At 30.9% G+C, this 81,964-nt stretch carries 66 protein-coding genes (1 of these 66 running past the window's edge); 49 read left to right on the top strand and 17 right to left on the bottom strand.

Annotated elements, in window-relative coordinates; all coding sequences use genetic code 11:
• Positions 1-450: 450 nt before the first annotated feature.
• From EGM88_RS13160 to EGM88_RS13125, 8 genes are all read left to right on the top strand, one after another.
• On the top strand, positions 451-711 hold the full coding sequence (locus tag EGM88_RS13160; protein WP_203229468.1) for a hypothetical protein: 261 nt from the start codon (positions 451-453) through the stop codon (positions 709-711).
• Between the two features lie 185 nt (positions 712-896).
• The gene (locus tag EGM88_RS13155) at positions 897-1,427 is read left to right on the top strand and encodes a dihydrofolate reductase family protein (RefSeq protein WP_123898892.1); all 531 of its coding nucleotides are present in this window, start codon (positions 897-899) and stop codon (positions 1,425-1,427) included.
• A gap of 862 nt (positions 1,428-2,289) precedes the next feature.
• Complete coding sequence (locus EGM88_RS13150) at positions 2,290-2,853, top strand: Crp/Fnr family transcriptional regulator (protein ID WP_123898891.1); 564 nt, start codon at positions 2,290-2,292, stop codon at positions 2,851-2,853.
• Positions 2,854-2,950: 97 nt separating this feature from the next.
• Positions 2,951-3,739, top strand: coding sequence for a type 1 glutamine amidotransferase domain-containing protein (locus tag EGM88_RS13145; RefSeq protein ID WP_123898890.1), 789 nt, complete (start codon positions 2,951-2,953; stop codon positions 3,737-3,739).
• A gap of 8 nt (positions 3,740-3,747) precedes the next feature.
• Positions 3,748-4,140, top strand: coding sequence for an ACT domain-containing protein (locus tag EGM88_RS13140; protein ID WP_123898889.1), 393 nt, complete (start codon positions 3,748-3,750; stop codon positions 4,138-4,140).
• 95 nt (positions 4,141-4,235) lie between these two features.
• Entirely contained in the window at positions 4,236-4,562 is a 327-nt protein-coding gene (locus tag EGM88_RS13135) for a DMT family transporter (protein WP_123898888.1), read from the top strand.
• Positions 4,563-4,868: 306 nt separating this feature from the next.
• The gene (locus EGM88_RS13130) at positions 4,869-5,606 is read left to right on the top strand and encodes a sulfite exporter TauE/SafE family protein (protein ID WP_123898887.1); all 738 of its coding nucleotides are present in this window, start codon (positions 4,869-4,871) and stop codon (positions 5,604-5,606) included.
• A 281-nt stretch (positions 5,607-5,887) separates the two neighbouring features.
• Complete coding sequence (locus tag EGM88_RS13125; RefSeq protein ID WP_238988446.1) at positions 5,888-8,104, top strand: S9 family peptidase; 2,217 nt, start codon at positions 5,888-5,890, stop codon at positions 8,102-8,104.
• A gap of 89 nt (positions 8,105-8,193) precedes the next feature.
• Here EGM88_RS13125 and EGM88_RS13120 read toward each other — a convergent pair whose 3' ends face one another.
• Complete coding sequence (locus EGM88_RS13120) at positions 8,194-8,754, bottom strand: Mur ligase domain-containing protein (protein WP_123898886.1); 561 nt, start codon at positions 8,752-8,754, stop codon at positions 8,194-8,196.
• Between the two features lie 168 nt (positions 8,755-8,922).
• Between EGM88_RS13120 and EGM88_RS13115 the strand changes: the two genes are divergently transcribed.
• The 5 genes from EGM88_RS13115 (at position 8,923) to EGM88_RS13095 (ending at position 18,301) form a co-directional block, all read left to right on the top strand.
• Entirely contained in the window at positions 8,923-15,369 is a 6,447-nt protein-coding gene (locus EGM88_RS13115; RefSeq protein ID WP_123898885.1) for an alpha-2-macroglobulin family protein, read from the top strand.
• A 62-nt stretch (positions 15,370-15,431) separates the two neighbouring features.
• Positions 15,432-16,370: an endonuclease/exonuclease/phosphatase family protein gene (locus tag EGM88_RS13110; protein ID WP_123898884.1), complete on the top strand. Its 939-nt coding sequence runs from the start codon at positions 15,432-15,434 to the stop codon at positions 16,368-16,370.
• 181 nt (positions 16,371-16,551) lie between these two features.
• Entirely contained in the window at positions 16,552-17,325 is a 774-nt protein-coding gene (locus EGM88_RS13105; RefSeq protein WP_123898883.1) for an HNH endonuclease, read from the top strand.
• A gap of 56 nt (positions 17,326-17,381) precedes the next feature.
• Positions 17,382-17,573, top strand: a complete 192-nt coding sequence (locus tag EGM88_RS13100) for a cold-shock protein (protein ID WP_123898882.1) — start codon at positions 17,382-17,384, stop codon at positions 17,571-17,573.
• A 200-nt stretch (positions 17,574-17,773) separates the two neighbouring features.
• Positions 17,774-18,301, top strand: coding sequence for a hypothetical protein (locus EGM88_RS13095; protein WP_123898881.1), 528 nt, complete (start codon positions 17,774-17,776; stop codon positions 18,299-18,301).
• A gap of 11 nt (positions 18,302-18,312) precedes the next feature.
• Here EGM88_RS13095 and EGM88_RS13090 read toward each other — a convergent pair whose 3' ends face one another.
• Positions 18,313-19,035 carry an ion transporter gene (locus EGM88_RS13090; protein WP_123898880.1) on the bottom strand — a complete coding sequence of 241 codons (723 nt, stop codon included), beginning with the start codon at positions 19,033-19,035 and terminating at the stop codon, positions 18,313-18,315.
• Positions 19,035-23,354 (bottom strand): DNA polymerase III subunit alpha, encoded by a 4,320-nt coding sequence (gene dnaE, locus EGM88_RS13085; protein ID WP_123898879.1) that lies wholly within the window; start codon positions 23,352-23,354, stop codon positions 19,035-19,037. The genes EGM88_RS13090 and dnaE overlap by 1 nt, the downstream gene beginning before the upstream one ends.
• Positions 23,355-23,570: 216 nt before the next feature.
• On the opposite strand from dnaE, the gene EGM88_RS13080 reads away from it, so the two are divergent.
• The gene (locus EGM88_RS13080) at positions 23,571-26,348 is read left to right on the top strand and encodes a VPS10 domain-containing protein (protein ID WP_123898878.1); all 2,778 of its coding nucleotides are present in this window, start codon (positions 23,571-23,573) and stop codon (positions 26,346-26,348) included.
• A 28-nt stretch (positions 26,349-26,376) separates the two neighbouring features.
• Here the strand turns inward: EGM88_RS13080 and kdsB are convergent, their stop codons facing one another.
• Positions 26,377-27,189 (bottom strand): 3-deoxy-manno-octulosonate cytidylyltransferase, encoded by an 813-nt coding sequence (kdsB, locus tag EGM88_RS13075; RefSeq protein WP_238988445.1) that lies wholly within the window; start codon positions 27,187-27,189, stop codon positions 26,377-26,379.
• A gap of 130 nt (positions 27,190-27,319) precedes the next feature.
• Here kdsB and EGM88_RS13070 point away from each other — a divergent pair, with 130 nt between their 5' ends.
• From EGM88_RS13070 to EGM88_RS13060, 3 genes are all read left to right on the top strand, one after another.
• Entirely contained in the window at positions 27,320-27,889 is a 570-nt protein-coding gene (locus tag EGM88_RS13070; protein ID WP_123898877.1) for a 30S ribosomal protein S16, read from the top strand.
• 160 nt (positions 27,890-28,049) lie between these two features.
• Positions 28,050-28,580, top strand: a complete 531-nt coding sequence (gene rimM / locus EGM88_RS13065) for a ribosome maturation factor RimM (RefSeq protein ID WP_123898876.1) — start codon at positions 28,050-28,052, stop codon at positions 28,578-28,580.
• Positions 28,573-29,286 (top strand): tRNA1(Val) (adenine(37)-N6)-methyltransferase, encoded by a 714-nt coding sequence (locus tag EGM88_RS13060; RefSeq protein ID WP_123898875.1) that lies wholly within the window; start codon positions 28,573-28,575, stop codon positions 29,284-29,286. Before rimM ends, EGM88_RS13060 begins: the two co-directional genes overlap by 8 nt.
• A 4-nt stretch (positions 29,287-29,290) precedes the next feature.
• On the opposite strand, the gene EGM88_RS13055 is transcribed toward EGM88_RS13060, so the two are convergent.
• The gene (locus EGM88_RS13055) at positions 29,291-30,661 is read right to left on the bottom strand and encodes a saccharopine dehydrogenase family protein (protein WP_123898874.1); all 1,371 of its coding nucleotides are present in this window, start codon (positions 30,659-30,661) and stop codon (positions 29,291-29,293) included.
• Between the two features lie 57 nt (positions 30,662-30,718).
• Positions 30,719-30,916: a DUF2007 domain-containing protein gene (locus tag EGM88_RS13050; protein ID WP_262696375.1), complete on the bottom strand. Its 198-nt coding sequence runs from the start codon at positions 30,914-30,916 to the stop codon at positions 30,719-30,721.
• A 96-nt stretch (positions 30,917-31,012) separates the two neighbouring features.
• Here EGM88_RS13050 and EGM88_RS13045 point away from each other — a divergent pair, with 96 nt between their 5' ends.
• Entirely contained in the window at positions 31,013-31,396 is a 384-nt protein-coding gene (locus EGM88_RS13045; RefSeq protein WP_123898872.1) for a DUF423 domain-containing protein, read from the top strand.
• 88 nt (positions 31,397-31,484) lie between these two features.
• On the opposite strand, the gene EGM88_RS13040 is transcribed toward EGM88_RS13045, so the two are convergent.
• From EGM88_RS13040 to gdhA (EGM88_RS13020), 5 genes are all read right to left on the bottom strand, one after another.
• Positions 31,485-31,898, bottom strand: a complete 414-nt coding sequence (locus EGM88_RS13040; protein ID WP_123898871.1) for a DUF6146 family protein — start codon at positions 31,896-31,898, stop codon at positions 31,485-31,487.
• Positions 31,899-31,955: 57 nt separating this feature from the next.
• A complete protein-coding gene (gene dinB / locus EGM88_RS13035; protein ID WP_123898870.1) occupies positions 31,956-33,047 on the bottom strand; it encodes a DNA polymerase IV in 1,092 nt (363 codons plus the stop codon).
• A 122-nt stretch (positions 33,048-33,169) separates the two neighbouring features.
• Positions 33,170-34,507 (bottom strand): NADP-specific glutamate dehydrogenase, encoded by a 1,338-nt coding sequence (gene gdhA / locus EGM88_RS13030; RefSeq protein ID WP_123898869.1) that lies wholly within the window; start codon positions 34,505-34,507, stop codon positions 33,170-33,172.
• Between the two features lie 198 nt (positions 34,508-34,705).
• Positions 34,706-37,738 (bottom strand): PEP/pyruvate-binding domain-containing protein, encoded by a 3,033-nt coding sequence (locus EGM88_RS13025; RefSeq protein ID WP_123898868.1) that lies wholly within the window; start codon positions 37,736-37,738, stop codon positions 34,706-34,708.
• A 185-nt stretch (positions 37,739-37,923) separates the two neighbouring features.
• Entirely contained in the window at positions 37,924-39,267 is a 1,344-nt protein-coding gene (gene gdhA / locus EGM88_RS13020; protein WP_123898867.1) for an NADP-specific glutamate dehydrogenase, read from the bottom strand.
• A 185-nt stretch (positions 39,268-39,452) separates the two neighbouring features.
• On the opposite strand from gdhA (EGM88_RS13020), the gene pheS reads away from it, so the two are divergent.
• From pheS to EGM88_RS12905, 22 genes are all read left to right on the top strand, one after another.
• The gene (gene pheS, locus EGM88_RS13015) at positions 39,453-40,484 is read left to right on the top strand and encodes a phenylalanine--tRNA ligase subunit alpha (protein WP_123898866.1); all 1,032 of its coding nucleotides are present in this window, start codon (positions 39,453-39,455) and stop codon (positions 40,482-40,484) included.
• Between the two features lie 8 nt (positions 40,485-40,492).
• A complete protein-coding gene (locus tag EGM88_RS13010; protein ID WP_394336879.1) occupies positions 40,493-40,930 on the top strand; it encodes a retropepsin-like aspartic protease in 438 nt (145 codons plus the stop codon).
• A 50-nt stretch (positions 40,931-40,980) separates the two neighbouring features.
• The gene (locus EGM88_RS13005) at positions 40,981-42,150 is read left to right on the top strand and encodes an AIR synthase related protein (RefSeq protein WP_123898864.1); all 1,170 of its coding nucleotides are present in this window, start codon (positions 40,981-40,983) and stop codon (positions 42,148-42,150) included.
• Positions 42,151-42,164: 14 nt separating this feature from the next.
• On the top strand, positions 42,165-45,512 hold the full coding sequence (locus tag EGM88_RS13000; RefSeq protein ID WP_123898863.1) for a ThuA domain-containing protein: 3,348 nt from the start codon (positions 42,165-42,167) through the stop codon (positions 45,510-45,512).
• 65 nt (positions 45,513-45,577) lie between these two features.
• The gene (locus tag EGM88_RS12995; RefSeq protein WP_123898862.1) at positions 45,578-47,056 is read left to right on the top strand and encodes a DUF5687 family protein; all 1,479 of its coding nucleotides are present in this window, start codon (positions 45,578-45,580) and stop codon (positions 47,054-47,056) included.
• A gap of 66 nt (positions 47,057-47,122) precedes the next feature.
• Entirely contained in the window at positions 47,123-47,818 is a 696-nt protein-coding gene (locus tag EGM88_RS12990) for an ABC transporter ATP-binding protein (RefSeq protein ID WP_123898861.1), read from the top strand.
• 248 nt (positions 47,819-48,066) lie between these two features.
• Complete coding sequence (locus EGM88_RS12985) at positions 48,067-48,399, top strand: PadR family transcriptional regulator (RefSeq protein ID WP_123898860.1); 333 nt, start codon at positions 48,067-48,069, stop codon at positions 48,397-48,399.
• Position 48,400: 1 nt separating this feature from the next.
• The gene (locus tag EGM88_RS12980) at positions 48,401-49,096 is read left to right on the top strand and encodes a hypothetical protein (protein ID WP_123898859.1); all 696 of its coding nucleotides are present in this window, start codon (positions 48,401-48,403) and stop codon (positions 49,094-49,096) included.
• Positions 49,093-49,788, top strand: a complete 696-nt coding sequence (locus EGM88_RS12975; RefSeq protein WP_123898858.1) for a hypothetical protein — start codon at positions 49,093-49,095, stop codon at positions 49,786-49,788. The genes EGM88_RS12980 and EGM88_RS12975 overlap by 4 nt, the downstream gene beginning before the upstream one ends.
• Positions 49,789-49,870: 82 nt before the next feature.
• Entirely contained in the window at positions 49,871-52,105 is a 2,235-nt protein-coding gene (porW, locus tag EGM88_RS12970) for a type IX secretion system periplasmic lipoprotein PorW/SprE (protein ID WP_449374877.1), read from the top strand.
• A gap of 93 nt (positions 52,106-52,198) precedes the next feature.
• Positions 52,199-52,606, top strand: coding sequence for a bactofilin family protein (locus EGM88_RS12965; protein WP_123898856.1), 408 nt, complete (start codon positions 52,199-52,201; stop codon positions 52,604-52,606).
• Positions 52,566-52,805: an AtpZ/AtpI family protein gene (locus tag EGM88_RS12960; protein ID WP_123898855.1), complete on the top strand. Its 240-nt coding sequence runs from the start codon at positions 52,566-52,568 to the stop codon at positions 52,803-52,805. The genes EGM88_RS12965 and EGM88_RS12960 overlap by 41 nt, the downstream gene beginning before the upstream one ends.
• Before the next feature lie 1,173 nt (positions 52,806-53,978).
• A complete protein-coding gene (gene atpB / locus EGM88_RS12950) occupies positions 53,979-55,058 on the top strand; it encodes a F0F1 ATP synthase subunit A (protein WP_123898853.1) in 1,080 nt (359 codons plus the stop codon).
• A 20-nt stretch (positions 55,059-55,078) separates the two neighbouring features.
• Positions 55,079-55,285 (top strand): ATP synthase F0 subunit C, encoded by a 207-nt coding sequence (gene atpE, locus EGM88_RS12945; protein ID WP_123898852.1) that lies wholly within the window; start codon positions 55,079-55,081, stop codon positions 55,283-55,285.
• Positions 55,286-55,434: 149 nt separating this feature from the next.
• Positions 55,435-55,929, top strand: coding sequence for a F0F1 ATP synthase subunit B (locus EGM88_RS12940; RefSeq protein ID WP_123898851.1), 495 nt, complete (start codon positions 55,435-55,437; stop codon positions 55,927-55,929).
• Positions 55,930-55,931: 2 nt separating this feature from the next.
• Positions 55,932-56,486: an ATP synthase F1 subunit delta gene (atpH, locus tag EGM88_RS12935; protein WP_123898850.1), complete on the top strand. Its 555-nt coding sequence runs from the start codon at positions 55,932-55,934 to the stop codon at positions 56,484-56,486.
• A 100-nt stretch (positions 56,487-56,586) separates the two neighbouring features.
• The gene (gene atpA / locus EGM88_RS12930; protein ID WP_123898849.1) at positions 56,587-58,161 is read left to right on the top strand and encodes a F0F1 ATP synthase subunit alpha; all 1,575 of its coding nucleotides are present in this window, start codon (positions 56,587-56,589) and stop codon (positions 58,159-58,161) included.
• A gap of 67 nt (positions 58,162-58,228) precedes the next feature.
• Positions 58,229-59,089 (top strand): ATP synthase F1 subunit gamma, encoded by an 861-nt coding sequence (gene atpG / locus EGM88_RS12925; protein WP_123898848.1) that lies wholly within the window; start codon positions 58,229-58,231, stop codon positions 59,087-59,089.
• A gap of 90 nt (positions 59,090-59,179) precedes the next feature.
• Complete coding sequence (locus tag EGM88_RS12920) at positions 59,180-60,124, top strand: 2-hydroxyacid dehydrogenase (RefSeq protein WP_123898847.1); 945 nt, start codon at positions 59,180-59,182, stop codon at positions 60,122-60,124.
• 24 nt (positions 60,125-60,148) lie between these two features.
• Positions 60,149-60,604 (top strand): DUF1801 domain-containing protein, encoded by a 456-nt coding sequence (locus EGM88_RS12915; protein ID WP_123898846.1) that lies wholly within the window; start codon positions 60,149-60,151, stop codon positions 60,602-60,604.
• Between the two features lie 4 nt (positions 60,605-60,608).
• Positions 60,609-60,995 (top strand): VOC family protein, encoded by a 387-nt coding sequence (locus EGM88_RS12910; protein ID WP_123898845.1) that lies wholly within the window; start codon positions 60,609-60,611, stop codon positions 60,993-60,995.
• A 26-nt stretch (positions 60,996-61,021) separates the two neighbouring features.
• The gene (locus tag EGM88_RS12905) at positions 61,022-61,786 is read left to right on the top strand and encodes a sulfite exporter TauE/SafE family protein (RefSeq protein WP_123898844.1); all 765 of its coding nucleotides are present in this window, start codon (positions 61,022-61,024) and stop codon (positions 61,784-61,786) included.
• 6 nt (positions 61,787-61,792) lie between these two features.
• Here EGM88_RS12905 and EGM88_RS12900 read toward each other — a convergent pair whose 3' ends face one another.
• The 6 genes from EGM88_RS12900 to EGM88_RS12875 all read right to left on the bottom strand — a co-directional run bounded on the left by EGM88_RS12900 (position 61,793) and on the right by EGM88_RS12875 (position 68,562).
• The gene (locus EGM88_RS12900; protein ID WP_123898843.1) at positions 61,793-62,482 is read right to left on the bottom strand and encodes a zinc-dependent peptidase; all 690 of its coding nucleotides are present in this window, start codon (positions 62,480-62,482) and stop codon (positions 61,793-61,795) included.
• Positions 62,483-62,692: 210 nt separating this feature from the next.
• A complete protein-coding gene (locus EGM88_RS12895; RefSeq protein ID WP_123898842.1) occupies positions 62,693-63,109 on the bottom strand; it encodes a CBS domain-containing protein in 417 nt (138 codons plus the stop codon).
• A 258-nt stretch (positions 63,110-63,367) separates the two neighbouring features.
• The gene (gene xylE, locus EGM88_RS12890) at positions 63,368-64,789 is read right to left on the bottom strand and encodes a D-xylose transporter XylE (protein ID WP_123898841.1); all 1,422 of its coding nucleotides are present in this window, start codon (positions 64,787-64,789) and stop codon (positions 63,368-63,370) included.
• 10 nt (positions 64,790-64,799) lie between these two features.
• Positions 64,800-66,116 (bottom strand): xylose isomerase, encoded by a 1,317-nt coding sequence (gene xylA, locus EGM88_RS12885; RefSeq protein WP_123898840.1) that lies wholly within the window; start codon positions 66,114-66,116, stop codon positions 64,800-64,802.
• Between the two features lie 114 nt (positions 66,117-66,230).
• Positions 66,231-67,712, bottom strand: coding sequence for a xylulokinase (locus tag EGM88_RS12880; RefSeq protein ID WP_123898839.1), 1,482 nt, complete (start codon positions 67,710-67,712; stop codon positions 66,231-66,233).
• Between the two features lie 136 nt (positions 67,713-67,848).
• Entirely contained in the window at positions 67,849-68,562 is a 714-nt protein-coding gene (locus EGM88_RS12875; RefSeq protein WP_123898838.1) for a ribonuclease activity regulator RraA, read from the bottom strand.
• 94 nt (positions 68,563-68,656) lie between these two features.
• Between EGM88_RS12875 and EGM88_RS12870 the strand changes: the two genes are divergently transcribed.
• From EGM88_RS12870 to EGM88_RS12830, 9 genes are all read left to right on the top strand, one after another.
• Complete coding sequence (locus tag EGM88_RS12870) at positions 68,657-69,604, top strand: sugar phosphate isomerase/epimerase family protein (protein WP_123898837.1); 948 nt, start codon at positions 68,657-68,659, stop codon at positions 69,602-69,604.
• Between the two features lie 93 nt (positions 69,605-69,697).
• Entirely contained in the window at positions 69,698-71,992 is a 2,295-nt protein-coding gene (locus tag EGM88_RS12865; RefSeq protein ID WP_317126546.1) for a chondroitinase-B domain-containing protein, read from the top strand.
• 109 nt (positions 71,993-72,101) lie between these two features.
• Positions 72,102-74,387, top strand: a complete 2,286-nt coding sequence (locus tag EGM88_RS12860; protein WP_123898835.1) for an alginate lyase family protein — start codon at positions 72,102-72,104, stop codon at positions 74,385-74,387.
• A 22-nt stretch (positions 74,388-74,409) separates the two neighbouring features.
• The gene (locus EGM88_RS12855) at positions 74,410-74,784 is read left to right on the top strand and encodes a cupin domain-containing protein (protein WP_123898834.1); all 375 of its coding nucleotides are present in this window, start codon (positions 74,410-74,412) and stop codon (positions 74,782-74,784) included.
• A 497-nt stretch (positions 74,785-75,281) separates the two neighbouring features.
• The gene (locus tag EGM88_RS12850; RefSeq protein WP_123898833.1) at positions 75,282-78,395 is read left to right on the top strand and encodes a SusC/RagA family TonB-linked outer membrane protein; all 3,114 of its coding nucleotides are present in this window, start codon (positions 75,282-75,284) and stop codon (positions 78,393-78,395) included.
• 31 nt (positions 78,396-78,426) lie between these two features.
• Positions 78,427-79,893, top strand: a complete 1,467-nt coding sequence (locus EGM88_RS12845; protein WP_123898832.1) for a RagB/SusD family nutrient uptake outer membrane protein — start codon at positions 78,427-78,429, stop codon at positions 79,891-79,893.
• A 22-nt stretch (positions 79,894-79,915) separates the two neighbouring features.
• Positions 79,916-80,869, top strand: coding sequence for a PKD domain-containing protein (locus EGM88_RS12840; RefSeq protein ID WP_123898831.1), 954 nt, complete (start codon positions 79,916-79,918; stop codon positions 80,867-80,869).
• A gap of 8 nt (positions 80,870-80,877) precedes the next feature.
• Entirely contained in the window at positions 80,878-81,795 is a 918-nt protein-coding gene (locus EGM88_RS12835) for a polysaccharide lyase family 7 protein (protein WP_123898830.1), read from the top strand.
• A 6-nt stretch (positions 81,796-81,801) separates the two neighbouring features.
• Positions 81,802-81,964, top strand: partial view of a polysaccharide lyase family 7 protein gene (locus EGM88_RS12830; RefSeq protein ID WP_123898829.1) — the 5' portion only. 725 nt of this gene lie beyond the right edge of the window; 163 of the gene's 888 nt are visible here — the first part of the coding sequence; the start codon lies at positions 81,802-81,804; its stop codon lies beyond the right edge, outside the window.

Raw genomic sequence — 81,964 nt, 5'->3', positions numbered from 1 at the left:
GTTAGGAGTTATTAATACGGATGTTCGTAAAATCCAATGATTATGGAGAGAAATAAGAAGTAAAATAACCGAGACATTGTATTAGATAAAGGGTATTACTTTCACTCTAATCGACTTAATAATTAAGTTGAGATGGGTGATACTTTACGTTTTTTAGTTTACCATAATGAGCGACATCTTATACAAGCAAAACGAATTGATGTAAAATCCAAAATCAACAAAACTTGAATCACATAAAACGTAACCCCATGACATCAAAAAAATATTTATTGCTATCCGTCATTTTTATCGGCTTTTATTTCATTGTCGAATTCACCGAAATTTATGGCAACAGTACTTGGTTTAAAGCTTTCTTATTGATAGTAGGAGTAGCCTTTTTACTAAATGGTCTTTCTCTCAAACGAAAAGAAAAAAAATGAAATTTAATTTAAAACATAAAATCATATTAAAATGACTAAAAACGAATACAAGTTAGTTCAATTCTTAAAAATGTTAGAAAGCAGAACTTCTTCAGATGAACTCGAAAACTTTTACCATCCAGATACTGAACAAATTGAATTTCCAAATGCTTTAACGAAACAATGCACAACTCGAAATTTGCAAGAATTAAAAGAGGCTTCGAAGAAAGGTTCTAAAGTATTAACTAAGGAAGAATATGAGATAAAAAATCTTATTTCAACGGCAGATACTGTAATTTTAGAATGTGTTTAGAGAGGCACACTTGCTATATCAATTGGTAACATTGAAGTAGGTGGACAGATGAAAGCCTATTTTGCTCAAATATTTGAGTTTAAAGACGGTAAAATATTCCGACAAAGAAACTACGATTGTTTTAAACCATTTTCATAAAAAACAACAGCACAATTTTGACAAGCTATTAATTAAAAAGGCACAAGATGAAACAAATAATTTATTACGTAGCAAGTTCCTTAGACGGATATATTGCTGGAGAAAATGACGATATCAGTCAGTTTATTTTACAAGGAGAAGGAGTTGAAAAGTATAAATCCGATTTAAGAAATTTCAAAACGGTGATTATGGGGCGTAAAACCTATGAGTTTGGATTTCAATACGGACTTGAGCCAGGAAAACCTGCTTACCCCAATATGGAGCATTACATTTTTTCGAATTCGCTAAAAATTGATAATTTATCAAAATCTGTAAATATCGAAAAGATAAGTATAGATAAAGTGAAAGAGATTAAACAAAATGCTGAGACGGATATTTATTTATGTGGTGGAGGTCAATTTGCTGGCTGGTTATTGGAAAACAATATGATTGATCAATTAAAATTAAAACTAAATCCTGTTATTCTCGGTAGCGGAACAAAGTTGTTCGGTTCTTCTACAACAAAAGCTAAATGGGAGGTAAAAGAAATTGAGTCTTTTTCTGACGGAATGCAAATTTTAACATATTACAGCCAATAAAATGATTAAATTCATTCTGAAAAAATAAAATACCAATCCTAATAACCATAATTACTACAAAACAAAACGTATGCTAACAAAGAACTGAACGTGATTTTTAGTAGAAAAGAGAAAGGATTATCAATGTTGTCGAAGTCTATAGCTTCACCGTGTATAGTAACCTTAATTCTCTCTTTTGTTCTTTCTGATTATAACTCTAAAAGTAGAGATTGTAAACTTAAGTCGTATAAAAATAATTGTTAGTACAAGCCTACTTACAAATGTCCTCGCGGACTTTCTATTTGGTTTTTATTTGTTAAATTTAGTGCTTAAACACACCACTAATCTTATACAAACCATTGTAGCCAATTTGAACATAGTACAATTATTAATGATTTAAAATAATTAAAACTTTAACAAACTTACTTTTACCACCAACAGATAGCTTGTATAAGTTCATAGCAATATCAGGACTATTGCTTTTTTTAGTTCTGGATACCTAAATTATTCGTTTTCGGAAAATTTATTTTCTAAAATTACGTAGAATCTCAATTGGACAGCATAAAAGTTGAACTTCACCAAAAACGTATTCGACAATATATGAAAGAGTTAAAACTAAAAAGAAAACATGCCGAAAAAAAATAAAAACTGTGGGTAACACCGTATCCTATGAAAAACACTAATCACTAACTTTAAAGCTACTATTTTAATTTTAAATTACACATTTTTAGATTTCTATATATAGTGTTCGTTGTTTAACAACGGCAAACTATAACAGTTACCTAAATTTAAAAAACAAAATAGAATCAAATTCAATAACAAACACTACTTTTAAGGTAAACTTACAACACTGAATAGCAAAAAATTGATTCTTAAAAACTATATGGACATAAACCAAATTATTGACACTATTTATCCGTTAACAACTGCATCAAAAAACTTAATAAAGAAATCTATTACCGAATGTAATTTTCCTAAAGGTCACATTTTATTTAAAGCAAATAAAATTGAAACAAGTATTTACTTTATTAAAAAAGGAATAGCAAGAGCATACGCTTATTCAGATGACAATCAAATTACTTTTTGGTTTGGTAAAGAAGGAGACCCTATTGTTTCAATGCAAAGTTATGTAAATAATCAAAAAGGTTACGAAGATGTAGAATTATTAGAAGATTGTGAGCTCTATGAACTAAAGACAGAAAGACTTCAAAAACTCTTTTTAGAAGACATCCATATTGCAAATTGGGGACGAAAATTTGTAGAATTAGAGCTTATTAAATCAGAAGAACGTCTTATTTCTTTACAATTTAATACCGCAACAGAAAGATATTTAGCACTTCTTAAAAAATACCCTAGTATAATACAACGCGTACAATTAGCTCATATAGCTTCTTATTTGGGCATTACCCAAGTTAGCTTAAGCAGAATTAGAGCAAACATAAAATAATTTTCTTTTTTATCATTTGTTAAATAGTTTTTCCTAAATGTTTAAGAATTTTGTTTTCTCATTTTAATCCATAAAATAATTTAAAGTATAGTTAAATATGTCAAATACAATAAAAATTAAAACAGTTATTTCTCTTTTTATATTTACAACACTTCTTATAAGTTGTAATGGTAAAACCAACACTACAAAAGCAGAAACTAAAGAAAATAAAAAGATATTATTTGTAGTAACTAGCCATAGTAAAAAAGGGAATACTGGAGAAAAAACTGGATATTACCTCGGAGAAGTTTCTCACCCTTGGAATGTACTGCACTCTGCTGGATATGAAATAGATTTTGTTAGTCCTAAAGGAGGAAAAGCACCTGTAGATGCATTTGATATGAACGATTCTATCAATAAGAAATTTTGGGATAATGATATTTACCGCAACAGAATTAAAAACACAAAAAAACCAAGTGAAGTAAATCCAGATGATTATGTTGCCATTCATTATGCTGGCGGACATGGTGCTATGTGGGATTTTGCTGACAATACAGAAATTGCAGAAATTGCTAAACAGATTTATGAAAATAATGGAGTTGTAAGTGCTGTATGCCATGGCCCTGCTGGACTTGTAAATATAAAATTGAGTAACGGAGTATATCTTGTAGATGGTAAAAAAGTAAATGCATTTACAAATGAAGAAGAACATAAAGTAAAGCTAGAAAATATAGTTCCGTTTTTGCTAGAAGATAAATTAAAAGAGCGTGGTGCTATTTTTGAAAAATCCGCTCCTTTTAATAAACATGTAGTTATTGATCAGAGATTAGTAACTGGTCAAAACCCACAATCTGCTGAAAGTGTTGGAAAAGCAACCTTAAGGGAATTACAAAGATTAACCAAATAATTAAATAAATGAGTGGAGAAAAAAATTTAAATACCCTTTTAAAGTCAATGAAGCCCAAACACAATTTAGGCGAATTTGTATTTTGTAAAACAGAAAATTTGGAACAATTCAATTTGAGCCAAGTTATTATGACTTTTAAAGAAGATGAAGGTACTACCATTATCCTTAAAAAGGAAATTGCAGACCAACTCCATTTAGACTATTCTTTTGTGGCGTCTTGGATTACACTTACAGTTCATTCTTCATTAGAAGCCGTTGGTTTAACAGCCGCATTTTCAAATGCATTAGCTAAAAACGGTATTAGCTGTAATGTTGTTGCAGCTTACCATCACAATCATATTTTTGTAGCTAAAAAAGATACCAAAACAGCAATGAAAATTTTGAATGAATTTTCGAAATAAACAATTTATTACTAAAAATAGTATCTACAAAAAATCATAGCCCACAGCAACACCTTGAAATTAAAAATTACTAAACAACATAAAAATTAATTACAATGAATTGGGTACTATTAATAATTGCCGGACTTTTTGAAGTTGCCTTTGCTGCTAGCCTTGGAAAAGCTAAAGCAGCAACAGGAATTGAATCAATTTATTGGTATATAAGCTTCCTAATCTGCTTAGGAATAAGTATGCTTCTTCTTATAAAAGTAACACAACAACTACCTATTGGCACCGCATATGTAGTTTGGACAGGTATAGGAGCCGTAGGAACAGTTCTAGTAGGAATTCTCGTTTTTAAAGAACCCGCAACATTTTGGCGACTATTTTTTATTACAACATTAATTGCCTCAGTTATTGGATTAAAAGTGGTTTCTCAATAAACAAAACCATTTAAACAGTTGAAATAGCAACCTCAACTACTAATACTTGTGCACATACCTCAAAAAAAATATTGGATAAATTGTCAGTTATTTAATTGTACTTATTACTTTGATAAAGATGTATTCTGACATACAATTACCCATCAAAATTTAATGAATAATTTTCTTGATAGTCTTTTTTGCCATACATATACATAATTAAACTTACCTTTAGATTTCAAAACACCCACTATAATTAGTAAATTGTAAGCTGTACCTCTATTTCAGAACAAGAACCGAAAAAAAATTTTAATAAGAGGAATCAACATGAAAGATGTTAATATAATTTTTATCATCCTAGCACTAATTGCTGAAATAATTGGAACTATTGGCGGCTTTGGCTCTTCCGTTTTTTTCGTACCATTAGGTAACTTTTTTTTTGATTTTCAATCAGTTTTAGGTCTTACCGCACTCTTTCATCTATCAAGTAATCTGAGTAAAATATTTTTATTTAAAAAAGGGCTGGATAAAAGGTTATTGTTAACTATAGGCATACCATCAGTGATTTTTGTTATTATTGGAGGATTTCTTTCAAAAATTTTTAACGGTCTTTTTTTAGAAACATTTTTAGGTATATTTTTAGTGGGACTTAGCTTATTATTTCTAATAAAAAAGAAACTCTCTATACCTCCAAACAATAAAAATGCAATTATTGGAGGTTCTTTTTCTGGGCTCTCTGCAGGACTATTAGGTACAGGAGGTGCTATTAGAGGTTTGACAATGGCTTCTTTTAATTTAGAAAAAAGTGTATTTATAGCAACTTCTGCATTTATAGATTTTATGATTGACTTTTCAAGAACTTTTGTATACTATAACAATGGATATATTCACAACCACGACCTTAAATATGTACCTTATTTATTTGTAATTGGTATCTTAGGGTCATTTATTGGAAAAAAAATACTAGCTTATATTCCCCAAACCAAATTCCGAAGATTATCATTACTACTCATACTCATTATCGGAATAATTACTATGGCTAAACTGATAGTTAAATACCTATAAATTATTAAGTATACAGATAACAAAAGAATTGAGAAAAACAAATAATTTTCTTACTTCTATAATAAAAATGATACTCATCTATATCAACTTAACTCATCTATTTTCTCTGTTTTTATTGTAAATAACCATATTTGAGTCCAAAATACCTAAAATAACTTTACTAATGTCTATTCCAAAAGTTTCTGTATATTTATTCGTGTAAAATGATTTATTATACTAAACTTAGTAGTGTAAACACAATAGTGACGGAAATTTCTTAAAAAATATAAATCAGCATAACAATGAAAAAATTAAAACAGTTTATATTCAAAAGTACAAATACACTTAAAATTTATATGCTTATCTGTTTTTTTACTTTTTACTTTTATGGAGAAGCACAAGTAAACTGGACTAACGATGGAGATTCTTATTATAAACTGGAACAAAACGAATTACGTACCTATACGCTTCCCAACCACGAAGCTAAAGTTGTAATTACAAAAGAGCAACTAACACCTAAAGGACAAACTGAACCTTTAAAAATTGCCCATTTTTCATTTTCCACTGATCAACAAAAAGTACTGTTATTTACCAATACTAAAAGAGTATGGAGACTCAATACTAAAGGAGATTATTGGGTTTTTAACTTTAAAACAAATACTCTAAAACAAATAGGTAAATCTTTACCTCCATCTTCTTTAATGTTTGCTAAATTTTCGCCTGATGGAAACAAGATTGCATATGTTTCTGAAAATAATATATATAGCGAAGATTATGAAACTGGAACCATTTTACCTTTAACTAAAAATGGCACAGTCTCATTAATTAATGGAACTTTTGATTGGGCATATGAAGAAGAATTTTCTTGTAGAGATGGTTTTCGTTGGAGTCCTGATAGCCAGTCAATAGCTTATTGGCAAATAGATGCTGGTGCTATAAAAAAGTTTTATATGATTAATAATACTGATGCTATTTACTCTCAACTAATCCCTTTAGAGTATCCTAAAGTTGGTGAAACACCTTCTTCTTGTAGAGTTGGAGTGGTAAATTTAGCAGATGCCAAAACAACTTGGATGGATATCCCTGGCAATCCATCTCAAAACTATTTGGTAAGAATGGAATATATCCCAAATACAAACAAGTTATTAATTCAACAGTTAAACAGAAAACAAAATAACAGTAAGCTATATACAGTAGATGCAAAAAAAGGGACTTCAAAATTAATTTATGAAGAGTCTGATGAAGCTTGGGTAGATTTATTTCAATTAGGAAACACCCGTAAAATTGATTATACAAATAATTTTACTTTTTTAAATAATAACAAAAGTATTCTTTGGGCTTCAGAAAAAGATGGTTGGCGTCATTTATATCAAATTTCTTTACAAGGAAAACCTGAAATTTTAATTACCAATGGCAACTATGATGTTATTGATTTAAAACACATTGACACAAAAAAAGGCTATGTGTATTATTTAGCATCACCAAATAATGCCACTCAAAAATATTTATACAAAACAAAATTAAATGGTAAAGGAAAACTTCAATTAGTAAGTCCTAAAAGTTTAATAGGAACCCATGATTACTCTTTTTCTCCAAATGGCAAATATGCAGAACACACCTTTACAAATCATTATACACCTCGCTCAAAAGAGTTTATTCTCGTTAAAAATCATCAGGCATTAACAGAAGAAGAAAGCATTATTAAAAACTTAAAAAAAATAGAAAAAAAACCTATTACCGAGTTTTTTACCATTACTACAGCTGATAATGTAACCATGGATGGATGGATAGTAAAACCGACCAATTTTGACCCAACAAAAAAATATCCTATCGTTTTTTATGTCTATTCAGAACCAGCTAATACAACGGTAAAAGACGTTTATGGTATTGGCAGAAATAGACATTATAAAGGGAATATGGCTGAAGATGGATATATTTATGTTTCTATTGACAATAGAGGTACTCCGGCCCCAAAGGGTAGAGCATGGAGAAAGTCTATTTATAGAAAAATTGGAGTAATTAACATTCATGATCAAGCTATGGCCGCCAAAGAAATCTTAAAATGGGATTTTGTAGATTCAGAACGCGTAGCTGTTTGGGGGCATAGCGGTGGTGGGTCTGCTACCTTAAACTTGTTATTTCGCTATCCTGAAATTTACAAAACAGGAATTTCACTTGCTGCAGTTGCAAACCAGTTAACTTATGATAATATTTATCAAGAACGTTATATGGGCTTACCTCAAGAAAATAAAGAAGATTTTATAGTAGGTTCTCCAGTAACTTATGCCAAAAATTTAGAAGGAAATTTATTATACATCCATGGTACTGGAGATGATAATGTGCATTATCAAAATGCAGAATTACTAATAAATGAATTGATAAAACACAATAAACAGTTCCAATTTATGCCGTATCCAAACAGGTCGCATGGCATTAGAGAAGGTGAAGGCACATCCAAACATTTGTCTAACTTATATACAAATTTCTTAAAACAACACTGCCCTTCTGGCGGAAGGTAATATGTACAAAATAAACACTTACTCTTGGGGGTTATTTAGAGTTGGTATGGCTATAAAAATATTTACAGCTATTAAACTAGTTAACAAGCTTAGGCTTCAAATGTTCCTATCGCTTCATAAAAAGCATCTTCATCAATCCCTAAATGTTGGCACAACCATTTAATACCAAAAAGATTTTCCAAGTCAATTTTTTCTGAAATTTGGATTGGTAATTTGCCTTCGTTGGTTTCTAAAAAATGTAGCTCATTTTCTATTGTATAATTTGGTGCAGCGTATGAATATTTTTTAATAGTGTGAGTATTCGCTTCTACGATTAACTTTAAACTGGCAACATCTTGATTATAAACTAGCATACCACCATCTGTAATTGAATCTATAAAAGTAGTGGTATTTAATTCTGGATTTACATCAACTATTAATGCAATATTTGCTTTGAAGTCATTAGCGTTCTTAGTTGCTTCAATAAGAACAAACTCATTATCTTCAGTACTAATGCTCTTTCCATTTGGTAACACATAATCCACATCCTTATCATGATATTCTAAAACATGACGTAACATTGCCATAATATTATTTTCAATTGTTGGCACCACAATAACTACTCGTGTTTTATCTAAAGATTGTTGGTATAATTGTTGTATTGAAATCATTAAGCAAAAATAACTAAATTCAAAATTTTAGGCATCAAATAATAACGGCTAAATTCTTTTCATGATGTAAAATTGTGTTTGCCAACAAAATACATTGTTTTACTAAATATAAATTGTAATTTTAAGTTATACTATTTTTACCTAGCGAACTCAATTAAATTGAAAACTATGCAAAACTCAATAACAATAGTTGCAATAATTCTTCTATTTTCAACAACATTAAAAGCACAATCTACAGATAACTATTCTAAGGAATGGTATAAAGTAGAGTCTTTTGAATTAGAAAATTTACCTAAATCAGCTTTAAAAGAAGTAAAAAAAATATATACCAAAGCTAAAAAAGACAACAACGACGCTCAACTGATAAAGTCTTTATTATACATTTCAAAGTTTACCTTAACCCTAGAAGAAGATGCTCAATTAAACACCATTTTAAACCTAAAAAAAGAAGCAAAAAATAGCAAATTCCCAACAAAAAATATTTTAGAAAGTATAATAGCAGATATTTATTGGCAATATTTTCAGCGAAATAGATGGAAAATTTACAACCGCACCAATACGGCTGAAAAAATTGACTCTATAGATTTTAGAACATGGGATTTGCAAACCATTTTTGAAGAAACTCATTCTCATTTTCAAAAATCATTAACCAACTCAATTGGATTACAAAAAACTGACTTGTCTGAGTATAATACCCTATTACACCTTCAAAAAGATTCAAAAAAATACAGACCTACATTATATGATTTTTTAGCCCATAGAGCTATTGATTTTTATAAAACTGATGAGGGTAATTTAAATAGACCTTCTTATAAATTTGAAATTGACAATCCTGATTTATTAGCTCCAAATAAAACATTTGTAAAAAATCAAATGTACGCTAAAGATAGTTTATCACAGCAATTACATGCATTACGATTGTACAAAAACCTGACCTTATCACACTTAAAAGATAAAGATCCTACGGCCATAGTAGATTTAACTTTAGAACGTATAGAATTTGTAAAATCTAATGCCGTATTTAATAATGTTGATAGTATTTATTTAGAAACCTTAAAATCATTAAAAGAACAATTTAACACCCATGAAGTTGTTACAGAAATTGATTATAAAATTGCGTTATTATACAATACACAAGCAAATCTATTTGATCCTAAAAAAAATGATAATCACCGATGGAAACGTAAAACAGCTTTAGAAATTTGTAGAACTGCTATTGCTAAATTTCCTAAATCGAAAGGTGCTCAAAAGTGTAAAAGTTTAGAAAGCGACATTTTATATCAGTCGTTAGAAATTACTTCAGAACAATTTATTCCTATTCAAACTCCTTCACGCTTACTGGTAAGCTATAAAAATACGGAACAACTATATTTTACTGCTTTTAAAATCTCTACAAAGCAAAAACAAAGACTTAATGATACTTATCAAGAGTCTGAAAAAATTGAAATGATTAAGAAATTAAAAACGGTAAAAACTTGGAACACATCTTTAAAAAACGAAAATGATTACCAACAACATACCACAGAAGTTCTTCTTCCAGAATTAGAACAGGGTAATTATATTATTTTTGCATCTACAAACAAGGAAATTTCAACAGAAAACACCTATGGATTTACCTTTATACAGGTGTCTAATATTGCTTTAATAGAAAATACACTTGAAGGTAAAAACAGTTATCAAGTGGTGGATAGAAATTCAGGAAAGCCTTTACAAAATGCTCGTGTCCATATTAAAAATTACAACACAGGCAGGTATAACAAACCTATAAATAAAACTCTAATAAGCGATAAAAACGGACAAGTACATTTTAAAATTGATACTTATATAAGGAATGTAGTAGTAACAATACGCACTAAAAATGACGAAGCTGTTTTTGGAGACTATTATCTTTATGAAAACCGTAAACAAACTGTAAACGAAATAAAAAATTCACGCATCTTTCTATTTACAGATAGAAGCATTTATAGACCAGGACAAACAGTTTATTTTAAAGGAATTGCAGTTACTTCTGAGAAAAATAAATCACTTGCAGTTGAAAATAAACAAATTGAAATAAGACTAAATGATGTTAATTATCAAGAAGTAAAAGCCTTAAATTTAAAAACAAATGAATTTGGATCCTTTAGTGGCGAATTTGTATTGCCATCTACAGGATTAACAGGAAACTTTAACATACATGCTTCTTCAAATTTTCATTTTGGAAATGCACTCAATGGAAGCACTTATTTTTCTGTTGAAGAATACAAACGTCCAAAATTTGAAACAGAATTTAAACCTATTACAGAGACCTTTAGAGTAAATGACAGCATCACTGTAAATGGTTTTGCAACCGCTTTTTCTGGCAGTACTATTACCGATGCAAAAGTATCATATCGCGTGGTTAGAACAGCCCAGTTTCCTCGATGGTACTGGTGGTATTATGGCGATAATTCTAACTCTGAATCTTTAGAAATTGCACATGGTAAAACCGTAACTGATGCTTCTGGAAACTTTAAAATTAAATTTAAAGCCATTCCTGATGCTTCTTTAAAAAAAGATGCACAACCAACATTTACCTATCAGGTATTTGCTGATGTTACAGATATAAATGGAGAAACTAGAAGTACATCAACTAATGTTAATGTGGGATATCATGCCTTAACTATTGATATTTCTATTAATGATAAATTAGATAAACTTAAAAAAGACCATAAAATTACCTTGACTACAAACAACCTCAACGGCGAGTTTGTACCTGCTAAAGGCTCAGTGAAAATTTTTAAACTAAAAAACCCAGAAAAACCATTACGAACAAGACCTTGGGAATACCCTGATTATCAAACTTTTTCTAAGGAAGAATTTAAAGAATTATTTCCTCATGAAGCTTATCAAAATGAAAGCGATCCTAACACTTGGGATAAAGGTAAACTTGTATTTGAATCGGAATTTAATACAGAAAAGTCAAAAGAAATTGCCTTAAAAAATATAAGTAAATGGCAATCTGGAAACTATGTTATAATAGTAGAGACAAAAGATAAATTTGGCCAACCCGTAAAAGATGAACATCGTTTTGAAGCTTTTAGCGATAATGACAAAACGGTAGCTGACAATAATTTATTTTTTATTAAAACAAATAAAAACAGCTATAAACCCAATGAATTTGTTAAATTAAAAGTAGGTTCTGCTTCTGAAAATTTATACGTTACAATTACAGTACTAAAAAAATATCGTGTAACCGAAACTAGAGTAGTACACTTGTCTAATGATATTAAAACTATAAATATTCCTGTAAATTCAGAAGACGAAGGTGGATTTTCTGTCCATTATCAATTGGTAAATTATAATTCATTTAATAAAGGTAGTATAAACATAAATGTACCTTATCCTCCACATAATTTAACTATTGAAACAACTACTTTTAGAGACAAGTTACAACCTGGACAAAACGAAACCTGGAGTTTTAAAATAAAGGGCACGCATAAAGATAAAGTTGCGGCAGAACTATTAGCTTCTATGTACGATGCTTCTTTAGACCAGTTTAAATCACACAACTGGTATTTTAACCCTATTTATCAACCGTCTTATTATAGTTATGATCGTAGTACGGCAAACCATAGTTTTGGAAATACAACCTTTACTATACATTATAAAGCCCAACAATATTATGGATTTTCATACCAAAATTACGACCAATTAAATTGGTTTGGATTTAGCTTAACAAATAGTTGGTTTAATAATAGTTATTTAAGCTCAATTAGATACAAACATGCTCCAGATAGCGTAACCTCATCTACAGATACCAATAAAGAAGGAGGTTATATCTATGGAAATGTCTCTGATGAGTCTGGTCCATTACCAGGAGTAAATGTTGTTATTAAAGGAACTTCTAGTGGCGTTCAAACAGATTTTGATGGAAACTTTAGAATAAAAGCTACAAAGGGTGACGTATTGGTGTTTTCATTTGTGGGGATGAATACCGCTGAAATAACTATAAAATCAGATAATGTTTATAATATTCGATTAAGAGCTGATGAACAATCATTGGATGAAGTGGTTGTTACAGGTTATGGTAGTAGAATAAAAAATAAAAAACTAAATAACCAACTAAGTGGAAATATTGCCGGAGTTCAAAAGATGGAAGTTACAGAGGATGAAATGGTAGTGGAAGAAACGGTATTGGAAGATAGCTCAGCACCTCTTGTAACAAGTACATATGAAGAAAAAAATACAGACGCACAGTCTTCTTTAAAAGGTATTGTGGCTCGTAAAAATTTGCAAGAGACTGCTTTCTTTTACCCACATTTAAAAACAGATAAAGAGGGTAATGTAAGTTTTAATTTTACTATTCCAGAGAGCCTAACACGATGGAATTTGAATCTTTTGGCTCATACAAAAGACATGGCAACGGCACAAATGCAACTGTCTACAGTTACTCAAAAAGAGCTGATGGTAATGCCAAATCCACCACGTTTTTTGCGTGAAGGGGATGCCATTGTTTTTGCTTCAAAAATTTCTAATTTAACTGAAAACAAATTAGATGGTATCAGTGAATTACAATTGTTTGACGCTTTAACAGACAAACCTATTGATGACAAATTAGGCAATTCAGACAATAGAAAATATTTTACAGTTGATGCTAAAGGAAATACCAATGTAAGTTGGACTTTAACAATTCCGTTTGACGTACAAGCTGTAAAGTATAGAATTATTGCAAAAGCAGGTGACTTTACAGATGGTGAAGAAAATGTATTGCCTGTATTATCAAACCGAATGTTGGTTACTGAAAGTTTACCAATGTGGTTACGTTCAAATGAAACCAAAACATTTACCTTAGATAAGTTGAAAAATAATACTTCAACAAGCTTAAAACATCATAAGCTAACGTTAGAAATAACATCAAATCCGGCGTGGTATGCGGTTCAAGCTATGCCTTATCTGATGGAATATCCTTATGAATGCTCAGAACAAACTTTCTCTAGATATTATTCAAATGCATTAGCCAGCCATATTGTAAATTCAAATCCTAGAATTCAAGAAGTTTTTAACCAATGGAAAAATAGTGATGCTTTATTAAGTAACTTAGAGAAAAACCAAGAATTAAAATCTTTAATTATTGAAGAAACACCTTGGTTGCGAGATGCTCAATCAGAAACAGAGCAGAAAAAACGAATTGCCTTATTGTTCGATTTAAATAAAATGAAAAACGAATTGGATACTGCCTTACGTAAATTAGAGCAAACTCAAATGAATAATGGCGGATTTCCTTGGTTTAAAGGATCTAGATATCCTAATCGTTACATCACACAGTATATAGCTTCAGGTTTTGGACATTTAAACAAATTGGGAGTTACCCATTCTGGGGCTGAAAGAATGATTAAAAAAGCGGTTCAATTTTTAGATGATGAAATATTAACGGATTATAACGAGTTAAAAAAAACAGCAAATAGAATTCGTAAAGAAGCTAAAACAAAAGCTGAAGGCATCCGCTTAGAAAAAGAATTTTGGGAGAACAATCACACGCATCATTTTCAAATTCAGTATTTATATATGCGTAGTTTTTATAAAGACATTACGCTTCGTAACAATGTTAAAACAGCAGTAGATTATTTTACAAATCAAGCCTATGAGTTTTGGCAAAATAATAACCTATATACAAAAGGAATGATTTCTTTAATTGCAAAAAGAAATAACGAACCAAAAGTTGCTGAGAAAATAATTGCTTCATTAAAAGAAAACTCAATTTCAAGTGAAGAATTAGGTATGTATTGGAAAGATAATACAGCTAGCTGGTTTTGGTATCAAGCACCAATTGAAACGCAAGCCTTATTAATTGAAGCCTTTTCTGAAGTAGAAGGCGATCTAAAAACTATTGATAATCTTAAAGTTTGGTTGCTAAAAAATAAACAAACCAACCGTTGGAAAACAACAAAAGCAACTACAGAAGCTATTTATGCTTTACTTTTACAAGGCACAGATTGGTTAGAAGTAACAGAATTTGTCGAGGTTACCATTGGAGATCAAAAAGTTGATCCATTACAACTGGAAGACACCAAAGTGGAAGCTGGAACAGGCTATTTTAAAACTTCATGGAACGGTAACGAAGTAAAAGAAAATATGGCAACCGTTACATTAAGCAAAAAAACTGAAGGCATAGCTTGGGGTGCGTTGTACTGGCAATATTTTGAAGATTTAGATAAAATAACCTCAGCAAAAACACCCCTACAACTTTCAAAAAAATTATTCTTAAAAAAGAATACAGACAAAGGCGAGGAACTTAATGAAATTACTGAAACTACCCATTTAAAATTAGGAGATTTAGTTCGTGTTCGTATAGAACTTAAAGTAGATAGACCTATGGAATTTGTGCACATGAAAGACATGCGTGCCGCAGGTTTTGAACCTATAAATGTATTGTCACAATACAAATGGCAAGACAATTTGGGCTATTATGAAAGTACAAAAGATGCGGCTACCAATTTCTTTTTTGATTATTTACCTAAAGGCGTTTATGTTTTTGAATACGACTTACGCGTAAATAATAAAGGTGATTTTTCTAATGGAATAACCACCATTCAGAGCATGTATGCCCCTGAGTTTAGCAGTCATAGTGAAGGCGTGAGAATTAAAGTTCAGTAAGTACTACAACTTTATATAAAGGTCATGAACAACAACATTTCCTTTTAATTTTAAAAATGTAAATGAAAAAAATAATTAAACTTGTACTAAATCTAAGTATAGTAACTGCCATTTTGGTTTCAATACTACCAAGTGTTTTTCCAAATAGTTGGTTTATTGATATTATGTCCAATTTTAAGCTACAAATAGGAATTTTTCTAATCGTAGTTCTTCTACTTAACCTATTTACCAATAAAAGTAAGACGATTTCTTTGTTAGCGGTAATTCTGGCAATTTGGAACTTGTCTTTTATCTACAAACTTTATTTTCCTAATAAACTTGCTGAGATACAAAAACATCGAGGTACAACAATTGCAAGTATCAATTTACTCTCAAGCAACAACGAAGCTGATAAAGTAATAGATTTTATCAAATCTAAAAATCCTGACATACTTGTCTTATTGGAATACAATTCAAAGTGGGAAGCATTATTAAGTGCTATTACAAATGAATATGAATATAGAAAAACTATTGTTCGAAATGATAATTTCGGAATTGGATATTTTAGTAAAATACCATCAGAAACATCTGTTGTAAACTTTGATATTTCTAAAGTACCTTCAATAAAAGCAAGTCTAAAAATTGATAAAAAACCTATAGATATCATTGCAACACATCCTTTTCCACCAATGGGAAAAGAAAGATTTGAAATTCGTAATTCTCATTTTAAAAACCTTGCCAAACAAAGAGAAACCTTTTCTGAGCATTTAATTGTCATAGGCGATTTAAACACTTCTTCGTATTCAAAACACTTTAAAAATTTATTAGTAGAAACCAACTTAAGAGACTCTCGTAATGGTTTAGGAATATTACCCACTTGGCCATCAACATTTGGGTTGTTATATACAACCATAGATCATATTTTAGTGAGTAAAGCTATTGATATTATTCATCGAGGTACAGGCCCCAATATCGGTTCAGATCATTTACCTATCTTTATGGAGTTTAGAATTCTAGATTAAAAAAAATAACCATACTTTAACTGTTAATTATTAAATTATCGAAAAAAACGAAAAGGCTATTCTTTTTTTAACTACACTGTTTTTTTTTTGTAAATTACATTAGCCAAACAGAATTAATTGAGTTAAATAATCTTAAGTTATTTATCTAAAAAAGATTTAAATAGTGAAAATTTATTAAACAATGACTCTTAAAAAATGTATATGGTGTTTAAAAAGTTATCCAGAAATCACTTTTAATAAAAGGGCACATACAATACCAAAATCATTAGGAGGACAAAATTATAATAAAAATGTTTGTGACAACTGCAATGAATACTTTGGAAACAGAAACTCACATAATGGTAAATATTCTATAGAAGAAGCTTTAAAGGAAACTTTTATCATTACAAGGAAAAGACTATTAAGCTCTAAACAAGTAATAAAAAGAAAAGTTGGTAGGTTCAAATCTAAATTTTTCGAGGTAAAAGTTAAAAATGGAAAATATAGTTTAACGATTAAATCTTCCTTTCGTTTTGAAAAGGGTTTTCAAAACGAATTGGCTAGAGCGTTTAAACGAGGCTTATATAAGGTCTATTTAGAGGAATTAAATCGTCAAAAAGGCATGGGCCAAGAAGAGAAATATAATATTATTAGAGATTTCGCCCGATATGATATTGGTGATTTACCTGTATTTTATTTCGATAGAAAAATCGGTGCTTTTATAATGTTCGATAGAGAATCCGAAACTCCATTTTTATTTTTTGATAGAATGAAGTATTTAATAAAAAGTGAAAAGTTTGATGAAATTGAATTCTTAGGTCACGTTTTTGGCTTTCCTGTTACTCAATTTAATCAAAAGGACCTAGAAATTTATTTTAAAGAAACCAAAAAGCTAAAAACTGAATTTTTTAGAGGTTTTGTTAAAATAGAAAAACTAACAGATATTGATTTAACTTTGAGTTTAATGAATGATTGATTTCTTGGCATCATAATTGCCATCTACTCAATAATTAATAATAAATTATAATAATTATGAGTAAAGGAACAGTAAAATTCTTCAATGATGCCAAAGGTTTTGGTTTTATAACTGAAGAAGGTTCAAACACCGAACATTTTGTTCACATTTCTGGATTGGTAGATGAAATTCGCGAAGGCGATAAAGTAGAATTTGAGTTAACAGAAGGAAGAAAAGGTTTAAACGCAGTAAATGTAAAAGTTATATAACGTATATATATTTCGAGTTAAAATTTTAGTAAAAGTCTATCAATTGATAGACTTTTTTTATTACTCAAATATTATAACCAACTACAATACAAATATTTAAAAACCACAATTCAAACTTTAACATTCAAACAGACAGTTAAAAAATACTACTTCCTAAATCATATCGTTTACTAACTAAGAAACAAATTAAGTGGAAAAATATGTTTGATGAAAACGACGATGATTACAAGTCACCTGAAGAAATAGCACAAATGCCCATCTATAAAAAAGCATGGGAAATTATGTTATTAGGAAGAAAAATTGGAAGTCTAGTTTCAAAAGATGATTTTGAAACTTCTGATGAAGCTGAAGGTGAAATGCTTGAAAATTACGCCAATTATATTATAGAAAACGCATTGATAATTCCTGCAAAAATTGCTGGTGCAGAAGGAGCTGATCTTTATGATATACGAATGGAAAATGCGGCAATAATTAGAAAATCTGCACGTGAAATTCTTACAAGCTGCTCTGGAATGTTACTTTGTGGTTATCAAAATGATGATTACATACAGCTACTACGAAATGAAATTGAGGAGTTTAGAGTAATTTTTGCCGAATGGGTAAAAACATTTGATCAAGAAAATTACATGATTGACCGCTGGGGATTATTCAATCCTCCAGGTGTAAATTATGATGATTATGACCCTGATGAGGACATGCCATTTGATCCAGACGATTTTTTTGAATAAATAATCTAAGTTTATTTTATATCCTCGTCATCTTTTTTTTCTGCTGATTGTGTTAATGCTGAAGATATAATACCTGTGGGTATAGCAACAATTCCTAACCCTATCATTAAAATAATAAAAGTAAATACTCTACCTCCAACAGTTATTGGGTAAACATCTCCATACCCCACTGTTGTTAAGGTAATAATTGCCCACCAAAGACTATCAAAAATAGAGGCAAAAGCTTCTGGCTGTGCTGCATGTTCAAAATAATAAATACCTACAGCTGCTAAATAGATTAAGATTAAAGTAATAAACAAAAAAAGTAAAATCTGTTCTTTAGCATACACTATTGCCCTACTAAATTGCAAAATGGCTCTATTGTATCTAATAACCTTAAAAATACTAAATAATCGTAAAAATCGAAGAGCTCGTAAAGCTCTTAAATCAATTCCTGTAGTTAGGTAAAATGGTAGTATAGCCAACAAATCTATAATACCAAAAAAACTAGTTATAAACTTTAGCTTATTTTTAGCTACGTAAATTCTTAGTAAATACTCTACACTAAAAATTACTACACAAATAACTTCTATAGTATGTAATAGATTTTTTGTCTGTGGTTTTAAATCGGGTTCGGTTTCAAATGAAAACGAAATTATAGCTATAATAATTAAAACTTGAATAGATATGGCAAAAACCTTACCATATTTAGAAGCTGGGTTATTGACTAGGTTATCTAAAAATGTTTTACTCATCAATTCAATTTATATCGTAAATTTCTTACATCTAACTCTTTCAATAATTCTGGCGATATTTTTACTTTAGAAGATCTACTAGGCATTTGTAATTTCAATTTTTCTTCTCTGTCATAAACTAAAAAATTTAAAGCATTTGTACCTTTATGGTCTTCAATAAGTTCAGCTAAAGAATTAATTTTGTCATCATTAAGTTCTAAAATATCCAACTGCAACGTTAACTTTTTAGCGAGAGTTTCTAGAACATCTTGTAACATTTGAATATTATTAAATTGCATTCTAACATCACCTTCTCTCCAACCTCTACGCACAGATATTTTAATATGTAAAAACGAATTAGGAATTAAAAAATGTTTATACTTTAAATATTCCTCACCAAACATTCTAAATTCATGAGCATCTGTATAATCTTCAAGTGTAAATGATGCCCAACCTTTACCGTTTTTAGAAATTCTATGTTGCACATCAGTAACAATACCTGCTATGGTTAAATCTTTGTCTAAAATCTGTTTCACATCACCAAAAACACTGATCGGAGCATTGCAAAAATATTTCATTTCTGTTTTAAAATCATCTAGTGGATGACCAGAAATATAAATACCAATTACTTCTTTTTCTTTTGCTAACTTTTCCATAATTCCCCAAGGTTCACAATCAGGAATTGTTGGTTCATCAAACTGAATTTCAGAAGTTTCTCCAAACATAGAAATTTGAGCTGAATTTTTATTTTCTTGATATTTATTTCCAAATCTTATAGCTCTTTCAATAAAAGTTTGTCCTCGTTCATCAAGCTCGAAATATTGGGCTCTGTGTGTATTGGTAAACGAATCAAAAGCTCCTGCTAAGGCTAAACTATCAAAAGCTTTTTTATTAGTTGAACGCAAATCAACACGTTTAGCTACATCAAAAATAGAAGTAAACGGACCATTTTTTTTACGTTCAGAAATGATAGCCTCTACAGCACCTGCTCCAACTCCTTTTACAGCTCCCATTCCAAAACGGATTGCTCCTTCGCTATTCACCGCAAATTTATAAAAAGACTCATTAATATCAGGACTTAACACTTCAATTCCAGCTCGTTTACATTCATCCATAAAGAAAGAAACTTGCTTGATATCATTCATGTTATTTGATAAAACCGCGGCCATATATTCTGCAGGGTAATGGGCCTTTAAATATGCAGTTTGATAGGCAATATAGGCATAACATGTAGAGTGAGATTTATTAAATGCGTATGCTGCAAATGCCTCCCAATCTTTCCAAATTTTTTCTAAAGCCTCTTTCGGATGTCCATTTTTATGACCACCTTCAATAAATTTTGGTTTTAATTTTTCTAGCAGAGCAAAAATCTTTTTTCCCATTGCTTTACGCAATCCATCTGCTTCACCTTTTGTAAACCCAGCTAATTTTTGAGACAACAACATTACTTGCTCTTGATAAACAGTTACCCCATAAGTTTCTTTAAGGTATTCTTCCATTTCTGGAAGGTCATACTCAATGGCCTCAACACCATGTTTTCGGTTTATAAATAATGGGATATACTCCATAGGGCCTGGACGATATAACGCATTCATCGCAATTAAATCAGCAAACTCCGTTGGTTTTAAATGCTTCATGTGTTTTTGCATCCCTGGCGACTCATATTGAAAAACACCTACAGTTTCTCCACGCTGAAACAATTCATAGGTTTTTTCATCATCTAAAGGAAACTCTTCGGGATTTAAATCTATCCCATGTATGGCTTTTATAATTTTTACAGCATCCTTAATTAAGGTTAACGTTTTTAACCCTAAAAAATCCATTTTTAAAAGTCCAGCATCTTCAACAACACTATTATCAAACTGAGTAACATAAAGTTCAGAATCTTTGGCTGTAGCTACGGGAATTAGATTTGTAATATCTTCTGGCGTAATAATAACACCACAAGCGTGTGTGCCCGTGTTGCGTACTGAACCTTCTAACGCCAATGCTTGATTAATCGTTTGTGCCTCTATACCTTCACCTGCAGCCAAACTTCGTAATTCATTTACACGAACAATTTCATCACTGCGTAATGCTTTTATTTTTGAAATACTTTTAGGATCTTCTCCAAAAATGGTAGCCAATTTCGTGTTCGGAATTAATTTAGCAATTCTATCTGCATCTGGTAATGGCAAATCTAATACTCTGGCGGTATCTCTTATTGAAGATTTTGCAGCCATGGTTCCATAAGTAATAATTTGTGCTACCTGATTGGATCCATATTTATTTATTACATAATCAATTACGCGTTGCCTACCTTCATCATCAAAATCAATATCAATATCAGGCATAGAAACACGATCTGGATTTAAAAAACGCTCAAAAAGTAAGTCGTACTTAATAGGGTCAATATTAGTAATTCTTAAACAGTAAGCTACTGCAGAACCTGCTGCAGAACCTCGACCAGGACCAACAGAAACACCCATTTCTCTTGCCTTATGGATAAAATCCCATACAATTAAGAAATACCCTGGATATCCAGTTTTTTGGATTACCTCTAACTCAAAATTAAGACGCTCTTCTGTTTCTTTATTAAGTTCTCCATATCTTTGTTTTGCTCCTTCAAACGTTAAGTGTCTCAAATATGCATTTTCACCACGAACACCTCCGTCTTCTGCATCTTTTGGATCAATAAATTCTTCTGGAATATCAAATTTAGGAAGTAAAACATCACGCTGTAAAGAATATACTTCAATTTTATCGACAATTTCTTGAATATTAGCAATAGCTTCAGGTACATGTTGAAACAATTGTTTCATTTCATCTTGACTCTTAAAATAGTATTCTTCATTAGGTAATCCATAACGAAAGCCTCTTCCCCTACCCTTTGGTGTTGCAATTTTTTCACCATCTTTTACACAAAGTAAAATATCATGTGAATCCGCATCAGATTTATCAATATAATATGTGTTATTGGCTGCAACTAATTTTACATTATGTTTTTTGGAAAGTTCTATCAACACACTATTTACGTGTTGTTCATTTTCTTGTTTATGATTGTTTAATTCAATATAAAAATCATCTCCAAAAGTATCTTTCCACCAAACCAAAGCCTCTTCCGCTTGGTTTTCGCCTACATTTAGAATTTTAGAGGCAATTTCACCATAAATATTTCCACTTAGAGCAATAACATCTTCTTTGTATTTTTCAATAACAGATTTATCAATTCTTGGAACGTAATAAAACCCATCAACATAGGCTATAGAGGCCATTTTAGCCAAGTTATGATATCCATTTTTATTCTTGGCCAATAACACCATTTGATACCCATTATCTTTTACAGATTTATTTTTATGGTCTTCGCACACAAAAAACTCACACCCAACAATTGGTTTTATTTGATGTTCGTTATTTTTATTACTATTTAAAGCTTCTTTAACAAAATAAAATGCCCCCATCATATTTCCTGTATCCGTTAAGGCAACAGCAGGCATCTTATATTTAACAGCGGTTGCAACCAGCTTTTGAATGCTAGAAGTTGATTGTAAAATGGAAAATTGGGAATGATTATGTAAATGTGAAAATGAAAATTCATTTAAATTGAAATCAGAATTCTCATTTAAATTATCTACGTTTCCTGCAGCTTTTTCTCTCTTTCTTTTAAGTTTTTTACTTTCTTCTTTAAGATTGGTATGTTTTAATCCAATTAATTGAATTTCTTGAGGATTTTCTTGTGAAAACATTTCAAAATACTCCTCATCAACATCCAATTCCTCTTTAGTAAAAACGCGTTTTCTAATCAGTTCAAAAAAGCATCTTGCCGTAGCTTCAACATCTGCTGTAGCATTATGAGCTTCTGCAAATGGCTTATTAAACAAATGCTCATGCAACTCGGTTAACGTTGGCAATTTAAACTTCCCTCCTCTACCACCAGGAATTTGACATAATGTTGCGGTAGCTTCAGTACAAGTATCTAAAAGCGGTAAATCATTTAGTTTAGTAGCAATACCTTGTCGGTAAAATTCACTACCCATAATATTGAGGTCAAATCCAACATTTTGCCCAACCACATAAGAAGTTTTTGAAAGTGCTTCATTAAACAAGTTTAACACTGTATTTAATTCTTCACCTTCTTCTTCCGCCAATTCTGTTGAAATTCCATGAATTTGCTCTGCGTCATAAGGAATATTAAAGCCTTCCGGCTTAATTAAAAACTCTTGATTTTCAATTAATTTACCATACTTATCATGTAATTGCCATGCTATTTGAACACACCGTGGCCAATTATCAGTATCACTAATTGGGGCATTCCATTTTTTTGGTAAACCAGTGGTTTCTGTGTCAAATATTAAATACATAAATTGATGTGGTATTTTTGTGAAATAAGAGATTTTAAAAATAAGATTTTGGATGGAATCTTGAGAAGTTTTTTTGGGGTTTTTATTAACATCATCAATAATATAAAAAGTAAAGTCTATAATTTTTATTTAACTGATTTTAAAACTAAAATAAAACTTCATTCCACTAATTATCTTTACATTTGAAAATCAACAACAGAACCCACCACAATCATTATGAAAAAAATAGCACTTTTTTATTCCTTTTTACTCTTATCTACCATTATTTTCGCTCAATCAATTGTCAAAAATGTACCATTTACTAACATTGGCCCTTCTGTAATGAGTGGTCGCGTGGTAGATTTGGATATAAATCCTAATCAACCTACTGAATTTTATGTAGCCTATGCTTCTGGAGGATTGTGGTACACAAATAATAATGGAACGTCATTTAGTCCAGTAACCGAAAATGCACCAACTCAAAATATGGGAGATATTGCTGTTGATTGGAAATCAGGTACCATTTATATTGGAACTGGAGAAAGTAACTCTTCCCGTTCGTCCTATGCTGGAATTGGAATTTTAAAAAGTACTGACAATGGTAAAACTTGGATAAATGTTGGTTTACCAGATTCACATCATATAGGTCGAATTATAATTAATAAAAATAACCCTGACGACGTGGTTGTTGGTGCTATTGGACACTTATATTCTTCAAACAAAGAACGTGGTATATTTAAAACTACAAATGGAGGTAAATCTTGGAAAAATGTATTATTTATTGATGAAAACACTGGGGTAATTGATATTTCAGTATCACCGACAAACTCAAACATAATGTATGCGGCTTCTTGGGAACGCACTAGAAAGGCATGGAACTTTGATGGTAATGGACAAAATTCTGCTATTTACAAAAGTACCGATGGCGGTTCTACTTGGACAAAAATAACCAACCCTAAAAGTGGGTTTCCTTCAGATAAAGGTGTTGGCCGTATTGGTTTAGCGACATTTAACGATAATATTGTTTACGCGTTGTTAGACAATCAAAATAGAAGACCAGCACAGAAAAAAGATAAAAAAAATGGTTTGAAAAAGGAAGATTTTAAAACTATGAGTTCTTCTGACTTTTTAAATATTGACTCAAAAAAACTAGATGCGTATTTAAAGGAAAATCGTTTTGATAAAAAATATACAGCAAAAAGTATAAAAGAAAAAGTAAAAAAAGGAATTACTAAACCCGTGGATATTGCTACATATTTAGAAGATACCAATGCCATATTATTTGACACTCCTGTAATTGGAGCCGAAGTTTACAAATCTACTGACGGTGGCAAAAGTTGGTCAAAAACACATAAAGGCTTTATAGATGGGCTTTATAGCTCATATGGTTATTACTTTGGAATTATTGCTGTAAACACTAAAAATGAAAATAAAATTTATATAGGAGGTGTTCCTTTACTAAAATCAGATGATGGTGGCAAAACCTTCGAGCCAATTGATAAAGAAAATGTACATGCAGATCATCAAGCTCTATGGGTAAACCCAAATGCCAGCGGTCATGTTATTGACGGAAATGATGGTGGAGTCAATATCACCTATGACGATGGTAAAAATTGGACAAAGAATAATTCACCCGCAGTTGGCCAGTTCTATTATATAAATGTAGATAATAAAAAACCTTACAATGTTTACGGAGGTTTACAAGATAATGGTGTATGGTATGGGCCAAGTAATTATAAGAAATCTAAAAGTTGGGAAAGTAGCGGACAATATCCCTACAAAAGAATTGGTGGTGGAGACGGCATGCAAGTTCAGATAGACAGTCGCAATAATAATATTGTGTATTCTGGTTCTCAGTTTGGTTATTACACCCGTCATAACCTAGAAACTGGTGAGCGTTTTAGTTTTAAACCGAAGCATGAATTGGGAGATTCACCGTATCGTTATAATTGGCAGACGCCTATTTTACTTTCTGATCATAATCAAGATATTTTATACATGGCTGCTAACAAATTATTAAGATCTATGGATAAAGGTGAAAGTTTTGAGGTGATTTCTGGCGATTTAACTACAGGTGGTAAAAAAGGAAATGTACCTTACGGTACAATAGCTACAATTTCTGAAAGCCCTTTTCAATTTGGTATGATATATACAGGTTCTGATGATGGATTAATTCACTTAACCACAGATGGAGGCAACTCTTGGAAAAAAATTTCAAATGATTTACCTCAAGGATTATGGGTATCAAGAATAATCGCTTCTCAACATAAAAAAAATAGAGTTTATGCCACATTAAACGGTTATAGAAGTGATAATTTTAAACCTTATGCTTACATCAGTGAAGATATGGGAAACACTTGGAAATCTATTGCAAACGACCTCCCTAATTACCCTATTAACGTAATTAAAGAAGACCCAACTGATGAAAACATATTATATTTAGGTACAGACAACGAAGTATATGTATCTTTTGATAAAGGACAACATTGGCAAGTATTTTCAAATGGAATTCCGAAAGTAGCCGTACATGATATAGTAATACAAGCAAGAGAGAAAGATTTAATTATTGGAACCCACGGACGTTCACTTTACAAAGCAAACATTACCAGCTTGCAACAATACAACAACGTAAAAAACAAAACTATTGCTATTTTTAAATTACCCGAAACAAGATTCTCTTCAAGTTGGGGAAGCTCTTGGAGTCAATTTTCAAAACCTTTTTTACCAAAAATAAAGGTCTCATACTTTACTTCAAATACCGGTAGTGTTAAATTAGAAATATTGGCTGATGAAAAAAATGTGTTGTATAGTAAATCCTTAAAAGCTGATAAAGGCTATAACTACTTAGATTACGATTTATCTGTTACTGAGAAAAGCTTAAAAATTTATTTTGATAAAAAGAAGATTGCAATAAAAAAAGCCGATAACGGCAAATATTATTTACCAAAAGGTGAATATATATTGAAGCTTACCATCGGAAAAGAAAGTTCAACTGAAAATTTAGTAATTAAGTGAGATAAAAAAATAAGTACTAATAAAATTTTTACTTTATCATTTGTCTTACTTTTTTTAAATCCTCTAGCGTATCCACAGCAATAGTTTCAAACTCCGTTTTGGCTACTTTTATTTTATTGCCATTTTCTAGCCATCGATTTTGTTCTAATGACTCGGCAATTTCTAAAGAGGTTTGAGATAAATTAGCAAATTCATTTAAAGCTTTAGGCGTAAAACCATACATACCAACATGTTTATAAAAAGTATGTTGCTTTTGCCAATTGTCTTTATTAGCATCACGCACATATGGTATTACAGAACGACTAAAATACAAGGCATTATTATTTTTATCCATCACTACAAAAACACCTCCATTAAATAAATTTTCAGAAGATTTTACTGGAATAACCAAAGTTGCCATTTCGGTAGTATCCTCTTCAAAACAAGAAATAAGTTGTCTAATCTGTTCTGGTTCCAGTAATGGTTCATCTCCCTGAATATTAATAACAACATCAAAATCAATATCAAATTTTGACTTAAATATTTTATAAGCTTCTAAGCATCTATTTGTTCCTGTATTATGTTTATCGGATGTCATTACTACATTACCACCAAAGCTTTTAACTACTCTTTCTATCCGTTCATCATCGGTAGCAACAAGTACATTGGTCATTACTTTTTTTACTTGTTCGTAAACATGTTGTATCATAGGTTTGCCACAAATATCTAGTAAAGGTTTACCTTCTAATCGTGTAGAACCATATCTGGCGGGAATTATTCCTAAAATATTCATAGTTTCTAATTTATACAAATATAATAGTTTCAATGAGAGCTGATGTTTGTAACCCTTCAGTTTTTTCATTTTTATGAAATAAAAAATTACCATCAACTATACTGTATAATAAAAAAACATAGTATATTTGCACCCCACTTCGAGAAAGTGAATAATATATTAATAATCAAGGTCGTGTACCTTAAACAATTAACAAAAAATGCCAGTAAAAATTAGATTACAAAGACACGGTAAAAAAGGCAAACCATTTTATTGGGTAGTTGCTGCAGATTCACGTGCAAAAAGAGACGGTAAGTTACTAGAAAAATTAGGAACTTATAACCCAAACACTAACCCTGCAACAATTGACTTAAATGTTGATAGTGCTGTAAAATGGTTACAAAATGGAGCTCAACCAACAAACACAGCTCGAGCTATTTTATCATACAAAGGTGCTTTATTAAAAAATCATTTAGCTGTTGGTGTTAGAAAAGGTGCTTTAACAGAAGAACAAGCTGAAGAAAAATTCAACGCTTGGTTAGAAGAAAAAGCTCAACGAATTAATGCTAAAATTGAAGACTTAAACAAAGCTAGTAGTGATGCTAAAGCAAAAGCTCTAGAAGCAGAAAAAGAAGCTAACAAAGCTAGAATTGCTAAAAACACTCCTGCTCCAGAGGCTACTGAAGAAACTGAAGCTGCTGCAGAAGCAGTTGCAGATGAAGCTCCTCAAACTATTGATGAAGCTGCTGCTGAAGCGAAAGCTCCTGCTGCAAAGAAAGAAGAAGAATAAATTTATTTATATATCTTATCTTTAAAGCCTGACAAATTTTGTCGGGCTTTTTAATTTTTAAATAAGATTAATAATTTTAGCCTCAAAACACTTTGAGTAAAAGCTAATCATACAACATTAAGGTCTTGCCTGACTTTGCTAGACTTGAAAAAAGTTAATTATGCAAAAAAAAGATTGTTTCTACTTAGGAAAAGTAGTTAGAAAACACAGTTTTAGAGGAGAAGTTGTTATTAAATTAGATACAGATGAGCCTGATTTGTATCAAGATATGGACGCCGTATTCATAGAAGCTGGAAACAATTTTATTCCTTTTTTTATTGAAAAAAGCCTATTACAAAAAGGCAATCAGCTACGAGTAAAATTTGAAGGTTTTAATACCGAAGAAGATGCTGATTCTATTTTAAAATGTGATGTATATTTACCACTTACTTTGTTGCCAAAATTAACAGGTAATAAATTTTATTACCACGAAGTAATTGGTTTTACTATTGAAGACACTAATTATGGAAATGTTGGTTCTTTAACAGCTGTTAATGATCAAACAGCTCAGCCTCTTTTTATCATTGAAAATGGCGATAAGGAAATTCTTATACCTATGATTGATGATTTTATAAAAAAAGTGGACCGAACAAACAAAAAGATTATTGTTGAAACACCCGAGGGATTGATTGATATGTATTTAGATGAGTAACCCTTTCAAATTTAAACAGTTTACAATACTTCAAGATCAATGTGCCATGAAAATTGGAACTGACGGCGTATTACTTGGTGCTTGGACTTCTCTAAAAAACAACCCATATTCTATATTGGATATTGGTACAGGTACAGGTGTTATTGCTTTACAATTAGCTCAACGTAGTGATGCTGAAATTATTGATGCATTAGAAATAGACAGCAATGCTTTTGAACAAGCCGTAACTAATTTTGAAAATTCTCCTTGGGGAGATCGTTTGTATTGTTATCATGCTTCACTAAATGAATTTACTGAAGAAATTGATGATAAATACGATTTAATAGTTTCTAATCCCCCTTTTTACAAAGACCATTACCAGAGTAATAACAACACTAGAAATATAGCTCGTTTTACAGAATTTTTATCTTTTGAAACATTATTAAAATCTGTTTCCGACCTACTTAGTAATAACGGAATTTTTACAGTAATAATTCCTTTTAAGGAAGAAGAAGAATTTATTTTATTAGCAAAAAAACACGGACTTATAGCTTCTAAAACTTGTCATGTAAAAGGAACTCCAACTGCTCCAATTAAAAGAAGCTTAATAGAATTTTCATTTATAGAAAAAACCAGAACTATTGAAAATTTAACAATAGAAACAAAACGTCATCACTATACAGCTGAATACATAAGTTTAGTAAAAGATTTTTATTTAAAAATGTAATTTATTATCCTACAACAAATTCTGGGTTATAGCCTAAATATTGCTTTTTTTGCTCTTCAAATACAATTCCGTGCAACTCCAACTCTTTTAGAATAGGTTCATAAACTTCTCTATTTATTGGAAGTTGAACTCCTGGTGTTTTAATTTTATTATTTAGAATTAATAATGTTGCAATAGCTACAGGCAAACCAACTGTTTTAGCCATAGCTGTATATGTTTGATCTTCTCCTATAACAGTCATACTGGATTCTATTTGCAGTTTTTCACCCTGATGCTCATAGCCAAATTTATGGTGCATTACAATCATATCTTTATCATCTTTTTTCAAAGACCAACTGTCCATTAAAATTTTTTGCAACACCTGAGCAGGTGTAGCATTTTTAATTCCAACTTTTTTTGTGGCACTAAAAATATCAAGTTCCACCAATTTTTCCCAAATAACATCATCTTGATCTATTTTTAGATAAGATCGTAATTTCAATTCAACAGAATCATTGGGATTATATGCTAAAAATGAATTGGTAAAATCACGATAAGTCATATTTTCCGATCCTTCCAAGGTATAACTATCATCTGTCATTCCTAGTTGCACAAATATGTTCCACGCTCTAGAAAAACCAACACGTCTTATGGTACCTCTATACATTGTTAATATATTCTCTAGCCCATACGTTTTTATATATTTTAAAGAATCTCTATTAGCATATGCTTCAAATTTACCTGAATTAGGCAAATTTAATATTTCAGTACGTCTAAATAGTTTATGATATGGAATGTATTTATATGTTCCTTCTTGTATAAATTTAGCAGCTCCACCTTGCCCAGCCAACACTACATTTCTCGGATTCCAAGTAAATTTATAATTCCATAAATTAGTATCACTTTCTGGGGCCACCAGACCTCCAGTAAACGATTCAAACAATAACATTTTAGCGTTATTATCTCTAATTCTATCTATTACCTTCATTGCACTCATATGATCTATCCCAGGATCTAAACCAACCTCATTCATAAAAATGAGACCTTCTTTTTTTACCTCAGCATCTAAGGCTTTCATCTCATCAGAAATATACGATGCCGTAACCATATTTTTCTTAAAAGTAACACAGTCTTTAGCAACTTCTACATGAAATCTAGCTGGCAACATAGAGACTACAATATCTGCTTTTTTAATAGCTGAAACTCGTGCATCTTCATCAAAAATATCTAAAACTAATGTAGTAGCATTATTATGACCTTTAATTATAGACTCAGCTAAATCAACAGAAATATCAGCAATTGTAATCTCTAAATTTTCTTCTTCAGATTTATCTAACAAGTATTTTATAAGTGATGCTGATGAACGACCAGCACCGATAATTAAGATTTTACGCATAAATTATTATTTGTAATACGAAAATATAAAATTTAATAGGTTTACCTAAAGATATCATCAAGTTTTATGTAAACTTAAAATAGAGAGTGCTTTATCAAAAGCATCTGCAACAACCATAAGCATATAATCTTCAATAAAAACAGCTCCTACAGTATAAACCAAATTTTCATCTACCATATAACTATTTATACCCTCACTTTCCAATTTCACTTTCGCAATTTGAACCTCATGCATATACGGTGAACGAAATACTATTTTTTTAACTTATACTTTTCAATCGAATTGTTTATTTTTTTAAATGTAAAGTCTTCTAAATATATATTATTTTTGTTGTTCTTTAAGACCTTTTTTATGAAAATCAACTTATCTATAACGGCAATTTTAGGTATGCTAGCCATTATTTTAGGAGCATTTGGGGCACACGCCCTTAAAGAAAAATTAGGAGCAGATGCTTTAGTTAGTTTTGAAACGGGTGTCCGTTATCAAATGTATCATGTTTTGGTATTGCTTTTTGTAAATACGTATTCTGGTTTTTCTAATAAATCAAAAAACTTAATTAGCGGATTATTTTTTACCGGAATTTTATTCTTTTCGGGCTCAATTTATGCCATAACTGCTGGTGGTGTAGATCCGAAATTAATATGGTTTATTACACCACTAGGAGGACTATTATTTATTATAGGATGGTTGGTAATGTTCTTAAGTTTTATAAAAAAACAGCATTCTGAAAAATAAATACTTCTTTGTGAAACCAATTATACTTACCCTAAGGAATTAAAACGATTACTTACAAAAAGTTAGTTTTATAAATAATGCTACATGTTTACTCTACCCGAAATGAACTTAAACGCATTTTGTATTTTCGTTGTGCAAACTGAAAATACTGGTACAATTTATAATTAACTTCCATACCGTAATCAATATGTGGTTGGTAATCAATTTCATTTTCATAAATGTTAGAATTGTATTGCATTGGATTTCTAGCTCTATAATTCCATTCTCTTACATAAACTTCATTTTTAGTTTCTAATGTGCTCTGAGAATAATAATTTTGTGGCTTTGCCGTAGCTAAATAGCTTGTAAAACCAGGGTCTAAAATTATAATTTCATATTCTAAACTATCATTTGCAATTCGCACAGGTGCTTCCTTTTCTTCAGTAGTTGTCATTGTTTGTTGTGAACTACACCCCACTATTAAATAACTTACAATTCCTAAAACATAAATTATATTTTTCATTTTCGTTCAATTTTAAGACCACCATTAAAATACAAAAAATATTCCATTTTTTTCAATTTAAAATTCTAGTTTTAACTGAACCTCAAAAGGCTCTTCCTTTTCTAAAATAGTTGTATTTAAATTAGACAATGAGATACCTAATAACCGAACAGATTCATGTAATTTTTCTTGATAAAGTAACGCTTTTGCATTTTTTAATAAAGCATCTTTATCATTTATAAAATGGGCTTGAGTTTTACTACGAGTTTGCACTGAAAAATCACTGTATTTTATTTTTAAAGTAATGGTTTTCCCAGAAATATTTGATTTTTGAAGTCTTTTTTCCAATTCTGTAGCTATTTGCTCTAATTTTTCAAGCATATAAATCTCAGAAGTTAAGTTTGTATTAAATGTATGTTCAGCAGCTACTGATTTAGGTATTCGATGTGGTTTTACTTCACTATTATGAATACCTCTAACTATCTGATAATAATGTTTTCCTGACTTTTTAAAATTTTCTGTTAGAAATTCTAATGATTTTTCTTTTAAATCTTTACCCGTAAAAATTCCTAAATTGTACATTTTTGCAGAAGCAACTTTACCAATTCCATAGAATTTTTTAATATCCAACTTTTCTAAAAACGCTAACACTTCTTCAGGTGGTACCGTTTTTTGCCCATTAGGTTTATTAACGTCTGAAGCTATTTTAGCTACAAATTTATTAATTGATATACCCGCAGAAGCGTTCAACCCAACCTCTTCAAATATTTGTTGCCTAATTTTCTGAGCTAAAATAGTTGCTGAAGGAAAGTTTTTTTTATTCTTGGTTACATCTAAATATGCTTCATCTAAAGACAAGGGCTCTACCAAATCTGTATACTGATAAAAGATATTTCTAATTTTTAGCGAAATTTCTTTGTATCGTGCAAAACGAGGCTTAACAAAAGTCAACTGCGGACAATTTTTTCGAGCCAATACGCCACTCATTGCGGAACGCACTCCGAATTTCCGAGCTTCATAACTAGCTGCTGCAACCACACCTCTTTCTCCTCCTCCACCTACAGCCAGTGGAATTCCTCTCAACTCTGGATTATCCATTTGCTCAACTGAAGCATAAAATGCATCCATATCAACATGGATTATTTTGCGGTATGGAGGCTCTAGAATCATATTCAAAAATAACAAAAAACAACATCTCATTGCTTTAAAAAAGGGCAATAAAAAAACTCGCCAAAGGGCGAGTTTTAAAATATTCTATTGAAAATTTCTTTCAAATAGATTGAAAATATAGCTTATACCACTCCCAAATCCATCATCGCATCAGCAACCTTAATAAAACCAGCAATATTTGCTCCTTTTACGTAATTTACATATCCATCAGGTTCTGTTCCATATTTTAAACAAGCCTTATGAATTGAATGCATTATTTGATGTAGTTTATCATCCACTTCTTCTACAGTCCAATTTAATTTCATTGCGTTTTGAGACATCTCTAGCCCTGAAACAGCAACACCACCAGCATTTACAGCTTTTCCTGGAGCATAAAGTACTTTATTTTGATGAAAAACATCAATAGCGTCAGGCGTACACCCCATATTTGACACTTCAGCCACATATTTTACTCCATTTGCAACTATTTTTTGAGCATCTTCTTGATTTAATTCATTTTGTGTTGCACAAGGCATTGCAATATCACATTTTACTCCCCAAGGTTTTTCTCCTGGAAAAAATTTAGCTTCAGGAAATTCTTGAACATACGGAGATACAATATCATTATTAGAAGCTCTTAACTCTAATAGGTATGAAATTTTTTCTTGATTTAATCCTTCTTCATCATACACATAACCATCAGGTCCAGAAATAGTAACAACTTTCCCCCCTAATTCAGTAACTTTTAAAGCTACACCCCAAGTAACATTTCCAAAACCTGAAAGGGCAACATTTTTACCTTTAAAACTATCATTTTTGGTTCCTAATATTTCATTAGTAAAATAGGTAGCTCCAAAACCAGTGGCTTCTGGTCTGATTAGGCTTCCTCCCCAATTTAGCCCCTTTCCAGTAAACACACCTGTATGTTCTTGTTGTAATTTTTTATACATTCCATACATATATCCAATTTCTCGCCCTCCGGTACCTATATCTCCGGCAGGCACGTCGGTATTAGGACCAACTACTCTCCATAATTCTAACATAAAGGCCTGGCAAAAACGCATAATTTCAGCATCAGATTTCCCTTTAGGATTAAAATCAGAACCTCCTTTTGCACCGCCCATAGGTAAGGTAGTTAATGCATTTTTAAAAATTTGCTCAAAACCTAAAAACTTAAGGATACTTAAATTTACACTTGGGTGCAATCGAATTCCTCCTTTATAAGGCCCAATAGCATTGTTAAATTGAACTCTATACCCTAAATTAACTTGGACATCTCCATTATCGTCTACCCAAGAAATTCTGAACGTAAAAACACGGTCAGGTTCTACTAGGCGTTCAATAATTTTAGCTGCTCCATATTGTGGATTTTCATTATAAATAGTCTGGATAGACTCTAACACTTCCCTAACCGCCTGCAAATACTCTTGCTCTCCTGGATGTTTGGTTTCTAGATTGTTTAATATTGCTTTTACATTCATAAGTATAAATTTATAAAGATATATAATCGGGTTCTCGATGCATTATGCTGAAAACGCAAAGTATAAATATATATTTTGTTTTATTACGAAAACCTACTACAAAAATAATATTATTAAATTATTTTATTGATAAAATTTAGCTAATTATTTTTTCATATTACCAATTTACACCAAAATAAAATACAAAAATTAACAATATCACATAAAACCCTCTGGAGGCAACTCATCCAATTCACTTTCCTTTAAGCCTTGTCCATTTTCAATTTTATAGCCCTCTTTAAAAATTGCTGCTTTATTATTTTTTCCTTCTATGATAACACTTAATGGAGATTGAAATTGAATATGTCTAAGAAATTCATCTTCATAAAGGGCTTCTTGTTTATTCAAATAAGTAACATCAAAAAAACCTTCATTTAAAAATGGATTTATGGTTAAATATCCAACATTAAATGAAGTTAAATTCTGAAAAAAATGTGTGCCCTGACTAGGATCAATCCTAAAATCATTTAGTCCAGCTTCTACTATAACTTTTGCTGCAGAAATTTGAGGCCAAATTACGGGAATACCTAACCATGGGTCACTACTACCCCAACGTCCTGGACCTACTAAAATATATTTTTTTTTATTTTCTATAAATTTCTTATTCATTTGCTCAACAGCTAATGAAATTTGTCTTGTATTGGCAGGATTAAATGTTTCTGGCTTCACATAAACAAAGTCGTAAATATCTTCATATTTTCCATTACCTAAAGCAGCTTCTGAATAAATAATAGTATCTGCCACATCGAAATTTTCTGGTAACTTACTTAACGTTTTACTACTTTCAACAATAGGTCTAATTTGTAAAAAACTAAAATGTTTTGGTTTTCCTTCAGGCACATCTAACTTAACAGCAAACTCTATCTCTATAGGACTTCTCATTTCGCGTTGACCAACACGCAGCAATTCTTGTAATATTTCTGGCAATGGAAAAGTTCCATATTTTAAAATATTATCAAAAGTTATTACACGCAATCCATCATGCATAACACCTGGTCGTATTATATTATTTTGCAAATCGTAAGTAGAAGCCACAAATTTTAACGAACCATGTTTTTCAGCTTGCCTGATTGTAATTTTCTTTTTATTTATAGATTCACTAGTAGAAGCCATATAGCTATCTGGATTCATATCTAGTCCATAAAAATAATGTTGTGTATCTCGTTGTGTAGACCCTGGAGTTGAGAGTTGAATTATTTTCTTCGGATGATAAGGAGAAAATCGCAATGTTTTACCTCCTCCAACAATAATTTCTCCCAGCCCCATAGCAATACTTGCAATTCCTTCATTAGGTTTTTCATTGCCAATTGGATAAAAATTAATGGATCTTGCAACACCTGAAATATTCGGATAAAAAACATCTCCGTATTGTTTTCCTGTAATTTCTTGTAAAATAACAGCCATCCTATTTTCTTCTAGCGTATGTGATGTTGCTTTTAAATATGCTTTACTATTCTTAAAAAAAGCAGAGGCTATTACTGATTTTACAGCATTTGAAACCATTTCAAGCATCCTTTTTGATTTTGTCTTAGGAAGCATATAGGTTGCAAAAACCCCCGCAAAAGGTTGGTAATGCGAATCTTCCAAAACACTAGACGACCGAACAGCAATAGGATGTTTGGTTACTTTTAAAAATGCTTTTATATCCTCCTTAACCCAATTTGGTAATGGTTTTGATATAAACACTTTTAAAATTTCATCGTCATCATCACAATCTGCCACAAATCTGAAAAGTTTATGCTCTTCCATAAACTCATCAAAAACTTCTGTACTTAAAACTACAGTTCTTGGTATTGAAATAATAACATCATCATACTTTTTAAATAAACGGTTACGTTTTAAAAAAGAATCTATAAAAGCCAATCCTCGACCTTTTCCGCCTAATGCTCCATCTCCAATTCTGGCAAACCCTAAATATTTATCATACTTGTCTTTATTAAATTTTGATATAACTCCTCTAGCTCTATAAATTCGATACACTTTTATCGCCTCTATTAAAAAATTTCGAATCTCTTCTGCATCTTGAAAATCGTCATATTCAACATTATGAAATAAATTTGCTAGTGGAAAAAGAGCTCTAGAGCGTAACCATTTTGAATATTCACTTCTAATTGCATGATAAGTTATGGCTTCTTTAGTAACTATGGTTAGAGCCTTTTGAAATCCATTTAAATCTTTAACAGTAGCCAATACTTTATGCTGTTTAGGATCCCAAAACTCAAAATCTCCAAAAGAAAAGTATTTTGTTATGTAATTTTTTATTTCTAATTCTATGGTTTCTGAATGTTTCCATAAAAATTTACCCTTTAGTTCTAAAGCCTTAGCTTCGTTATTCTTATCGGAAGATTGTATTAAAAAAGGAAAATACCTTACTAAATTTCTAACGTGTTTTAAAAGTTCAAATCCTGCTTCAGGATTACGTTTTTTATCTTTATAATAGTTAACATCTGAAATAACACCCAGTAAATTTTCTTGGTATTTTTCAAATAACGCCAATCCTTCTTCATAATTAGTAGCCAATAAAATTTTTGGTCGCCCACGCATTAAATTCATAGCCCTATGTTCATTTAAGCCTTCTGACATAAATGACCTTGTTTGCTTAAGAATAATCTTATACATTACTGGCAAATACCTAGAATAAAAGCGAAGAGAATCTTCTACCAACAAAATTGCTTTTACACCTATTTCGTTAATATCTTTATCGGCATTCATCTTATCTTCAGCCAGTTTAATAATGGCTAAAAAAATATCTACATTTCCATTCCAATGAAAGACATAATCTATAATCCCGGCATTCTCATTTAAAATTTTCTTTCTTAATTCTGAAGAATAATGACTTAATGCGGCAATAGGCACATTAGGAAATGACTTTTTTAATTGTAACGACGTTTCGAAAGCCTTATAACTACCAATATCTAACCAAGTAATTACAAGGTCTATCTTGTCAGAACTTAACGTTTTTAATGCTTTTTTAGTAGAATTAGCATGTAAAAAAGTAGGCGGAAACCTTAAATTTAAAGCTGTATATTCATTAAAAATACGCTCATCAATTCTTCCATCTTCCTCCAACATATAATAATCGTAATTAGAGCATACAATCAATACTTTATTAATCCGATTTTGCATTAATTGCTCAAATCGAAAATCTTCAAATACATAATTTTTTAAGTTTGGGAGGGTCTTTTTTGACATCTATTTATGTGTTTAACACAAAGATAGGGAATTATACATTTAAAGATAAAACCAGCAATAGCTTTCGCTTTAAAAGACATAGCGTTTCAGGTTTAAAAAATATTAAACCTCGAGACCACTAATAATTTAGTTAAAAAATTGATTTTCTTTATCTGTTCAGTCCAATATCTTAGTAATATTTCTATTTAAACCACACCTTGCTCTAACATAGCGTCAGCAACTTTAACAAACCCAGCAATATTTGCTCCTTTAACATAATCGATATAACCATCTTTTTCCATGCCGTATTTGATACATGATTTATGAATATCATCAACGATTACTTTTAATTTGGCATCTACTTTTTCTCGTGTCCAGTTGTAACGCAACGCATTTTGTGACATTTCTAACCCAGAAGCTGCAACACCTCCAGCATTAGAAGCTTTACCAACACCGTATAATATTTTTGCTTTTTGAAACACTTCAATTGCTTCTGGTGTACTAGGCATATTAGCTCCTTCACTTACACAAATACATCCATTTTTCACCAAGTTTTTGGCATCTGTTTCGTCTAATTCATTTTGTGTAGCACAAGGCAAAGCAATATCTGCCTTTACATTCCACGGACGCATCCCTTCAAAATATTTAGCTTTTGGATATTCTTTTACATATTCTTTTATACGCCCACGTTTTACGTTTTTTAACTCCATAATAAATGCTAACTTTTCGGCATCTACACCATCTTCATCAAGTATAAAACCTGAAGAATCTGACATTGCAATAACTTTACCTCCAAGTTGTGTCGCTTTTTCACAAGCATATTGAGCAACATTACCTGAACCAGAAACTAAAACGGTTTTGCCTTCAAAACTATCATCTCGTGTTTTTAACATATTTAGAGCAAAATAAACATTTCCATATCCTGTAGCTTCAGGTCTAATTAGCGATCCTCCATAAGACATTCCTTTACCTGTCAACACACTGGTAAATTCATTTCTTAATTTTTTATACATTCCATACATATACCCAATTTCTCTACTTCCTACACCAATATCACCAGCAGGTATGTCTGTATTTTCACCTAAATGACGAAATAATTCACTCATAAAAGCATGACAAAATTTCATTATTTCTGTATCTGATTTTCCTTTAGGATCAAAATTAGCACCTCCTTTACCACCTCCCATAGGCAATGTAGTTAAAGAGTTTTTAAAGACTTGTTCAAAACCTAAAAACTTAAGAATACTTAAATTAACACTAGGATGAAATCGAAGTCCTCCTTTATATGGACCAATAGCAGAGTTCATTTCTACCCTAAAGCCTCTATTTACATGTATTTTTCCTTTATCATCTATCCATGGCACCCTAAATACAACCGTTCGCTCTGGCTCTACCATTCGCTCTAACAACATTTTACCTTGATATTTTGGATTTTCTTCTATAAAAGGAATGATAACTTCTGCTACTTCTCTTACGGCTTGTAAAAACTCAGGTTCATTAGGGTTGCGAGCTTCAACATATTCCATGAAAGCCGCTATTTTAGATTTCATCATCTGCTTGTTTAAATTTTGAGGTTATTAATAAAAAATCTAAGCAAAAATAATCAATTTGTAGAAGGTTTTTAGTCTGAAAATGAATGAAAAATTACAAATTAGATAATTTCATCACATAAATATAAAAGTATTCGCCACTATTGACTAAAAATAGTAAATTTGCAGTCCAAGTTAAACAATCCATGTTAGATAAAGTAAAAGAACTGATTAACGAAGTAAAGGCTTTTAATAAAACTTCCAAAGAAGAAATTGAAGCATTTAGAATTAAGTATTTAGGAAGCAAAGGGCTTTTAAAAGGCTTATTTGCTGAATTTAAAAACATAGATCCAAAACTAAAAAAAGAATTTGGTCAAGCCTTAAATACCTTAAAAATATCGGCTGAAGAAAAAGTTAAAACGCTAACTGCATCATTAGAAAACTCTGATGAACAAAAATCCATTTATGGCGATTTAACTAGACCATCCGAACCTATTGAATTGGGGGCAAGACATCCAATTTCTATTGTAAAAAATCAAATTGTTGATGTTTTTTCTCGTATTGGATTTACCATTTCTGAAGGTCCAGAAATTGAGGATGATTGGCATAACTTTACCGCATTAAATTTACCTGAATATCATCCTGCAAGAGATATGCAAGACACTTTTTTTGTTGAAAAACATAAAAATGTAGAAAAAGATTTATTACTAAGAACACATACTTCTTCAGTACAGATACGGTTTATGGAAAATAATAAACCTCCAATTAGAACTATTTCTCCTGGACGTGTTTTTAGAAATGAAGACATCTCAGCTCGTTCTCATTGTATTTTTCACCAAGTAGAAGGTTTATACATTGACACTGATGTTTCTTTTGCTGACTTAAAACAAACCTTAATCTATTTTACAAAAGAGATGTTTGGAAAATCTAAAATTAGGTTAAGACCTTCTTATTTTCCGTTTACAGAACCTAGTGCCGAAGTTGATATATATTGGGGTTTAAAAACAGAAACCGATTATAAAATTACAAAAGGTACTGGCTGGTTAGAGATTATGGGATGTGGTATGGTTGACCCAAATGTTTTACGTAACACAAAAATTGATCCTGAAAAATATAGTGGATTTGCATTCGGTATGGGAATAGAGCGTATTGCAATGTTATTGTATCAAATTCCAGATATTAGAATGTTGTTCGAAAATGATATTCGATTTTTAGAACAATTTAAATCTGTTATTTAAACATGAGCATGAGCTTAAAAGATTTTTTAATTAATAAAAATTATATTAGTGTTAAATTAAAAAAAATTGCCACTAATCATTTTGAAATAAAAGCTAAAATAAATGGTAAAAAAGGACGATTTATTTTAGATACTGGAGCTTCAAACTCATGTGTTGGTTTTGATGAAATTGAAAAATTTAAATTAAAAACGGAAGTATCAGAACATAAAGCAGCCGGTGCAGGTCCGGAAGAAATTGACACTCAAATTTCTAAAAAAAATAACATTAAAATAGGCGACTTTAAAATTAAAAAAGTCCCTTTAGTGCTCATTGATTTATCACACATCAATAATGCCCTAACAAAACAAGATGCCAAACCCGTAAATGGAATAATTGGTGCTGATGTTTTAGATGAAGGTAATGCAATTATAGATTATAAAAAGAGAAAATTATATCTCTGTAAATAGTAACTTAACCTATCTATATTACAGGTTAAAACGAATACATAACCAATAACATGACTAAAGATCAACGATATAACCTTAGAGGAGTTTCAGCATCAAAAGAAGATGTGCACAAAGCCATTAGCAATATTGACAAAGGTCTTTTCCCTAAAGCTTTTTGTAAAATTGTGCCTGATTATTTAACTAATGATGATGATTATTGCTTAATTATGCATGCCGATGGTGCAGGAACAAAATCGTCTTTGGCCTATATGTATTGGAAAGAAACTGGCGATATTTCAGTTTGGAAAGGTATTGCCCAAGATGCTCTAATAATGAATATTGACGATTTATTATGTGTAGGAGCAACTGACAATATCATGCTATCTTCAACCATTGGACGAAATAAAAATTTAATTCCTGGCGAAGTTATTTCTGCCATTATCAATGGTTCTGAAGAACTTATTACTGATTTAGGCAAACATGGTGTTACAATAAAATCAACAGGTGGAGAAACAGCAGATGTTGGCGATTTGGTGAGAACAATTATTGTAGATTCAACAGTTACTGCCAGAATGAAACGTAGTGATGTCATTGACAATGCTAATATAAAAGCAGGTGATGTTATTGTTGGATTGTCTTCTTTTGGACAAGCCACTTACGAATCTGAATATAATGGTGGCATGGGAAGTAACGGCCTCACTTCTGCCCGCCACGATGTATTTAGTAAATATTTAGCCCAAAAATATCCTGAAAGTTACGACCACGCTGTACCTGAAGATTTAGTATATTCTGGAAATGTAAAACTTACAGATACTGTAGAAAATTCTCCTATAAATGCGGGTAAATTGGTACTTTCACCTACCAGAACCTACGCTCCGATTATTAAAGAGATTTTAAAAAATTATCGTTCTCAAATACATGGAATGGTACATTGTAGTGGTGGAGCTCAAACAAAAATTCTACATTTTATAGATAATTTACACATAATTAAAGATAATTTATTTGATGTCCCTCCTCTTTTTCAACTAATTCAAAAACAATCAAATACAGACTGGAAAGAAATGTATCAAGTATTTAATTGTGGACATAGAATGGAATTATATGTACCTGAAGAAATTGCAGCAGACCTTATAAAAATTTCAAGATCCTATAGTGTTGATGCTCAAATTATTGGAAAAGTTGAATCCTCTTTAACTAAAAAACTAACTATTAAAAGTGAATTTGGTACATTTGTGTATTAACCATCAATCCACAAATGAAATCAACCCTAAAACTAATAGCCATTATTACTTTAATTTTGGCTTTTTCGTGTACCCCAAAATCTAAAGACAAAAAAGTTCTTGTATTTACTAAAACAGCTGGTTTTAAACACGGCTCAATCCCTTCTGGTATAAAAGCCATTATTAAAATAGGAGCTGAACATGGCTTTTTAGTAGACACTACTGATAATTCCAATTGGTTTACCGAAGAAAAACTAAAAAACTATTCTGCAGTAATTTTTTTAAATACTACGGGAGACGTATTAAATCAAAGTCAGCAATCTAATTTCGAAAGATACATTCAAGCTGGAGGAGGATTTGTAGGCATTCATGCCGCTTCCGACACGGAATACGACTGGCCGTGGTATGGAAATTTAGTAGGTGCCTATTTTGTAAATCACCCAAAAATTCAAGAAGCTACCTTAAACGTAACAGACATTACTCATATTTCTACTCAACACTTAAAAAGTACTTGGGTAAAAACTGACGAATGGTACAACTTTAAGGATATTAATCCGAATATTAATGTACTACTTAAAATAGACGAAAACTCATACTCAGGAGGTACTAATGCTAACAATCATCCTATGAGCTGGTACCATAATTATGATGGCGGTAGAGCTTTCTATACTGGAATAGGACACACCAATGAAACTTATCAAGATTCTCTATTTCTTTCTCATTTATCAGGAGGTATACAGTATGCTATTGGAGACAATATATTAGATTACGGAAAGGCAACTACTGAAAAAATACCTAATGAAAATAGATTTGTAAAAACGGTATTAGATTTTAATTTAGACGAACCTATGGAATTGGATGAAGTTCCTGGAAAAGGCATCCTATTTATTGAACGTAGAGGAAACATAAAATTTTTCGATTTTAAAGAGAATAAAACTAAAGAAATTGCCAAAATAGACGTCTTTTATGGTAACGAAGATGGTTTGTTAGGGTTAGCCGTTGACCCAAACTTCGAACAAAATAATTGGATATATTTATTCTACTCAAAACCAGGTGACGAACCCTTACAGCATGTATCTCGTTTTGATTTAGTAAATAATGAATTACACCTAAACTCAGAAAAAATATTACTAGAAATTCCTGTTATAAGAGAATGTTGCCATAGTGGTGGAGTATTAGAATTTGGACCAGACGGAAACTTATTTATTGGTATTGGAGACAATACCAACCCATTTGAATCTAATGGCTATGCTCCTATTGACGAACGTGAAGGTAGAGCTCTTTGGGATGCACAAAAATCAGCTGCTAACTCCAATGACTTACGTGGAAAAATTCTAAGAATTAAACCTGAACCTGACGGCACATATTCAATACCAGAAGGCAATTTATTTTCTAAAGGCACTCCTAAAACTCGTCCTGAAATTTATATTATGGGCAACAGAAATCCTTTTCGTTTGTCTATTGATAGTAAAACGGGATTTCTATATTGGGGTGATGTTGGACCTGATGCTGGAAAAGACAATCCCAATCGTGGTCCAAAAGGAATGGGTGAATTTGACCAAGCTAGAGAAGCTGGTTTTTATGGTTGGCCTTACACAAGAGGAAACAACCAAGCATATAACGATTTTGACTTTGCAACAAATACGTCGGGTCCTAAATTTGACCCAAACGATATTATAAATAATTCTCCACACAACACAGGCATCCAAAAACTGCCTCCAATAAAAGAATCTCAAATTTGGTATTCTTATGATGCTTCTGAAGAATTTCCTTGGCTAGGAATTGGTGGTGTAAACCCTATGTCTGGCCCAGTTTTTCATAAAGATGATTTTCCTAATGCGAAATCAACTTTTCCTGAATATTTTGAAAATAAATTATTTGTATATGAATGGATGCGTGATTGGATTTATATAGTTACACTAGATGATGAGTACAATTACGTTAAAGCAGATGCCTTTATGCCCAGTACTGAATTTTCTCATCCTATGGATATGATTTTTGGTTCAGATGGAAATTTGTACACCTTAGAGTACGGCCAAGCTTGGAACAAAAGAAATATGGACGCTCGTTTAAGTAGAATTGAATATATTGAAGGAAACAGAAAACCTATTGCAACTATAGAGAATGACCATACCATTGGCGGAGAACCTCTAACTGTTAAATTTAGAGGTGATAAATCAGAAGATTATGATAATGACGAACTAACTTATGAGTGGTCTTATAACAACAAAGTACAATCTACTGAAAAAAATCCAACGTTTACATTTGACAAAATTGGAACTTACAATGTAGAGCTTAAAGTAACAGACCAATTCGGCGAAAGCTCTACCGCTATAAGCAAAATATTAGTAGGAAATGATATTCCTGAAATAGAGATTACCACAAACAACTCCAACCCTTATTACTGGAAAGGAAGATCTGTAAATTATAGCATTTCAGTAACCGATAAACAAGATGGCAGCACACTAAACAATACTATAGACCACAAAAATGTTAAAGTGTCATTAAACTACATTCCACAAGGTAAAGATATAGTTAAAGCCACTATAGGGCATCAACAGATAATAGATCCTGAAGGTAAAACTATCATTGAAAATGGAGACTGTAAAGCTTGTCATGCTATTGATACAAAAGTGAATGGTCCTAGTTATAAAGAAATTGCGAATAAATATAGCAAAAAAGATATAGGATATTTAATAGATAAAATTTTAAATGGAGGATCTGGTGTTTGGGGAGAAACAATGATGGTGGCTCACCCAACATTAAGCACTAGTGATGCGAATAAAATTGTTGATTATATTTTATCTCTAAAACTAGAAAGTAATACAACTAAATTATTACCATTAGATGGAACTTTAACTTTTAATGAGCATAATAATAAAGATAAAAACGGAGTCTATATTTTAACAGTTACTTATAAAGACAAAGGAAAAAAAGGGTTAGAAAATGCAGAACTTATTGCTAGAAAACAACTCGTTTTTAAATCACCCTATATTGAAACACAAAAAGCCAATGAGAAAAGCGAAGGACTAAACAATTGGAAAGCAAAAGACAGTCAAGTTTTAGGAGGTATTAAAGACAATACTTTTCTTAAATTTAATAAAATAGACTTTAATGGATTAAAAAGCATTGATTTTTCAGCCTATTTTGCTCAAAACTACAATTACAACGGTACTATTGAACTTAGAATAGGTTCAAAAACAGGTAAATTAATTGGAAAAACCAATTTAAATTATTTCAATAAAAAAGACAGTAAAATAAAAAACTACAACATAAAAATAGTTCCAACAAATGAAGTTGCAGACCTATTTTTAGTATTTAAAAATAAAACTAACAAAAAGCAATATATTTGTAATGCTCATGCTTTACAACTAAATTATTAACCTTTAAACAATTATTTTTGTAACAAAACTTTCGTTAAAACAACTAACATTTCTAAACCATCAACATGATATTAAGATTTTTTAACTTGCAGTGGAAACAATTTTTCCGGTCTTCATACTGGCAAAAAAACGTAGTTATAAATATCTTAATGGTATTTTTTGCCATATATTTTATGTTAATTTTTTTAGGATTAGGTTTTGGGCTATATCCTTTATTAAAAGAACAATTTCCCAATCAAGACCCATTACTTATTGTAAATAACTATCTTTTTTACTGGCTATTGGGCGATTTATTAATGCGTTTTTTCTTTCAGAAATTACCTGTAATGAATATAAAGCCATTACTCACCTTACCTATAAAAAGAAACAGTATTTTACATTATATATTAGGGAGATCTGCTTTATCTTTTTTTAACTTTTTACCGTTATTTACAATCATACCTTTTGGTATAATTTTACTTTTAAATGGCTATATGACATCTGTAGTATTTACTTGGATGTTTCTAATAGTTATCCTTACATTAATTACCAACTTTTTAAATTTTATTATAGAAAGTAAATCTGCCGAAACGGAATTGTCTTTTTTACCCATTTTAGCTTTTTCAGGAATCTTATTTGGACTCAACTATTTTAATATTATTTCATTTACAGATATTATAGGCAATACCATAAATGCCATTACAACAGATTCAATATTTTTAATTATTCCTATTGCCATTTTAATTACTCTCTATTATGCAAATTATTATATCTTAAAACAGAAATTATACATAGACCAATCACTTAAAGCCAAAACAGAAATTGCCACAACAACAGATATGGCTTGGACACGAAGATTTGGCTCAGTTGCACCCTTTTTACAACTCGATTTAAAATTACTTTGGCGTAATAAAAGACCGCGTTCTTCAGTATTTATTGTAGCTATTGGTTTGTTTTATGGACTGTTTTTTTATCCGAATCCTACTTATCAAAATATGGTAGCATTTTATGTGTTTGTAGGAATTTTTGTAACAGGTATTTTTATGATCAATTTTGGCCAATTTATTCCAGCTTGGGATAGTGGCTACTATAAATTATTAATGAGCCAAAACATTAAATATAAAGAATACCTCAGTTCAAAACATAAATTGATGATGATGAGTGCCATTTTAATGTTTATTTTAAGTATTCCCTATGTCTATTTTGGCTGGAAGGTATTAGTAGTGCATTTTGCTGCTATGATTTATAATATTGGTGTAAACTCTCATGTACTTTTATATGGAGGGTCTTTTAACCGTAAAAAAATTGACTTAAATCAACGGGCAGCCTTTAACTATCAAGGAACTGGGGCCGTACAATGGATAATTGGTTTTCCTCTTCTAATAATCCCAATGGTTTTGTTTTACATTCCCTATAAGTTTATCAATTTTGAAGCAGGACTTGCAACCTTAATAATTTTAGGAATCATTGGTATTGTTTTTCATCAAAAAATAATGATAGCCATTACTAAAAAATATATAGATAGCAAGTATAAAATGATTGAAGCTTTTAATCAAGATAATTAAAACCTATTTATTATTTATTAGTAGAAATACCAAACCTAAATATTTAAGTCTATAAAATTTAAAAAGATGATAAAAGCAACAAATATTTCTAAAAAATACGGACAAACAACTGTATTACAATTAGAAAACTTAGAAATTCCAAAAGGTCAATCTTTTGGATTGGTAGGAAATAACGGAGCTGGAAAAACTACTTTTTTTAATTTGCTGTTAGACTTGATACAACCAACAACAGGATCAATTACCAATAATAAAATTCAAGTCGATAAAAGTGAGGACTGGAAACCTTTTACCGCTGCATTTATTGATGAAAGTTTTTTAATTGGCTACTTAACCCCTGAAGAATATTTCTATTTTATTGGTGAGTTACGCGGCATGAACAAAGCTGATGTAGATACTTTTTTAGAACCTTTTGAAGAATTATTTAATGGTGAAATTATAGGCAAACGCAAATATTTACGCGATTTATCTAAAGGGAATCAGAAAAAAGCTGGTATTGTAGCTGCATTAATTGGAAACCCAGAAGTTATCATTTTAGATGAACCTTTTGCTAATTTAGACCCAACGACACAAATTCGCCTTAAAAAATTGCTTAAATCATTAACAGAAGAAAACAAAGCTACAATTTTAATTTCTAGTCATGACCTTGGCCATGTAACCGAAGTCTGTGAACGTATTGTAGTGTTGGAAAAAGGAGAACTGATTAAAGATATTGAAACTTCAGAAGCCACATTAAAAGAATTAGAAGGACATTTTTCACTATAAAATCCTATCCCCAGCCCTTTCAGAAAGAAAAGAGGGTTTCTTTGTTATTTAATTTATTTCATTAGAATGGATTGTCCCCTTTGAGGATTATCGAAATGAAAATGTATTTTCATTGAAGATACCGAGCGTAGCTCAATAGGGGTGTTCATACTGATAACTAAAAAATCACCATTAATAACTCATTATTTCAAAGAGAAATTTTTATACATAATTTTCTTATGTATAAGTAAATTATGTATATTTGTTTTATGGGAAATCAAAAATTATACAAAGGTACTTTACAAACCATCATACTTCAATTACTAGAAAAGCAAGATAAAATGTATGGTTATGAAATTACCCAAAAGGTAAAAGAACTCACTAAAGGGGAATTAAAAATCACCGAAGGTGCCCTCTACCCTACATTACACAAACTAGAAGCGGAAGGCTTATTAGATGTTGAAATTGTAAACATTGGCAACCGAATGCGTAAATACTACAAACTTACAGAGCAAGGCACCAAAGAAACGGTTAACCGTATGGCAGAACTGGAGACTTTCCTCAAAACAATGCAAACGATTATTAACCCGAAATTGGCTTAATATGCAACTAACAAAACAACACATACAATCTCTCTACGATTTCGTTGAACAACACAAAGTCGAATACTACGATTTACAAACAGAACTGGTAGACCATCTTGCAAACGACATTGAACAAATTTGGAAAAAGGAACCTAACCTCACTTTTGAGCAAGCTAGATATAAAGCTACCATAAAATTTGGACTCAAAGGATTTTCAAAATTTGTAAGTCAACGCGAAAAAACTATGAAAAAGGAAAATTGGAAAAGGTTTAGACACCATTTTGTAGCGTTTTTTTCATTCCCAAAAATAATGATAACATTATTTTTTACAGCAATTATTTATTTAGGTTTTGACATGGTTGCTGACAAGTATTCTTTTCTAGTGTATAGCATAACTGTCATTTACTCAATAGCCTTTATTTATGCATTGTATTTAACAATAAAACTTAAAGTACGTAAAAGAAAAACAGGAAAACGATGGTTGTTTGAAGACATTGTAATCAAGTCTAACTCTGTATTACTTTTTACAGTATTAGTACAACCCTATCCATTTTATAACTATTTACTCAGAAATATCACCATAAATTGGTCCATAACAATTCAGTTATTATCGACTTTCGGAATAGTACTAATTTCTTTGCTATTTTATATAACACTTTGGGTTATTCCGCCAAAATTTGAGGCAACAATCAAAAAACATGATATTGCTCAATGAAAATAACTAAAACACATATCGACCAACTCTACACATTTACAGAAAAACATTATGTAGAATGGTACGACCTGCAAACCGAATTGGTAGATCATCTCGCCAATGATATTGAACAAATATGGAGCGAAAATCCAAAATTATCTTTTGAAGACGCAAGAGACAACTCTTTTAAAAAATTTGGAATAATAGGCTTTTCTAGTGTGGTTGAAAAACGTCAAAAAGCACTTAACAAAAAATATTGGTTGTTAATATTAAAAGAATTTAAGTTATTTTTTAGTCTCCCTAAAATACTCTTAACAGCTTTTTTAATAGTTTCTTACTTCTCTATTCTTAATTTTTTAGAAAATAAAAACATATTGATTAGTGCTTCTTTAACAGTATTAGTTTTAATTCAATTTTTATTTATCTATAAAACATTTAAAAAGATTAGAAAAAAACAAAAGGCTACAAATAAAAAATGGTTGTCTGAAAATATTATGGCTACATTTGGGGGTTTGGGCTTCTTTGTTACGATTCCTTTTCAGATTTATCAAACCATTAGCTATTCACTTCCAAATAATTATTGGTTACTTTGGACCCTCTCAATTTTTGTAATCAGCTATTCAATTGTACTGTATATTGCCATCAAAATTATTCCAAACAAAATGACAGAATACATGGTTAAAAACTATCCAGAATATCAACCAATTCTATAATTTCTAGTATATTTGAACTTTTCTAATATAGTACACAATAATTCATTTATTTTTTAGTTACACTACTAGACAAATTCGAATTTTGATTAAAAAGTTTTTCCTCTGGCTTTTCTTAAGTGCGTTTTTTGTATTATTTTTTAGTTGCTCTACTAAAAAAAATACAATAATAAGTAGAAATATGCACGCACTCGCTACCAAGTATAATGTGCTATACAATGGTCAGGTTGCTTTTGACCAAGCTAAACTTCAATTAGACGATAATTATAAAGATAATTTCTGGGAACTTTTACCTATTGAACCACTAAAAATTGAGGAAGACGATAAACAAATTTTATTAAACCCTTCCGCTCCTCCTTCCGAAAAAAATGATGAGGGCACTAGTACAGCTACAGGTTTTGATCGTGCTGAAGAAAAAGCTGTAAAAGCCATTCAAAAACACGGTATGGATATCAACGGAAAAGAACGCAACCGTCAAATTGATGATGCTTACTTACTGCTAGGAAAGTCTAGATATTATTCTCAACGTTTTGTTCCTGCTCTTGAAGCCTTTAATTTTATACTAGGAAACTACACCGAACATGAATTAAGAGACGAAACCCGTGTTTGGCAAGCAAAAACTTTAGTTCGCTTACAAAACGAAGAACTTGCTATTGAAACGTTACAATATTTATTAAAAAACTTAAACTTACCTTTAGAACTTGTTGAAGATGGGCATACAGCTATGGCAATGGCGTATAAAGCTCTTGACAGCTCTCAATTAGTATTAAAACATTTAGACAGTGCTGTACTCTTTTCAATTGACCCTAAACAAAAAGCTAGAAACCTATTTATTTTAGGACAACTTTATAGAAATGAGCAAAAAATTGATTCTTCAAATTTATATTTCGAAAGACTAATAAATTTTAAAAAAGCACCTTTACGATATAAAATTCATGCCCAAATAGATAGAGCTAAAAATTATACTAAAAAAGATTCTACACCATTACTATTAGCTCGGTTAAAAAAAACAATTAAAGACAGAGACAATAGACCCTTTTTAGATGAATTATATTATCATAAAGGACGTATAGAATACCTGAATGATAGTGTAAAAATTGCTTTAAATGATTTTGAAAAATCTTTAAGAGTACAAAATGCTAAGGAATATCAAAAAGAATTAACTTATGAAGCCATAGGTAACATTTATTTTGATAAAGCTAAATTTGAATTGGCTGGAGCTTATTACGACAGTATTATAGCGATTACAAAAAATAAAAACGAAAAACGAATTAGACGCCTTGTCAGAAAACGTGAAAGTTTAGATGAAGTTATTGCTTATGAACATATAGCAAATACCAATGATAGTATTTTAAAAATTGCATCATTATCAAAAACAGAACAAGAAGCTTATTTCCAACAACATATAGATAGTCTCAAAAAAATTGATGAGTTAGCAAAAATTAGACTAGAAAATTCTTTAACAAATACTACCGGGTTTGGAAACTTATCTGATGACACTTCAAAAAGCAGTTCAAAAGGTGGTAAATTTTACTTTTACAATAATAATGTAGCTGGATTTGGACAACAAGAATTTAAAAGAACTTGGGGCAATAGAGCTTTAGAAGACAACTGGCGTATTTCTGCAAAAAAATCAACTATTAGAGAAAACAAACAAACGGATATTGCTATTGCGGAAGATAATTTTGATACAACAAAAAAATATGATTTAGATTACTATATAAGTAGAATTCCCACTAAAAAAAGTGAACTAGATAGTATTAATACTGTTCGTAATGATGCTTATTATAAATTAGGTGTCCTTTATAAGGATCAATTCAAAGAGTACCCTTTGGCTGCTGAACGCTTAGAAAAATTATTAACTTATAACCCTGCAGAAAAATTAATTCTTCCCATAAATTATCATTTATATAAAATTTATGCTAATTTTGATGAGGAGAAAAGCAATAAATATAAAAATATTGTCGTTACTAATTATCCGAACTCTAGGTATACTAGTATTATTCTAAACCCAGATAAAGTAGCAGCTTCAAAGGATGCAAATTCACCAGAAGCTATTTATAATGATGTGTATTGTGATTATGATTTTCAACATTACACAAGAGCGTATCAAAAAACTGAAAAGGCTATAGAGCAGTTTAAAGACGAACCTATTGTTCCTAAATTTGAGTTATTAAAAGCTCATATTTTAATGAAAACAAAAGGTACAGAAGCCTTTAAAGAAGCCTTAAGTTTTGTTGCTCTAAGTTATCCAAATACTGAAGAAGGAAAACGTGCTGTAGAAATTTTAGAAAATTTTGATAACGACTCAGTAAATTAAAAAAGTATAAGCTAATAATAAGAAAAGAAAAATTTATTGCTCCCCTACAAGTAATAAACTATTAAACAAAGTATTAACTTAAAAAGATTAATTATGTTTTCTGAAAAAAAAACAAACCCAGGACAAGTATTAGAAAGAAATATTATTGGAAAAAACTCTTCTTTTGTAGGTGATATAAAATCAGAAGGTGATTTTAGAATAGATGGTAAAGTAGAAGGTAATATTAAAACTTCTGGTAGGGTTGTAATTGGCAAAGAAGGTATGGTTGACGGTACTATTGACTGTAGTAATGCTGATATTGAAGGTAAATTTTCTGGAAACTTAAATGTTGACGAATTACTATCATTAAAGTCAACAGCTACTATCAATGGAGAGGTTGTTTTAGGCAAATTATCAGTTGAACCTGGTGCTAATTTTAATGCTTCATGTAATATGAAAGGAAATATTAAAGCACTCAAAAATGAGCAACAACAAAATAGAAAAGCAGAGAAAACAGCTTAATTCTTATGCTCGATATTCAGGTATAGCCATACAAATGATGGCTATTATCGGAATTGGCACTTTTGCAGGTGTAAAATTAGACGAACTTTATCCGAACAATTACAATATCTATACAATTGTATTATCTTTGGCGTTTGTTTTAATTTCAATTTATATTGTAATTAAACGAATACTATCAGCCTCTAAAGATGACAATTAAATGAATACAATTTTTAAGAAAAGACAAAGCTCTTTTTTAATTACACTAGTATCTTTTGCATTAATACTTTTTGCAATTCATAGTTACATAGCACATTACTTTGTTAATGTTACCTTTTTCTTTCCAATTTGGCAAATTTATGCATTCCATTGTTTTGTAACATTTATAGTATATTCAATTATAAACTACAAGCACTCTCAAGGCAAATCAGAGATTTTTAATATTTTTTTGGTGAGTACATTATTAAAAATGATTATTGCATTATTATTTTTATTACCACTACTACTTTCAGATATTGAAAACAAAAAACCAGATGTGTTCAACTTTTTTATCCCTTATTTTTGTTTTTTAGCTTTTGAAGTCTATTGTATTACAAGTTTATTGAAAGAAAAATAATTGTATTATTTTTTTATTAAAAAAGTAAGGATTTTCTTTTCTCAAAGTAGTATTAATTTGATATAATCTTTCTTCTAAATTTCTTGTTCTAAATTGTTGTAATAATATAAAATCAAGAAAGTCTTAAACCTGTTAATTATTGAAGATTACAAACTAATTATAAATAATTACAAATTAATCTTAGAGAATGCCAATATCGATTTTAAATTGATATAGCTACTAATTGTGATGATGCATTTCATAAAATTAACACTACATGTAATAAAAAAATTGAAATTATTTTCTTAGAGCTTCACTCTCCAACCTCTAAAGACGATCAAATTTTATTTAGATTAGGATTTAGGTATAAAAATTAGACCTGTTACTTCTCCATCCCAAAGAATTATAAACATTACCTTAAATAACAACTACCACACCTATATCATTCTTAAAATTATAAAACCTATGGCTTTGATTCTAAAAAGCGAAGCCATCCTATTGAGATTATAGCAGAAATAAAAAAATTTATCATAAAGTTGTTAGATGAGTTAAAAGAAAATATTTCGGTATCCTTTTACATGCTTAAAAAAAACCACTGACAAATTTTATGTATTAGAATATGAAGAAATTACTTCAAAGAACAACCATAAAAACTTATAAAAAACCCCAAATTTTGATAACGAATTTCACCAAGAGATTAATGTGCAAATAAATCATTAAAATAATATTTGTCATTTAATTAAATGTCCTTACATTTGCACCGAATTTGAAGAGACACCTTTTTTAATTTAATACGTAATGCAAATCAACACTTTAAGAATATTTTTATTAGCTTTATTATGTTCTGTTTCTTTTGATGCATTCGCTTCGAATGAAGAGGATAGCAGCGGCGAAAAATTCGACCCTAAGGCAATGATTATGCATCACGTAAAAGATGCTCATGGTTTTCATCTTTGGGATTGGAACGGACATCCTGTTTCAATATCTCTTCCAATTATTTTATGGACCGATAATGGATTAACAACCTTTATGTCTTCAGAATTTCATCACGATTTCGAAGGCAAGCATATTGTAGAAAAAGACGGTCAAAAATTTGTCAATTACCACGAGAAAATATACCAATTAAAAGAAGGAGAAACAACTATTGCCTTTGATGAAGAACATCATCCAATAAACGCCACTCAACCTTTGAATTTCTCTATTACCAAAAACGTTTTTATGATGTGGGTGTCTGTTGTGGTATTGTTACTTATTTTTGTAAGTACCTCAAGACGCTATAAAAAATCAGAAAACTATGTACCTAAAGGAATTGCAAAATTCACTGAACCTCTAATTGTTTTTGTTAGAGACGAAATTGCAAAACCCATGATAGGAGAAAAAAAATATAAAAGATTTATGCCGTTTTTATTAACTGTATTTTTCTTTATTTGGATTAATAATATATTTGGATTAATCCCAATTATAAATGGAGCAAATGTTAGTGGAAATATCGCATTCACTTTAACCTTAGCTGTATTTACATTTTTAATTACCTTATTTAGTGGTAATAAAAATTATTGGAAACATATTTTTTGGATGCCAGGAGTAGCTGTGCCAATGAAAATATTTTTAATGCCAATTGAAATTGTAGGTATGTTTGTAAAACCAATCTCTTTAATGATTCGTTTGTTTGCAAACATTACAGCAGGACACATTATTATATTATCATTAATGTCCTTAATATTTATTTTTGAATCTATTGCTGTAGCACCAGTTTCAGTAGGATTCTCTTTATTTATATCAATAATAGAAATTGTAGTAACTGCAATTCAAGCATATATATTTACTGTGTTGTCTGCCTTATATTTTGGAATGGCAACCGAAGAAGATCATCATTAATTAATTTAAATTTTATAACTATGACAATTACAGGAATCGCGGCATTAGGAGCTGGAATGGCAGTAATCGGAGCTGGAATAGGAATTGGACGTATTGGAGAGTCAGCAATGGATGCTATGGCTCGTCAACCAGAAATCCAAGGAAAAATTCAAACTTCGGCACTTATTTTAGCAGCCTTCGTTGAAGCCGTAGCACTATTTGGTGTTGTTGCTTCATTGATCGTTTAATTATGATTTAGAAATACAGGAGTAACGGTTGGTTACTTCTGTATTTTTTATAATAATTTAATACCAAGCCTTAAAGCAGAAAAAAAGGTAGTTGTAATTTTAAATTAAGGTAATAATAATTTTTACCCAATAACAAAAAAATATAAGAAATGGATTTAATTACACCAGGATTAGGACTGGTCTTTTGGACCGTAATTACATTTTTGTTTTTACTTTTTATTTTAACAAAATTTGCATGGAAACCTATTTTAGGTGCCGTTAACGAAAGAGAAGACTCTATTAAAAATGCACTTTTGGAAGCTGATAAAGCCCGCCAAGAAATGGAAGATTTAAAATCTGACAATCAAAAGATTTTAAAAGAAGCTCGTGCAGAAAGAGATGCCATGCTAAAAGAAGCTCACGATATTAAAGAAAAAATAATATCTGAAGCTAAAGAACAAGCCAAAGAACAAGCAAATAAATTGGTAGAACAAGCTAAAGCTACTATTGAAAACGAAAAATTAAATGCAATTACCGATTTAAAAAATCAAGTAGCAGCATTATCTATTGATATCGCTGAAAAAGTAGTTAAAGAACAACTTTCTAATAGAGAAAAACAAGACAAATTAGTAGAAAGTATGTTAAATGAAGTAAATTTAAATTAATAATGAAACACTCTAGAGCTGCCCTAAGATATGCCAAAGCAGTTTTAAGTCTATCTTTAGATTTAAACACTGCCGATAAGGTAAATGAGGACATGAAGTCCATCTCTACTACCATTGCTGGAAGTAAAGAGTTGGAAATAATGTTGAGTAGCCCAGTGATAAAAACAAAAGTTAAAAAATCTGCTTTATTAGCCGTATTTAAAAATTTAAATAACACTACAATAGGTCTAATAGATCAATTGATAGAAAATAAAAGATTACCACTTTTAGCTAATATTGCTAAACAATATGGCATTATATACAACTATCATATAGGTACGCAAGTAGCTAAGGTTACAACTGCTATACCATTAACAGAAGCTTTAGAAAAAAAGGTACTGGCTAAAGTTAAGGAAATGATAGGTAAAACAGTAGATTTAGAAAAAATTGTGGACCCATCAATTATTGGCGGATTTATTTTACGTGTTGGTGACAAACAATTTGACGCTAGTATTTCTGGAAAAATAAAAAATTTACGTAGAGAATTTGAAGCGAATCATTACGTAAAGAAAATTTAATATACTCTCTAACTTTATTGAAGAGTATACTATAAAAAGAGGATAAAGTAATTAACAAATGCTGAAATGAATTCAGCATAATTAATTAAAAATTAATTAAATGGCAACAATTAATCCCGCTGAAGTATCAGCAATTTTAAAACAACAATTATCAGGTTTTGATGGTAAAGCTACCTTAGACGAAGTCGGAACTGTATTACAAATAGGTGATGGTATTGCACGTGTTTATGGCTTAGCCAACGTACAATACGGTGAATTAGTAGAATTTGAAGGCGGATTGGAAGGTATGGTACTTAACCTTGAAGAAGATAATGTTGGTGTTGTTTTATTAGGTGACTCAACCAAGATTAAAGAAGGTGCTACAGTTAAACGTACTGAAAGAATTTCTTCTCTAAGAGTTGGTGAAGGTATAGTAGGTAGAGTTGTTAATACTTTAGGCGAGCCTATTGATGGTAAAGGTCCTATTACTGGAAAAACTTATGAAATGCCTTTAGAGCGTAAAGCTCCAGGTGTAATTTATCGTGAGCCTGTTACCGAACCGTTGCAAACAGGTATAAAAGCTATTGATGCTATGATTCCTGTTGGTAGAGGACAACGTGAACTTATTATTGGTGACCGTCAAACAGGTAAATCAACTGTTGCTATAGATACTATTCTAAATCAAAAAGAATTTTATGATGCGGGTAACCCTGTTTACTGTATCTATGTTGCCATAGGCCAAAAAGGTTCTAATGTAGCTGCTATTGCTAATATGTTAGAAGAGCGTGGTGCATTAGCCTATACTACTATTGTAGCTGCAAATGCTTCTGATCCTGCTCCAATGCAGGTTTATGCTCCAATGGCTGGTGCAGCAATTGGAGAATATTTTAGAGATACTGGTCGCCCTGCATTAATTGTCTATGATGATTTATCGAAACAAGCTGTTGCCTACCGTGAGATTTCTTTATTATTAAGAAGACCTCCAGGACGTGAAGCTTACCCTGGTGACGTATTTTATCTACACTCAAGATTATTAGAACGCTCTGCTAAGATTATTAGTGATGATACTATTGCTAAACAAATGAATGACGTTCCTGAATCTATAAAAGATTTAGTAAAAGGTGGAGGTTCATTAACAGCATTACCTATTATTGAAACACAAGCAGGTGACGTATCAGCATATATTCCAACAAATGTAATTTCTATTACAGACGGACAAATATTCTTAGAATCTGATTTGTTTAACTCTGGTGTTAGACCAGCAATTAACGTAGGTATATCTGTATCTCGTGTAGGTGGAAATGCACAAATTAAATCAATGAAAAAAGTAGCTGGTACCTTAAAATTAGATCAAGCTCAATATCGTGAATTAGAAGCTTTTGCCAAATTTGGTTCAGATTTAGATGCTGCTACAATGAATGTAATTGAAAAAGGTAAACGTAATGTTGAAATTTTAAAACAAGCTCAAAATGACCCGTTTACTGTTGAAGATCAAATTGCAATCATTTATGCTGGATCAAAAAATTTACTAAAAAATGTTCCAGTAGAAAAAGTAAAAGAGTTTGAAAAAGAATTTCTATCCTTTCTAAACACTAAACATAGAGATACTCTTGATACTTTAAAATCAGGAAAATTAACTGATGAAGCTATTGCTGTAATTGAAAATGTAGCTAAAGAATTATCTGAGAAATATTAGTAACTAGACTTGGGTATTTAGATACGAGGTTTAAATTTTAGATCTAAATATTTTATATTAGAGAAAAATGGCAAATTTAAAAGAAATACGAAACAGAATTACATCTATTGGTTCAACCATGCAGATTACTAGTGCTATGAAAATGGTATCTGCTGCAAAGTTGAAAAAAGCTCAAGATGCAATTACTGCGATGCGTCCATATTCTAATAAATTAACAGAATTACTTCAAAGTCTAAGTGCTACATTAGAAGGTGATGTAAATAGTGTTTATGCTGAAAAAAGAGAAGTTAACAACGTTCTTTTAGTAGTTATTACTTCTAACAGAGGCCTTTGTGGTGCTTTTAATTCATCTGTAATAAAAAAGGCTCTTGATATTATAAACATTTCTTACTCCGATAAAAACGTAGACATTGTAACAATTGGCAAAAAAGCCAATGACGCATTTTCAAAAAAACACAACGTTATTGCCAACGACAGTGATTTATTTGATGATTTAACTTTTGAAAATACTGCAAAAATTGCAGAGTTTTTAATGAAGAAATATGCTGATAGTTCTTATGATAGAATTGAATTGGTATATAATAGATTTAAAAATGCAGCGACTCAAATTGAGACTAACGAGCAATTTTTACCAATTGTGGCTGAAACTAATGAAGAAAATTCGAATTTAGATTACATTTTTGAACCTTCAAAGTTAGAAATTGTAGAGGGTTTAATTCCCAAATCGTTAAAAATGCAATTGTATAAAGCAGTTAGAGATTCTTTTGCTTCTGAACATGGTGCTCGTATGACCGCAATGCACAAAGCAACTGATAATGCTACAGAACTACGTGATGAGTTATTATTAACCTACAATAAAGCTCGTCAAGCAGCTATTACTAACGAAATTTTAGAAATTGTAGGTGGTGCCGAAGCTCTTAACAATTAAGAATAAATTGCTACAACCAAAGCAATCTAATAAATAACCTATACAAACACCCATAGATTTAATATCTTTGGGTGTTTTTTATTGATATATATGGCACAAAAAATATTATTTCTAGATAGCAACCATCCTCTTCTAAAAAAAGGATTAGAAAACTTAGGATTTATTTGCGATGAAGATTTTACCTCGTCAAAAGAAAAAATTGAACAGATACTAAATGATTACCAAGGTTTAGTAATAAGAAGTAGATTTACAATAGACAAAAATTTTATAGACAGCTCAAAAAATCTAAAGTTTATAGCACGAGTTGGTGCTGGTTTAGAAAATATTGACACCGCTTATGCCACCTTAAAAAATATAAAACTAATTGCTGCACCTGAAGGAAATAGAAATGCAGTTGGTGAGCATGCTTTAGGTATGCTACTTTCTCTTTTTAACAATCTAAATATAGCAGATAAACAAGTAAGAAAAGGTCAATGGCTTCGAGAAGAAAATCGTGGACTAGAACTTGACGGAAAAACTGTTGGAATTATTGGATATGGAAATATGGGAAAATCTTTTGCAAAAAAACTACAAGGTTTTGATGTTGAAATACTTTGTTATGATATAAAACCTAATGTTGGTGATAAAAACTGCAAACAAGTACCTTTAACAGAACTTCAGACCAAAGCTGATATTGTTAGTTTACATACTCCACAAACACCATTCACCTTAAACATGATAAACACAAATTTTATTAATGCCTTTCAAAAACCCTTTTGGTTTATTAATACAGCTCGTGGAAAAAGTGTTGTTACTAATGATTTGGTAAATGCATTAAAATCTGGAAAAGTGTTAGGTGCAGGTTTAGATGTATTGGAATATGAAAAATCTTCTTTTGAAAACTTATTTACAGCGAAAAACATCCCTGATGCCTTTAACTATTTAATAAATGCCAATAACGTAATACTATCACCCCATGTAGCTGGTTGGACCGTAGAAAGTCATCAAAAACTGGCACAAACTATTGTTGATAAGGTTAAGGAATTTTTTTCTTAACTTGTTGAAAAATTAAACGTTTATATGCAATATAACACCACTTCTGTTGATGAATATATAAATCAGCTCCCTGAAGATCGAAAAGAAGCTATTAAAACACTGCGTAACGTTTTAATAAATAATTTACCCCATGGGTTTGAAGAAGGTATAAGTTATGGGATGATAGGTTATTTTGTTCCTTTATCTAAATATCCAAAAGGCTATCATTGCAATCCAAAACTACCACTACCCTTTTTAAATTTAGCATCCCAAAAAAATTCTATCAATTTATATCATAGTGGCATTTATGCAAAAAAAGAATTAGCAGATTGGTTTATTAAGGAATATCCTAAGCATTGTAACCGAAAATTAGATATTGGAAAAAGTTGTATTCGCTTTAAAAATATAGATGCCATACCTTTTAAATTAATTGGAGAACTAGCAAAAAAAATAACAGTAAATCAGTGGATTGATATCTATGAAAATAATTTAAGAAAATAATCTTATGAAAAAAAGAGTCAAAGGAATTGGTGGTATATTTTTTAAAAGTCAAGATCCGAACGCTACAAAAAATTGGTACAAAAAACATTTAGGTTTTAATACAGATGATTATGGCTGTACTTTTTGGTGGAAAGATGAAGCAGGTAATAAATGCTCAACACAATGGAGCCCTTTTAAAAAAGACACAACATATTTTGAACCTTCGCAAAACAATTTTATGCTTAATTATAGAGTAGAAAATTTAGTTGAACTCTTAGATGAATTAAAAAATGAAGGGGTCACTGTAATTGATAAAATAGAAGAATATGACTATGGAAAATTTGGTTGGATTCTAGATTTAGATGGAAACAAAATAGAACTTTGGGAGCCCAATGATTCAGCATTTTTATAAACTAATTTAATCAATTAAGCATAAAAGTGATTTTTATTGAAGTTTTAAATGCTTTCAATTTATCTAATCTACAATGGGTTTCTATATTTATAGCAATACTGTTATTAGGACTTTCAAAATCTGGAATAAAAGGCATTGGTATTCTTAATGTTGTAATATTAGCATTTGTTTTTGGAGAAAAATCGTCAACAGGAGTGCTACTCCCTATGTTAATTATTGCCGATATTTTTGCTGTAATTTATTACCATAGGCATGTACAATGGAAATATATATTAAAATTAATACCTTGGATGGTGGTAGGTGTTTTAATAGGTGTTTGGGTAGGAAATGATATTTCTGAAGTGCTTTTTAAACGACTGATGGCTCTAATTATTATTACATCAGTATTAATTTTATTATATACCGAAAAAAGAAAATTAAGCAAAATTCCAACCCATAAGGCGTTTTCTAGCTCTGCAGGATTTTTAGCAGGATTTGCAACGATGATTGGCAACTTAGCAGGTCCAATTTCAAATATTTATTTCTTAGCGATTAAATTACCTAAAAATGAATTTATAGGAACCGCTGCTTGGTTGTTTTTTATCATTAATATATTTAAACTCCCTTTTCATATTTTTATATGGAAAACAATAACAAAAGAAACCTTATTACTTAACTCTATACTTATACCAGGTATAATTGTCGGCTTCTTTATAGGAGTACTTATTGTTAAAAAAATATCTAACCTAAATTATAGAAAATTTATTTTAATAGTAACTTCTATTGGAGCTTTAATAATGCTGTTTAGATAAATAACATTAAGCTGAAGGCTTAGACATCATTTTTAAAGTGTCTAAATTCATCATTCTTTTTACCATTTTGTAAACTTCTGGTAATTTTTGATTAAACTCATGTGGAGTTTCAAAAAAGTGCTCAACTACAACAGATAAAAATTCAAATTGATTGCTAAAACCATACTCTCTTAAATAGCCTGATTCAACAATTTTTCGTTGTAATTTCTTATCTTTCAATCGCTCTAAAAGAGCTGAAAAATGATCTAAAAACACAACTGAAGTAAAGCTTTTTTCTTTTAAAAAGCTAAAGTGCAATGCATGCGTTAACTCATGCAACCCTAAATTTAAATTATTATCTTCAATTTCTATACCATTCATAAAATCATCCCAAGAAAAAACAATAGTTCCTAATCTCGGGTTGGTTTCTCCTTGATGACGTTTATTAGTTACTTTAGAACGGTAATTTTTAGGGTAAATAACAATATTTTCAAACTGAGAAAATAAATATCTTCTCATTCCAAAAGTTAACATTACAGCAGTAGATGCAATTAATAGTTCCATTTTTTTGGTAACTACTACTCCATCTCTACCTATAAAATTATGGGAATCTATAAACCTTAAAACTCTATGTTCAAAGTAACGCTTATCAATAATGGACAAATTATTATAAAAACTGAAATTTTCAGCAATAATCGCCCTTTGTGCTCCATACATGAATTTAGGGAACAACACGAAACGGGTCAAATTAGTTGACCCAAATACAAGGCTTACAAGTTCTATCAAAATAGTTGTTTTTAAATAGCAATTTATTTTTAAGTGACCACGTAAAGATAGGTCATTTTTTTAAATATTTCTTTCTTTTTCTATGCTATAATACAACTATTTTTTTCAAAAACAGCATTATGAACGTATTATATATAGTTTTTAGCATATTTCAATTAAATATTTTAGCAAATCGGTTGTAGTTACAATTCCCACTAAACTCTCACCATTTACTACCGGAAGAGCATGAAACTCATGCTTTGTTAGTATTAAAGCTACATCTTTAATTGTGGTTTCTGATGATACTTTTATAGGGTTATTAGCCATTATTTGGCCTACTGAAAGCATACTGTATAAAGAATCATCAACAAACTGATTGTCATCATAGGCATCAGCAAAACTAATTCTAGATAAATCAGTCAAACTTAATATACCTACAATTTTATCATTTTCTACAACTGGAACATGTCTTATTTTATACTTTCTAAACAACTTTTCAGCTGTAGGTAATTTTGCATCTTTTTTAATTGATATAACATTTTTAGTCATTATTTTAGAAACTGGCTCCTTGCTTTTCATGATATTACTCTTTAAAATTATGTTAGCTAAATTTCTAAAAAAAAGAACTAACTTAATATGATAAATATCAGTTCTGTATCAAATTTAACGGTTCAACGAGTAGTTTTATAGGTTATATTACATATTCAAACCTTCTAGTTATAATATTCATAAATAAACCTCTATATTCAAAAAATATAGAGGTTTATTTATGAATTGAGAAACAATACGTTGTCAATACGAATAAAAAAGTATTACTTCTATTGTATTAATTTAATATTAGTTCTTTTTCTTCCAAAGAACTTCCATCTCTTCAAGCGTTTTACCTTTAGTTTCTGGTACAAATTTCCATACTAAAAACATAGCTAAAAGTCCCATAAATCCGTATACCCAATAAGAAAATCCATGATTAAAGTTTTCTAATAAATAACTGTTTTTATCCATCATTGGAAAAGTCCATGAAACCAGATAATTAGAAATCCATTGGGCTGCTACGGCTACAGCCATAGCTTTACCTCTAATTTTGTTAGGAAAAATCTCAGAAAGCAAAACCCAAACAACGGGTCCCCAACTCATTGCAAAACTTGCAACATACACCAACATACATACTAAAGCAAAAAGGCCAACAGACTCACTAAAAAATGCAGTACCTAGAGCAAACATAGACATTGACATCCCTAAAGCACCAATAATCATCAATGGTTTTCTACCAAATTTATCAACGGTCATAATTGCCAGTACTGTAAATAATAAATTTACAGCCCCAACAATAATTGTTTGTAACAATGCAGCATCAGTACCTGACCCCATTGATTTAAATATTTCTGGAGCATAATATAAGACAACATTAATACCCACAAATTGTTGAAATATAGATAGTAAAACACCGATTACAATAATGCCAACTCCAAAAGAAAATAATTTTCCTGAATGACTTACAATTGTACTTTTTATACTAACTAATATTTTTTCAGCTTCTTCTATTCCATTAACTTTAGTTAATACTTCTAATGCCTTTTTATCGTTATTTCTTAATACCAATGACCTTGGAGTATCTGGAACAAAAAATAGCATTAATAGAAATAAGCTAGCGGGAATTGTTTCTGAAGCAAACATCCAACGCCATCCAATTGTATTCAACCAACTTTCATCACCTTGTTTTGCAATATAATAGTTCACAAAATATACCACCAACATACCAAAAATAATGGCAAATTGATTCATAGACACCAACTTTCCTCTACTCTTAGCTGGAGCTATTTCAGCAATGTAAAGTGGAGATAACATAGAAGCTAATCCTACACCAATACCTCCAAGAATTCTATATATCACAAAAATGTAGATAAAAGTGTGATCTCCTTCACCAATAGGTTTTATAAACATTTCAGGCATAGAAGAGCCAAGAGCCGATAGTAAAAACAACACCGCAGCCAAGATTAACCCTTTTTTACGGCCAAAATTTTTACTGACAACACCTCCAATAAGACCTCCAATAATACAACCAATTAAAGCACTTGAAACTACCATTCCCAATCGAGAATTAGTAGCTGCCTCTCCCAATCCAAAAGGTTTTACAAAAAAACTATCTAATGAACTTACAGTACCTGAAATTACAGCAGTGTCATAACCAAACAGTAACCCACCTAAGGTGGCTACCAATGTTAATTTAATTAAATAGCCTGTGTTTGAGTATTTTTGCATGGTCAGGCGATCAAATATATTGATTGATTATATTTTCAAACAATTCTTGTTTACCACTTTTTAATGGTAATTCTCCATTTTCTTGAGCTATTTCATACAAATCTTGTAAGTTTAATTTACCCAATTCAAAGTCTTTTCCTTTACCAGAATCAAAAGAACTATATCTTTCTTTTCTTAATTTTTGATATGGCGAAGAACTGATAATCTTATCTGCTATTAATAATGCTCTAGCAAAAGTGTCTGCACCACCAATATGAGCATAAAAAATATCTTCTAAATCGGTAGAATTTCTTCTTATTTTAGCATCAAAATTAATTCCACCTCCTTGTAAACCACCAGCTTTTAAGAAAACAAGCATAGCTTCAGTAGTTTCTTGAATATTGTTTGGGAATTGGTCTGTGTCCCATCCATTTTGATAATCACCTCTATTAGCATCTAAACTACCTAACATTCCTGCTTTAGCAGCAACTTCAATTTCATGTTGAAAAGTATGTTGAGCCAATGTAGCATGATTAACCTCAATATTTATTTTAAAATCTTTATCTAATCCATATTCTCTTAAAAAACCAATAGCAGTAGCTGTATCAAAATCATATTGATGTTTCATAGGTTCCATAGGTTTTGGCTCAATAAAAAAGTTTCCTTTAAAACCTTGAGCTCTAGCATAATCTCTTGCCATAGCTAAAAACTGCCCCATATGATCAAGTTCACGTCCCATATCTGTATTTAATAGAGACATATATCCTTCTCTACCTCCCCAAAAAACATAATTTTCACCACCTAATTTAATAGTAGCATCTAAAGCCAATTTTATTTGCCCTCCGGCTCTTGCTACAACATTAAACTCAGGATTGGTTGCTGCACCATTCATATATCTAGGATTTGAAAAACAATTAGCAGTACCCCAAAGTAGTTTAATACCTGTTTCTTTTTGTTTATTTTTAATATAATCAGTTATTTCATTCAAACGACTTTCTGATTCTGCAAATGTTGATGCTTCTTGAACCAAATCATAGTCATGGAAACAGAAATAGTCAAATCCTATTTTTGAAATAAATTCAAAAGCTGCATCTGCTTTATCTTTTGCTGCTTGAATTGGGTCTGAAGATTTATCCCATTCAAAGTTCTGAGTACCAGGGCCAAATGGATCGCCTCCCTGACCACAAAATGAATGCCAGTAAGCTATTGCAAATTTAAAATGCTCTCGCATGGTTTTACCTGCTACCACTTGTTCAGGGTTGTAATATTTAAAAGCTAACGGGTTGTCCGACTCTTTTCCTTCAAACTTTATTTTTCCAATGCCTTTGTAGTACTCTTTTGTTGCCATTTTTAAATTTATTTAATAATATGTTATCATAATCTCATATAATAGATGAGATACTTGAATAAACATGAATTGTTAATTTCTAATTTGTATATTATTTTCTATCTACCTTTTTAATTACTGTTGTAACTTATTTTTAAGTTCTTTAGTCCAACAATTATATGCCTTTAAATAAGGCTTTTTATTATTTGATGGAACAATTGTTTTTATATAATCGTTATCCATAATCATTTTACCATGTTTTGCAAACCCTTCATTGCTTATTCCGGCAGCTCTTGCAGCACCTATAGCTCCTGTAGTATTATAAATTTCAATCTCTTGTCCGATTAATGTTGCTACAGTAGTTGCAAAAATTTCTGAGCGAAATAAATTATCATTACCTGTTCTAATTACTTTAGGCTTGATACCATCAGAAATTAAAATTTCCATACCATAAACAAACGAAAAAGCAATCCCCTCTAATGCTGCTCTACACAAATGCCCTTTATGATGATTATTTAAATTAATATTGAATAGACTTGTACCTAAATCGATATTGTTTAACATTCTTTCGGCTCCATTTCCAAAAGGTAATATGCAAACGCCTTCAGATCCTACCGGAATTTCTGATGCTAAATTATTCATCTGCTCATACGAACTCACATCTAAATTATTAAGCAACCATCTGTATTGAATTCCAGCACCATTAATATTCAATAATTTACCAATTCTTGGCTCTAATTTTGTATAATTAACATGAGCAAAATTATTAACTCTAGTACTTTCTTTTCCTGATAAATTATCTGTAACAGCATAAAAAACGCCCGAAGTACCACCTGTAGCTGCAACTTCTCCGGGATTAAACACATTTAGAGTTAATGCATTATTTGGCTGGTCTCCTGCTCTATACATAATTGGAGTACCTTCTGCTAATCCACTTTGAGAAGCCCCGTTTTTATCGACAACAGATTGCAAACCAAAGGTGTCTACAATAGCAGGAATTTTATTTTTATCTATCTTATAATAATCCAACAAAAACTCAGCTATGGTATCATTCTTAAAATCCCAAAAGATACCTTCTGACAAACCAGAAATAGTCGTATTAATTTTATTTGAAAACTTATAGGCTATATAATCTCCTGGGAGCATAAATTTATACGTTTTAGCATAAAGCTCAGGCTCATTATCTTTTACCCATTTAAGTTTTGATGCAGTAAAATTAGCAGGGGAATTTAGCACATGAGATATGCATTTTTCTTCTCCAATAGTTTGAAAGGCTTCATTTCCTATTTCAACAGCTCTACTATCGCACCAAATAATTGCATCTCTTAAAGGTTGTCCATTATTATCAACAACCACAAGACCATGCATTTGATAAGAAATACCTATTCCTTTAATTTCTGTTTTTGAAATAGCATACTTCTTCTTTAATTTTAAAATTGCGTTACAAATATGTTGCCACCAATCATCAGGGTTTTGCTCTGCCCATCCATTTTTTACAGACAACATACCCATTTCTTTTTCTGGTTCATGAACAACTCCTATACTTTTTCCGGTAATAATATCAACCAACGCGGCTTTTATGGAAGAACTTCCAATATCGAGTCCTAAATAATACAAATTTTTGGGTTTTTATGATTAAAAATGATATATCAAAATTAACAAAAAAAAGTAAGTATTTACTTAAATTTAGGCAGAACTATTAGAAATTTTATAAGAAAAATAAATGACAATTTAAAATCCAAAAAGTAATTAATTATTTTTTCTTTTTCCAGTTTTCAAATGCCGCTAAAGTTTCTTGACTTGTTGGCGGATACAATCCTATAATAGCACTACCTTCATTCACTTTTTCTAACACAAAATCCTCAAAAATGGTCATTCTAGCACATTCTTCAGCAACTTCATCAACAATTTCTGAAGGTATTACCATAACTCCATCATCATCTCCAACAAGAACATCTCCTGGAAATATAGCTACATCACCACATGCTATAGGTATATTAATATCTATTGCTTGATGCAACGTTAGATTGGTAGGTGCAGAAGCTTGCTGATGATAAGAAGGAATACTTAATGCTGCAATTTCAGCTGAATCTCTAAATCCGCCATCAGTTACAACACCTGCAACTCCTCGTTTCATTAATCGAGTTACTAATATAGAACCAGCTGAAGCCGCTCTAGCATTCTTTCTACTATCCATAACCAAAACAGCTCCCACAGGACAAGTCTCAACAGCTACACGTTGCGGATGCTCTTTATCAGTAAAAACACTAATTGGGTTCAAATCTTCCCTTGCAGGAATATACCTAAGCGTAAATGCTTCTCCAACCATGGTTGGTTTTCCTGTTTTTAAAGGTTTAACATTTTGAATAAATTGATTTTTTAACCCTCTTTTAAAAAGGCAAGTTGCAATAGTTGCAGTACTTACTTTTACTAATTTCTTTCTTGTTTCAACTGTTAATTTGCTCATATTATTTTATTTTTTTGTTAAAAACATGGTCGATTCAACAAATATACATATATTTGGTAAACCAATTTGGTTAACCAGTTGTATTTGCTAATTTATGAAAAGTTTATCAAGAAGAAGTTTTATTGAAAAAACGGGCCAACTAGCCTGCCTACTTCCATTGATAAGCTTTACACCCCCCTTCTGGTCTGCACCCAAATCAGACAATCTCGCTGTTAACATTTTTTCTAAACATTTACAATTTTTAAATTATAAAGATGCTGGCGAAATAGCAGCAGAAATAGGTTTTTCAGGTATAGACTTAACCGTAAGACGTAATGGCCATGTATTGCCAGAATTGGTCAAAACAGATTTACCCAAAGCCGTAAAAGAAATTAAAGAAGCTGGATCTACTTGCAATCTTATCACAACTAGCATTGAAAGCGTAACCAACCCTTTAGATATTGACATTCTAAAAACAGCTGCCAATGTTGGAATAAAATATTACCGGACCAATTGGTATAAATATCCTAAAAACAAAACGATGCAACAGGCTTTAAAACAATATCAGTCCGAAATAAAAAAATTGGGTATATTAAATAAACAATTAGGCTTGATAGGTAGTTATCAAAACCATGCAGGCACCGATATAGGTTCTTCTTTTTGGGAAATAAAAGAATTGTTAACAACTGTTGATTCTAATTATTTTGGCACCCAATACGACATTAGACACGCAATGGTTGAAGGAGGCTTTTCATGGCAAAATGGATTAAAACTTCTATACCCTCATTTAAAAACAATAGTATTAAAAGATTTTAAATGGGCAAGAGTTAATGGTAAATGGCAAATAATTAATACACCTATTGGTAAAGGCATGGTAGATTTTAATAGTTATTTTAAACTTTTAAAAACGTATCAATTACAACCACCTGTTTCATTACATTTAGAATATGATTTAGGAGGAGCCCAAAGTGGTAAATCAAAAATATCAATAGATAAAAAATTGGTCTTTGAAGCCATGAAAAAAGATTTATCTGCAGTGCAAAAACTATGGCGAAAAGCCTAACTAATATATCAAACTTTAACAAAGAACTAACTTATGCATACCATCATTAATTTTTTAAATCAGAAACGTACAATAAGAAAAAGTTTAATTTTTTTGAGTATTATTTTTGTAAGTTTTGGCTGTAAAAAAGAAAACAATAGTAAAACTGAAGTATTTGTTACTAATGAAAGTGAATTAAATGAAGCTATTTCAAAAGCCGAAGCAGGAAACACAATTATAATGGCAAATGGAGTATGGAAAGATATACAAATTAAATTTATAGGAGAAGGCACAGAAAAAGCTCCAATCACTTTAAAAGCACAAACTCCAGGAAGCGTATTTATAGAAGGGGTTTCTAATTTAGAAATGGCAGGAAATTACCTTGTTGTAAATGGTTTATTTTTTAGAAATGGATACACCCCTACTAACGATGTTATTTCTTTTAGGGTAAGTGAGAAAAAAGTAGCTAATCATTCTAGAGTTACAAACTGTGTTATTGTAGATTACAATCAACTTCAGCGTGATAAAGACGATCATTGGGTTCAACTTTATGGAAAACACAATCAGTTCGACCATTGTTATCTTGCTGGAAAAACCAACGGAGGTCCAACATTAAGAGTAGATATTAGAGGAAATCAAAGTATTAGAAATTATCATCAAATAGTAAATAACCATTTTGGTCCAAGACCTAGAAAAGGAGGAGCAAGAGGTGAAACCATTCAATTAGGTGGTAGCTTTTCATCGATGTCTCCAGGAAACACAATAATAGCAAACAACTTGTTTGAGGAATGTAATGGAGAAGTTGAAATTATATCTAGCAAAACTAATTTTAACGAGATTAGAAATAATGTCTTCTATAAAAGCGAAGGGTCTGTAGTAACACGTCATGGTAATTATGCTATTATTGATGGTAATTATTTTATTGGCGACGGTGTAAATAAAAACTATGGAGGTATTAGACTTGTAAACACAGGACATTGGATTACAAACAATTACTTTTATAATATTATTGGTGAGAACTTTAGAAGTGCCTTAGCGGTTATGAATGGCATTCCGAAATCTCCATTAAACAGATATAATCAAGTTACCGATGTGGTAGTTGCTTATAATACCTATATCGATTGTAAATCGCCTTGGCAATTTGGAGTTGGTACCAACATCTCACAAGCCGATGTATTACCTAAATCCGAAATACGCTCAGCTAGAGCTCTTAGAACTGAAGTAGTAAATAATATAATTTACAATAAAGTAGGTGATAAAAATGTAATTATTGAACATGACAAAGCAGACGGTGTAACTTTTAAAAGCAACATTATTAATAATCAAAGTGTAAATTTTTATGACACCTTAAAAATCAAAGCTGCTGATTTTACACTAACTAAAGTTAGTGAGAACATTTATTTACCAACATTAACAAACGAATATGAAATATATAAAGGTTTTGGATTTGAGACAATTACTAAAGACCTTTTTGGAAACTCAAGAGAAACTAAAAATTCAATTGGAGCAACCGTTCAAGGTGAATATATAGATCCTGAAATTTTAGATAAAACTAAATACGGAGCCGATTGGTATTCTAATGAAATAGAACCTACTAGTCCAAACATTGTAGTGGCTACCAATACAGAAGATGATTTAGAAACAAAAATTTCAACTTCTAAATCTGGAGATATTATCTCTTTAAGCCCAGGTAAATATTACATCTCGTCACCTTTAGTAATTGATAAAACTATTACTATTCAATCTAAAGAAAATGAAAAAGCTGAAATTATATATACAGGAACAAAAAACACTCCTTTGTTTGAATTAAACCCTTATGGAATATTAACACTTAAAAACATTTCACTTACTGGTAATGGCGAACAAATTGTTTTTTCTAACCTTAAAGAAAACATGTCAAATCACTACGGACTAACGGTTCAAGAATGTGACATTAACAATTTTAATTATGTACTAAAAGCATATAAACAAACATTTGCTCAAGAAATCACTTTTAAAAATAGCACTATTTCTAATTGTGAAAACGGAATAGAATTATCAGAAGAGACTAATGACAAAGGAGATTATAATGTAGAGTTTTTAACTATTGATGGTTGTACTTTTACCAACATAAACCAAAACATAATAGACTATTACAGAGGTGGTTATGACGAATCAACCATTGGAGGGAATTTACTAATTACGAATAGTACTTTTAAAAACTGTGGTAGTAAAGAACAGAACAAAATTTTATTAAACCATAGAGGTATTGTAAATGTAGCTATTCATAATAATTCATTTGTAGATAATAAAGTAAAGTTAGTAGCTCTATTGTGGGGTGCAAAAAATAATGTAGCATCTGACAATACCATTCGTAATTCTGGCATCATTAAAACTGAAGAAAACTTAAAACAAAAATTAATGTATTAAAAATTAGAATATCATTATTTTAAAACTCAAAACAAAATTACATCATCTAACACTCTGTTTTTCTATCGACTACAGCCACTTTTTAGAGATGTTTTTATAAAAACTAACTATGAAATTAAATAATAAAATCCAATTTATCCGAATTATTCCCATACTTCTACTAATATTAATAGTTAGCTGTAAAAAAGAAATGCCAGCTCAAAACAAAGTCAATACTGAGGTTTCTAAGAGCAGCGATCATCCAAAGCTTATATTAACAAAAGCTGGAGTAAATCTTATAAAAAAAGAATTAGGAAACATACCAATATTTGACAACTCTCTAAAAGAAATTCAAGCTGAAGTTGATACTGAAATTGAATTAGGAATAGAAACTCCTATACCTAAAGATTTTTCTGGAGGATATACACATGCTAGACATAAACGCAACTTTTTAATTATGCAAAAAGCAGGAGTCTTATATCAGATTTTAGATGATGAAAAATACGCAAAGTACGTAAAAGACATGCTTATGCAATATGAAGCTATGTATAAAACATTACCTGTACATCCACAGACACGCTCTTATGCAAGAGGCAAGCTTTTTTGGCAATGTTTAAATGATTCTAATTGGTTAGTTTATGTGAGCCAAGCATATGACTGTATTTATAATTATTTATCTAAAGAAGAACGAGAAAAATTAGAAACAAATCTTTTTAGACCATTTGCTGACTTTATTTCTATTGAAAACCCTCAATTTTATAACCGTGTTCACAATCATAGTACTTGGGGAAATGCAGCCGTTGGGATGATTGGTTTGGTTATGGGAGACGAAGAATTAGTGAAGCGTGCTCTTTATGGTATTGAAAACGATGGTTTAGAAGCTGGAGCTAAAGATAATGATGGTGGATTCATAAAAAACAAAGATGGAAAAGCTGGTTTTTTAGCGAATATAGAAGAACCTTTTTCTCCAGATGGATATTACACAGAAGGACCTTATTACCAACGCTACGCTATGTACCCATTTTTAATATTCGCACAAGGACTTCATAATGTAAAACCTGATTTAAAAATTTTTGAGTTTAAAGACAGTGTTCTGTTAAAAGCTGTTGATGCTTTAATTAATCTCTCAGATGCTGATGGTGAATTTTTCCCTTTAAATGATGGACAAAAAGGAATGTCATATTATACAAGTTCTCTGGTTTCTTCAGTTGATATTGCTTATCATTTTGGTGGAAATAATCCCGAATTATTAAGTATAGCAGAAAAGCAAAATAAAGTTACGTTAGACGACGCAGGACTTTCTGTTGCATTGGGAATAAAAAATAAAAAAACAAAACCATTTACAAAAAAGTCAATCGAATTAAGAGACGGACCAAAAGGCAATCAAGGTGCCGTAGGTATTCTTAGAAGTGGAGCTTTAGAATTGGTATACAAATATCCAGGTCATGGATTAAGTCATGGACATTTTGACAAGTTGTCTTTTTCACTTTATGAAAATGGCGAAGAAGTAATTCAAGATTATGGCTTAGTACGTTTTGTTAATATTGAACAAAAAGGCGGAGGTAACTATTTAAAAGAAAATAAAACATGGGCAAAACAAACCATAGCTCATAATACCTTAGTTCAAAATGAAAAATCTCATTTTCAAGGAAAGTATGAAATAGGTTCAAAACATCATTCAGAAAAATATGTATTTCATGTAGAAAACGAAAACATTCAAATAGCAAGTGCAAAAGAAAAAAATGCATATCCTGGAACAATCATGCACAGAACTATGGTCATTATTAAAGATAATGAATTTACCAACTCTCTTGTGCTAGATATAATGAGAGTTGTATCCGACAATAAAAATCAATACGATTTGCCTTTTTATTATTTAGGTCAATTAATACAAACTAATTTCAACTATAAAACTCTTAATTTCTTAACTCAATTAGGCAATTCGGACGGGTATCAACATTTGTATCTGGAAGGTTCTGGAGATGCAACTGGTGAAAACATAAAACTAAACTGGTTGCATAATAATAAGTTTTATACACTTACCTCTATTACTTCAAACAAAGACGAATTATTATTGGCTAGAATTGGAGCAACCGATCCTGAATTTAACTTAAGAAGAGAGCCTACATTCATAATCAGAAAGAAAAACACACAAAATGCACTTTTTGTATCAACTATAGAATCTCATGGTACATATAGTCCTGTTTCTGAATTTGCTGTAAACGCATACAGTAATATTAAAAATTTAGAAGTCACATTTAACAATTCAGAATACACTGCAATTCGTATTGAATATATCAATGGAAAAATAGCTCTTTTTATATTAGCTAATAACAACGCTTCAAAAGAAGCTGAACATACATTAAAAATAAACGAAAAGAACTACACTTGGAAGGGTTCTTATTATTACAAATAAATTAATCATAAAAAATAAAGAAATGAAACGATTTAGTGAAAAGTACATCATTACAAAAGAAATGGAATGGGAAGAATTAGGAGGAGGAGTATCTAGAAAATTCTTAGGTTACGACAACCAAATCATGATGGTAAAAGTGAAATTTGACAAAGGTGCATTAGGTTCACCACACCAACATTTTCACACTCAAGCCACCTATTGTGTTTCTGGAAAATTTGAATTTGAAATTGACGGCGAAAAGAAAATTATAGAAGCCGGAGATGGCGTATATATTGAACCTAATTTAATGCATAGTGCCATTTGTTTAGAAGAAGGAATACTAATTGACACATTTAGCCCTGTAAGAGAAGATTTCTTAAGTGGTAATGAGGTATCTTACTTTGGAGATCAATCATAAAAAATTTCATCAACCACAGTAAAAAATTAAAAACAGTTTTAATTAATTGAGAAGATTTTTACTCTTTTCAATAGACAATATGCACTAAAACTGAAAGTTTAATTGAACTTTTTATCCTATTAAGAGAGGATTTTACAGAGCTAAAACACTAAAAATTAAAATTATTTTGTAATCACAAATATTTAATGTATTTTTGGTATACCAATTTGGTTAACCAATCTGGTATACCAAATTTTTATTAATATTAACAATTAAATATAACCATAACAAAGAATAACAAACTCTTAAAGAAGCTTCTGACTAAAATAAAACTCAGTGCTTATCATATTTGAATCAAAATTTAACTAATAAAGTGACAACTCAAACTAATACATACAAATTATTTAGTCCATTTGAATCTATTATAGAGACGTCATTTTATAAATTCAATGAGTATATAAACTCATATCAGAATAACAAGAACTAATCAAATAATTACGAACATAATATGAATCAATATGAAATTAAAAACTAAACTAGCTCTATTTATAGCTTTAGTTGCAAATATCACCTTATTTGCACAAGAAAGTTATACATTAACAGGTACAGTTACAGCTCAGAATGACAACACTCCTATTCCAGGTGCAACTGTATTAATTGTTGGTGCCAATAAAGGAACAACAACAGATTTTGACGGTCTTTATTCTATTGAAGTTAAAAGTGGTGACATATTACAATTTTCATTTATAGGATATGTAACTCAGGTATTTACCATTACAGATCAAAAAAACATAAATGTATCTTTAGTTGAAGACAACAACCAATTAGAAGAAGTTGTTGTAATAGGATACGGAACGCAAAAGAAAAGTCATGTAACAGGGTCAATATCTAAAGTAGTTAATGAAGATTTAGACCAAATTGCTACCTCAAGAGTAGACGATGCATTGGTGGGGCAAGTTTCTGGGGTAAACATTCAAGCTACTGATGGTGAAGCAGGTGCTGCTCCAACCATAACCATTAGAGGTGTTGGTTCTATGGCTGGTGATTCTACACCTTTAATTGTTGTGGATGGTGTAATTGTAGATGCAAGTTTTTTGGGCTCACTAAATATGAACAACGTTGAGTCTTTTGAAATTTTAAAAGATGCAGCGTCTTCATCCATATATGGTTCTAAAGGTTCAAACGGTATTATAATGATTACTATGAAATCTGGTATTTCTGGTAAAACAAGAATTAATTATAGCACGTTTACTGGTATAAAAACTCCTAGAAAAAGTGACGCCTACGGTTTTACAACTGCTGAATGGGCAGAACAACAAATGGCAGAAAACGGAGTACTATCTCCATACACCCAAGCTCAATTACAGATTGGTACTGATAGATCTTGGCAAGATGTCTTCTTTGAACAAGGGGTTATTGTAAGTCATTCCTTATCACTTCGAGGTGGTAATGACAACACAAAATATACTGTTAGTTTAAACTATTCAAATGATGAAGGTGTAATGTTAGTTGATAACTATAAAAAATATGGTGCCCGTTTAAAACTAGACAGTAAAATAAATGACAAATTTAGCATCGGTGGTAGTTTTAGTCCTTCTTTTACTGACCGAAGAAGATTTTCTGAAAACATTCATAACGTAGCTAGACATCAACCTTGGTTACCAATTTATCATACCGAAGAGTCACTCAAATATGTAGATCCTAATGGTGCCTATGCAGATATACAAGTAGGTGACTACGCTAGACAAGATCATTTCACCATTTTTGATATGGATGGAGATGGTGAAATTGATGACATCCTTAATAACATAGGTAATAGTAACAATGCCAATCCATACGCTAGAATTGTTGAGCGAAATAGATCTGATGAAAAATTTCAATTATACGGTAGTTTCTATGGTAAATATGACATTACTGATCATCTTTCTTTTAAAACCACATTAGCAGGTTCTTACAACGACACTAAAAGAATAGATTATATGGGAACTCAAGCTAGAGAAAGTATTACCGATGCTTATATGCAAGAAATTTCTCAAAAAGAAAATTATATAATTTTTGATAATTTTTTCAATTATGACAATTCTTTTGGCAAACACGATGTAAGCCTTACTGTAGGTGCCTCTGTTGAAAGTAGAAATTATTTCTTTTCAGGATTTAAAGGTACTGGATATACTAATGATGTAGTACAACAAATTACAAATGCAACAGCCATTTCAGAATTTGATGGTTTTGAATGGGAAAAACGAGGAATCTCTTACGTATCAAGGGTTACTTATGCTTATGACAATAAATATTTAGCTTCATTAAGTATGAGACGTGATGGAAGTTCTATTTTTGGTTCTGAATATAAATATGGTAATTTTCCCGCGGCTTCGATTGGTTGGAATATATCAAGTGAAAACTTTTTACGCGAAAGCAACTTTATAAACATCCTTAAACTAAGAGCTAGTTATGGGGTAACCGGGAATGACCGTTTAAATACTGGATCTACAGACCCCGATGCACAAGGTAGTTCTGCTGTACTAAGCACAGGGAACATTCTTGTAGATTATTATCCTCATTTAGCCTTATTGGGTGCAGCTAATTCTAGCTATGTGGTTGATGGTAGTGTGCAAGCTGGATTTTCTCCTTTAAACATTGCCAATCCTGATTTAAAATGGGAACGCTTAATAGAAATTAATCCTGGTATTGATTTCGGTATCCTAAATAATAGAATATCAGGTTCATTAGATTGGTACAGAAGAACCAGCGACCAATTATTACTTAACAATCCTATTTCGGTAACTACTGGTTTTTCTGGTGCTTTAGTAAACTTGGGAGAAGTAAAAAATGAAGGTTGGGAGCTAGAATTAAGAACTAAAAATATAGCTTCTGAAAAATTTAATTGGAACTCAACACTTATAGCTACAACAAATAAAAACACTTTAGTTGATTTTGCTGACTCTGATGGTCAAATTACAAGTTTAGACCCAAGTAGACCTGCAGAATGGATTAACTTAGAAGGCGAACCAATATCATTATATTATGGGTATGTAGTAGATAAAGAACTTGATTTTGAAGATAGAGACAGACCTTACAGACACGTTGGTGCTCAAGCTGGATTAGTATATGTAAAAGACTTAAATGGTGATGGTGTACTAGATGACGAAGATAAAACTGTTTTAGGAAATCCTTACCCTGAGTTAATTTGGAGTTTCACTAATGAATTTAACATTGGTAATTTCGATTTCTCTTTTATGTTTCAAGGATCTCATGGTGCAGAGGTACGAAATATTGCCGATCATTATTTATTTAGCCATAACAATAACAGAACTATACTTGACTCCGCAACTAACACAGAGTTTTTGGTAGATAAATATTTTACCAACAGCATGATACAAGACGCATCATATATTGCATTAAGAAATGTAAATGTAGGGTATAACTTACCAAGTGATGCTGCTGAAAAATTAGGTATTTCAGGATTAAGAATTTATGCTACAGGTCAGAATTTAATTTATAAAACTGCTGACAATTACACAGGATGGAATCCTGAAGCATTAGACAAAACAAGTCCAACACAATATGGATATCAAAGAGGTGGATCACCAATATACAGTACTATCTCTCTAGGTTTAAATTTAGATTTTTAATCATTTTTTTAACGATTTAACAAATAATATTATGAAATATTTACAACATATAGCTCTAATTTTAGTCATAACTACAATCGTTTCGTGTAGTGACTATTTAGAACCTGTACCAAGCTCTTCTATTACAACCGATAATTATTATTCATCGGCTGAAGAATTAGAAACAGGCTTAATTGGTGCATACGCCGCAGTTCAAGGTATTAATAGTAGTAGTAAAGATGATAATCATGGTGTACAGTGGGAATTTTATGTAACCGAAATGCGAAGCGATAATACCAGTACAAAAACACCCGACTCAGAAGATGCTTCTGATGCCGGTCAATTAGAAAGTTTTGATGTACTTCCTACAAACAATTTTGTTCTAAATTATTATACTAGTTTTTTTCAAGCTATTTATAGAGCAAATGTTATCTTAGAAAATTTAGATGTTGTAGAAAACAGTGCAAGAGCAAAAACTATTGAAGCTGAAGCTAAATTTTTAAGAGCCTATGCTTATTTTAACTTAGTTAGGCTATTTGGAGATTTACCATTAATAGATCGTGTTATTACTCCTGCTGAAACTGAAATACAATATACAAGAGTCAGTACTAATCAAATTTACGAACTAATTATTAGCGATTTAGAAACCGCAGTTTCTGGCTTGGATAATTCTTACAAAACAAGAGCATCAAAACCTGCTGCTCAAGCCTTATTAGCTAAGGTTTATTTAACGTTAGAAACTCCTGATTATACCAAAGCACAAGTGTTATGCGAAGAAATTATTAATAGTAATGATTTTGCATTACAAAATGATTTTCACGATGTATTTTATTCAGAATTAAATTCGGAAATTATTTTTGCTATAGGGTATAACAGTAGTGTACAAGACAACAGTCAAATATTCTCCGCAGAATGGATGAATGCCGTTGGTCATACCAGTGGAGTAAATTATGCTACTACAGATGTTGTTGCTGCAATTGACACCTACGGAGGTAATAGAATAGAAGATTCTTACAGAGAAGATCCTCTTACCCTTTTTGGAGGAACTGTTAGATATCAAGTTGCAAAATATTTTCCAGATGGGGAAACTGGAGGAAGTGATGGACAAACATTTACAGGCTTACCTCAATTAGCAGGTAATGACTGGATTGTACTACGCTATGCTGATGTATTGTTAATGCATGCCGAAGCCATTTTAGCTGGTTCTTCTGAAACCACAAATGGCAATGCTATTGACTCATATATGGAGGTTCGTATTAGAGCAGGTTATGACCCTATAAATGATCGCCCTACTAAGCTTACTAAAGAAGCTCTTTTAGTAGAAAGACGTGTTGAATTTGCTTTTGAAAATCATAGATTATTTGATTTGATTCGTTTTGGAGAGGCTCAAGCTGTTCTTTCAGAATTTGCAACTGCAAATGGATTCAACTACACTTCCACAGATCTATTACTGCCCATTCCTCAAAATGAAATAAATTTAAGTAATGGTGTAATGTATCAAAACCCAGGCTATAATTAAGATAAATTAAAACATGAAAGTCATGAAAAAAATTAATCATTTAATAAAATTTGTATCAAAATTATGTTTGAGTACTTTGGTTCTTATTACATTTCTTTTGACTACATCTTGTGATCCTACAATTGACGCTTTGTCGTATGATTTAGCTGAAGCTAATTCAAAACCAGATTTAAAACCACCTGTAGCTAGTTTTAAAGCTACAGAAACATCAGATTTTTTAACCTATGATTTTTCCAACACCTCATCTAGTGCAACAGACTATCTTTGGGATTTTGGAGATGGCAATACCTCTACAGACGTTGATGGAGCCAATACCTACCCTGATGAAGGCACTTACACTGTTACCTTAACAGCCACAGATAAACTAGGAAAATCAGACACCTTCTCAATGGATATTGAAGTTGTTGAGCCTGAAGAACCTCTTGCAATTGTTCCAGAAATATTAAATGGAGATTTTAGTGAAGGAACAAGCAACTGGAAACCATCAAAATTTTCAGATGACACTAAAGGAAATACAAAAGCTTTTAATGCCAGTTCAGATGGCGATCCAAATAATTATGATGGAACACCTTCTGGAGCAAGTAAAACACCTGGTGCCAAATGGACGGGCGGTACCTCTGCGGGGCCTTCTTTAAGTGGCAATACTAGGTATGCTTACCAAGCAATTACAGTTTCTCCAAATACAAATTATATTTTAGAATATAGTTATGCTATTAAAACAGACAAAGACGATATTGAAGGTGGTGATCGAGTTGTTGTTGAAATTTTAGATGGTTGGTTTGAAGATGGAGCCGATGCCCTTAACAGTACTCCTCTAGTTCAACTCGTTGGTGACGAAGCTAATGGAAAAGGAAATTTTAAAGTTGTAAAACAAGTATTTACTTCAAATGCAACTGGTGAAATTGCAATTTGGATTTATGCCATCACAAATGATGAGCTTTATGTAGATAATGTTAAAGTATATCCTGCTGGATAATTTTTAGAATGAAATATATTCAAAAAAACATATTAACTACTATTTTATTAATAGCATTTTTATTTGTAAACGCTGCTTGTCAAGCACAAAAAAGCAGCGTTTCAAATAAAAATATCAACATTGAAACCAAAAAGAAAAAGAAAAAAAGGAAAATAAAATTACCCAATATTGACTTAAGCCATTGGAAAGTAACTATTCCAGAAGGAGAAGGAAAAGGGAAAACAATTAATGTAGAACCGCCAGAAATTTTGAATTATGCTAATAATAACATACTAAAACCTTACATGTATAATGACTCTTTGAGTGGAGCTTTAGTTTTTTACGCATATCCGAGTAGTTCTACAACAGCAAACACCAAATATTCAAGATCAGAATTGAGAGAACAAATGGTTCCTGGTAATGATCACGTAAATTGGACTTTTGCACAAGGGGGGATAATGAAGGGAAAATTAGCTATGGGAGAGGTTACTAAAGATAAAGACGGAAAATATCACAAAGTTATAATTATGCAAATTCATGGTCGTTTAACCGATCAGCAACGCGATTTAATTGGACAAAAGGATAACAACGCCCCCCCTATTCTTAAAATCTATTGGCAAAATGGTAAAATAAGGGTTAAAACAAAAGTGTTAAAAAACTTAGCTTCAACTTATGAGGAAATGCTTCATGAAGACGCATGGGGCGATGATGATGGATACACTTTTGAAGATGAAGTAGGCTTTGGCAAATTTACATTAGAAATAAAAGTTTCGGATGGAAAAATGGTGGTTATATTAAATAAAACAAACTATAAAGTATATGAGAATATTCACATGAAAAAATGGGGTGTTTTTGAAAATTATTTTAAAGCTGGAAATTATTTTCAAAGTAGAGATGAAGGTTCCTATGCAAAGGTGAAGTTTTACGAATTAAGTATAGAGCATTAAAATAGAATGTTGAAAATCAAATGTAAATATAGAAAACTAGTATTGTTTTTGTTGTTCATTGGCATATGCTCTGTTCTCAATTTATCTTGTAACAGTGATACTAACGAAGATTCAGAAAAAGATGTTAGGACAGATTATCTGCTCCCAAACATAGACCTTAGTCATTGGA

The organism is Aureibaculum marinum (assembly GCF_003813905.1).
Taxonomy (GTDB): Bacteria; Bacteroidota; Bacteroidia; order Flavobacteriales; family Flavobacteriaceae; genus Aureibaculum; species Aureibaculum marinum.
This window is presented reverse-complemented; position numbering and strand designations above follow the sequence as displayed.

Bases quoted from the DNA above. Each gene is read 5' to 3' on its own strand.
- EGM88_RS13160 (WP_203229468.1), top strand. From the start codon at position 451: ATGACTAAAAACGAATACAAGTTAGTTCAATTCTTAAAAATGTTAGAA.
- EGM88_RS13155 (WP_123898892.1), top strand. From the start codon at position 897: ATGAAACAAATAATTTATTACGTAGCAAGTTCCTTAGACGGATATATT.
- EGM88_RS13150 (WP_123898891.1), top strand. From the start codon at position 2,290: ATGGACATAAACCAAATTATTGACACTATTTATCCGTTAACAACTGCA.
- EGM88_RS13145 (WP_123898890.1), top strand. From the start codon at position 2,951: ATGTCAAATACAATAAAAATTAAAACAGTTATTTCTCTTTTTATATTT.
- EGM88_RS13140 (WP_123898889.1), top strand. From the start codon at position 3,748: ATGAGTGGAGAAAAAAATTTAAATACCCTTTTAAAGTCAATGAAGCCC.
- EGM88_RS13135 (WP_123898888.1), top strand. From the start codon at position 4,236: ATGAATTGGGTACTATTAATAATTGCCGGACTTTTTGAAGTTGCCTTT.
- EGM88_RS13130 (WP_123898887.1), top strand. From the start codon at position 4,869: ATGAAAGATGTTAATATAATTTTTATCATCCTAGCACTAATTGCTGAA.
- EGM88_RS13125 (WP_238988446.1), top strand. From the start codon at position 5,888: ATGAAAAAATTAAAACAGTTTATATTCAAAAGTACAAATACACTTAAA.
- EGM88_RS13120 (WP_123898886.1), bottom strand. From the start codon at position 8,754: ATGATTTCAATACAACAATTATACCAACAATCTTTAGATAAAACACGA.
- EGM88_RS13115 (WP_123898885.1), top strand. From the start codon at position 8,923: ATGCAAAACTCAATAACAATAGTTGCAATAATTCTTCTATTTTCAACA.
- EGM88_RS13110 (WP_123898884.1), top strand. From the start codon at position 15,432: ATGAAAAAAATAATTAAACTTGTACTAAATCTAAGTATAGTAACTGCC.
- EGM88_RS13105 (WP_123898883.1), top strand. From the start codon at position 16,552: ATGACTCTTAAAAAATGTATATGGTGTTTAAAAAGTTATCCAGAAATC.
- EGM88_RS13100 (WP_123898882.1), top strand. From the start codon at position 17,382: ATGAGTAAAGGAACAGTAAAATTCTTCAATGATGCCAAAGGTTTTGGT.
- EGM88_RS13095 (WP_123898881.1), top strand. From the start codon at position 17,774: ATGTTTGATGAAAACGACGATGATTACAAGTCACCTGAAGAAATAGCA.
- EGM88_RS13090 (WP_123898880.1), bottom strand. From the start codon at position 19,035: ATGAGTAAAACATTTTTAGATAACCTAGTCAATAACCCAGCTTCTAAA.
- dnaE (WP_123898879.1), bottom strand. From the start codon at position 23,354: ATGTATTTAATATTTGACACAGAAACCACTGGTTTACCAAAAAAATGG.
- EGM88_RS13080 (WP_123898878.1), top strand. From the start codon at position 23,571: ATGAAAAAAATAGCACTTTTTTATTCCTTTTTACTCTTATCTACCATT.
- kdsB (WP_238988445.1), bottom strand. From the start codon at position 27,189: ATGAAAAAACTGAAGGGTTACAAACATCAGCTCTCATTGAAACTATTA.
- EGM88_RS13070 (WP_123898877.1), top strand. From the start codon at position 27,320: ATGCCAGTAAAAATTAGATTACAAAGACACGGTAAAAAAGGCAAACCA.
- rimM (WP_123898876.1), top strand. From the start codon at position 28,050: ATGCAAAAAAAAGATTGTTTCTACTTAGGAAAAGTAGTTAGAAAACAC.
- EGM88_RS13060 (WP_123898875.1), top strand. From the start codon at position 28,573: ATGAGTAACCCTTTCAAATTTAAACAGTTTACAATACTTCAAGATCAA.
- EGM88_RS13055 (WP_123898874.1), bottom strand. From the start codon at position 30,661: ATGCGTAAAATCTTAATTATCGGTGCTGGTCGTTCATCAGCATCACTT.
- EGM88_RS13045 (WP_123898872.1), top strand. From the start codon at position 31,013: ATGAAAATCAACTTATCTATAACGGCAATTTTAGGTATGCTAGCCATT.
- EGM88_RS13040 (WP_123898871.1), bottom strand. From the start codon at position 31,898: ATGAAAAATATAATTTATGTTTTAGGAATTGTAAGTTATTTAATAGTG.
- dinB (WP_123898870.1), bottom strand. From the start codon at position 33,047: ATGATTCTAGAGCCTCCATACCGCAAAATAATCCATGTTGATATGGAT.
- gdhA (WP_123898869.1), bottom strand. From the start codon at position 34,507: ATGAATGTAAAAGCAATATTAAACAATCTAGAAACCAAACATCCAGGA.
- EGM88_RS13025 (WP_123898868.1), bottom strand. From the start codon at position 37,738: ATGTCAAAAAAGACCCTCCCAAACTTAAAAAATTATGTATTTGAAGAT.
- gdhA (WP_123898867.1), bottom strand. From the start codon at position 39,267: ATGAAATCTAAAATAGCGGCTTTCATGGAATATGTTGAAGCTCGCAAC.
- pheS (WP_123898866.1), top strand. From the start codon at position 39,453: ATGTTAGATAAAGTAAAAGAACTGATTAACGAAGTAAAGGCTTTTAAT.
- EGM88_RS13010 (WP_394336879.1), top strand. From the start codon at position 40,493: ATGAGCTTAAAAGATTTTTTAATTAATAAAAATTATATTAGTGTTAAA.
- EGM88_RS13005 (WP_123898864.1), top strand. From the start codon at position 40,981: ATGACTAAAGATCAACGATATAACCTTAGAGGAGTTTCAGCATCAAAA.
- EGM88_RS13000 (WP_123898863.1), top strand. From the start codon at position 42,165: ATGAAATCAACCCTAAAACTAATAGCCATTATTACTTTAATTTTGGCT.
- EGM88_RS12995 (WP_123898862.1), top strand. From the start codon at position 45,578: ATGATATTAAGATTTTTTAACTTGCAGTGGAAACAATTTTTCCGGTCT.
- EGM88_RS12990 (WP_123898861.1), top strand. From the start codon at position 47,123: ATGATAAAAGCAACAAATATTTCTAAAAAATACGGACAAACAACTGTA.
- EGM88_RS12985 (WP_123898860.1), top strand. From the start codon at position 48,067: ATGGGAAATCAAAAATTATACAAAGGTACTTTACAAACCATCATACTT.
- EGM88_RS12980 (WP_123898859.1), top strand. From the start codon at position 48,401: ATGCAACTAACAAAACAACACATACAATCTCTCTACGATTTCGTTGAA.
- EGM88_RS12975 (WP_123898858.1), top strand. From the start codon at position 49,093: ATGAAAATAACTAAAACACATATCGACCAACTCTACACATTTACAGAA.
- EGM88_RS12965 (WP_123898856.1), top strand. From the start codon at position 52,199: ATGTTTTCTGAAAAAAAAACAAACCCAGGACAAGTATTAGAAAGAAAT.
- EGM88_RS12960 (WP_123898855.1), top strand. From the start codon at position 52,566: ATGAGCAACAACAAAATAGAAAAGCAGAGAAAACAGCTTAATTCTTAT.
- atpB (WP_123898853.1), top strand. From the start codon at position 53,979: ATGCAAATCAACACTTTAAGAATATTTTTATTAGCTTTATTATGTTCT.
- atpE (WP_123898852.1), top strand. From the start codon at position 55,079: ATGACAATTACAGGAATCGCGGCATTAGGAGCTGGAATGGCAGTAATC.
- EGM88_RS12940 (WP_123898851.1), top strand. From the start codon at position 55,435: ATGGATTTAATTACACCAGGATTAGGACTGGTCTTTTGGACCGTAATT.
- atpH (WP_123898850.1), top strand. From the start codon at position 55,932: ATGAAACACTCTAGAGCTGCCCTAAGATATGCCAAAGCAGTTTTAAGT.
- atpA (WP_123898849.1), top strand. From the start codon at position 56,587: ATGGCAACAATTAATCCCGCTGAAGTATCAGCAATTTTAAAACAACAA.
- atpG (WP_123898848.1), top strand. From the start codon at position 58,229: ATGGCAAATTTAAAAGAAATACGAAACAGAATTACATCTATTGGTTCA.
- EGM88_RS12920 (WP_123898847.1), top strand. From the start codon at position 59,180: ATGGCACAAAAAATATTATTTCTAGATAGCAACCATCCTCTTCTAAAA.
- EGM88_RS12915 (WP_123898846.1), top strand. From the start codon at position 60,149: ATGCAATATAACACCACTTCTGTTGATGAATATATAAATCAGCTCCCT.
- EGM88_RS12910 (WP_123898845.1), top strand. From the start codon at position 60,609: ATGAAAAAAAGAGTCAAAGGAATTGGTGGTATATTTTTTAAAAGTCAA.
- EGM88_RS12900 (WP_123898843.1), bottom strand. From the start codon at position 62,482: ATGTATGGAGCACAAAGGGCGATTATTGCTGAAAATTTCAGTTTTTAT.
- EGM88_RS12895 (WP_123898842.1), bottom strand. From the start codon at position 63,109: ATGAAAAGCAAGGAGCCAGTTTCTAAAATAATGACTAAAAATGTTATA.
- xylE (WP_123898841.1), bottom strand. From the start codon at position 64,789: ATGCAAAAATACTCAAACACAGGCTATTTAATTAAATTAACATTGGTA.
- xylA (WP_123898840.1), bottom strand. From the start codon at position 66,116: ATGGCAACAAAAGAGTACTACAAAGGCATTGGAAAAATAAAGTTTGAA.
- EGM88_RS12875 (WP_123898838.1), bottom strand. From the start codon at position 68,562: ATGAGCAAATTAACAGTTGAAACAAGAAAGAAATTAGTAAAAGTAAGT.
- EGM88_RS12870 (WP_123898837.1), top strand. From the start codon at position 68,657: ATGAAAAGTTTATCAAGAAGAAGTTTTATTGAAAAAACGGGCCAACTA.
- EGM88_RS12860 (WP_123898835.1), top strand. From the start codon at position 72,102: ATGAAATTAAATAATAAAATCCAATTTATCCGAATTATTCCCATACTT.
- EGM88_RS12855 (WP_123898834.1), top strand. From the start codon at position 74,410: ATGAAACGATTTAGTGAAAAGTACATCATTACAAAAGAAATGGAATGG.
- EGM88_RS12850 (WP_123898833.1), top strand. From the start codon at position 75,282: ATGAAATTAAAAACTAAACTAGCTCTATTTATAGCTTTAGTTGCAAAT.
- EGM88_RS12845 (WP_123898832.1), top strand. From the start codon at position 78,427: ATGAAATATTTACAACATATAGCTCTAATTTTAGTCATAACTACAATC.
- EGM88_RS12840 (WP_123898831.1), top strand. From the start codon at position 79,916: ATGAAAAAAATTAATCATTTAATAAAATTTGTATCAAAATTATGTTTG.
- EGM88_RS12835 (WP_123898830.1), top strand. From the start codon at position 80,878: ATGAAATATATTCAAAAAAACATATTAACTACTATTTTATTAATAGCA.